The following is a 96,239-nucleotide window of genomic DNA, read 5'->3' as shown; positions in this document are numbered from 1 at the left end:
TATTACTGATCCACTACAGGTGCGCTAGACCCGGGTATCTCGAGTTAAAAAGCCACTTTGTCATCAACCTCAGCCCCGAAAGGGGCTTTTTTGTTACTCGCTATTCCATCCTACAGGCAAATAAATATCCTCCGGCATAGCCGGAGGTTTTTCATATGCGCCTGTAAGGCTCTCTTACCTGCCGCGCCCTAACAGGCGCATGACTACCTCACATTTGCATTACTTCTGTTACTTACTGCCCGTAAACGGGCTACATCAATGTAAGGGCGACTGTAGTTACCATCACATCTTTCTATACACATATCTTCCTTAGCGCATATGACAGTTTCCTTTGTACTTACCCCCCAAGACACTGAATAAGTAACGTGTTGGTACTTCTCTCATTCATCGGGTATGCGCTAAGCCTTTCTCATCAACTATTAGCGGCTTATCTATCTCCAGAGGTGCTTTGTTGCTACCTGACCACAAGCGTTACTGGCCATTAAAAGAGCCGACTCAAAGCTGGAAGCTTTACGGAACCCCCAGCCTAGCTGGGGGTTTTCTGAATACAAAGAAAAGCCGGATAGCTTATCTATCCGGCTTGAGCTCAACCGCAGAAGCGACTATTTAATCAATAATCAATAGCATCGCGGATAATCGGGCAGGTCATACAGTGGCCGCCGCCGCGCCCACGACCCAATTCACTACCCACAATCTCAATCACCTCGACCCCTTCTTTACGCAGCTGGGTGTTGGTCTTGGTGTTACGATCGTAAGCCAGCACAACACCTGGAGACAGAGCAACCATGTTGTTACCGCTGTCCCATTGCTGACGTTCGGTATCGTAGTCGTTGCCTTCAGTCTCTACGACGCGCAGTTTCTTCAGATTCAACGCCCCGGCAATCGCCTCAACAAAGGTACCTTTATCACGGCTCAGTTTCATGCCGGTTGGGCCGTCATCTGGGCGCAAGGAGAAGGTCTTGATCTGATTGACGATCGCAGGGTAGAGCGTAACAACATCACGATCGCAGAAGGTAAATACCGTATCCAGGTGCATGGCGGCACGTAGTTTCGGCATTGCAGCAATCATCACGCGTTCAACGCCTGAGTGCTTGTTGGCGAACAAGGCCGCCGCCAACTGGGTGATTGCCTGATGCGAAGTACGTTCGCTCATACCGATCAGCACAGTTTTATTGCCAATTGGCATCACATCACCCCCTTCAAGGGTTGCGGTGCCATGGTGCACGGTTGGGTCCCCCCACCAGACATTAACATTGCCCGCAAAGTCCGGATGGAATTTATAGATGGCCGTTGTCAGGATGGTTTCTTCGTGACGAGCAGGCCAATACAGTGGGTTCAGCGTAACGCCACCGTAGATCCAGCAGGTGGTATCACGGGTATACAACGTATTTGGCAGCGGTGGCAGCAGATATTCAGTAATACCCACCGCTTCGCGGATCAGTTTCAGCTCTTCATGATCGGCATAGCCTTCTTTTGCCAGTTCAGTGGTGGAAAGACCACCAATCAACACTTCGGCCAAAGCACGTGGGGCAAGACTATCCAGGAAGCTGCGAGTTTCATTCAGAATCCCCAGCGATACTTCGTTGGGGACAATCTGCTGATCGAGTATCCACTTCTTGGCTTCAGGCAGGGTCAACGTTTCTGCCAGTAGATTGTGCATTTCGACCACATCAACGCCGTGCTCACGCATTTTGGTCATGAAATCAAAATGGTCACGCTTGGCGCGTTCAACCCACAACACATCATCAAACAGCAATTCATCACAATTGCTTGGCGTCAGCCGGTTGTGCGCCTTACCAGGCGCACACACCATCACTTTATGCAATTTCCCTACTTCTGAATGTACACCAAACTTAGTCTGTGTCTTTTTTTTAGTCGACATAATGACTTGCCTCGATCAGATAGTAATTACGCCTGTTGCAATGCTATAGATTGCAACAACTGCGGCGACCATAACGATAACGAAGAGCCCCATTTCAGCCGGTGTGAACAGTTTCGCGTGCTGCTCACGCTTGGCCATAATGTACAACAGTGTGCCTGGGCCATAGATAACAGCCGACAGCAACAGATACTTCATTCCTCCTGCATACAGCATTAACAGTGAATAAAAAGTTGCGATGAATGCAATAATCAGGTCTTTCTTGTGGTCGGTTTTATCGTTCTCGTAAGTTTCGCCAGTCCAAGCCAGTTTCAACCCGTATGCACCCACCAACAGGTAAGGGATCAGAGTCAGTGAACTGGTCAGCTCAAGCGCCAGCTGGAACGCGTATTGACTGAACAAGGTCAGGATCAAGAACACTTGAATAGTGACGTTGGTTAACCAGACTGCGGAAGAGGGGACCGCATTACTGTTTTCTGTGCCAAACACTTTTGGCATGCTTTGGCTTTTCGCTGCAGAGAACAGCACTTCTGCTGCCAGCAGTGACCAGGAGAGGTAAGCACCGAGCACAGAAACAATCAGACCGACGCTGATGAAGATGGCACCCCAGCGGCCAACAATGGCTTCCAGCACGCCTGCCATGGAAGGTTGACGCAATGCGGCCAAATCAGGACGCAACATCACACCGTAAGACAGCATGGTGATCAGCACCAGCAGGCACAGTACGCCGATGAACCCCATTACCGTTGCGATACCGACATGGCTGCGATCTTTGGCATAGCGGGAGTAAACACTGGCACCCTCGATCCCCAAGAACACAAACACCGTGACCAGCATGGTGCTGCGTACCTGGCTGAACAGGGATTCCGGCTCCACGGTTGGGGCAATTGCCGCCGCCGCATGGCCAACATAACCATAGTCATTAAGGTGTGACAAATCGCCTACGCTGGCAGCCACTTGCGGAGCTCCCCAGAAGTTGAGCGCGAATACATCACCTTTAAAGGCAAAGACCAAGACGATAACAAAGAGAATGATTGGCAGAATTTTAGCAACGGTGGCAATGGTATTGATGGCCGCCGCGCTTTTTACCCCGCGCAGTAACAGAATATGAAATCCCCACAGAATGACCGAAGCCACTATTACTGCAGGAATGGTATTACCATCACCAAATATTGGGAAGAACGCTCCTAATGTTGATTTGATCAGCACAAAGTAGGAAACGTTACCGATACAGGTACCGGCCCAGAATCCCAGTGCCGCAGCAAATCCAAGATAATCACCGAACCCTTCTTTGGCGTAAATGAATACGCCCGAATCGAGATCGGGTTTACGTTGAGCCAGGGTTTGGAAAACAAAGGCCAGCATTAACATACCACCGCCCGCAATACACCAGGCGATGATGGCACCAAACCCACCCGTTGCGCGCCCAAAGGTTGCCGGTAAAGAAAATATCCCGGCGCCTATCATGGAACCCACCACTAAAGCGGTGAGAGACCATAGGGACAGTTTATTCGTTGATGAACTTGTCATAGTTTTCCTTACTGACACCAAGTCATAAGTTATGTGTTATTAAAGGCTAACGTACTTACTCACGATTTAAATCATAGCCATAACCGCCGATTTTTCCTGTTCTGAAAGAATCCTTTACAATCATTCACTACATAGCCGCTATCAATCGATTAAATCCCACCCCGCCAATGGATTTAAACACCAAAAACAAAACAACTTGCAGAGTATAATTCTTTGAATTGATAAAAATAAAGATATTGCTTTATTTTTACACAAAAGAAGAACAGTACATAAGATGGCGTTATTAAGCTCTATTCTTTTCGTTAAATTTTGGCATAAACCCGACTTTGTCATGAGGTTGTCACAAACTGATGATAATCAACCCGATAACCAGGAATGGTTAATCATTGACCACTTTCATTCTGGCGGCAATTAATTGGAAAGAGAAATAACCCCCTATAAAGAATAGGCAGTGATAATTATGCGTTGTGCAGTTAACATTATTGTACTAAAATTATTTTTATAAAAAACAGCAGGGTACGCCAGTACGTGCTCGGTAATTGGTGGTAGCGCAATGATTAAAAATGTCAGTCAGCATGCATTAAAAAGTCTGAGTTGTTTTGCAGCGGTCACTTTTTTCTCAACAAGCCAAATATGTGCCTATGAGTGTTTTCTCAACGCTGATGCCATGAGTATTTTATACTTCTTATCAATAGTAGCTAAGCCTTTATTTTTTATAATAATAGGCTATATGGATGAAGTGGAAGAACTGACAAAAAAAGACATCGTGGTTAAGATAAAGTCAATTTTTTTAATCATGATATTTTGGAATATCATCTTATCACTGATTACCACCAATTACATACAGCAGGGCTATTTATTGCAGAATGGTATCCTGTTGAACATGGGTATTATCTATTTAATTTATCCTATTATTCTTAAAGGCATTAAGCATTTAAGAATCACTGCGCTTTTCTTCGCCAGCCTGGTAGCTATTATTGCTTTGCTGGATATCTTTAGCCCACTGGATGCCAAAGATGATCCCCTGTTTATTTCCAGTTATTCATTCATCTGGATCTGGGGTGGGTACTATATTTTTGGCCATATGCTCGGGTCTGAAAAGGGCCGCCTCTTTACCAAGAGTGTGCGCGTATTTGGTTTGGCAAAGATGTTGATTATTCCGCTAGGGATCTCGATGTATTTCTATGAACGTTACTTGTCAACCCACGTTCAGCTCAGCGTTGCCGGTTGGTTTGTGGTGGAGCACCTTCATCTGCTCGCCATGAGCTCGGTGCTGTTCATTCTGTTCGATAATATCAACATCAGAAGCAGGCTGATAACCAACATCGTTGAGTTTATCAGCCCGGCAATGGTTGGGGTTTATATTGTCCACTACAGCGTGTTTTACTTTATCACCTCTTTGTATCGCTTTGATGACGTCACATTAAAATTTACGCTGCTGGTCTTGGTATTTATTGCCTCAGTGATGATTTGCCGTCTGTTACTTCTGAACCGGTTCACTGCCAGAATTATTTCCTTTTGAATCATCTGTCGAAGTGGCAATGGGTATCCGGCGAATGTTAATGCCGGTAATACCCAGTGCCAGCGTCATTAACGGCGCGGCAATATTGAACACGGCAAACGGCATATATCCCATGGTTGAAACCCCTAAAACAGCAGCCATATAAGCACCGCATGAGTTCCATGGCACCAGCGGGGAGGTGACAATACCGGCGTCTGAAACGATTCGCGAGAGATTCTCTGGCGCCAGACCGCGTTTAGCGAACTCGCCACGGAACAAGCGAGTTGGTAACAGTAATGCAATGTACTGATCGCCTGCGGCGATATTGAGCCCAATAGCGGTGGCCACAACCGAGGTGAACAAACGGACGATACCCTTGGCCCGCAGCAGCAGTGGCGTGACCAATTTATTGAGCAAGCCAAAATCATCCACCATGATCCCGAAGGTCACCGCCCCGATGATCAACCAGATGGTCAGCAACATGCTGTCCATGCCGCCACGAGAAAGCAGGGCATCGATCTGCTCTATCCCCGAGTTTTCTTGAAAACCATTTGCCATTGCCAGCCAAGTGGCTTTTACTGCCAGCAATGGCGTGGCCAAATCGGGTTCCGCCACAAACCGCACGATAGCCTGCGGTTGTACAAAAGCAGCCATGATACCGGCCAATAACGCCGAACACATGATCGCCAGTGAGGCAGGTACTTTACACACCGAAAGCCCCAGCAAGAAAACCAGTGGCAACAGGTTCCAAGGGGTAATGTGGAACAGCTCACCAAACCGGGCAAGTTCGTTATTAGTGACCGTAACGTCGAAACCACTTTTATTCATACCCAAAACGATGAAAGCGATCAGGGCAATCACACCAGCGGGAACGGTGGTCCACAGTTGTGAACGGATATGCTTATATAACGGCACCCCGTTCAACTGGGCTGCCAGCACGGTACTCTCTGACAGTGGCGAGATTTTATCCCCCACATAAGCTCCTGAGATCACCGCACCTGCAGTGACTTCCGGCGAGAGCCCCAGCATGTTGGCCAAGCCCACTAAACCAACGCCCAGCGTACCCGCCGTCGTCCAGGAGCTGCCGATACTCATCGACACCGCAACGCAGACCAGAAAAGCGATAGGGAAGAACCAGTTCGGCGTGATCATCTGAATGCCGTAATAAACCATCGTGGGAATAGTGCCAGACATATTCCAGGTGCCTATCAGTGCACCTACGGAAAACAGGATAAAGATCGCTCCGACCACGGTTGAAATGCCTTTACGCCCAGACTCTGCCACGTCCTCCCAAGTATGGCCGTTCTTTAAAATGATCACTGCGGTGATCATCGTGCTTACAATGATCGCCACTTGCAGTGGACCATTGACAGCATCAAGACCAAACAGAGCAACGGAAGAACCCACCAAAATGATCAACGTAAAGACCGGAATCAATGCATCAAGATAACTTGGTGCCTTCACCGTGCGGGGGGTTTTTGGATTGTCCATATGTACTCCGTAGATAAATAAGACAATGGGGTCGCCGAGGTTTTTAAGTTCGTTGTACTGCTATGCCCATGGAACCATTGCGGTAAGTATAGCTTGCAGCGATATATCGCAATGATTTTTGCACAATTATGCAGTTTGGGGTGCCTGGCCCAAGCTCCCCGGCTCAGGCCGGAGAGCCCTGACTGAAACCTTCTATTTCTCTAAGACTTCAACAAATTTCGCTAACCATTGCGGATGAGCAGGCCAGGCTGGGGCAGTAACCAAATGGCCATCAACGTGCGCCTGATCGATGCCAATATTGGCATATTCGCCACCGCTCAACCGCACTTCAGGGGCGCAGGCTGGGTAGGCACTGCAGGTTCGCCCTTGCAGTACACCTGCTGCCGCCAATAACTGTGGGCCATGACAAACAGCGGCAATCGGCTTGCGTGCGGCATCAAACTCCTGCACCAACTCAATCACCCGCTGATTAAGACGCAGATATTCTGGCGCTCGGCCACCGGGAATCAGCAGGGCGTCATAATCCTCAGAGCGGGTTGCTGCAAAGTCTGCATTCAGTACAAACCGGTGGCCCGGTTTTTCGCTATAGGTTTGTGCTCCGTCAAAATCATGAATGGCCGTCATTATGTAATCGCCTTTCCCTTTGTCCGGGCAGACCGCATCTACAACGTATCCCAGCATTTGCAACGCCTGGAACGGCACCATGGTTTCATAATCTTCAGCATAATCACCAACCAGCATCAGTATCTTTTTCTTGGACATTGTAAGCATCTCAGGTGGAGGGGAACTCTGTTAGTTATAGTTCATCGGTAACAAAGGTGAGACACTGAAGACCAGTAACATCGAACGAAATGATAATAAAGGAAGAATCCTGATGCACAGAGAACGCCACAGCATAGAAAAAATCGGCTGGTTACGAGCTGCCGTTTTAGGAGCAAACGACGGCATTGTTTCTACCGCTAGTCTGTTATTGGGGGTGGCCTCTGCTAACGCTACCCACAGCAGCATTCTGCTGACGGGCATTGCCGGCTTGGTGGCTGGCGCGATGTCTATGGCAACGGGTGAATACGTTTCTGTTTCCTCCCAAGCCGATACCGAAAAAGCCGCATTGGCAGAAGAGCAGGCGGAGCTGCACGCCGATTACCACGGTGAACACCGTGAATTGACGTCTATTTATGTGCATCGTGGGCTGGATCTGGCGTTGGCCAAGCAAGTGGCAGAGAAGTTGATGCAGCATGACGCTCTGGGGGCGCATGCTCGCGACGAACTAGGCATTTCAGAAATCACCACCGCGCGCCCATTGCAGGCGGCTTTGGCCTCGGCGACCAGCTTCGCCGCAGGGGCAGTGCTGCCACTCTGTGTCGCGCTGATTGCTGCTACGCAATGGGCCATTCCGGCTATCGCCTTCTCGGCCTTGTTGTCGCTGGCAATCTTGGGGGGTATTGCCGCTAAAGCCGGGGGAGCACCTATTGGACCTGGCGTGGTTCGTATCACATTCTGGAGCGCGCTTGCGATGGGGGTGTCATCTGGCGTTGGGGCGTTATTTGGCTTGGTCGCTGGTTAACGAAAGGCGTTTCACTTTGCCATTAGCCGCTGATTTAACTAGCAACCGAGTATCCATGTGCTTTACTTAAGGTAATAAAGGGAGTTGAAGGTTCTGAGCTTTTTGACCCCTTATTACGAAGTAAAATCCCAAAAGGAAGGGTGTATTATCATGACTCAGATATTCACTTTAACATTGTCCCCCTCGTTAGACAGCGCCACGACGACTGCAAAAATTTATCCTGAAGGAAAGCTGCGCTGTACTACGCCAATATTTGAACCAGGTGGTGGGGGCATTAATGTTGCCCGCGCCGTGGTATATCTTGGTGGCCAAGCTAGTGCGATTTTCCCTATCGGCGGCCCAACCGGCGAGCATTTGAAAGAGTTGCTTGATAGGGAAGGGATTCATACGGAAACCTTGAAAACCCAAGACTGGACGCGGCAAAATCTGCATGTCCATGTTGATAATAGTGGTGAACAGTTCCGTTTTGTTATGCCGGGAGCACGGCTGAATGACGCAGAGTTTGAGCAGCTTGTAGAGCGAGTACACGGCATTCCCTCCGATTCTATTCTGGTGATCAGCGGCAGCTTGCCGCCAGATACATCCGTTGAAAAATTGACTTATCTGGTGCAACAGGCGCAGACGATGGGGTTGCAGTGCATCATTGATAGTTCTGGCGACGCATTAAAAGCCTGCCTGGATCTCGGCGGGTTAGCCTTGGTCAAACCTAATCAGAATGAGCTTTCTGCGTTACTCGGTCGGCCATTGGGACACCCTGATGATGTGCGCTGTGCCGCACAGGAATTGGTGCAATGCGGTGCTGCAGAACGCGTCGTGGTTTCACTTGGGCCACAGGGAGCCATGGCCGTCGATCGTGATTGCTGCGTGCAGATCGTTCCGCCACCAGTGAAGAAAATGAGTACCGTTGGAGCCGGTGACAGTATGGTGGGGGCGATGACGTTGAAACTGGCACAAGGGGCCGATCTGGTCGATACCGTGCGTTTTGGCGTGGCCGCTGGTAGCGCTGCCACACTTAACCTAGGGACTCGTCTTTGTTCACCAGAGGATACTCAGCGGTTGTATAACTATATCTGCAAGAGTTAGCGTTAGTTTGATTTCTTGAGAAGCGCTTTGAGCTTCTCAAGAATGCGGATACAAGGTTATCCCATGCAATTCTCCGTGATTCTATTTTTGATGTATACTGTCATCAATTTATGAATCAAGGAGGCTGTATTATGCGAACTACTGTCACGATTGATGATGCGCTGTATGCGCAGGCACTGGAAATGGCTGACCCAGATATGGATAAGGCAGATATTTTCCGTGAAGCGGTGAAAACATTTGTCCGAGTGCAGGCAGCAAAAAGGCTGGCTTCGCTCGGCGGTACATCACCTGATATGCCGATAGTTTCCCGTCGCCGGGAGGAACCATCGGCATAATGACTGTTTTAGTTGATACATCCATCTGGATTGACCATTTCAAAAACAGCAATAACGGATTGATTCAGCTGCTGAGGCTGGATCTGGCTCTGATTCACCCAATGATACTGGCAGAAATAGCTTGCGGAACTCCACCGGCCCCAAGACTGCGAACGCTTGGCGATTTGGGGTTGTTGCAACAGAGCCATCAGGCCGACCTTACCGAAGTAATGGCGTTTATTGAAAACGAAAAACTGTACGGGCTAGGATGTGGATTGATTGATCTTACGTTGCTGGCCTCGACCTTGATAACACCAGGAGCGAAACTCTGGACGCTGGATAAGCGGCTTGACACGTTGGCGAAGCGTTTTAATGTGAATTATCAGCCGATTTATTGACAGAATTTTAACCTCACTAGAAACAGCCAGAAAACCAATCTGTTTTCTGGCTGCAAGGCGACAGATGCTCCGATGAGAGATGAACAGCACAGGAAACCTCAGATTTCAATTTGTTTATTCATCTTTTATTTTACCTATACAAGCTCTGCAAGTAACCTCAACGCCAGAGAGCGCAATTCGTCGGGGTTTTTTGAGGTCAGCAGTGCATCGATATTCATGTGGCTATTTTATCAGTACGGCACTACATTGTCATTGATAATCAATGTGTTAATTTATTATTAAGGTGACTTCCACTGAGTCAGTTCAAATCCCTCAACCCGCTGCCAGTCAATGCCTTTCATCAACCAGTCGGCCTGTTCGGGTGACAGCATCCAGGCAACATCCCCTTGTCGGGGCCAGATAAAGTGGCCCTGATGAAGACGGCGAAGACACAACCAGACACCGTGCTTGTCCCAACGCAGAACCTTGATACGTGAGCGTGCCTTGTAAAAGCGGCTTCCCCTTGCCAGGGCTGGTGCAAGTGGTCGGTAATATACTGCGTCAGCGTATCAATACCCCGGCGCATATCAACGGGCTCCTGTGCCAGCCAGATGTGCTGCGGCGTTAACATAGGGACAAGGCCTGCGTCACCGCCCGCAACTGAGTGGGGAGGCAACGGACCGAACAGCCATTGGGGAGGTTGAGGGTTACCGTGTCGGCGTCGTTATTCTCAGGTATTACTCGGCGCGCAGGAATAAAGGCGGCAGGAGGGGGCACGGTAGCGTCATCGCGATGATGCTTGAGCCAGTAATAGAAGGTGGCTGGGTTCAGGTCATGCTGCTGGCAATAGTGCTTTTTAGACAATCCACTCTGTTGCCAGGCGTCGAGATGTTGTTGCCGTTCACTGTGAGAATACTGTTTTGCCATATTTTACCTCAGGTTCGTTGTATTGAATGAAGCTAGCAATATGAGATCACCGTACGCTTACTGCGAATCAGTTCTTATTCTGCATTATACCCTCAAATTTTGCTTTCTTATGTGAGTCCATAGGATTAAATTTTAAACTGAGATAGCCATCTTTTTCATCTCTATCAATTATGAAATCCAGATCTAAATTGAACTCAGTATCGCTTTGTGTTTTATCTATTTTCTTTTCAATTTTAAGTAATTTATGTTCTGCAGGCTTCATAATAAATTTATATACACCTTCTTGAATTGGAATGTTTATTTTATTAGCCTTCACCATTTTATAACCAATGTTATGCTTGTCATAAATTAACTTCAATTCATTGAAGTACTTCCCTAAATTCTCTGGTTTTTTTTCATCTTTTATATTGGGGTGCCTCTTGTTTAAGGCTTTTAAATCACTTAAATAATCAGATAAGTTTTTCACTATAAACTCCGCTCTAACATCAACATCTTTATCAGTCAAGTTATATAGTTCAAAATTGTAAACCACATTTCCTTTAGCTTCACTAATATCCAAAAGCCTGACTGGCAACTTACTGTTTTTTAACGTGAATCTATCCACCCCTTCTTTTTGTTGAAATATTTCTAACGAAAACCCTTGATCATACAAATCATTATACTTGATTTGATTGTATTTTTTCTCGAAGAAAAAAATTGCATTCTTGTCAACCTTTTCAATATACAGTATCATCCCACTTACAAATAAAATGATTGTCATTGCCAATACTATTATTCCCATGCTGGGTGGAACAAAATCCGCACCCAAAAAAGTTTTCCCATTTGAATCTTCTGACTTTATTTCTGGCTTTATCTTTCTGTTAATCTCTGTTATGCCTTCGACCAACGCGACAATAGATATTTTTTGTTTTGGCAAAACCCTATCTATGATTAATTTTCCATTTTCAGTTTTTATTGAACTATAGTCGCTTGATATCAATGATATCTTTATGCCACTAGGCATTGATATTTCAACGTTCTTTTCTTTATCTTTTCCTTTATTATAAATACTTCCGTTTGTTGTACATGAATTATCTGAAAGACTTGTATTCTTCAAATAATTCCAGCAAGCTAAATATAGCTGTCTCTTACGAAAAACTGATAGTGCCTTGTTTATAAACAAAACGATAAAAAAAGACACTATTACTTTTATTGAGTTATTGAGTATTTCAGACATTCTTCTTCTCATAGAATCTTAATACCACTGTTTCAGATTTTATCCGCAAAACGGTTAGGGGTTCTGTGACACCCGAACTTTAGTATGATAACCCGTACTACTTAACCAGAACAAGCTCGACTCAACATACCTGCATGATGATTTTCACCATTCTGTGGGATAAGCAAAGAGGGACAAATTTATGGTAGCTCATGATGCCTAAACCCCGACAGATTAAGGAATGCATTTTAGGCCTAGCCGGTACTGCTCGGTGGTCTCTGAACACATGCCTGCATAATGACTTCGCCGTTCTGCGGGATAAAGCAAAGAGGGACAAATTTATGGTGGCTCATTATGTATAAACCCCGACAAATTAAGGAATTCGTTTTTAGGCCTAGCCGGTGCTCTAAAAGTTATATAGAAAAGCCGCCTGCGATGAGAACCATTTTCTCAGTTGTGTTAATCGGCACAACTGTACCGTGTCGGGGATAGAGCATTCTCCATCACTTTTGGTTCTGAATGTCGCTCCAGGATAAAGAACGGAATGCGTGTAATTCCGATGATAACGTTTATTACGAATGTATTTCTTGTATTGCTCCATAAGGGTATCTCCTGAGTGATGAAAATAAAGATGGGAAAGAGAAAAAGGAATCGGGGATGGGTCCTACTTTTTCGTTCGCATTCTTTCAAGCCAGCACTGCGGGCGGAGGTACAGGATTAATTAAAATTAAAAATTCAAAAAATAAAATAAAAAAAAGCGTTCAAGCCATAAATTGTGTCAGGTAGCGTTACAGTCTGCTAGACGCCTTGTCAGGGAGCCACAGAGTCTCCATGAGGTAGCCTAAGAGTAGTTAAGTTGGCATGCCTCACAAGCGCTACAGGCGCCATAAATGGGGTAGGAAAGGGGGCTTGACAGTGATTTCTGGGTGCTAGGTGGGCATATGCATCACTGTCTATTTATACAGTTATTCTAATTTAGTGTGCATAGTGACCAATAGCTCTCTGTATGCGGTTGTGTGGTGTTTTCGGCATTAGCTGACTATCTGCATTGGTATTATGGTGATTGTGGCCTGTGGGGTGTTATGCGAATTGCATTCCGGTGGGATGCTGTACTAGATTAACCCGATAGGGAGAGAGGATAAAAAAATATTATATATTATTTACAGGCTTGGATATTCATGATAAGCTGCGCCAATCCTTTCCGGGGTTGCTGTTATATATATCCTCTGTTGTTTTATCTTAATCGGTTCTCTGTACTTCCTTTGTTGTTTGTACTATCTCAGTTATCTGCACTATCAGGAACTTCATTTCTTTTAAATCTTTTAAGCCCTCCGCAGGAGAGCCATACGGCTTGAGTTGACCAATAACAAATAGAAAACAAATTAAATAATAATGAGTCTCCACAGAAGTGAAGACCCTGAGCCAACAGAAGTAAAAAGAGTTAGCGCTCTACTTTGTCAAAGTCTATTCTGATAACATCTTTCACTGTATCTGCATTATCAATTTGCTTCAGCTTTCTTGAAGACTGCAACTCTTTGAGAATCTCTTTCAGAAAGTCCGCCTGAACAAACTGAATAACCTTGGCTTCATAAACAGTAATACTTCTGATTACCCATATCCCACAAGCTACAGTTATAATGATTTTCACAGCATCATAACTTATAAAGATGTAACTCCTGATTATGGAGAATAAGAGCGGGTCACTTGTTCCTATACAATAAAACCAGAGCATGACTGTTAGTGCGAGATTGATAATCAGCGATAATTTTGAAAGATGCTTTGTTAAATAGGAACTATTCATTGTATATTCACCGATTGATTATTTGGAGTTGTTGTGCTTTGGATATTTTGAGCCAATTTTATATGCCTGAGAATAAACATCTTTAGCAATATCATTAAGTCCGCTCATCAGTTCATGATCAACCGGCTTGCGACCATTACCGCTCGCCATTCCAATAAGACACACCATTTCAAATTCACTTTTTATTTTCTTCCATTCGGATAATGTGATTTGCACCTGAGGAGGGAGTTGTGAGGTGGCGTATTCTGCTGCTTTAGAGGTGATTACATCACACATCTCATACGGTTTGAATGAATCTGGTAAGGGTGCTTTGTTCTGCTCCGGTGGTTTTGGATAGTCAAATCCGGTATAGCCATTCAGCATTGCTGAGTTCAGAAGGTGAGCGAAGCTGCTTGAAAACTCGCTTTGTTCTTTACTCTGGCTTTGCAGGTTAGAATCGGTCCATTTTCTTGACTCGGTGAGCGACAGATTCGCCACAGCATCGAATCCCATATCACCCATGGTTTTGCCTCTGTTACAAAATTCCGTCATGGCCTCCATGAATTTTTTCGGTTCAGCCTTGTACTGAGCGAACGCAGTGATAGAGTCGATGCCGTATTGACTAACCGGATGATTACAATCTTTATTAATGCCCATTGAGTCAGCATTTGCTGAACATGTGAATGGTAGCAAAGTTACACTTATCGCAGCAGCCACGGCCAGTATCAATTGTTTCATTTAAATCAGGTCCCGAAGAAAACAACCGGACGACCGTAATCCCAGTAAAAGGCCGCAAGACATTTCAACTGTTATGCGTACCGTCATCATGGTGCGCATAATGTATATTATGTTAAATTTAATCCGTCGTCCATTCCGGTCAGTTTTCTATTCCGGTCAGCCAGCGGATAAACAACACCGCTGGTGATAAGGTGCTTTCAGTGGCCCTCACCGATTTGAGAACCGACCAGGCTAAGCAAGACTGACCGCACAAATGAAATTATATAATATGGCTTGCAAACCGACTCTACGAAGAGCCTGCTTTTTGTGGGTATCAGATTACAAGTGTTCTTCTCACACGCCTGGCGCTTGTCGGAGGACAGGAAAAAACAGATATTATTGATGCTGTAAAAAACGCAAAGCAAATCATGAACGATAGAAATACGCCTAAGGATGCTGGCCGAGATGCGTTAATCGAAAGCATCCTTGCACCATGAGTCATGGCGTTGCTGACCGTTTCACTGGCCCCCCGTCTCGGCTGGCGGTGGTCTTGCCATGTTGCATGAGTTTTCACACAGCCTATGCCAAGAGCAGGCTTTTGCATAATGCTACGAAAGCTGAAAAACGCCAGCACTCCAGTATCCTTTTCCGGCTCGGGTGCGTTCTTTCCAGCCCAATGATGTTAACTCCTTCGCTATAAGTCGATTCATAATCCCGTGTCCCATCAGGAGGATTGGTCCGTCGTGTTCTTTGGCATAATTGATCAATATGTCAGCAGCTCGTCGGGCACGCCTTTTCGCCATAGATAAAGATTCAGCCTCTTTTGACATGCCACAAAGCCATATCAGGCGAAGCAAAATAATCCAACTAAAAGGAGACAACCTGAGGACAGGTATAAAATATATTGGCAGTTCAGCTTCCCTAAAAATGTCATCCACAATTTGAGGCTCTAAATTAAGCGCAGCTCCTGAGGATATTGCTCTGGGAAGGTGGCTACTGGCAGCCAGCCGCGCCTTACGCGCCATTACCCGGCAGGCTTCGGGTGGTTGATTATCGCTGATATCTGAAAGGTCGTAATGCTCAATCCATGTTGGCATTTCATGGGCAGTTACTTTTTGGGCATCGGTGAAGGCAGGCTTACCGTGACGCATTAGAATAATTTCCATATTTACTTATCCGTTTTGTTTATTCCTGAGAAGAAAATGGTAATTACCTGAACTCCGCTTGTGTTACCACACTAAGTTCACAAGCAGCTTCATTCTACGTTCTACGGATTCTTTTCTGTCGTCTCCAAACCATAATGAACGGCTAACCACACGGTTGGGCCATGTGGATCCGTCCATTCAACACGGTGCCGACATTGTGCAGGGATGTTGATAAAGTCACCCACGTGCATCACTCGCATTTCTGCTTCATTCTCGAATCGAACACCTGCTGAACCCTGTAGCACCACAACCCATTCACTCTGCGGCTGGCAGTACCAAAATCCTTCAGGGCTCGATTGCCCGGTAGAAACAATCCGCTCGATTAGCACCCCAGGTTGAGAAATCAACTCCTCGAAAGTTTCAGCCTCTGCCTTTAGCGCAGCGTCAGGAAAATGTTTCAGCATATTCGTTATCATCTGCGCTTTTCTCCATTTAATGATCAGGAAGAGTGTTCTTCTTCGTCAGCCAACTCTTTAGCTCGCTGCTTCATAAACACCACCTCTTTCGGATTCGAAAGATTTACCTGTTGTTCACGTAACAATTTGAGAATATTGAACAGTAATTCGCTTTTGGTAGCGCCGACCATACGCGGGCTGGTGACATAACCGGTCACGCTAAGGATGATGCCATCCGGGCCCAACTGACTAAAGCGCACATACGGTGCTGGCGTCTCAAGAATGGACTCATAGCTTCGGTACGCGTCCAAGAGAATATTACGCACCAGCTCTGGATCAATATTAATCGGGAAAGTCAGCGCGATCGTCACCACACCCTGCGCATTCCCCATGGTCGCATTGCGCACGTTTTGCGAAATCAGCTGCGAGTTAGGCACGATCATGGTTGAACGATCGCTAAGCTGGATCTCGGTAGCGCGCACGTTTATACGACGCACGTCCCCTTCTACACCGCCAATACCGATCATATCCCCGACTTTTACCGGGCGTTCGGTGAGCAGAATCAGGCCAGAAATAAAGTTTTTCACTATCTCCTGCAAGCCAAAACCGATACCAACCGATAACGCACTGACAATCCAGGCAAGGTTGTTCCACTGGATGCCCAGAGCAGCCAGTGTGATCAAAATGATTAATACATAACCGACATTACTGAACAGTGTTACCAATGAAGCGCGAATACCAATATCGCTGATGGTTTTGGGCAGCAATTCGTGGCTCAACCAACGTTTGGTAACCCGCAGAATATAGATACCAATCACCAGGAAAAGCGCAGCATTGAACAGATTGCTCGGTACGATGTTCAAACGCTTCAAACCATCGCCGCTCAGAATAGCGATAATTTTCTCAATCAATGAATTGGGTGTCGTAGTACCGAATGAGCCATTCAGTAAGGCGACAATCATCAGGAGCAATAACGAACATTTGCAAATAGCGGTGAAAATAATCGTCAGTTGTTCGAGATGGCGATCTTTGAAGTTAAGTGATTTCTTCAAGGTGCGCCCGCTGGTCGTCTGCGGTGAGAAAACTGCGGCACAGAGATCGGTGGTGAACAGCACCAGGAAATAAAACGCCATCAAAACCAGCGCAATCCAGATCAGTTGATAGACCAAAAAGCGGGCAAACGCCACGTAGCCGATTAACAGTGATAGCAGGATCACCACAGAAGACAGCAAGATCAGGATATTAGCTATCCCATCAAGCGTTGAGCGTTTCTCAACATGCTCACCGTTGCGCACTAATTTATGGCGAATATGGCGTGTGCGTAAAGGGATTGCCAACAGCACCAACGCCATTAAGGTAGAGACCAGCCCGTTGCCTAATACTGTAGTTTTCAGGCTGGCGCCCGTCACGTTGTTAATCTGTTCTATCGAACCAAAAGCCAGGGCCAAAGCAGCGAGCAATGGCGGGAAATAGCGCATACCGGCAGCAATGGCATTATCCATGTGCGCCAAACGCCAGGATGGGCGGCCAAGAGAAAGATAAGCCCGCCCTAACCCTGCGATCAAGGCACAGAAAATACCCAATTGTTTGAAACCATTGGCAAAGTCCTGAACTACCGGGCTGAATTCTTGAAGGCGAGAAAAGGTAAGCTCAATCAGATTTAGCGCAAGCGTGGCCGCAAGTAACGTAATCATCGCGGTTGCCAACGCCATAAAACTACGGCGCAGCCTGCCATCCGGTAAATAACGCACGCTCAACCAGGCTAAGAAACGCTCAATGGCATAGCGCCCCAACGACCAGACGGCAATCGCCAATCCCAACAATCCCAGCGTGCCGTAACGCCACTCTTCCTGCCAACTGGTATCCCAAATCTGCAGCATCTGCTGATTGAAATCGCTGAACCGGTTCAAGTCCTCTTCGGGCGGTTGCTCCTCCGCGCCCCAGAAATCAGCACTCAAAATACTGCCGGTGTTCAACGCCAGTTGGGTTTTGAAAGCAACGCGACGCAAATCGTTGATCTGTTGCCCCAGAGAGATCGCATTGCCTCTGATCGCTTGAGAGCGTTTTACCGCATCATCCAGCAGCCCTTTACTGCTGTTGAGCGTATCGCGCTGTTTGGCAACAGCAGCCGTCTCCGCCATTGAACCAGAAGTGGGAACTGGCCCAAGCACGTCCAACTGTGCCTGCAGCTTTTCCTGCTCGGGCTGCAGATCGGTCACCAATTTTTCTAAACTTGCCGCCAGCGTCTGCGTGGCAATAAACAGTTTACTCAACTGATTATCAGTGCGGGCTTTTGAGACCTGCTGCTTGATAGTATCCAGTTGTTTTTGATAATTTTTTAGTGCTGTAGCGGTATCTGGTTGGCTGCTATCCACCGTCGTTGCAGGAACGGCAGCATAGCTCTGCGTGGCAAGTTGCAAGCCAGACAACAAGAAGATAAACAGGAAAATCTGTAAGGATTTCATCATAACTGTGAATACTCAGCATGAGTTGGCGATGGACGCGACTGGGGTGCAATGAACCGGTCTCGCCTGAATAACGATATGGGCTCCGATTATAGTAATAACCTATACTGCACAAAAGCATATGCTCTAAATAATTCGCCATGAGTACGAATTATTTAGAGCATATAAGGAGGAAGAAACCAGTAAAGTACCGCCTTTCTCAATGAACAGGCGGTGTTAATCCATTACAACGGCTCGACATGCCCGACAACCCGAGATACGGCAGGAAACTGCATTCTCAATTGCCGTTCAATAAAGTCGACAGCATCGTGCGCGGCCATAATCGATAGTGCAGGCAATACTCGGCAATGGAAATTCACAATCACTCCCTGTGACGTTTTACGGGCGCGGATATTGTGTACATCCTTGACCAGCCCGCCGTTCTCGGCGGATAGCACCAGTGCCTGCTGAATTTGCGTCAGTTCGCTACGCTCCACATCATGACTCGTCAGGCAATGTACAATTTGCGGCTCCAGATGCGTTTCTATCTCGGTATTCTCCCCCAATGTCTGGCGCAGAATATCCTCGACCTCACAAGCGATGGCATGCGCCTGCTCTACGCTGGCACTGGCTGGAACGGCCAAATCCATACTGATCGACATATGATCGGTTAACTGTTGCAGGGCAAGGTTTTGCACCACGGCACCATGGTTGGCGGCCAGAATGCGAATACGCGTTGCCATATCTTCATCACTTCGGGCCTGAGGTATGGCAATCACCCTCACCTCGGCGTTGCTGTACTCCCGCTCAATTCGCGCAGCGATCTCCGCTTTCAGCGCGTTAATCCGTTCCAACGGCAGCGTCCGACACACACCAACGCTCACTTCAGTAAATAGCATGGCCCCTGCGCTGCGCAGGCGGATATTTTCCGTGGAGAGGATCGCCGGGAAATCGTTGAGTAAAGCGATAATATCTTCCCGGCTACCGGCTGGTGCAGTGTCGATCAGTGAATCAAATGAACGTTTACCCAACTTCAACGCCGCAACCAGAATGAATCCAGCTACAACCAGTGCTGCCAAAGCATCGGCACGGTCAAAACCGAACAGCACAAACACCATCCCTAACAGCACCACAGCGGATGACAGCATATCGGAGAAAAAATGTAACGCATCGGCTTCCAGTGCAGCGCTGTCGGTGGCTTTTGCCACGCGGTTCAACGCTTTGACACGGAAAAAATCGACTACGATAGAGATCAACAGCACAGCAATAACCAAGGGGGCCGCGACGATCTGATGCGCCTCACCTAACAAGCTACTCACCGCTTCATAAATGATCCAACCCGCTGCAGCCAGTAACAGTAATACTTCAAACAGCGCCGCCAGATTTTCAACTTTTCCATGGCCAAAGTGATGATCGTCATCAGCCGGTTTGTCGCTGACACGCACCGCCCACCAGGTAATAGAAGTTGCGATAAAATCGGTGAAGGAATGAATACCTTCAGATATAAGCCCAATACTGCCGGTGAAAATACCGGCAATAAATTTGCCCAAAGCCAATAGACCGCTGGCGATCATGGAGTTTCTGGCAACGGTTTGCTTTTCATTTTGCATAGCACGACTCATGTTCACAGAGTGTTGGTTATATATAATTAATTTTTTGTTTTTGCCGAAAATTTCCAGACAAAAGCGCCGAGCAGAATACCCGCTGAAAACGTTAATATCAAACTGGAAATAAAGGCAGACTCTCCGGTTGAATAGAAATAAATCTCATTAATACCTACAGCAATCATAAAAATCGCGTAGAACAACCCAATAATAAGAATAACCATCATTATCACACGCGGTTAATACCGTCAGTTTTTGACTATTACAAATATCCTCCCCATAATCTGTAATGTAATTACGGGGAGGATGCTTCTAGGCGGTGCTTTTTCGTTCATCAGTTATCCCATTTTGTGCTCATGTAGGCTGCCGCTAGCCCCAGTACGCTGACCAATCCCAAAAAACCCATAAACATCATCATGTTTCCCATAATTTCATCCTCTTTTACCTACATAAAATTGCACGTGTGTTGGCTTTTTGACCTCCTCTTTTGGTTATAGGCTCCCGACGATCCGGGAGCCTAGAGCCGCTTTAAATCCCCAGAACAGCCTGAGCAATCTTGAAATAAATAATCAAACCCGTGCCATCAATAAAAGTGGCAATAAACGGTGCGGATACCACTGCCGGATCGATCCCCGCTTTCTTCAACAGCATTGGAATGATGGAAGCAACAATAGCGCTCCAGACGGTGATCGCTACCAGTGAAAGGCTGACGACCAACGTTACATCCATCCCAACGCCCATAATCCAGGCGCGGATCCAGGCTGCTATCCCGATAGTGAGAGCAATCAGCAACGAAGTGCTGACCTCTTTGCTGAGCACTGTTCCCAGATTGCGCAGGCTGACCTCGCCCAACGCCATAGCTCGCACCAGGGTCGAGGTGATCTGTGTACCGCTGTTCCCACCGGTACCAATCAACAACGGAATAAAGAAAGCCAGTGCGATGGCCGCTTCCAATTGTTCTTCAAATGCCTTTAACACGTTGCCGGTATAGGCTTCTGCCACAAACAGAAGCAATAACCAGGCTGAACGCTTACGCCACAACGCCCATGGGCTGGTTTCCAGATAAGGTTTATCCAGCGGTAAACTCGCTCCCTGACGCTGCGCGTCCTCGGTATTTTCATCTTCGATCAGACGAGCAATCTCTTTCTCCCCCAAGATACCAACCAGTGTCTTATTGACGACGACCGGCACAACATCCAGCCCACCTTTGCCCAGCAAATGAGCGACATCACTCCGGTCATCATCCGGTGAAACGTGGAAGTAGGTATGGTTCATCATCGAAGCCAATGCACGGTCGCCCTCTTGGCATTGCAGCAGTTTCTTCACTGACAGCATGCCGCGCAGTTGGTAATCATCAGCAGTGATAAACAATTGTGTTGGTATTTCATCGGTTTGTAATTGCGACAGGAAGTAGTCTCTTGCCTCATTCACCGTCATCGTGCCGGAAACGGTAATAAAATCCGAGGTCATATAACCCGCAACCGATGATTCTTTATGAACTATCGCCGGGGTAGCCACCATCGCTGGAGAGTATGGAAGTGATTTAATCATGTTAGTCCCTATTTCTGTTTAAACTTCAACAGTGAATCGCATAGGGGCGTTAACCAAAGAGGGAGTGCAGACAGCCTATCTCCGCGTCCAGGTTTTAGCACTATACAACGTATCTGAAAAAAAAATTTCAGAAGTTACCTTGGGCTAAACCTTAATCCGATAAAGCCTGTCTTAACCTTGGGCATCTCTCGATGTCGTCAGATCAGTAACCTGTGTTTGTATAGGAGCCTCGCCAAACGAGATACTGCATATAAACTACACGGCGATTATAACCCCATGAGCTTGATTGTGCTGAACAATAACTCTCCCGTTGAGGTTATATTTAGGAAATATCTAAAAAGTATTAGCCTTTTTTTTAATTCAACAAATCCCCTAAGAATATCTCATGAGAAAAATCCAAGATAAAGCTTTGTAATAAAAGATAATTCCCACACTTAATTCTTTATGTTACGCTGGTATCTATACCCATGTTAAGACTGTGCTTTACCATTATAAAAACGATAAATTTCACATCTATTTGAAAATGGAAACAACACCAAATGGAAAAAAGTATATTTGTTAGCATTAAGGAAATCGTATATAAAAAATACGGCGGAGACGTAAGATTTTTCGCGCAAAAGCACAAAACCAGCGTTTATAAAGTCCACGATTGGATACGCCGTGATGCACATGTTATTAACGGAAAAGTTTGTATTCCGACCAAACATTCCGAATAATGCGGCAAACTCTGGTGCAGGCAAAACTTACTTGTGCCAGAGGACATCATCTCCCCATATATCGCTACTGCACCTACCCCCATTCGACGAACAAAACTCAACCACAGTGTTGCCGGTAAAAGACGTTTTTTGAGCAGAAAGCAAAAAAAAAATCCTAATACGAATCGTTTTCACTATCATTCTTGATGTTCTTGGATACAATTAGCATTCCGCGCTAACCGGCGCTGCTCACTTTCTTCTTCGAACACCATAAAGGATAACCGTATGAAGTTGCGTTTCACCTCTCTTGGTCCCCTAGCCCTGCTTGCTTCGTCCATGATGTTGGCCTTCTCCGCCAGTGCAACCTCTAGCGCCGGAGAGATCGTGGTTTACAATGCCCAACACGAGAACCTGGTAAAATCATGGGTCGATGGCTTTACCAAGGACACCGGTATTAAAGTCACCTTGCGTAACGGGAAGGACAGCGAACTGGGTAACCAACTGGTACAAGAAGGCAATGCTTCCCCGGCAGATGTTTTCCTCACAGAGAACTCCCCGGCAATGGTTTTGGTAGACAATGCCAAACTGTTTGCCCCGCTTAATGCCAGCACCTTGGCGCAGGTCGAACCACAATACCGCCCTGAACATGGCCGCTGGACAGGCATTGCTGCTCGCTCGACGGTGTTCGTTTATAATCCGGCCAAGATCGATCAGGCACAATTACCACAATCTCTGCTGGACTTGGCTAAGCCGGAATGGAAAGGCCGCTGGGCTGCCTCCCCGTCAGGTGCCGACTTCCAGGCGATCGTCAGCGCCCTGTTGGAGCTGAAGGGTGAAGAAGCCACCCGCGAATGGCTGAAAGCCATGAAAACCAACTCCACGGCCTATAAAGGTAACAGCACCGTAATGAAGGCCGTGAATGCTGGCCAGATCGATGGCGGTGTGATTTATCATTACTACCCATTCGTAGATGGCGCTAAAACGGGCGAAAACAGCAACAACATCAAGCTGCACTATTTCAAGCATCAGGATCCTGGCGCTTTTGTCAGCACATCTGGCGCGGGTGTTTTAGCCTCAAGCAAGCATCAGCAACAAGCACAAGAGTTCGTGAAATGGATCACCGGCAAACAAGGCCAAGAGATCCTGCGCACCAACAATGCTTTTGAATATGCCGTTGGCGTTGGTGCCGTTTCGAACCCTAAGCTGGTGCCGTTGAAAGATCTCGAAGCACCAAAAGTAGAGCCTTCTAAACTGAACAGTAAGAAAGTCGTTGAACTGATGACCGAGGCAGGCCTGCTGTAAGGCAGAATTTATATGTACAGAGTGTTTTAACCGTTATGTCGAATATTTCTATCCATGCCGCGCGAGCATTGCCAGGTGGTTCGGTGGCACGACGTTATCAGCAGCGACCGGGGTTGTGGATGGTGGTTGCTGCGGTCATTTTTTCGTTGTTGGCCCTGCTCCCGCTGGGTTTTGTCATCGGTGTTGCTATCGATACCGGCTGGCAAACGGTTAAAACACTGGTTTTCCGGCCCAGAGTCGGGGAACTGCTACTCAACACGCTATTACTGGTCATTTTCACTTTGCCGATTTGTGCGCTGCTGGGCGTCACGCTAGCCTGGCTCACAGAGCGTACTCGGCTACCGGGGCGGCGTATCTGGTCTATTCTGGCCATTGCGCCGTTGGCCGTTCCTGCTTTTGTGCAAAGCTACGCCTGGATCAGCCTGGTGCCGGGCATGAATGGCTTAGCCGCTGGCGTTTTTATCTCGGTTATCGCCTATTTCCCGTTTATCTATTTACCGGTTTCAGCGGTTTTACGCCGCCTTGATCCGGGGATTGAGGATGTTGCCACTTCTCTGGGGACCAAGCCGCTGGCCGTTTTCTTCCGGGTTGTTCTGCCACAGCTAAAACTGGCTATCTGGGGCGGTTCATTGCTGATTGCACTGCATCTGTTGGCAGAGTATGGGCTGTACGCCATGATCCGTTTCGATACCTTTACTACCGCCATTTTCGATCAGTTCCAATCCACGTTTAACGGTGCAGCGGCCAATATGCTGGCAGGCGTCCTGGTTTTGTGCTGCCTTGGGTTGTTAGTGGTTGAGGCCGCGAGCCGTGGCAGAGCGCGCTATGCCCGTGTCGGTTCTGGCAGTGCACGCAGCCAGAATCCCCATCAGCTCAGCCCGGTTCTCAGCCTCTTGTGCCAACTGCTGCCGATAACGCTGACCGCTCTGGCCTTAGGGGTGCCTTTTATCACGCTGGTACGCTGGTTATATCTGGGCGGTTTTGCCGTATGGGATAACAGCGATCTGTGGCCAGCCGTCCGGCAAACCCTGTCGTTGGCCGCCAGTGGCGCTCTCATCATCACGCTGTGTTCAATCCCGATGGCCTGGCTTTCGGTTCGTTACCCCGCGCGGCTCTACCGGGTGCTGGAAGGCTGTAATTACGTCACCAGTTCGCTACCCGGTATCGTAGTGGCGCTGGCGCTGGTTACGATCACCATCCATGCGTTCCGGCCAATCTATCAAACCGAAATCACACTGCTGCTGGCCTATTTGCTGATGTTTATGCCCCGAGCGCTGATCAATCTGCGAGCTGGCATTGCCCAAGCCCCGGTTGAACTGGAAAACGTGGCGCGCAGCCTTGGGCGCACGCCGCTACAGGCATTGTGCAGCACCACGCTGCGCCTTGCGGCACCGGGTGCGGCGGCAGGTGCCGCACTGGTGTTCTTGGCAATCACCAATGAACTCACCGCTACCTTGCTGCTTGCACCTAACGGGACTCGCACGCTCGCCACCGGATTTTGGGCTCTGACCAGTGAAATTGATTATGTGGCCGCAGCCCCTTACGCCTTGATCATGGTTTTACTGTCATTACCGTTAACCTGGCTTCTTTATTCTCAATCTAAACGCACGGCAGGATTATGAGTACGCTTGAACTGCAGGACATTGCTAAATCCTATAACGGGGTAAAAGTGCTTGAGGGCATTAACCTTCGGGTGGCTGAAGGTAGTCGTACCGCGATTGTCGGCCCTTCAGGTTCGGGGAAAACCACGCTGCTGCGCATTATTGCCGGTTTTGAAACCCCGGAGCATGGCTATGTGCGGCTGCAAGGCAAAACGCTGGCTGATGATGGAATCTGGATCCCGGCACATCAGCGCGGTATCGGGTTTGTGCCGCAAGATGGTGCTCTGTTTCCCCATTTCAACGTGGCTGGCAATATCGGTTTTGGTCTGAGCGGCAGCAAGCAGGAAAAGCAGCATCATATTGATCGATTGATGGACATGGTTGCGTTGGATCGACGTTTGGCGAACTTATGGCCGCATGAGCTCTCCGGCGGGCAACAACAGCGGGTGGCGCTGGCCAGAGCCCTGTCACAACAGCCTAAACTGATGCTGCTGGATGAACCCTTTTCGGCGCTGGACACCGGCCTGCGTGCCGCCACCCGCAAAGCGGTGGCGGATCTGTTGGCAGAAGCCAAGGTTGCTTCGATCCTGGTCACTCACGATCAGGCAGAAGCCCTCTCCTTTGCCGATCAGGTTGCGGTGATGCGTAATGGGCAATTGGCTCAGGTCGGGCAGCCACAAGAACTTTATCTGCGCCCGGTGGATGAATCCACGGCCACCTTCCTGGGGGAAACGCTGGTGCTCTCGGCTTACCTGGAGCGAGGTTGGGCCGACTGCATCTTGGGCCGTATTGCCGTAGATGACCAACTGCGTAGCGGGCAGGCACGCATTATGCTGCGCCCAGAGCAGATCCAGATTAGCCTTGCCCCCCAACCCGCTCAGCGCCAAGCGGTGGTGACCCATATCGACTTTGCGGGTTTCGTTTCCACTCTCAGCCTGTTGATGGCCGATAGCCATGAAAGCGTGGAGATTAAAACCATCAGCCGTGAAGGTATTCAGGTTGGCTCGAACGTCAGCCTGAATATTCTCGGCCAAGCGCATATCTTTGCCAACTGACGCCAGCGTCTTTTTATTCTTTTACTGACAGCGCCACCACCATCGGTTCCGGCTTGATGCGCATGGCGCTGATTACCCCGACTATCAGGCAAGCAATGCCGCACAATGTCAGCAAGGGCGGCCAGCTGTGGCGCAACATAAAGGTGTAGGCCAACCCGGCCAGAATCTCGAATACGATCAATGGCCCAACCAAGACCGTTGGCAAACGTTGGCTCGCTTCATTCCAGCACAAAGCACCAATCCATGAACACAAGACGCCAATGGTAATCATCAGCGGGATAAATACCTGCGGCCTTGGGCCGAACGGCAACGCGAACTGTGGCTGCGTTAACGCTAGCTGCCCGCACACCAACAGGTAGCCCAGTAGAGCCAACGGCAGCGTCACCACCCCTTGCGCAGTGGCCCAGGTCATTGGCCGTTTGTGCGGGTTCTCACGCAGCCAGCGTGCGTTGCGCAGCGGGAACCAGGTCCAGCAAGCCACGGCCAAAACCGCCAAGATCAATCCGCTGAGGTAACGCCAAACATCCACGGGCTCACTGTTACCCATCAGTTCCGCAATATTGACCAGTATCAGGCCACAGGCAATCAGCAGCAGCGCCGGGGTTAACTTGCGCCAGGAAAGTTGACCATCGTGGTGGCCGTAAAGCAGATTGGCACTGACAGAAATCACCACGGGCAGCGTACCGATAATCATGGTGGAAACCGGAGCCCCGGTGCGCTGAATCGCACTGGCCAAGCACAGGTAATACAATAAATTACCGATAGCGGTCAGTTTCAGCGCCTCCAGCCAGTCTTTAGGCAATAACTGGCGTAAACGGCGACGATCGAACCACGCCAGCGGCAACGCGATCAAGCCAAACGCCAGGTAGCGCCCGGTCGACTGCAACGCCGCCGGATAATCCGGCACCAACACCGGGCCGACAAAAATCAGCCCCCACATCAGCCCGGCGGCTAACGCAAATAACACGCCAAAAAGCATAATCTCTCCATGAACCCTGGCTGCAAAGCTAAAGCAATGATAGCTATCATAATGCCTTATGTTCGTCATACCGTATCAGGTTCTCAATCTTATAAAAATATTCAATAATTTGATTGAGCATTATCCCCCCTGTTCTATATTTAGCCGTATGATTAAATTATCCTCGTTACAACTGGATTTCTGGAGTGAGCGGTTAAACGCACTAAAACTCGTTTTGCGGTGAGCCAGCTTGCCTCCTCCAACGGAGTGAACCATGAACGATTACGGTATAATCCTTGAACCTGGAACATTACGCATTCAGCGGTTACTGCCTGGCCCACTTGATCGCGTCTGGGCCTACCTGACCGAGTCAAACAAGCGTGCCACCTGGTTAGCCACGGGCGAAATGTCGCTACAAAAAGGTGCCAGAGTTGAGTTGATGTTCTGCAATTCTGAACTTGCTGGCGAACATGAAAAACCTCCGGCCAAATATAAGCAATATGGCGGCACAGTTGCCAACGTGGGCCATATTACCTGCCTTTTCCCTCCGCGCCTGTTGAGTTTTACCTGGGCAGAAAAAGGCGAAGGCCGCCCTTCCGAAGTCACCTTTGAGTTAGCCGAGCAAGGCGATAACGTACTGCTGACGGTGATCCACCGCCGCTTGCCAGACCGCGATACCATGCTCACCGTTGCTGGTGGTTGGCATACTCACTTGGATATTTTGCGTGACCGTCTGCAGGAACGCCCACCACAGCCGTTCTGGGCCACCTTTACCCGGATGGAAGACGAGTACCGGGCCAAGTTGTAACCCATTGCCCCGATGTGAAAAACGATATAATGCGTTGTCCCTTTGCTGGTATCCTCTTGAACAAACTTGAAAATGGAGCCGCTATGCGTCAACGCATTATTGTTTGCCCGTTAATAGAGAACGACAACGCCTATCTCTTGTGCAAAATGGCTGCACATAAAGGTGTCTTCCCCGGCCAGTGGGCACTTTCTGGTGGCGGCACAGAGCCGGGAGAAACCATCGAGGAAGCCTTGCGCCGCGAAGTCTGTGAAGAACTGGGTGCCGCCTTGGTGTTGGATCGTATAGAACCCTGGACCTTTCGCGACGATGTGCGGGTAAAGACCTACGAAGACGGCAGCAAAGAGCAGATATACATGATTTATCTGATTTTTGACTGTCACGCAGCCAATCGCGAAGTCACTATCAACGACGAATTTGCCGATTACGCCTGGGTGAAGAAAGAAGATCTCGCCAGTTACGATCTGAACGAAGCCACCAGATACACACTGCAACAGCGGGGCTTGCTGGATTAACCCGGGTATCTCGGGTTAAAAAGCCACTTTGTCATCAACCTCAGCCCACCCTGTTGGGTGGGCTCCTCAAACAATTTACCGCTCTTTCAACCCACGATTAATCAGCATCGGCTCGATGCTCGGTTCTTTGCCACGCCACTCAACGTACAGTTTTTCCAGATCCTGGCTGTTACCCCGTGATAACACCTTATCGCGGAAGCGTTGACCATTCTCTGCCGTCAACCCACCGTGTTCGGTGAACCACTGGAAACCATCATCCGCCAGCATTTGGGTCCAGAGATAGGCGTAATAACCAGCGGCATAGCCACTACCCCAGATATGCTGGAAATAGCTGGAACGATAGCGTGGCGGCACGGTGCTGAGAGCGATGTGATCTTTTTGCAGCGCCGCAGTTTCAAAAGCATCGACCTCCTGCAGAGGTTGACCGGCAACCAGCATGTGCCAATGCATATCCAGCAAGGCCGCAGACAGCAACTCTGTCATGTCATAGCCTTTGTTGAATTTATCGGCCTTCTCAATTTTGCTGACCAACGCCGGAGGCATGGCTTCGCCGGTTTGATAATGTTTGGCAAAGTGGGCAAACACCTGAGGATCTTTAGCCCAATGCTCGTTGAACTGTGACGGGAATTCGACAAAATCGCGCGCAGTATTGGTGCCTGACAGGCTCGGGTATTGTTGATCGGCAAACATGCCGTGCAGAGCGTGGCCGAACTCATGAAACAGAGTGATCACCTCGTCATAGGACAACAGCGCGGGCTGGCCAGGAGCGGGTTTGCTGAAGTTGGCAACGTTATAAATGACCGGTTTGGCACCATTGAGTTTTGACTGTTCAACGAAGTTGCCCATCCAGGCCCCACCGCCCTTATTGTCGCGTTTAAACAGATCGGTATAGAACAGCGCCAACGGTTGGCCATCTTTATCGATCACTTCATACACTCGCACATCCGCCTGATACACCGGAATATCCCGGCGCTCTTTGAAACTGATGCCATACAGCAGATTGGCGGCATAAAACACACCATTATTCAGCACGTTGTTCAGTTCGAAGTAAGGCTTTATCTGCGATTCATCCAGATCATACTGAGCTTTTCGCACCTGCTCTGCATAGAACTGCCAGTCCCAGGCCTCAGCGTTAAAGCCTCCTTTTTGCTGCTCGATCACCGCCTGGATGTCTTGGGCTTCGCGCTCCGCACGAGCCGTCGCGGCTGGCACAATGTTGCGCATAAAACTCAGCGCCGCATTTGGGTTTTTTGCCATCTGATTTTGCAACTTCCAGGTCGCGTAATTCGGAAACCCCAGCAAACGAGCCTGTTCTGCCCGCACCTGTGCCAACCGGGCAAGAGTCTGACGCGTGTCGTTGGCATCGTCCCGTTCTGCCCGCTGCCATGAGGCCGCAAATAGCGCTTTACGGGCATCCCGCGCCTGCAGGCTCTGCAAGGCAGGTTGTTGCGTCGTGTTTTGCAACACTAACAGCCACTGCTTGCCCAGCTTCCGCTCGCTGGCAGCCTGTGCCGCAGCGGCAATTTCCCCTTCACTCAGCCCTGCCAACCAGGCTTGATCGGTTACGGCCAATGCACCGTTTTTGCCCGCGGCCAACAGTTTATTGGTGAATTGAGTGCTTAGCGTCGCCGCTTCCTGATTCAGCGCCTTCAACTGTTCTTTCTTCACTTCAGGAAGGTTAGCCCCTGCCAGCAGGAAATTTTGATGAGTCACATCCAGTAAACGGCGAGACTCCGCATCCAATTTGAGTGCGTCACGCTGTTCATAAATGGTATGAATTCGTGCAAACAGCTTGCTATTCAGCATAATGGCATCGTTCAACGCGGCCAGCTTTGGTGCGGTTTCTTCATCCAGTTTTTGCAAAGTATCGCTGGTGTTGGCCGCTGTCATGGCGCTAAACACATTAACCGTGCGCGTCAGCAAAGCGCCAGCCTTTTCCAACGCCGCCAATGTGTTAGCAAAAGTTGGTGCTGCCGGATTGTTGGCAATCGTCTCGATCTCCGCCAGTTTTTGCTGGATACCTGCCGCAATCGCTGGCGCGTAGTCACTCTCTTTGATCACGTTAAAGGGAGGGGTCTGAAAAAACAGAGGACTGGCAGAAGAGAACGGGTTTTCTTCCTTTAGCTCGGCTTGTGGTTTGATCATATTCGTCTCTTTCAGCGGGCCGTTTGACACGGCGGCATTATTTGATGATAACGTGCTCTCTTCTGCTTGAGCCTGCGCACTCAGCGCCATACCGACCGAAAGTACCAGAGTGGTTAAACGCATCAAAATAAAACTCCTCCATGTCTAGAATATCTGGGTTCCAGCCTAGCTTAGGCGTAGTTAACAGTTTCAGCAAAAACAAGTGATTACTCAACACCCGCAAACGATGGAATTAACGGCACACCCAAACCGCTGAGTGGTGCCATTATCGGTTAAATTTGCCGGGAAGATAGAGCCGCGTTAGAGTGAACTCAGGGTAAAACAGTTGAGGAACAATAAGATGATCATTTTTGTTACGGGTGCGACATCCGGGTTTGGCGTAGCCATTGCCCGCAAATTTGTGCGTGAAGGCCACCAGGTGATTGCCGCTGGCCGTCGCATGGAGCGCCTGGAAGAACTGCAGGCTGAATTGGGTGAGGCACTGCATATCGTGCGCCTTGATGTGCGTAACCGCGCGGCGATCACGCAGGCGATCGCGGAATTACCGGCTGAGCTGAGCCAGATAGACGTGCTGGTGAATAACGCCGGGCTGGCTCTGGGCCTTGAACCTGCGCACAAAGCCAATGCCGATGATTGGGAAACCATGATCGACACCAACACCAAAGGGCTGGTGAACATGACGCGCGCGCTGCTGCCTGCAATGGTGGAACGCAATGTCGGGCACGTGATCAATATCGGTTCCACCGCCGCTAACTGGCCTTACGCAGGTGGCAACGTGTATGGCGCAACCAAGGCGTTTGTGCGGCAGTTCAGCCTGGGGCTCCGGGCCGATCTGCACGGCACCCATATCCGCGTCACCGATATCGAACCAGGTATGGTGGGTGGTACCGAATTCTCTAACGTGCGATTCAAAGGGGACGATGGCAAAGCAGGCAAAACCTATGCCGGAGCCGATGCCCTGACGCCAGAAGATATTGCAGAATCGGTATTCTGGGTGGCAACACTGCCCGCACGCGTCAACATCAACACCCTGGAGATCATGCCGGTCTGCCAGTCTTTTGCCGGTTTGAACATCCACCGCGAGTCGTGATCCTACGGTGGCAGGCAAATGCCCTGCCACCTTTCAGCTAGGCCGTACGCCAGCCTGCGACGATAATCAGCATCCCCACCAGTGCCACGCCTGCGCCTAGCCAATCCATTGCCGACAGTTTCACCCCATCCACAACCCGCAACCACAGCAGGGCCGTGGCAACATAAACACCCCCATAAGCCGCGTAGACGCGCCCACTGGCAGCCGGGTGCAAGGTCAGCAACCAGACAAACAACATCAAACTAATCGCAGCGGGCAGCAGCAACCAGCCGCTAGCCCCTTTTTTCAGCCACAAATACGGTAGGAAACAGCCAATGATTTCTGCCAACGCGGTCATAAAGAACAATAAAGTGGTTTTTAACATCCGTGGCCTATTCTCTCTAAAGATTAAACGAGTACGGCGCTAAGCTGGTGCAACGCAAGAACACGATGATATATTTAGCCAAATGCTACAGCCAGTGTCGCCGAACGACGCAACACTAACTTATAAGGATAAGACGATGAAATCACTTTCTGTTCAACGACTGCTATGCGGGATGCTGCCAGTCGCCATGTTGGTGCTGGCTGGCAGCTGGCAGGCTTCTGCCCAAGCAGCGACATGCACTCAAGGTAGCACCTGTGTCACCGTCAACGGTGACACAGGTATGAACCAACAACAGGCTAACCAAAGCAAAGAACAGTGGAATGATACCCGTTCCCTGCGCCACAAGGTGAATACCCGCGTCGAAAAAGAGTTTGATAAGGTCGATCGCGCCGTTGATGACGAGGATAACTGTAACAACAGCTACAACGTCAATGCCTATTGGGAACCCACCACCCGTAAGTGCCTGGATCGTCAAACCGGCCGGCCAATCAACCGATAGCGTTAAACCGTTCTGCTGAATGCTGTTAACCTGCAGAGGAAGTTCATTCTCATATAAGGATTGAATGATGAAAAAAGCACTTGTACTTGCACTACTCTTGGCAAGCGCACCATTGGCCGCCTTGGCCTCCTCATGCGAAACCGTGAAAGCGGAGATCGCACAGAAGATCGTGAACAACGGCGTGCCTGAATCCGGCTTCAAGCTGGAGATTGTGCCTAACGATCAGGCAAGCCAGGCCGGTGGGCAAGTCGTTGGTCATTGTGGTTTTGACACGCAAAAAATTGTCTACACTCGCCTGCACAACAGCGATGAAGTCGGTGACGCAGCACAGGCTGGCACCAGCCAGGACACCAAAATCGCGCAATAACCTACCGCAGGGCGCAGCGCAGTTCTGCGCCCTCTTTACTCACCTCACTGTGCCTGTTCAGCCTTTTCCCCCTCACCTTGTGGCCGATGGCGCGCCGGGATCAGCATTGCCGCAGCAAAGGCAAACAGAGACAAGAGTGCCGACACCAAAAACACCCAATGCAGCGAGGCCGCCACTTGTTGTTGCAGGTGGGTCAATTCCCCCCACGACAGAGTAAACTTCAACACCGGATCCATCAGCTTTTGTACCGGATCGACAATATCGGGCAAACGTAATTGCAGGTTGATATTGAGCGTGGCACCTAAAATAGCCGTGCCGATTGCCGAACCTATCATTCGAGTAAATACGGTACAGGCGGTGGCAATACCCCGAATGCTGAAATGCGCCGCATTTTGCACGGAAACCAGAAACGTAGTGTTGCATAGCCCCATACCGGCACCGACCATAAAGGCCGCCAAACGCCCCCACAGCAGGCCCCCGGCAAGCTGCAGCAACAGCAGTATCAACCCACCGCTCACCAGCAGCAATGCGCCCAACAGTGCCGTAGTGCGATAAGAAGTCCGCAACATCAAACGGCCACTCAAGGTACTGGCCAACGGCCAACCGATCGACATCAGCGCCAGCGTAGTGCCTGCCTCCAACGGTGTACCGCCTTTCACGCCCTGAATAAAGGTAGGTAAAAAGGCACTGATCCCCATCATGGCCGCCCCAATAGCTATCCCGCCGATATTACCCGCCACAATCACGCGGTTCTGCCAGAGCGCTAACGGGAATAAGGGTTCTGGAGCTCGGCGCTCCTGGCGAATCAGCCCCAGCAACGCAAACAGCGCAATGCTTAACAGCGGCAATAACCACCACCCCAACACCTCCGCCTGTAATAACGAAAGTAATAAAGCAGTGACAAAAATTGTCAGCCACGCCGTGCCGATCAGATCCAACGCATGCTGGCGGACCTGTTGTTGTGCTGGCAGATAACGCCCGAGAAAAAACATTGCCAACAGACCAATCGGCAGATTGACCCAGAATACCAGCGCCCAAGGCAGATGCTGCACTATAAACGCCCCGAGCAGCGGGCCGATAATGGCTGAAACGCCCCAGACGCTAGAGATATACCCCATCACTTTCGGCCGTTCGGTGGCAGAATAAATGTCCCCGATGATAGTGGTGGCGATTGGCATGATCGCCCCGGCCCCTAGCCCTTGCAAGAGACGGAAACCAATCAGCCAGTACATATCGGTTGAAAAACCACACAGTATCGAACCAAGCAGAAACAGCGTGGCACCAAAAAAGAAGATGCGTTTGCGGCCATACAGATCTGCCAACCGACCATAGATCGGAATAGTAATCGCTTGCGCCATTAAATAGACGGCAAACACCCAGCCCAGCAGCGAGAAACCGCCAAGATCGCCAATAATCGTCGGCATGGCTGTAGCAACGATAGTGGCTTCAATCGCGGACATGAACATTGCCAGCATACAGGCGAGCAGGATCAGGGGCCGGTGAGCTACCGGTGCTGGTGAAGTGTTATTTGTCATCAAGTTATCAGCTATCCCGGCTTTAATTTCCCACCGAGTATACCGCCGTGCCTCAGCAAAACCAGCCGATTATTCCGCTGTGTAATAACAGCATGAGATGATTTTTAGTGACATTGTCACACGTAACTGCGACACGAAATAATAATTATTATTAATTAATTAGGCAGCTTTCGGTATCAAAAAATCTTGTGTACATGTATAAAAAATGTATCTTACTTTGCCTGTTACTCATTGAACAATAACGCCAACCAACCTAAAAATATTGAATTATAAGTAACTTCCTAGTTTACCCTGCAGGCCGCACCCTACCTGGTTCATCGTTAAAACCTATTGCAGCAATAGTTAATATAAATTAAAGTATTTGATTTCAGTCAAGTCGCCGAACCTGCAAATGTGTCAACCTCGGCTGCCCATTTTTTCATCAGCACAATCGGATAACGGGCAATTTGGAAGTTAAATTCATTGGAGCGTGAACATGATTAAAAAAATCATTCTGGGATGTGCCGCCGTAGCCGTTGTCGGCTATCTGGGGTTCGTCGGCTATATCTACCATTACGATCAACAACGTGCACCTGCGATTGCCGACAATAAAATTGATACCCTGTTAACCCGCTACGGATGTGATTATTGCCATACAACCTCAGCAAAACTGCCCTTCTACGCCGGGCTACCGATTGCCAAGCAGTTGATGGACTATGATGTTCGCACTGGCAACCGGCAGTTTAACCTTGATGCCATACGCACGGCTCTGCAGCAGAAAACCGCAGTGCCAGAAGCCGATCTGGCCAAACTGGAATATGTACTGCAAGATCAGAGCATGCCGCCAATGCTTTATAAGACTATGCACTGGTCTGGCAAAATCAGTGACGATGACCGGCAAGAGTTATTGAGCTGGATTCACCAGCAACGTGAGCAACATTATTCTTACCCTGACACCCCGGCTGAACTGCGCGGTGCAACACTGCGGCCATTGCCAGAATCGCTGCCAACCAACCCAGAGAAAGTGGCGCTGGGCTTCCGGTTGTTCCACGATCCACGGCTATCCAAAGATAACAGCATCTCTTGTGCCCACTGCCATCAATTGGGCGCGGGTGGTGTCGATGGCCGTGTGACTTCACTTGGGGTGAATAACCAGCCAGGCCCGATCAATGCGCCTACAGTGTTCAATGCCACATTTAACATTGCGCAATTCTGGGATGGCCGGGCAAAAGATCTGCAGGCGCAGGCCGGTGGCCCACCGATGAACCCGATCGAAATGGCTTCAGGCTCTTGGGATGACATCATCGGCAAACTGGAAAAAGATGCGCGGTTGAAAGCCGACTTCCAGCGCGTCTATGCCAACGGTTTCACTGGCGATAACATTACCGATGCGATTGCTGAGTTTGAGAAAACGCTGATCACGCCAAACAGCCCGTTTGATCGCTATCTGAAAGGCGATGAAGGTGCCCTGACGGCACAACAGAAGCACGGTTATCAGTTGTTCCAGCAGAACAAATGCGGCACCTGCCACACCGGGGTTAATCTTGGCGGCCAGTCTTACGAAATCATGGGGGTAAAAGCAGATTACTTCGCTGCACGCGGTAAGCCAACCGAAGTTGACCTTGGGCGTTACAATGTCACGAAAAACGAAGCTGATCGTTATCGTTTCAAAACGCCAACGCTGCGTAATATCGCCCAAACCGCCCCTTACTTCCATGACGGCAGCGTCAACTCGCTTAACCAGGCAGTGAAAGATATGTTGAAATATCAGGTAGGCGTTACTCTGCCAGAAAGCGATGTCAACGACTTGGTGGCGTTGCTGGAAAGCATGACCGGCACCTATCAACCGGCCACGCCGCCTGCCAGCTAACTTAGCGACACAAATAAAAGGCCGGGGAACCTTTCTGTTTCCCGGCCTTTTTTATGCAACCAAGCGAACAGTTATAATGCGTGACATTCCATCAGGCTGGAAATGTCCAGATACTGCGCCAGTTCGCGCTGTTCAGCCCGTGGCAAATAAGGGATCTCACCCAAGAGCGGTGCGGGAATACGTTGCTGCAACGCCTCGATGGTTTCGGCATAGTGTGCTAAACCGGGGTTGATACGGTTAGCGACCCATCCCAACAACGGTAAGCCATCGTTAAGAATCGACTGGGCAGTCAGCAAAGCATGGCTGACACAGCCCAACTTGATGCCAACGACCAGGATCACCGGGAGCTGTTCCTGCACCACCCATTCAGCATAAGGGCGCAGATCGTTCATCAAGACGCGCCAGCCACCGCTGCCCTCAACCACCACGGTATCGGCCTTGGCGGCAAGATGTCGTAACCCACGGCTCATCACGCCGTAGTCAATATCCTGTGTGGCGTGGGCGTGAAAGACCTCATCCAGGCAGGTTATCGGGTTAATCTCCTCATAAGACAGAGGCAAAGTAGACGAAGCTTGCAGCACCAAAGCGTCTTTATTTCGAATGCCTTCGCTGGTTTCCTGGCAACGCGCTGCAATGGGTTTATACCCCGCCACTGAGCGGCCCTGTGCGGCAAATGCCTGCAATAATCCACGGGAAACCACGGTATTACCTACGTCGGTATCCGTGCCTGTAACAAATAAACGCTTTAACATGAATAGATTGCCCTGGAATGCTCCGTTAACATAAGGAGCGCCGCCGTTCGCGGCGCTAGTAGCCTGCCGAGAAAAGTCTAGGGGATGCGAATCCGACAGGGCTTGAGGTAGCTCAATATTTTGTCGGTAAAGATTAAGAAACTCTGATAGGAAGCGTCGCTCTTAGCCCTGCAACAGTTTTACCAGCAGCGAGCCGTTATAAAGTGCATCTTTCACCAGGGCCGCACCAGGCATGGTGCCTTTATTGAAAAACTGTGTGGACTCCACCTGTACATGCTCGCTGTACGCAGGCAGAGATTGCTGGCGAATGCAGGAGGCAATCGCCGGATGAAGGATCTCGGCAGCTCGATTCAACGGCGAACCTACCAGAATTTTTTCCGGATTAAACAGGTTGACCATGATCGCCACAATGCGCCCGACGCTGTGCCCGACGCCAAGAATGATGTCTTTGGCTAATTGATCCCCAGCCAACGCGGCATCACACAGGGATTCCACCGTCAGAGGTGTGCCATGCAACAATGAAGTCATTGAACCGCCCAAACGCTGTTGAGCGATCTCCAGCATATTTTCAATACTGGCAACCGTTTCCAGGCAACCGTGATTACCGCAGTAGCAGCGTTTACCATAAGGATCGACCTGCGTATGGCCGATTTCCACGACGCTGCGGCTGCCAGAATGCAGCACACGGCCATTGGTGATAACCCCAGCACCGACGTTATGATCAATCACCACCTGAATAACATTCATGCTGCCGCGCGAAGCGCCATACAGCGCTTCGGCCATAGTCCAGGCGCAAATATCATGCTGCAGATATACGGGTAACCCAGTAAGCGAGGTCAATGCCGGGCCGAGCGCCATCTCCTCCACATCATAAAACGGCATCCGGTGAACAATGCCAGACGCGGTATCAATCATGCCGGGCAAAGTGATGGCAATTGCGGTTAGGCGTTCGAGCTTGCTTTGATGGCGGATAAAAAAACGGTCTATCTCACCCACAATGCGCTGCAGCAACGGTTCTGGATGTTCAGCATCGAGCGGCAGCAGTTCTTCTACCACCATTTTGCTGCTGAGATCGCGTAGCGCCAGCGTAATGGTCCCCCGGCTGATGCGGGCAGAAAGGTAATGCCAGGCTTCGGTATCCAACACCAGACCCACTGCCGGGCGGCCACGGCTACCCACCTCTTGGTATTCGGTTTCTTTGACCAGATGCGCTTCAAGCAGCTCACGCACGATCTTAGTGATACTGGCGGGGGCCAACTGGGCGCGCTTTGACAATTCGATGCGCGAAATAGGCCCAAGCTGATCAATCAGCCGATAAACTGCACCTGCATTGGTTTGCTTGATCTGATCGATATGCCCAGGCTGCCCATCCGCAATCACAAACCTGCTCCTACTATTTTTCGCGCTTCTAAATAAAGACTAAAGGCTATGGTGGGGCTTTTGGAATACAGCGTCAACTATTTGATTAGTTATGTGATTAACAGCACAAATTCACCGATATTTAGCCTGGAAGCGCATCTTATTTGTGCAGATCCAGCATTAACGCCATCAAAGTTTGGGCAGCCACGGTCACTGGGCGGTTACGGTGGTGCACCAACCAAACTTCGGTAATGGCATCCGGTTCCGCCAGGGGCAGATACGTGACGCCATCAATTCTGACCCTGCTAAATGACATCGGTAGAATGGATATCCCCAACCCGGCAGCCACCAGGCCGATAATTGTCATGGCTTCACCCACTTCCTGAGTAATATAAGGAATCACTCCGGCATTGGCTAACAGCGCCAAAATCTCATCGTACAGCGCCGTACCCACCTCGCGGGAAAAGAAAACGAACGGCTCCTGCGCCAAGTCGCTAAAGCGCAACCTACCCGATTCCATCAGGGTTAACGGGTGTTCATTCGGGACCACCGCCAAGAGCGGTTCACGCAGCAATAACTGATGCTGGAGCGCATCCGGTAAGCGGGTGTTACGCATCACGCCCAAATCCAACTCGCCATTCAGCAACGGTTCCAGCTGCTGTTTGGTATTGATCTCCCGCATTTTGATATGCACATTTGGCGACAATTGGCGGAATGCTCTCAGGCTGCGCGACACTGCGCTGATAAAAGGAGCTGAAGAAGTAAAGCCGATCATCAACTCACCGATCTCACCACGTTCAAGCCGTGCCGCCTTTTCTGCCGCGCGGTTGAGCTGATCAAGGATCTGGTAAGCTTCTTTGAGAAACATTTCCCCGGCCTGAGTCAAGCCAACGTTGCGGTTATTACGTGCCAGCAAACGGGCACCGACCCGTTCTTCCAACGCCTGGATCTGCTGGCTCAGCGGCGGCTGGGATATGCGCAGCCGCTCCGCTGCGCGGCCAAAGTGTAATTCATCTGCAACGGCGACAAAATAACGCAGGTGTCTGAGTTCGATATTCATATCTTAAAAGTCTTAATGACAATGATTAATATATTAGACAAAAAACTGCCCTCTCCCTATCATTTTGTGTGACTCAAGATATAGCCGTATTCGGTAAGGAAATGCTGTGACAACCCCCGTGCGTTCTGCTGCCACAACACCACTGGCGCAGAACTCCCCTGATGGCGCTAACACGCTGGCTAAAACCAGGCGTTCGGCGCTGAATAAACTCCCCTTTATTGAACGTGGCTCCTCGCAATTTACGCGCGTCACCTTGGCGCTGTTTTCCGCAGGTTTGGCCACCTTTGCCCTGTTGTACTGCGTACAACCGATCTTACCGGTACTTTCGCAGGATTTTGGTATCTCCCCCGCCGAAAGCAGCCTTTCGCTCTCTGTCTCTACCGGATTATTGGCTATCGGCCTGATGTTCACCGGCCCACTGTCAGATGCCGTAGGCCGCAAACCCGTGATGGTCGTGGCTTTACTGCTGGCAGCACTCTGTACGCTGATTTGTTCTTTTATGACCAGTTGGCACAGTATTCTGTTAATGCGCGCCTTGATCGGCCTTTCATTGAGCGGCGTTGCTGCGGTTGGCATGACTTACCTGAGTGAGGAGATTCACCCCAGCTTTGTCGCGTTTTCCATGGGTCTGTATATCAGTGGGAACTCTATTGGTGGAATGAGTGGGCGTTTGGTCACCGGGGTACTGACCGATTTCTTCTCGTGGCGCATTGCGCTGGCGGTCATCGGGCTGTTCGCTCTCGCGGCAGCCTTTATGTTCTGGCGTATTTTGCCCGCCTCCAAGCATTTTCGTGCCAGTTCGCTACGCCCACATACTCTGCTGATCAACTTTAGGCTGCATTGGCATGATAAAGGGTTACCGCTGCTGTTTGCCGAAGGTTTTCTGCTGATGGGGAGCTTTATCACCCTGTTTAACTACATTGGTTATCGTTTGCTGGGTGATCCCTATCATCTCAGCCAGGCAGCCGTTGGGCTGCTGTCGGTGGTTTATCTTACGGGTTCGTACAGTTCACCGAAGGCAGGTTCTATGACTACGCGCTTCGGGCGCGGGCCCGTGCTGCTGGCTTCGATCCTGATTATGATGATCGGTATTCTGATTACTGTGCTGGCACCGCTCACGGCGATCTTTATCGGTATGATGCTGTTTACCGCCGGATTCTTTGCTGCCCACTCGGTTGCCAGCAGTTGGATAGGCCGCCGGGCACGCCGCGCCAAGGGCCAGGCTTCGTCACTGTATCTGTTCTGCTATTATGTCGGATCCAGCCTTGCAGGAACCCTAGGGGGAGTATTCTGGCACCGTTTTGGCTGGAACGGCGTGGTAATATTCATCAGCGTTATGTTGCTGTTGGCCCTTTGGGTAGCACATCACCTGAAAAAACTACCGGAAGCCACCCGTGTTTAAGGGTAGTTTTCATAACCCCCCTGCCAAGCTGAATAACCCAGGTTGCATAACATTTAGGGGCTGAAGTTGCCCCTGTTTTGGTCTTAACTTATAATGTATGTTGTAACTAAAAATGGAGCGGAGTGATGGATAAATATAGCCTCATAGGCAGAATGAACGCCTGCTTTACCGAGTTGGAACAGGCTTTGGCAGCACTCCACCAGCAGATCCTGCCGCTGCAGCTCCTTGCCGCCCGGGTTTTCATCCTGCCGGAAATCGAGAAAGGCAAAGAGCATGCCGCTGTGGAACAAATCAGCGTTGAACAACGCGTTGGCCATGCAGCCCGCGATTTGGCTTTGGAGCATTACCAGCGTTTATTTATCCACCACAACCTGCCACACATCAGCAGTAAGGCCGCTGTACGCCTGCCCGGAGTGCTCTGCCTCGCCGTCGATCAGGCAGAATACTCGGCTCTGCAGCAACAGATTACGCTGATAAACAGACTGAAAGCGGAACTGGAACAGATCATCACCGTTGAATCTGGTTTATCCCCAGAACAACGCTTCGACTTTGTGCATACCCGTTTGCACGGTTTGCTCACCCTCAGCGCTTACCGCTCACTGACGTTGTTAACCAACCCTGATTCTGTGCGCTTCGGTTGGGCCAACAAGCACATCATCAAAAATGTGAAACGGGACGATATTCTCAAGCAGTTAGAAAAAAGCCTGAATGCCGGGCGAGCGGTACCGCCTTTTGACCGCGAACAATGGGCCGCATTGGTCAGCCGCGAAATCGACGATGTCAGCCGCTTACCGCAGCATGCGGTGCTGAAGATCAAGCGCCCGGTGAAGGTGCAGCCGATCGCCCGGGTTTGGTATCAGCAACAGCAAAAACAGGTGCAGCACCCTTGCCCGCTGCCGCTGATAGCGCTATGTCAATGGGAAGCCGGAGCTCAAGTGCCAAGAATTGGCGAATTGCTCAATTACGACGCAGCAACGGTAAAACACAAGTACAAACCAGAGGCTCAACCGTTGCGGTTATTAGTAAAACGCCTGCATTTGTATACCAACGTGCCGGATTAGCCGTAAAACTTATAAACACGCAGGCGGTGACCATCCAGATCTTCGGCAACAAAGGTATAGCCGAAATCCATCTCCGTCGGTTTTTGCGCTATCGCCACCCCTTCAGCCTGCCACTGCTGATAGAGCGCATCCACCTGTTCTTTTTGCTCGCACAGAAAACAGACTTCGCCCCCGCCACCGGTTGCTTTAGCAGCGGGCTCCACGGTGTGTTTAGACCACATCGCCAACTTGAAACCGTTGCTGAAAGCAAACATCGCAAAGGTGGGTGATTTTTCCACAGGTTCTACCCCCAGTAAGTGTTGGTAGAAATCAGCGCTTTTTTCCGGGTTATCCACATAAATGATGGTCATGCTTGGCGTTATCATGCTTATCTCCTGATAATGGCAGGAACCTGAGTGTTCCCGATAAACATAGATTAGCCCGCCCGGTTGTCAGTTTCTGGCAGTAGCCCTACTAGGTTGTGCACATCCCTTCGGTTTCACACCAGGCTTTCATCAATGCCCGACGGCCACGCGGATAACGTTGTGCCAATTGTGTCAACGTGCGGATGCGATCGAGGCGGAAATGGCGGAACGATGCACGTAATTCGCACCAGGCGATCAGCACCTGCACTTGCTCAAAGTAGCCCATGGCAAACGGCCACAGAATACGTTCGCTGATACTGCCTGCCTGATCCTGATATTCCACACTAATTTTGCGCTCAAGGCGGATCACTTCACGTATCAACACGCGGGTTTCATCAGCGACATGAATTGCTTCTACCGGGCCGATCAGCAGAGTGCTGGCATCAAGTTCTTCTCGCAGTTCATTAGGCAAGACGGCGGCAATTTTTGCCAGCGCATTGGTCGCGGCTTGTGCCAGTTGGCTGTCACCCCGTCGCCCTACCCAACGCATACCCAGCACTAAAGCCTCTGTCTCTTGCTGTGAAAACATCAGCGGCGGTAGCGTAAATCCTGGCCGCAACACATAACCGACGCCCGCTTCACCAGCAATATCGGCACCCTGTTGCTGTAACGTGGCGATGTCACGATACAGCGTGCGCATACTGATCCCCAATTCTGCGGCCAGTGCATGCCCCGCCAGCGGGTAACGATGGCGGCGCAGGATCTGCATCAAATCAAGCAGGCGTTGAGTTCGGGACATGTTTGCTTCCATGGGTCAGCTCTGAAATGTGTGCCCAAGGGTAACAAAAATAAGCCAGACAACAAGGTATTGTCTGGCTGAGACGGGATTAAAAAATAAACATGCTTTCTTCAATCTTACTGATTGCCACCCCACGCAGGGTAATCTGGCTGTCCAGATAAGAGATCACCGTATCGTTATTAACCGCCTTGAAGCGCAGATCGTCAAAACTCACCGCAGAGTCGGTGAACATTATTTTGTCTTCTTTAACATTGAAGTCACCAATAATGTCTTTACCCGCGCTACCGCTGAAGATGAAGAGATCGTTACCGCCATAACCATACAAAACGTCATCGCCCAAGCCACCGATAATGGTATCTACCCCCAGCGTACCATAGACGGTGTCATTACCTGCCCCGGCATCAATATAGTTTACTTTATCTTTGTCATTATTACGGTCGAGGTCATAGGCATAAATAACGTCATTACCCCCACCGGATTCAATGATGTTATTCCCACCATAGGCATAAATGGTGTCATTCCCGTTGCCGGTCACGATATGGTCATCGGCTCTACTGGTGTGGATTATATTGTTACCATCACCGGTTTTGATCATGGTCCGATCACCACTCCCTAACAGACGATTGGCCGCCGTATCAATATAGTTATTACCGTTGCCGGTTTGCACAATATCAAGGGCACCACCGTAGGTATAGATGCGCTTGTCACCGTCACCGGCGATCACCAGATCGCTGCTGTATGATGTGTAAATGGAATCCCGACCATTGCCCGTGACCACCTGCTTGGTGGCTCCCAGATCGTCGTTGCGATTACTGGAATAGGCATGAATATTATCGTTACCATCGCCAGTCTTGATGTAGTCATTACCACCGTAGCTATAAATGGTGTTGTCACCTTCTCCGGCCTCAATCAGATCGTTGCTGGCTCCGCTATAGATAATATCGTTACCGCTGCCGGTAATAACTTTAACCGTATTACCGCTGCCTTCAGTACGGTTTCTGGCGGTATCAATATAGTTATTGCCGTTACCAGTAATAATGCTGTCATTACCACCATAGGTGCGGATAACTTTATTACCATTACCAACCATGATTTGGTCATTGCTGTAAGAGGTATCAATGATATCGCGACCATCACCGCTGATGATTGTTTTAGTAATATTAATATCGTCGTTACGGTTAATGGCATAAGCCGCAATAGTATTATTACCATTGCCAACCTTGATACTGTCTGTACCGCCGTAGGAATAAATACGCTTATCCCCATCGCCACCCACAATGGTATCGTCACTGTCCGAGGCTTCTATATAATCGTTGCCCGCCCCACTGTTAATCAGTTTAGTAAAGCCCTTGTCCTGCTGGCGGTTATTGGATGTGGCATAAATAATGTCATTACCTGCGCCAGCAATGATTTCATCATTACCGCCATAACTGCGCACGACATTATTACCTTCACCCAGATCGATGAAATCGTCGCCTTTAGCACCATAAACCGTATCATTACCTTCACCGGCATAAATGATATGCCGAGCATCGGCATCGTCCGTATTGCCGTTTTTGGCAGCATAAACAATATCATTGCCTGCGCCAGCAAAAATAATCTCGCTACCTTTATTACCATAGATAACGTCATTACCCTCATAGCCATAGATAATGTCGTTGCCGTCGCCACCGTTCAGTACGTTATTGTATTGGTTACCATAAATAGTGGTATGTTCCCCCGCAGGCCCTTGACCATAAATGACCAACTGCAGTTGGGCATGAGCGGTTAATGCGGTTTCATCACTGATCTGATAGTCGACGACGATCCTTACTGATTCGCCAAAAGCCAAATCAGCATAAGCACCTTGATGGTCAAAAATGTATTGCCCATTGGCGGAGATCTTAAGGCGCCCGCCTTGCTCCAGGCTAATCCATTCACCCACGGCATCCGCACGGTTATCAACAGCAGAAACCTGGATCACCTGCGGGTTATAGTCACGATCATTGAGCAGAACGTTGCCAACATCTTCAGTGATGCCTGGGATCACAGTCACGCGATCGTCATTGGCTTCTGGTGCCACTGGCCGCAACCACAGTGGAATATACCCGGTAATATCTTCCTGTGCGACCGGGCTACCCATCAGATCCTTCAGGAAATTGACCGCAAACTGATACCCCATATAGGAGTATCCTTCCGCATCGAAATGTACCAGTCCGTTAGATGACTTCTGGAAATGCTGCATACTGAAAAACTCAATATAGTCAGAAGCATTAGCGGCCTGCTGCAACTCAGCCTCGATCTGTGGCCCCCCTTGGTATGGAGAGGTGCCACTTGCCACCAATTTGAGATCCTCCATGGCAAATTCGTTTTGCATACGAGCAAGTAAGGTCAGCAGTTTTTGATCGTAGTCACTGTGGCGACCATAATCATTTTCCCCTTGCGTCCAGCCGACACCACCAATAAACGGCGCATATCCTTCATTGGCAATCGCCTGTGAAGCCTTCAGCGTATTGGTGAAAATACGTGTGAGCATGTCGCCGTTAAGCCAACGGTCAATGGAAGTACCACCCGCAGTCACTTTGGTCAGATAGACATCTGAGCCTAAGGCCTGTGTCAGGTTGGCACCAAGAGACAATTCAGAACCCGCCCAGGTTTTGGCTGAAGCAGCACCAAACTCCAATGGATGGGTGTTTTTATTCGGTGTCAGGCTTTCAAACTGGTTACCGGTCCAGATTTTTACCTGTTCCTGCACACCGCGCAGTTCAGGATCAAAGTCAGCCACATCTTCCCAACCAGCCATGTTCGACTGGCCGGACAACACGAAGTTATAGCGTGTTTCTGCAATAATCCCCGCATTGTTTACTCCACCACTGGCCTTCACCCCAATCACGGCAGGGCCTTCGGTATGCATATTGGTGCCAACTACGGCGTTATATTTAGATATACCGTTAAGCAGCGCCCCGCCTGAACCCGTGGCAGTAAAATTCTCTGTGGTCACACCGTCTGTGTGATAGACCACTGCGCTGGCACCTTCACCTAGAAGATACTGGTTTTTGAACAATGCCACGCCAGAGGTTTGAATTGCCCCAGCCGAATTCAATAAAACAATAATGCTGTTTTCGCCACCCGCATAAACAGCAGTGGCCAGATCCATCGGATTACTCTCGGTTCCCAGCGCATTTTTAGTGCCATTCGCACTCACATAGATCACATTTAACGACATAATTCCCTCTACATCACGGTTGATATTATCTTGCCTCAGGCCCGTTCCTCAGGCCTGAAAAGCGCTGGAAAATACCGGAGACGGACGAATATAGAGGGTGGTGAGTGTTTTTTCACCACCCAAGAGGGAAATAAGTAATTTCTCAAGTTAATTCGAGCAAAAAACTAGGAATGAGTAAATGTTCAGCAAGTAATTGCCTATGGAGAGGGGTATTGAATTGAGATAAAACCAACAACAGGCGCAATATGCTGCGCCTGAAATATTGGGGCAGACTATTTCTTCATACTCCCAACCATATCTGCTGGGCGTACCCATTCATCAAACTGCTGCTCAGTGAGATATCCCAGCTTTAACGCGGCAGCTTTCAACGTCAGCCCTTGTTGATGGGCATACTTGGCGATCTCCGCCGCCTTGTCGTAACCGATGTGGGGATTCAGCGCAGTCACCAGCATCAGCGATTCATTCAGTAATTGGCTGATCCGATCGCGGTTTGGCTCAATCCCTACCGCACAGTGCTGATTAAAGCTGCTCATACCATCTGCCAGCAAGCGGACTGATTGCAGGTAGTTGTGGATCACCAACGGGCGGAATACGTTCAGTTCAAAGTTACCGGAAGCACCGCCGATATTCACAGCCACATCATTACCCAACACTTGGGCACACAGCATGGTCATGGCTTCACACTGCGTTGGGTTAACCTTACCCGGCATGATGGAACTGCCCGGCTCGTTTTCTGGAATAGAGATCTCACCAATCCCACAGCGTGGGCCAGAAGCCAGCCAACGAACGTCATTGGCGATCTTCATCAGCGATGCTGCCAGCCCTTTCAACGCCCCGTGCCCATGGACTAACGCGTCGCAGCTCGCCAGGGCTTCAAACTTGTTAGGCGCAGTAACAAAGGGTTGCCCAGTTAACGCTGCCAACGCTTTAGCCACCCGCACCGCATACTCTGGATGGGTGTTCAGCCCGGTGCCTACCGCCGTGCCCCCCAATGCCAATTCGCACAGATGCGGAATGCTGGCTTCGATATGTTTGAGGTTGTGTTCCAGCATCGCCACCCAGCCAGAGATTTCCTGCCCTAAGGTTAGCGGTGTGGCATCCTGCAGATGGGTTCGGCCAATTTTGACGATATCGTGAAAAGCCGTTGCCTTACTGCTTAACGTTTGGTGCAGCAGCCGTAGTTCAGGGAGTAGATGCTGACGTAATGCGATCACCGCCGCTACGTGCATAGCGGTTGGGAAAACGTCGTTCGAGCTCTGGCTTTTATTCACATCGTCGTTCGGGTGTACCCGGCGTCCTTCCCCTCGCTCGCCCCCCAGCAACTCACTGGCCCGATTAGCCAATACTTCGTTGATATTCATATTACTTTGGGTACCGGAACCCGTTTGCCAAACCGACAGCGGGAACTCGCTGGGGTGTTGATCGGTCAGCACTTCATCCGCTGCCTGGACGATGGCGTGGCCCCGTTCAACCGGCAGCAACCCCAGTTCCATATTAACGCTGGCAGCAGCTCGTTTGGTCATGGCCAATGCGTGGATCAGCGCCAGCGGCATTTTCTCTGTAGAGATACGGAAATGTTCCAACGAGCGCTGAGTCTGTGCTCCCCAGAGCTGATTGGCGGGTACTGCGATGGGCCCCATAGAGTCTTTTTCAATGCGAACGTGTGCCATAGCTGTCTCCTTAGCTCATTCCCTAAAGATTAAGGGGTACCATCAGTATAGCGAGATAATAATTATTCGCATTAAGCACTTAGCCACCGGGCTTTTTAGCGTTCTCTGCTTGCATGCACCTTGTCCACATTGTTTACTTAGGCAATTTCCTTTAGAAAGCAGGTTGTAATCATGCAAAAAATGACCAACTCGATACAGAATTATGCTTGGGGTAGCGCTGATGCGTTAACCCAGCTTTACGGTATCGCCAACCCAAGCGGTAAACCGATGGCTGAACTGTGGATGGGAGCCCATCCGAAAAGCAGTTCACAGGTAACCGATGCCAATGGAAATTTGCGCTCGTTGCGTGATGTCATTGATGAAAACCAGCCAGAACAACTGGGTGCCAAAGTGGCACAGCGCTTTGGTGAGTTGCCGTTTCTGTTTAAGGTGCTGTGTGCCGATCAACCGCTTTCCATTCAGGTGCACCCGAGTAAAAGCGCCGCAGAGGCGGGGTTTGCCAAAGAGAATGCCGCAGGCATCCCGCTTGATGCCGCCGAACGTAACTATAAAGACCCCAACCACAAGCCAGAGTTGGTATTTGCTCTAACGCCATTCCTGGCAATGAATGGTTTCCGCGAGCTTGATGACATCGTTTCCCTGTTACAACCGATCTCCGTGGCACATCACGATATCGCCACCTTCCTGCAACAGCCGGATACCGCTCACCTGGCGAAGCTGTTTGCCAGCCTGCTGGGCATGAGCGGTCAGCAAAAAACGCGGGCTTTGGGGGTGCTGAAAGCCGCCTTGAATAACCAACAGGGTGAGCCTTGGGATACCTTGCGTTTTATCGCCGGTTTTTATCCCGATGATAACGGGCTGTTCTCGCCACTGTTGCTGAATGTGGTCAAACTGGCTCCGGGCGAAGCGATGTTCCTGTACGCCGAAACCCCGCATGCCTACCTGAATGGCGTGGCGCTGGAGGTGATGGCGAATTCAGACAACGTGTTGCGGGCCGGGCTGACGCCCAAGTTTATCGATATTCCAGAATTGCTGGCCAACCTGCAATTCCACCCACAACCGGCGTCTGGCTTACTGACTCAACCAGAAAAGCGCGGTAATGAGCTGTTTTTCCCGATCCCGGTTGCGGATTTTGCTTTTTCTTTGCACGATCTTTCCACCACCGCACAACCACTGGCGCAAGACAGCGCAGCCATTGTGTTCTGCGTTGCCGGTGAGGCTACGTTAGAAAAACAAGGGCAACAAGTCGTGTTGCAACCGGGTGAATCCTGCTTTATTGCCGCTGCCGAGCCGCTGATTTCAGTGAGTGGTAGCGGTCGTATAGCCCGTGTTTATAATATCTTGGCTTAATCACCTGTAAAACTAAGCAAATTAGTTGCTAAGATGATTCAGTTACCGACACAATTAAACGCCTCCCGGCGTTTCAGACTGCTGACAAAGCCCGTTATTAGGGGGAGCGCCCCTCGGTGCGCTAGACCCGGATATCTCGGGTTAAAAGACCACTTTGTCATCGAGCGCAAACGCCTCTCGGCGTTTTTTTGCAGGCACAATTTGCCCATCCATCTATTGAAATAGGTGGCCAAAGAAAGGATGAACAGAACTATGAAAAAATCGTTAGTCGCTGTCAGCGTTATTGTGGTTCTTGGCGCGGCATGGACCGGAGCCTCTTGGTACACCGGCAAGCTGATCGAGCAGCGGATGGGCGAGATGGTGGATAACGCCAACAGCCAGTTGAAAGTTTACCTGCCTGATGCCGGTATCAAACTGAGTTATGAAAACTACCAGCGCGGCATTTTCAGCAGCCATTTGCGCTACGTGCTGCGCTCCGATGGCACGATTAAAACCGATGGCGGGTTATTGAAAGCGGGTGAAGAAGTGGCCTTGCTTGAAACTGTCGATCATGGCCCATTCCCTCTCGCTCAGTTGAAAAGATTCAACCTGATCCCAAGCCTGGCGTCGGTTCATACCGAACTGGAAAACACACCGCCAGTCAAAGCGCTGTTTAAGATCACTAAAGGTCAATCCCTGTTCACCGCTGATTCGCGCATTACCTACAGTGGCGACACCTCTTCGGCAATCGACGTGATCCCGGTTGAGTTGCAAAAAGACCAAACCTCACTGAAATTCAGCGGCGCTACCCTCAATGCTGACGTTGGCCGTGACCTGAAAACGATTGTTCTGAACGGCAACAGTGACAGCACCATTATCAGCGGCCCAGGCCAGTCGGGCCTGACCGAGCAAGTCACGCTGCAGGGCCTGACGCTGAACAGCAATACCCATAAAGGCCAGTTCGATCTCAGCTTGGGCGATCAGAAACTGGGGCTGAAGCAGTTGAAAGTTGCCGTTGACGGTAAAGAAGTGTTGACCATGGACGGGGTAAACCTGGCCAGCCAATTCGGTGAGAAAGACACCAAGCTGAATGGTCAGTTCGATTACACACTCGACGCTGTCAAAATTCAGGGGAATGATTTTGGTTCCGGTAAACTGCTGCTGAAAATTGATAACCTGGATGGCAAATGGCTGAAAGAGTTCGCCACTCGCTACAATCAGGAAGCCATGGCTCTGTTACAGCAGTCCGCAACGCTGGATCCGCAAGCTTATCAGCAACAGACTTCCGAAATGCTGATCAAAAATCTGCCACTGTTACTGAAAGGCAATCCGTCCATCAGCATCGCTCCGCTGAGTTGGAAAAACAGCAAAGGTGAAAGTACCTTTACGCTGAATCTGGATCTGACCGATCCGACTCAGGCCGATTCTACCGCTGTTTCCCCCGATCAGTTGCTCGCACAATCGGTGAAAAAACTGGAAGCAGCGTTGGTTATCCCGGTAGCAATGGCAACTGAAACCACAGCGCAAGCGGCTAAACTGCAAGGCTATAGCGCAGAAGAAGCGCAGAAAATGGCCCAGCAGCAGATACAAAGCCTGGCCGCCATGGGGCAGATGTTTAAGCTCACCACGCTGAAAGATGATGTCATCGGCAGCAGCTTCCACTACGCCGATAATCAGGTCGAACTGAACGGTAACAAAATGTCGTTGCAGGAGTTTGTTGGCTTGTTCGGCATGATGGGCGGCAGCCCGGCTGCACCGGCACAGGATGCCGAGCCAGCTCAGCCTTCTCTGGATAAATAAAGGTGTATTGCAGGGGCCAACATTGTTGGCCCTTTCATTTCAACTCATCACTTTCGTCAGGCCGAACCGCGTTTGATCAGTGTTGGTGGCAAAATCACATTTTGCGGCGGCAGATCGTCATCGGTAATGCGCTGCAACAGTCGAGATGCCGCGCTGCGGCCAACATCACGGGCGGAACTGGAGATAAAAGTGAGCGGCGGTTCGGTCAGTTCAGCTTCCGGCACATCACCAAAACCGATCAACGCCACCTGTTGAGCATAAAAACTGTCCATCCCTTCTGAGCCGATACTGCGGCCACTGCGTACCATCCCGAAGTAAGCTCCTAATGCCACCGACGCTTTGTGGCACACCAGCGCACTGATATTTGGGTACTGCCGCAACAGGTTTTCCGCCGCTTCCGCCGCAGCCCGCTGATGGCAATCGCACTCCACAATCCACTCGGAACGGAACGGCAAGCCATATTGCACCAGCGTGGCACAGAATCCCCCCAAACGTTCAGCACGCGTTAGGGAATCGCTTTGCCCACCGAGATAGGCGATCTGGCTATGGCCGCGTTTGATCAGGAATTCGGTGGCCATCTTCGCCGCCTGCATATTATCCGGTCGCACCACATCAACGCCTTCTAAACCGTTCGAGCGCGCAGCGCAAACCAGCGGCACCCCCTGCTCTTCAGCTTTCTCTTTCAGGCCGCTGGCTGAACGCACACCGCCTGCCAGCACCATGCCATCAACCCCCTGTGCCAGCAGGGTATCAAAACAGCGCATCAACCCTTTGCCTTCGCGCCCGCTTTGCGTCAGGAACAGCACTTTACCGTTGGCTTCCAGCACTTCGCTCAGCCCGGCGGTCATTTCGGCATAGAACGGCTCGCAAATATCACGCAGAATCAAACCGATCACCCCCGACTCGCCACCGCGCAGCGTCGCCGCCTGGCGGTTACGCACATAGCCAAGCACTTCGATCGCCTGATTCACTCGGGTCATGGTCGCGGGTGAAATACGCCCTTTGCCGCTCAGCACCAACGACACTGTCGTTACTGATACGCCCGCCAATTGTGCGACGTCGGTGATGGTGATCTTTTTGATAGTCATAACCTCTGCAAACAACCTTTCCACCAGCCAAGGGTATACCCAGCATTTGGGGGATATACCGGATAACTTTACTCGGTAAAACGTTTTACTGCTCTTGTCATTGTCACCGCAAAGCCTGGTGCATAATTGTGACTAGCGGCGCATTTTTGCTAGGTAAAACGTTTTATCTTGTTTTTACCTCATTGGGTACACACAACATTGCACGTTTTTTCGCCAGGAGTGGTCGGTTATGCCAGCGTCTAAAAAACAAAAAATTACGCTTTGGGAGTTTTTCCAGAGCCTGGGTAAGACATTCATGCTGCCCGTCGCGCTACTTTCCTTCTGCGGCATCATGCTGGGGATCGGCAGCTCACTCAGTAGCCGTGACGTTATTACCCTGCTACCTTTCATCGGCCATCCGATTTTCCAACTGATCTTCACTTGGATGAGCAAGATCGGCTCCTTTGCTTTCAGCTTCCTGCCGGTGATGTTCGCTATTGCCATTCCGTTGGGCATGGCGCGCGAGAACAAAGGCGTGGCCGCGTTTTCCGGTTTTGTTGGCTTTGCCGTGCTGAATCTGGCGACCAACTTCTACCTGACAACCACGGGTATTCTGCCTTCCAGCGATCCGCTGGTGCTGAAAGCCAACAACATTCAAAACATCCTGGGGATCCAGTCTATCGACACCGGGATCCTCGGCGCGGTGATCGTCGGTATCATCGTGTATCTGCTGCATGAGCGCTATAACACCATCCGCCTGCCGGATGCACTGGCGTTCTTCGGCGGCACGCGCTTTGTGCCGATTGTCACCACCGTGGTGCTGGGCCTGTGCGGTTTGGTGATCCCGCTGATCTGGCCGTGGTTTGCTGCCGGTATCAACGGTTTGGGGCGGATGATTAACGGTGCTGGTATCTTTGGCCCGATGATTTTCGGCTCCGGCGAACGCCTGCTGTTGCCATTTGGTTTGCACCATATTCTGGTCGCGCTGATCCGCTTTACCGAAGCGGGCGGTACGCTGGATGTTTGTGGCCGTGAAGTCAGCGGTGCGCTGACCATCTTCCAGGCGCAGCTTTCTTGCCCAACCACTCAAGGCTTTGCTGAAAGCGCGACTCGCTTCCTGTCGCAGGGCAAAATGCCCGCCTTCCTCGGTGGCCTGCCGGGTGCTGCATTGGCGATGTACCACTGTGCCAAACCAGAGAACCGCCACAAAATTAAGGGCCTGCTGATTTCTGGCGTAGTGGCCTGTGTGGTAGGCGGTACGACCGAACCGATCGAGTTCCTGTTCCTGTTTGTCGCCCCGTTCCTGTATCTGATCCACGCCGTTCTCACCGGTTTGGGCTTCACCGTAATGGCTCTGCTGGGCGTCACTATCGGTAACACCGACGGTAACATTATTGACTTTGTGGTGTTCGGCATCCTGCACGGTACCGCTACCAAATGGTATTGGGTACCGGTTGTAGCCTCTATCTGGTTTGTCACCTACTACGCCATTTTCCGCTTCTCCATCCAGCGCTTTAACATCAATACGCCGGGCCGTGAAGCCGAAACCACCGCGACCCAGAGCGCACCGGTTGGTGCCGTCGGCAAATCCGGCTATAACGTTCCGGCAATCCTGGCTGCGTTGGGCGGTAAAGAGAATATCGTGTCACTGGATAACTGCATTACCCGCCTGCGCATGTCGGTCAACGACATGAGCAAAGTGGATGATGCTGTGCTGAAAGCCAACCGCGCCATCGGTGTGGTTCATCTTAATGAGCATAATCTGCAGGTGGTGATTGGCCCACAGGTACAATCGGTGAAAGATGAATTAGACTCACTGATAGCCACAGCTTAATTCCCCTCCGGGCGCAGCCTGCTGCGCCCCAATCCGGAGCTACACATGTTTGATTTTTCCACCCCGGTCGATCGTCACGGTACCTGGTGTACCCAGTGGGATTACATTGCTGACCGGTTTGGTTCGGCTGACCTGCTGCCTTTCACCATTTCCGATATGGATTTTGCCACTGCGCCCTGCATTCTCGACGCTCTGCAACAGCGCATACAGCACGGCGTGCTGGGCTACAGCCGTTGGCAGCACGAAGATTTTCTCGGTGCAGTGCGGCACTGGTATCAGCAACGTTTTAATGCCCCCATCGATACTTCGATGGCGGTTTATGGCCCCTCGGTGATTTATATGGTGTCACAGTTGATTCGCCTCTGGTCGGCACCGGGTGAATTCGTCGTCACCCACACGCCCGCTTATGATGCGTTTTACAAAGTGATCCTCGGCAACCAGCGCCAGTTGCTGCCATGTCCGCTACACAAAGTGGATAACGACTGGCAGTGCGATATGGCTCACCTGGAAGCCTTGCTGGCTCGCCCACAGACCAAGATTCTGTTGCTGTGCAGCCCGCAGAACCCAACGGGTAAAGTCTGGAGCCAGCAGGAACTGGAACAGATGGCCGAGCTGTGCGAACGCCACAACGTGAAGGTGATCAGCGACGAAATCCATATGGACATGACCTGGGGCGAACAGCGCCATATCCCATGGAGCCAGGTGGCAACTTCGCCTTGGGCGCTGCTGACCTCCGGTTCCAAGAGTTTCAATATCCCCGCGCTGACCGGCGCCTACGGCCTGATCAGCGATGATAGCTCACGCGAGAGTTACACTCAGGCGTTGAAAAACCGCGACGGGCTTTCCTCCCCGGCAGTGCTGGCGGTCGCGGCGCACATTGCCGCCTATCGCCATGGCGAACCTTGGTTAGATGCGTTGCGCAGTTATCTGCAAGATAATCTGGCCTATGTTGCCGAACGGCTCAATCAGGCCTTCCCGCAACTGAACTGGCAACCGCCACAGGCCACTTATCTGGCCTGGATCGATTTGCGTCCGTTGAGCATTGACGATCGCCAGTTGCAACAGGTGCTGATCGAGCGCGAGAAAGTGGCGATTATGCCGGGCTTTACCTATGGCGAAGAAGGTCGGGGTTTCCTGCGCTTAAACGTCGGTTGCCCACGCAGCAAGGTAGTGGCCGGGATGGATAAGCTGATTGCCGCTCTGACGTTTGTGTTGAAAAGCCAAGATCAGTCATCAGTCGCACAATCCTGAACGTGTTCCCTCCTGTGAGAACCGGTATTTGCACTTCACCGAACTGACCCGCAACCCTGGCAGCGAACCGGGTCAGTTCTTCCTGCATGTCTTGCTCGTTTTCCCTTTAGCAACTGCCATCCCGCTATAACTGAATATTCAACAAATGATACATAAGTGTTATTTGATTAACATTTATGTATCATTTTTGTAAAAATCCATTGCTATCCGACACGATTCCTTCCTATAAGAGCTCTGATGTTTTGGTATTTAATTGAGCAAGATAACCCTAAGGAAAGTGTTATGAAAAAACTGAAAACTGGATTTTTCTTCCTTGTGTGGTGTTCAGGCACCGTACTGCAAGTCAATGCGGCACAAACGCCAATCGCATGTCCAGTAGCACAATTGAGCGTCTGTCCTGCCCCGCTCGATAACCAATTACCCGATGTGAAAGATATGCTGACATGGAACCAGCAACAACGTGTTATCGGATTTCGTAACGATTACCGCTCTTACTTTTATGCAGGTGATGTCTTCAAAGCAGCTAAAGCAGCCCCGCTTTCACGCGAGGCGAGAGATTTATCCGCAGTGAACTATCAATATCAAGGGCAGAATTACACTCTTTCCGACTACCTGAAACGCAATAACGCTACTGGGATGATGGTTATTAAGGATGGGAAAATAGTCTGGGATTATTATAGCGAGGGTAATACCAACACCACCTTGTGGACATCACGCTCTGTGGGTAAAGCGGTCGTGTCCACCTTGGTCGGTATTGCTCTCAAAGAGGGAAAGATCGCCTCGTTGGATGATGCGATTATTAAATATAATCCAGATGTACGCGGCACGGCCTGGGAACAGGTGACCATACGCCAGCTTATGCAGCATACTTCTGGCGTGACCTGGAATGAAGACTACACCAATCCCAAATCTGACTTTGCTCTGTTCACTGAGTGTGAAGCCAATAAACAGACTTATGATTGTGTCAACCGGCTGGTCAACGATCCGCAGCGTAAAGCTTATGCCAAACCAGGGCAGGTATGGTCTTACTCTTCCGGGGGCGCATGGTTACTCGGTGATACGCTGGAAAAGGCAATCAGCAAATCTCTGGCGCAATACTTAGAGGAAAAAGTCTGGCAGCCCTATGGCATGGTTCATGATGGTGTGTGGCAGAGCTATCAGACAGGTAAGCATAGTGTCGGAGCACATGGTTTTAATGCCACGCTGGAAGACTGGGGAAAATTTGGCGTATTTATCATGAACGAAGGGGTATTACCCAATGGAACCAAAGTGTTACCCGACAACTGGGTAGCGGATGCCCGTACCTGGGTCAAGGCAAAAAATTCGATTAGCGCTGAGCACCCTGAGGGGATTTATGGTTACCAATGGTGGAACAACAGCGTGCCAGCCGATAGCAAAGACGTGGGGCCAAAACAGGGCTTAACCAGCGCGGATACCCTGTGGGCACTCGGTATTTTTGGTCAGATGATGGTGGTTAACCCCCAGCAAAAATTAGTGATCGTTCAATGGTCCGTCTGGCCGAAAGCCAAGCCTGAACCTAACGCTGAGCCCCTGGAAGCCTCACTGATGTTTAATGCCATCGCAAATAATCTTGCGAAATAATCACCAGATTTGCCAAATACCGTTCCTGAATGGGAAGCATCTTGATTCAGAACGGTATTTATCATGGCTTTTACCTGCGCATTACTTGATGAAGTGCGTATTTTTTGTGATATAAATCACTTTTTAATGCAACGAAATGGAAGTTTTCATTGTTTTGTTTTTATACTGATACGCACTTTATCAATAACACTATGACGAGTGCCTACCATGATCGATCCCCACCTACCGCTTACCGACCTTCACCGCCACCTTGATGGCAATATCCGTGCCCAAACCATTCTCGAACTAGGCCGTCAGTTTAATCTCCCTCTGCCAGCCAATGAATTGGCAGCATTGCGCCCACATGTACAAATCACTCAGGCGGAGCCTGACCTGATGAGTTTTCTGCAAAAACTGGATTGGGGCGTCGCCGTGCTGGGCGATCTGGATGCCTGCCGCCGTGTGGCTTATGAAAACGTAGAAGATGCGGCCAATGCCGGGCTACATTATGCAGAATTGCGTTTCTCGCCCTATTACATGGCGCGGAAACACCGCCTGCCGGTAGCTGGTGTGGTCGAAGCGGTGATCGATGGCGTCCGCTCTGGCTGCCGCGAACATAATATCGATGTGCGCCTGATCGGCATAATGAGCCGCACTTTTGGTGCAGGGGTCTGCCTGCAAGAGTTGGAAGGTCTGTTAGCCCATCGTGACGCTGTCACGGCATTGGATCTGGCAGGTGATGAGCTGAGCTTTCCGGGCAACCTGTTTCTTGGCCACTTCAAGCGTGCCCGCGACGCTGGTTTGCGCATTACCGTCCATGCGGGTGAAACCGCCGGGCCGGAAAGCATCTGGCAGGCGATCCGCGAGCTAGGTGCCGAGCGTATCGGCCACGGTGTCAAAGCGGTGCAGGATCCGACCCTGATGGATTTCCTGGCTGAGCACAATATTGGTATTGAGTCTTGCCTGACCTCAAATATTCAGACCAGCACGGTGACTGCACTAGCCCAGCATCCTCTGGCAACGTTTCTACGCCACGGAATATTAGCCTCTATCAATACCGACGATCCGGCAGTTCAGGGCGTTGAGATTGAGCATGAATACCTTGTGGCAGCACCACAGGCCGGGTTGACACCACAAGAAATCCGCACCGCACAGGAAAACGGCCTGAAGATGGCGTTCCTCAGCGAACCAGAGAAACAGGCGTTGCGTAACAAGGTTCAGGGGTAACGCGCTCTATAGCAATGAGGTGGCAAAACCACCTCTTTCTCGCTAATCGATCAACGACAACGTGCCATGATGCCGCCAGCATTGCTCCATATAGGCTATCAATGCTCCAATGCGCAGGTTGCCTCGCCGCTCGGGCAAGTAGATTGCGTACAATGGCTTTGGCGATAAATGGTAAGCGGGAAGCAAAGCGATCACCTCACCTTCAGCAAGTTCGGTTTTAAACAGCCAGGATTGAGCGTAACTGATCCCCAAATGGGCAAGCACCGCCGCCCGTAACCCATCAGAACTATTACAGCTCAATTGCCCATTGACCGGTACGGTAAATACTTCATCATGCAATTTCAGCTGCCAGTAACGCTGTAGCACGGTGGTATTCTGATAAGTGATGCAATGGTGGGTTGCCAGTTGTTCAGGCGTTTGCGGGATACCATAGCGTGCCAGGTATTCTTTTGAGGCAAACAAATTACTGGGGATCTCACCCAGTTTGCGTGCCACCACACCTTCAGGCAACGAATGTCCGCAGCGGAAAGCGACATCAATCCCCGACTGCAACAGATTGGCGATATCATCGCTGAGTAATATCTCGATTTTTAATCCAGAATGCATCTCTAGAAAAGGGGCCAGATGAGGAATAACTTCCATACGGCCAAAAGCCGATGGCACACCAACGCGTAGCACGCCAGATAACTGCCCTTCAGCGTTAGCAATGCGTAATTCCACCTCATCCAACGTTTGTAGAATGGCCCGGCATTCCTGGTAATACAGCAAACCTTGTGCCGTGGGGGCTACATGGCGCGTACTGCGTGCCAGCAATGACGTCCCAAGCCGTTTTTCCAACCCACGGATTTGCTTGCTGATGGTTGGCTGTGAAGTTCCCATTTCACGCGCTACGGCGGTAAAACTCCCACTTTCAATCACTCTTACCAATATCCGCATCGCTGAAAGTTGATCCATTTGACCTCATTGATTCTTTTTAAGAATAAATAATATGCTTTTTTGCCAGCTTATCATGGCATTAATCCTGGCTAATACTCATTGCCTAAATTATTTATAGGAATAAAGGCATGAATCAATTCGATGGCAAGGTAGCTGTAATCACTGGTGGGAACAGCGGTATTGGCTTGGCAACTGCACGTTTGTTACGTCAACAAGGGGCGCAGGTAGCGATCGCCGGGCGCAATAAAAACACGCTAGAACAGGCGGCGAACGAGCTAGGCGTTATGGCGATACAGACAGATGTCAGCCAACCACTGGAGCTGAAAGCTTTCTTTGACACGGTGGCCGAACGTTTCGGTCAGTTTGACTTACTTTTCGCCAATGCGGGCGTATTTCAAAGTAAATTGCTGCCAGAAGTCGATGAGGATCTGTTTGACTGGCACTTCAATATCAACGTTAAAGGCACCTACTTTTCCGTTCAGCATTGTCTGCCCCATTTGCGTGAAGGTGCATCAATAGTGCTCACCAGCTCAATCATGCAGGAAGCGGGCTGGCCAGGATGCAGTGTCTACTCGGCAACTAAAGCAGCGGTGCGCTCACTCGCCCGTAGCTTTGCCGCAGAGTTGGCGCCCCGCAAGATCAGAGTCAACGTGGTCGCCCCTGGTGTCACACAAACGCCTATCCTTGACTGGCCAGAGATGCCAGAACAGGAGCGTAATGCGGTACAGGATACGATACGTTCGCGTATCCCCATGGGGCGCTTTGCAGCGCCAGAGGAAATCGCCCAGGCGGTTCTTTATCTGGCAAGTTCGGCAACTTATATGACGGGTGGAGAAATCCTGCTAGATGGCGGCATGATCACCTTATAACCCCAACCTTGAGCGTAATGCAGGTCAGTTAAGCGCAAAACTGCGTAGCAAGTTGGAGCCCACTCTCCCAAGGGAGAGGGAACTGGTTAACCTTGATTGACACGCCTTCATCCTTGGCCGTTACTTTAACGGCCAAGGCAGCACCACCCGGTGGCTTTCCTCAATCAACGCGATGATCTCGGCGCGCGGGCCCGTAAGCCAGGCGTTGCTGTGGTAAAAACGCTGCAACGTTTGTTCCATTTCATCAACGTTATCAAACTGGCGCATCAGGTAGTAGGCATCTGACGCATGCAGAGAAAGACCATATTCCAACACCACCAAGCCTGCTTGTTGATGCAGTGGTACGCTACGTTGCTGCATGATGGCGTGAAAATCTTCGCCCGAACCCGCTTTCAGCCGGTATTGTAAAATTTCAACGACTTGAGTCATGGTTTATTCCGTTACCCCATGGGGCTGGCGCGCAAAACCTCTGCAACGCCAGCCATAATGGTGTCAAACAACCGGCAGCGCTTTTTGCTGCTTGGCCGATTCTATGCCCAGCTCGATCATTTCCATCACGCTGATTGCTTCGCTGGCCGGTACCGGATTGCTGCCTTCACCGTTGATCGCATCACGGATCGCAGCGTAATAGGCGGGATAATTGCCCGGAATAGTCAACAGTGGTTTCTCAGCCAGCACGCCATTACGTGACAACGTCACTACACCATCGCGCATGTCGTAGCCCCAATCCTCTTGTGGTAAGCGCTCCCCGGCTTTCAGGCGGTCTTCCTGTGGATCCAGACCAAACTTCACGAAGCTGCCTTGTGTACCATGTACGATATAGCGCGCACTTTCTGCTGCTGCCAATACCGTACCATGGAGTACCACGCGGCGTTTGCCGTAATTCAGCACCGCATGGAAGTAGTCCACCGACTGTGCTCCAGGGCGTAACTCGCCGAGATCGACAAACAGCGTTTCTGGTTTACCAAACAGCTGCAATACCTGATCGAGCAAATGCGGCCCCAAGTCATACCAGATACCGCTACCGACACCACCTTGTTCACGCCAACGCTGACGTATTTCCGGGCGGAAGCGATCGAAGTGGGATTCGAAATACACCACCTCGCCAAGCTCACCTTCTTTCAATAATGCTTTTAGCGTCAGAAAATCGCTGTCCCAACGGCGGTTATGGAATACCGAAAGCAGCAAGCCGCTCTGTTCGGCCTGCTGTTGCAGTTGCTGTGCTTGTGACAACGTCACGGTAAACGGCTTATCAACCACGACATGCTTGCCTGCGGCCATCGCCTGTTGCGCTAAGGGGAAGTGGGTATCGTTCGGGGTCGGGATCACAATCAGGTCAATCGACGGATCGTTGAACAAGGCTTGTGGATCGTTCACCACCGCCATCAACGGCCAGTCGGCATGCACTTTAGCGGCATCGCTACTGGAAACAGCAGCTAGCTCCATCCCCGACGTCCCGACTATCAGCGGTGCATGGAATGTTTTACTGGCGTAGCCGTAACCGACCAGCCCAACACGGATTTTTTCTGCCATGGTATTCCTCTCTTACGCAAACATCGATAAAGCCGATTTGACACCATGGCGCTGGCGCTCACAAGCGGTAAATTCACCTTCAGCGGGATGCAGCCGCTAAAGTGCGATCGCGAGCGTCGTTCGCCGGATAATTGATTTCCAGGCTACGACGGCGGAAATCGCTTGGGCTAACGCCCACACGCTTGCGGAATACCCGTGAGAAATAGAGTTGATCGTCATACCCCACCACACGGCCAATCGTGGCGATCGACTCTTGCGTGGTCTGCAGCAACAGTTTGGCGCGGATCACCCGCTGATCTTCACGCCAGCGCAGAATATTGATCCCCACCTGCTCACGGAACAAATGCGCCAAACGCGAAGGTGACAGGCAAACGTGCCGTGCCACTTCATCAATGCGCAACTCACCGGACAAGTTGCCGGTAATAAACTGGCAGGCTTCGATCACTCTTGGATCCATAATTTTCTGTGGGCTGAGGGGATCTTCCTCCATCGCCCGCAACAACAGGCGTTCGAGCAGATTCATGCCCATCTCTTCGGCAAAGCGACGGCCAGAGCGCTGGGTTTGCTCAATATTGGCAAACAGCCGATCAAACTCCAGCAACAGATTATTGTTGGGCAGAGTCAGGCGGCCCACCTCGTGAGTTTTGCTGTGCCACTCCAACCAGTCGGCCCAGTAGGCACGCGGGCGGAAGTAAACCCAGCGGTGATACCAGCAGTCGCTTTCCGGCGAACGGCCATAGTAGTGCGCCGCCTTGGGGGGGAACAGCAACAGATCGCCCGGATTGCAGTAAAAAGTGTCTTCACCGTCAAAGACTTTGCCCTGGCCTTTAATCGTCAGATTGAGGATATAGCCTTTCATCCCGCCAGGGCGATCGATAAAGAAATCCAGCGGCCCATCAGCCATGATGGGCGTCAGCCCGGCAACCAGATAGGCATTGAAGGTATAACCCGGCAATAACGGGTTCGGTTGAGGTTCATGAACTACACGCTGGTACATCTGGCCTCCAAAAGTGTCATGCTTCACACCGTGCGTTTGGCTTTCTGTTTATAGCGATCAAAAATCACTGCCGCCAACAGGATCACACCGCGCACCACGTATTGCGAAAACGGCGAGATATTCAGCAGGTTCATGGCATTTTCCACCGTCCCCAGGATCAGCACCCCGGCGATCACATAAGAGATCTTGCCAATCCCGCCCTTGAGCGAGACGCCACCCAGCACACAGGCCGAAATCACGATCAACTCATAGCCAATCGAGGTCATCGGCTGGCCGCTGGTCATACGCGAAGCCAGAATGATGCCCGCAGCGGCGGATACCAGCCCAGAAAGCACAAAAATGATGATTTTGGTGCGCACCACCGGCACCCCAGCCAGGCGAGCCGCTTCTTCGTTGCCGCCAATCGCCAGCGTATTACGGCCAAAAGTGGTTTTATTCAGTAAAAAACCAAACAGGATCAGGCAAACCACGGTGATCCAGATCGGTGCTGGCAGCCCCAGCCAGTTGGTGTTACCGAGTATAAAGAAGCGTTCATCCTCGATCCCCACCGCTTTACCGTCGGAAATGATGTAGGCCAATCCACGGAAGATCTGCATGGTAGCCAGCGTAGTGATCAGGGCATTGATTTTCAGCCGGGCGATCACAAAACCGTTGATCAGCCCAGAGAGCACGCCGAGCAACAGCCCTGCGCTAACACCGATCCACAGGCTTTCGGTCATGTTGATCACCACTGCGGCGGTGACACCCGCGCAGGCGATCACCGAGGCTACCGACAGATCGAAGTCGCCAGAAGCCAGGCAGAACAGCATGCCACAGGCCACCATGCCAGACATGGAGATCGCCAGGCCCAAGCCTTTCATATTAATAAAGCTGCCAAAGTTCGGCACAAACAGCGCACAGGCAATGAACAGCACCGCAAACACCACCAGCATGCCGTAGCTGTCCCAGATCCGCGCCAGCCCTTGGCCACTGCGGGTTTTTACAGATTCGGTCGTCATGGTAGACATCTCTTTCTCCTTCACAATCAGGCCACCGCCGCAGCGATATTTGGGGTACTCAGCATCGCCAGGCTGAGGGCTTGTTCCTCAGTGGCATCTTCATGGCTTAACTCACCGGAAATCGCCCCTTCACGCATCACAATGATGCGATCCGCCAGCCCCAGCACTTCCGGCAAATCGCTGGAAGCAAACAGCACCGCAATACCCTGCTGTGCCAACTGATAAATGACGTGGTAGATCTCATGCTTTGCCCCAACATCAATACCGCGCGTCGGTTCATCCAGCAGGATCACCTTCATCTCTTCCGACAGCCAGCGGCCAAGGATCGCCTTCTGCTGGTTACCACCGGAAAGGTTCATAATCAGTTGTTCAGCACTGGGGGTTTTGATGTTCAACGCACGAATGTGGTGATCGGCATTGCTGGTTTCCCAGGCGTTATTAATCAGGCAACCGGCTTTGATGCTTTTGCGGCGAGCGCTGATGTTGATATTGTCACGCACCGAATGCACCGGAATGATGCCGTCGATCTTGCGATCTTCCGGGCACAGCATGATCCCGGCGCGAATAGCATCGATCGGGGAGCGGATCGCCAGCGGTTGACCATCCAGCGTCAAACTGCCTGCACTGACCGAGGTCGCGCCAAAAATCCCTTTCATCAGTTCGCTGCGCCCGGCCCCCACTAAGCCAAACAGGCCGACAATCTCCCCGGCTCGCACGCTAAGATCGATCGGGGTTTTCACGCCCGTGGCTTTGAAACCGGCCAACCGCAAGCGTATCGCACCTAATTCACGCGCTTGATAGCCGTAAACATCGCCAAGATCGCGCCCTACCATCGCCTGCACCAGTTGAGCATTATTCACCTGCTGCATATCGTTGAACGTGCGCACGTAGCGGCCATCTTTAAACACGGTAATTGCATCGCTAAGGGCAAAAATCTCTTCCATGCGGTGCGATACATACAGGATCACCCGCCCCTCGGCACGCAGTTCGCGGATCACCCGGAACAGTTGTTCGATCTCACGAGCAGACAGCGAACTGGTCGGTTCGTCAAAGGCGATCACTTTGGCATTGCGCGCCAGTGCCTTGGCGATCTCCACCATTTGCCACTGACCGATCGACAGGTACTTGAGCGGCGTATCCGGATCGATGTCCAGGCCAAGGTGCTCCAGTTGCAAACCAGCCTCGTAACGCAGCAATCTACGATCCACCAGCCCGAGCTTGGTGGGCAGTTGACCAAGATAGATGTTCTCGGCCACCGTCATTTCCGGCACCAGATGCAATTCCTGATAGATAATCGCCACACCAGCGTTCAACGCTTCGGTGGTATTGCTGAACTGCACCGGCTGACCATTGAGAATGATTTCACCCTGGCTCGGAACATAATTGCCACTGAGGATCTTCAGCAGCGTGGACTTGCCCGCACCGTTCTCCCCCATCAGCGCGTGGATCTGCCCGGCCTGACAGCTAAAGCTGATATCATCCAATGCTTTTACGCCGGGGAAGCTTTTACCGATGCCTTTAAAAGCCAGATAGGGCGTTACGGCGGTCATAATGCTTTCCTCATGGTGTTGACACAAAGCCGCCCGCGTAACGCAGGCGGCACAACAAATTACATCAGGCCTTTTTTCTGCAGTTCGGTTTTAAAGTTGTCGCGGGTGATCAGCACCACGTCGGTCACTTCGGTGAACTTTTGTGGTTCTGCGCCTTTTTCTACCCAGTCATGCAGCATTTGGATGCTCTTATAGCCATGAATATCGGGGCTTGGCAGCAGGGAGCCATAGAAACCGGTCGACTGCGCTTTAGAGAGTTCACTGACCGCATCAACGCCGTTGATGCCAATACCGATGACGTTTGGTGCTTTAAAGCCCTGGCCTTCGGTCGCGCGCACACCGCCCAGCACGGTGTTGTCGTTCATGCCGACGATCAGCCAGTTTTTCACTTCTGGATGCTGCACCAGCATAGAGTTAGCCGCGTCGAATGCCCCTGGGATATCATTAGATTTGGTCGGGACTTTATAGATCTGCTTTTCTGGGAAGCCCGCTGCTTTCAGCGCGGCCATCGACCCGCCAGTGCGGCGGCGGGCGGTGTCCAGCTCATCCGCCGTGATCGCCATCACGCCAGTATCCGTCACTTTCCAACCGCGCTTGTTCATCTCATTCCACAGCTCCTGGCCCTGACGCTCGCCGATTTTGGTCGCTGCCATCATCACCAACGGTACGCTGTCCATCGGAACGCCTTTGGCATTAACGAACTGATCGTCAACCGCGATCACTTTCAGATCGTAACTGCGCGCCTTGGCCACAATCGCCGAACCGAGCTTCGGATCGGGCGTACAGATAACAAACCCCTTCGCACCGCTGGCCGCCAGACTGTCGATGGCGTTCAGGGTTTTCTCCCCATCCGGCACGGCGATTTTGATCACCTCAAACCCGAGATCTTTCCCGGCTTTGTCGGCGAAATTCCATTCGGTCTGGAACCAGGGTTCCTCTGGTTGTTTAACTAAAAAGCCCAGCTTCATGGTCTCGGCGATAGCCGAATGTGACATAACCGCCGTCAGACCGATGACCGCCAGTGCCTTAGTGAATTTATGCATGATGCTCTCCGCTGTGTTGTTTTCTGCAGCAGTGAAACGGGCTTGCTGTGAAAACGTTATCATTAGGGTATCAATCACGGCATAGCGCTTATTGCGCGCCATCTTCCGATCTCAACAGTAAGACGGGAACAGTTTTAACGGGTATTTGTTACCCAAATGTAGAGCGCTATCACATCCAGGAATAACAGCAGATATATCCATATATTCAGCAAATTTGGCCCGTAGATAACTTTTGACTGCCATCACAAAATGACTGCAGGGAGCAGAAAAGTGCATACTTCCAGCTAACCGCTCCTCACCTGCCTCGCCCCCGCGCTCCTATCGTTAATCACTGTCTAACAACGAAGGAGTCAGCATCATGACGGCAGGCGCGATCACCCTGGGACTGGACTTTGGCAGCGATTCGGTAAGGGTACTGGCTGTCGAGTGCCATAATGGCAATGAACTGGATACCGAGGTGGTTTACTACCCTCGCTGGCAACGCGGTGAATTTTGCCACGCGGCAGAAAACCAGTTTCGCCACCATCCGCTTGACTATATCGAAGCCATGGAACAGGCAATTGTCGCTGTGGTACAGCGCATGAGCCCAACACAGCGGCAAGCGGTGATCGGCATTGGCGTCGACTCCACCGGCTCCACCCCTGCACCGATCGATGAAAACGGCGATGTGCTGGCGCTGCGCCCGGAATTTGCCAGCAACCCCAACGCCATGTTTGTGTTGTGGAAAGATCACACCGCGATTGAAGAAGCCGATGCCATTAACCAACTGTGCCGCAGCGGTGATTTCCCCGATTATTCGCGCTATATCGGCGGTGTTTATTCCTCCGAATGGTTCTGGGCCAAGATCCTGCATGTTTCACGCCAGGATGCCGCCGTTCGTCAAGCTGCCGCTTCCTGGGTAGAACTGTGTGACTGGGTGCCCGCGCTGCTTTCCGGTACCACCGCACCGCACCAGTTGAAACGTGGCCGTTGCAGCGTCGGGCATAAAACCCTGTGGCACCCGGATTGGGGTGGCTTGCCACCAAAAGCGTTCTTTGCAGCGCTGGATCCGTTGCTGGTGAACGATTTGCCCTATCCGCTGTTTACCGGCTCTTACACTGCCGATCTGCCCGTCGGTACGCTAACCAAAGCCTGGGCGCAACGGCTGGGGCTGCCTGAGAGCGTGGTGCTTTCCGGCGGGGCTTTTGACTGCCATATGGGGGCGGTTGGGGCCGGAGCCCAGCCTTATACGCTGGTGAAAGTGATTGGCACTTCGACTTGCGACATCCTGATCGCCGAACGTCAACGCGTGGGCGAACGCGCCATCGGTGGCATCTGCGGCCAGGTGGACGGCAGCGTAGTACCAGAGACTATCGGCATGGAGGCAGGGCAATCCGCTTTTGGCGATATGTATGCCTGGTTCAGCCGCCTGCTCAGTTGGCCATTGCGCGAGGCTGCCAAAAATCAGCCGCAGTTGCAGGCGCAGCTACAACAGATTGAAAACGGCATGCTGCAGGCTCTGACCGCCGCCTGGGCGGAAAACCCGTCGCTTGACCACTTGCCGGTAGTGCTGGACTGGTTTAATGGCCGCCGCACGCCCTATGCCAACCAGCGCCTCAAAGGCGTGATCGCCGATCTGAACCTCGGCACCGATGCCCCCACCCTGTTTGGTGGCTTTATCGCCGCTACCGCTTTTGGTGCTCGCGCCATTATGGAGTGCTTTGAGCAGCAGGATATTCCTGTCGATAACGTGCTGGCATTAGGCGGCATTGCCCGCAAGTCACCCGCGATCATGCAGGTTTGTGCCGACGTGATGAACCGCCCGCTGCAGATTGTCGCTTCCGATCAATGCTGCGCTCTGGGGGCTGCGATCTTCGCCGCCGTTGCCGCCGAACATTTCAGCGACGTCCCGCAGGCACAACAGCAGATGGCTTGCAGTATCGAACGCACTCTGCAGCCTAACCCACAGCGGGTGGCACGTTATCAGCAATTGTATGAGCGTTATCAGCAGTGGTGCCAGGCCGCTGAGCCGCGCTATACCCTTCATACTTCAAGTTGCTTGGGTGTTGGCTTCCCTCACTCACCCCAGTCACTTACTTGAGTAAGCTCCTGGGGCTTCGTTCGGTTGCCACCTACAAGCAACTCGAATTATTTTGGGTATATACCACACAGCTTTAATTTATTTCCTTTATTATCAGGAGTCTTTGATGAACGTCTTCAAACAGCGTGAAGTCTGGTTCGTGATCGGCAGCCAGCATCTGTATGGCCCGAAAACCTTGCAGCAGGTAAAAGAAAACGCCGAACAGGTAGTTAATCGCCTCAATAGTGAAGCTGGTCTGCCGGTAAAACTGGTGCTGAAACCCCTGGTCACTACACCGGATGAAATCACCGCCGTCTGCCGCGACGCCAACTATCATCAGGGCTGTATCGGTATCCTTACCTGGCTGCACACCTTCTCTCCGGCAAAAATGTGGATTGCCGGGCTGTCGATTCTCAACAAACCGCTGTTGCAGTTCCATACCCAGTTCAACGCTGAAATTCCCTGGAACAGCATGGATATGGACTTTATGAATCTGAACCAGACCGCCCACGGTGGCCGCGAATTCGGATTTATTGGCGCACGCATGCGCCAGCAACACAGCGTGATCGCAGGGCATTGGCAGGATCCTGCCGCACATCAGCGTATTGCCCAATGGATGCGTGTGGCCGCCGCCAAGCAGGAGAGCCAGCAACTGAAAGTGGCACGCTTTGGCGACAATATGCGCGAAGTGGCAGTAACCGACGGCGACAAAGTGGGGGCGCAAATCCAGTTCGGTTACTCGGTCAACGCCTATGGCATCGGTGATTTGGTCAGCGTGATCAACGAAGTGAGTAAAGGTGACGTCAATACGCTAATCGAAGAGTACGAAGCCAGTTATGAACTCAGCGATGTCGTGAAAAGTCACGGCGCGAAACGTGAGAATCTGCTGGACGCCGCCCGCATCGAGCTGGGGATGAAACGCTTTCTGGAGCAGGGTAAATTCCACGCCTTCACCACCAACTTTGAAGACCTGCACGGTATGAAGCAGTTGCCGGGGCTAGCCGTACAACGCCTGATGCAGCAAGGCTACGGCTTTGGCGGCGAAGGCGATTGGAAAACCGCCGCTCTGTTGCGCATTCTGAAGGTCATGGGTTCAGGCTTAAACGGTGGCACTTCGTTTATGGAAGATTACACCTACAACTTCCAGCCGGGTAACGATCTGGTGGTAGGGTCGCATATGCTGGAAGTGTGCCCATCGATCGCCAAAGAGCAAAAACCACTGCTGGATGTTCAGCGCCTAGGCATCGGCGGCAAAGCCGATCCGGCCCGCCTGATTTTCTCTACTCCGGCAGGCCCGGCGGTGAACGCCAGCCTGATCGACATGGGCGATCGCTTCCGCCTGCTGGTGAATCAGGTCGATACCATTGAACAACCTCACCCGTTACCAAAACTGCCGGTAGCCCGCGCCATCTGGCGAGCACAGCCAACGCTGGCAACGGCGGCAGAGGCCTGGATCCTCGGCGGCGGTGCGCACCATACAGTGTTCTCACAAGCCATCAATGCCGATTATCTGCGCCTGTATGCCGAAATGCATAACATCGAATTCCTGCTGATTGACAATGCCACCAACCTACCGGCCTTCAAGAATGAAATCCGCTGGAATGAAGTCTATTTCCAACTGAATCGCCGTTAACCTGCCATAAAACTGCAACCGGTTTCTGAAACCGGTTGCAAAAACATTTCCAATCCACATAAACTATCCTCAAGTTACCTTCCTACAAAGAGAGAATAGTTATGTCTGCTTTCCCGAAAGATTTCCTCTGGGGTGCGGCCAGCGCAGCGTATCAGGTTGAAGGTGCGCATGATGTTGACGGTAAAGGCCCTTCCATCTGGGATACCTTCTCCCACCTGCCAGGCACCACCTACCAGGGCACCAATGGCGATGTCGCCGTCGATCACTACCATCGTTTCCGTGAAGACGTGGCGCTGATGGCGGAGATGGGCTTGCAAAGTTACCGGTTTTCCATTTCCTGGCCACGCCTGCTGCCACAGGGCCGTGGCACCATCAACGAAGCCGGGGTCAAGTTCTACAGCGATCTGATCGATGCACTGCTGGAACATAACATCGAACCGATGATTACCCTGTACCACTGGGATCTGCCGCAAGCATTGCAGGACGAAGGCGGTTGGGAAGCACGCAGCACCGCAGAGGCCTTCGAGGAGTATGCCCGCCTGTGCTACCAGCGTTATGGCGATCGCGTCAAGCTCTGGTCAACCTTCAATGAAACCGTCTGCTTTATCGGTTTTGGCTACATCACTGGCGGTCACCCACCGGGTATAAAAGAACCTGCGCGCGCGTTGCAGGCCTGCCACCACGTGTTTGTCGCCCATGCCAAAGCGGTGGCAGCATTCCGCACCAGCGGGATCGAGGGCAAAATCGGCTTTGTTAACGTGTTGCAGACCCATACCCCACTCAGCCAGTCTCCAGACGATCTGGCCGCCTATCAGCTGGCGGAAGGCATTTTCACCCACTGGTTGTACGATCCGGTGCTGAAAGGCGAATACCCGGCAGAATTGCTGGCGCAAGCCCAGGCTGTATGGGGTGTGCCGCAGTTTGCTCCAGGTGATGAACAGCTCTTGAGCAACAATATCTGTGACTTTATCGGCCTGAACTACTACAAACGTGAAACCATCGCCGCCAACCAGCAAGAATCACACCTGACCATGAATACCTCGGGCGAAAAAGGCAAAGGCCACCAGCAAGGTAGCGAATTCGGTTTCAAAGGGCTGTTCAAGTTCGTGCGGAACCCGAACGGGGTTTATACCGATTGGGACTGGGAGATTTATCCGCAGGGCCTGACCGAAGGCATCATGAACATCAAAGCACGTTATGGCGATATTCCAATGTATATCACCGAAAACGGCTTAGGTGCCAAAGATCCGATTATTGATGGTGAAGTGGTGGATGACGATCGTATCGATTATCTGCGCCAACATATCAATGCCGTTGAAGACGCCATCAAGCAAGGTGCCGACGTGCGTGGCTACTATCCGTGGTCGTTTATCGACTTGCTGAGCTGGCTCAATGGCTTCCAGAAGCAATACGGCTTTGTTTATGTGGATCACAACAAAGATCTGGCGCGCCAACGCAAGAAAAGCTTCTTCTGGTATCAGAAGCTGATCGGCAGTAATGGAGCGGAGCGGTAATTTTGCAGGCGGGCTCTGCTGAGCCCGCCGATTGTTTTTGAGCTAGAGATAAAAGTGGCAACACTTGCTTCTGACCAGCCATTCCCTTCTGGCACCCTTTTCATTTATCGCCTAATATGGGTATAAATAGGTACGATTCGTACCGTTTTGTACTGATAAAGGGGGTAGCAAATGCACAGTTTCACGGCCAGTGAAGCCAAGATCCAGTTTGGGGAAGTCATCAGCAAAGCGATGCGCGAACCTGTCAGCATTACCAAAAATGGCCGCCCGAAGGTAGTGGTGATGTCTTATGAAGACTTCAACGCTTTTGAAGAACTCAAGCGGCAAAATCTGAAAGCTGTTTTGGCAAAGTCCATTGCCCAAGCGGAAAGAGGCCAACTGCACGATCTCGACGATGTCTTCAGTGACCTGACGCCAGATGAACTGAAGCAGGCAGAGGGATAAGAATGACCGTCAGATTTACTACTGACGCCAAGGTTCAGTTTCGTAAAATCCGCGCCTATTCACAACAGCGGTGGGGAAAAGAAATTGCTGACCTATACGCACAATCTATCCGCACTATTCTGACTGAAATGCTTGACCACCATCCTTCTCCGGGGCTAGCCCGAGAGGAGTTAGGGCCAGGAATCAAGAGTTTCCCCTGTGAAAGCCATATGCTTTACTATCGCGAAACTTCATATGGCATCGAGGTGCTCGCGGTACTCCACCAAACACAGGAACCGCTGCGCCACCTGCAACCGAATATACCGCCTGCTGGTGACGAATCGCCCCTAACCCGTTAAGCTATGCGGCTTATCACGCCAAATCATGTCACTCAGGATACCGTTATGACTCAAGCTGAATATTCCCGCATCGGCGGTTGGCTGCTGGCCCCCATGGCCTATCTGATCGTCACCTTGCTTAGCGCCAGCCTGATGTTGATGCTGTACGGTATGGCGATCTTTATGCCGGAATCGCGCGAATACCTGATCACTAATGCCCAAGCGTTCACCATGCAATGGTATTTCTCCGTGCTCACCGCGTTGGTGATGTGGGGCTTCACCCTGTATCTGCTGTGGCTGTTCTGCCAACGTTCGCAGCGTTTCCCTAAACTGTTTCTGCTCTGGTTGCTGATCACCGTGCTGCTGGCGATCAAAACCTTTGCTTTCTCCCCGGTGTCGGACGAGATGGCGGTGCGTAGCCTGATGTGGCCGCTGCTGATGGCGGCATTGCTGGTGCCCTATATCAAACGCTCCCAGCGGGTAAAGGGCACTTTTGTCGAGCGATAGCCATCCCGCAGGGCAAATTTTCATCAAAAGACACAAAAAAGCGCTATACCCCTGCGATTCATCGGTTGTCGTTATGCCGCCAATTCCCGATAATAGGCGGCTTTTATTTTTTTAGGCATCGCAATGACCGAATACCTGCTTCTGTTTGTCGGCACCGTGCTGGTGAATAACTTTGTCCTGGTGAAGTTTCTGGGCCTGTGCCCATTTATGGGCGTTTCCAAAAAACTGGAAAGCGCCATCGGCATGGGAATGGCCACCACATTCGTGATGACCATGGCCTCTGTCTGCGCCTGGCTCATCAACAGCTTTATCCTGATCCCGCTGGATCTGGTGTATCTGCGCACGCTGTCCTTCATCCTGGTGATCGCCGTTGTGGTGCAATTTACCGAAATGGTGGTGCGCAAAACCAGCCCGGCGCTGTATCGCCTGCTGGGGATCTTTCTGCCGCTGATCACCACCAACTGTGCCGTGCTGGGTGTGGCGTTGCTTAACGTCAACTTGGGTTATAACTTCCTGCAATCTGCGGTCTATGGCTTTAGCGCTGCCGCAGGTTTTTCGCTGGTGATGGTGCTGTTCGCCGCCATCCGTGAACGCTTGGCGGTCGCCGACGTGCCAGCCCCGTTTCGTGGTTCTTCAATTGCGCTGATCACCGCCGGGCTGATGTCGCTGGCCTTTATGGGCTTCACTGGATTGGTGAAATTCTGATGACCGCGTTGTGGATAGCCGTTGCTGCATTGAGTACATTGGGGCTGCTGTTTGGCGTGGTGTTGGGTTTTGCCGCACGCCGCTTTGAAGTAGAAGAAGATCCGATTGCCGAGCAGGTGGATGAGATCCTGCCGCAAAGCCAGTGTGGCCAATGCGGCTACCCCGGCTGCCGCCCGTATGCCGAAGCCGTCGCCAATGGCGAAATGATCAACAAATGCGCCCCCGGTGGCGAGCAGGTCATGCTGAAACTGGCAGAATTGCTCAATGTCGAACCGCAACCGCTGGACGGCGGCGAAGCGGTTGCCGAACCGGTGCGTAAAGTCGCGTTTATCGATGAAGCCAACTGCATCGGTTGCACCAAATGCATTCAAGCCTGCCCGGTCGACGCCATTGTTGGCGCCACCCGCGCGATGCACACGGTGATAGCCGATCTCTGTACCGGCTGCGACCTGTGCGTCGCCCCCTGCCCAACCGATTGTATTGAAATGAAACCGGTCGCCACCACTACCGCCAACTGGAAGTGGGATATGCAGGCTATTCCGGTGCAAGTGATTCACGTGGAGCAACATGTTTAATCTGTTCACCGCCTTCAAAAAAGACCGGATTTGGGATTTCAACGGTGGTATTCATCCACCCGAAATGAAAACCCAATCCAGCGGTGTGCCGCTGCGCGTGGTTCCCCTGCCGGACGTATTTATCATCCCGCTGCAACAGCATTTGGGGCCAGAGGGCGAGTTGTGCGTTAAGGCTGGCGATCGGGTATTGAAAGGCCAACCGCTGACCTTTGGCCGTGGCCGCACGCTGCCGGTCCATGCGCCTACTTCAGGAATCATTCGCGCCATTGAACCCCGTGTGACAGCCCATCCCTCCGGATTGGCAGAGCCATGCGTGATCATTGAGCCGGACGGAGAAGATCGCTGGTGTGAGCTGGCGCCCGTGGCGGATTACCGCCAATTAAATGCAGAAGATTTGATCCAACGTATCCACCAGGCCGGAATTGCCGGTTTGGGCGGCGCAGGGTTCCCCACCGCCAGTAAGTTACAGGGCGGCAACCACCAGGTAGAAACGCTGATCCTGAATGCCGCTGAATGTGAACCTTACATTACAGCCGACGATCGTTTGATGCAGGAACATGCCGCTCAGATTATTGAAGGTACTCAGATCCTGCGTCATCTACTGCAACCCAAGCTGACGCTGATCGGCATTGAGGATAACAAACCGCAGGCAATCGCCGCGTTAAAAACCGCATTGCGCGATCATACTGATATCGCACTGCGCGTTATTCCTACCAAATACCCCTCCGGTGGAGCCAAGCAGCTAACCAAGATCCTGACCGGCCAAGAAGTGCCGCATGGCAAGCATTCATCCTCTATCGGGGTGTTGATGCAAAACGTCGGCACTGCGTTCGCCATCAAGCGCGCGATTGTGGATGGTGAGCCGCTGATTGAACGTGTGGTCACTTTAACGGGCGATGCGATGAGCCAACCGGGCAACGTCTGGGCGCGCCTTGGCACGCCGGTTCAGCATCTGTTGGCGTTTGGCGGTTTCCAACCACAGGCACAAACGCAGCAGATGGTGATCATGGGTGGCCCACTGATGGGCTTTACTTTGCCCTCTCTGGACGTGCCGGTGGTCAAAATCAGCAACTGCCTGTTGGCCCCAACGATCAACGAAATGGCAGCACAGGAACAGGAGCAATCCTGCATCCGTTGCGGGTTGTGCGTTGATGCCTGCCCTGCCGGGCTGCTGCCGCAGCAGCTTTACTGGTTCAGTAAAGGTAACGAACACGAGAAAGCGCGTAACCATAACCTGTTCGATTGCATTGAATGCGGTGCATGCGCTTATGTCTGCCCGAGTAATATTCCGCTGGTGCAGTACTACCGCCAAGAAAAAGCGGAGATCAAAGCGCTGGATCAGGAAGCAACCCGCACCGCAGAAGCCAAGGCGCGTTATGAAGCTAAACTGGCACGATTAGAGCGTGAAAAATTGGCGCGGGAAGAACGCCATAAAAAAGCCGCAGTGACGTTGACTGACAGCGATCAGGACGCCGTCAGCGCCGCTCTGGCGCGAGTGCGCAGCAAAAACAGTGCAGCCGCGGGCATGATAATTACCGGGATAGAACCAGACAACAGTGCTGCTATTGCCGCTCGCGAAGCGCGTAAGGCACAGGCCAGAGAGCGTAAGGCTCAGTTAGTCCCAACGGAATCCCAAGTAACTCAAGCAGTAACCGAAGAAACCGATCCGCGCAAGGCGGCGGTTGCCGCCACGCTCGCTCGTGTGAAAGCCAAGAAAGCCGCACAGCAGGCAGCCCCAACGGTTACCGCTGAACCGGCTGAGTCTGCAACGGAACAAGATCCACGCAAAGCCGCCGTTGCCGCCGCGCTCGCTCGCGTGAAAGCCAAGAAAGCCGCACAGCAGGCCACCCCGGCGGTTACCGCTGAACCGGTTGAACCCGCAGCGGAACAAGATCCGCGCAAAGCCGCCGTTGCCGCTGCCATTGCACGCGTGAAAGCCAAGAAAGCCGCACAGCAGGCAACCCCAACGGTTACCGATGAATCGGCTGAACACTTAGCGGAACAAGATCCACGCAAAGCCGCCGTTGCCGCTGCCATTGCACGCGTAAAGGCGAAGAAGGCGGCGCAACAACTCGCCACTGCGGATAAAGAGTAATGAAGTAAGCCTTGCAGAACGCAAGGCTTAGTTTAATCGATAGAAATCAAATAGGTGTAGTTAATATCAATCTGGCGCAGTTTAGCATCCGGTTGCCACTCTTTGGCTTCCAGCATTTCCATCTCAACGCTGCCTTTTACCTCGTTAAGTAAACCAGGCCGCACGTTGGCTATCAGATAAGAGACAAACTGGCCGCACTCTTTCGCCGTTCCCTGATGGCTGATAGAGATATATTCACGCCCTGGAACATGAATATTATCAATCTGATGACCGGAGAGAATATCTTTCTTATGCTCGGGTTCTACGGCAATGATGTGTGTGGATAAACACTCGTCATCACCCGATTCCCGCGCGGCGTGGATGCTGAACACTTTGTGGCACTCAACGTTCAATCCCCGGAAAAAGTCTTTAAATATCTCGGATTTCATGGCTACGCAGGAAGAAAGCTCCATCTCCTCCGCAGCATCAAACTCCAGTTCTCGGGTGACCCCCACCAGATGCATATCCGGCAGCGTCAGCCGCTTCACTTCGGGGTAAAAATCCGCCTCATAGCGCGCATCGAAATTGAAGCGCGGCATCAGGTTTTTCACATCCCATTTGTCCATGGTACGGTAACGGTTTGGCGTGATGCCAAAACGCTGTTTGAACATGCGGGTAAAGGTTTGCTGCGAGTCAAAACCCAGCTCATCTGAAATATCAATAATCGAACGATGAGTAATGCGCAGGGCTACTGCAGCCCGGGTAAGAATACGTGAGCGAATGTAGGTGGCAAGCTGAATGCCAGTGATACGTTTGAACTTGCGCTGCAAATGCCACTTGGAATAACCGGAAATTCGCGCGACTTCATCAAGGTTGGGCCGCGTCTCCAGATGGATCTCTACCCATTCAATCAGTTCTTCAATAAAATAAATGTCTTCATTGGTCATTATTATTTGTTCGCCAACTAAATAATACTTGGGATAGTAACCTATCTGGATTATATAAAAGTTGTTATTTTGTGCGGGTAAGCGCCACAAATATATCCCCAAAATAATCCGCGTTGCTTGAAGGCGACAACGCACAACCAACCCCCAGGCAACGTGAAGTATGAAGCGTATCGCACTGAACGCTTTATACTCGAAGCCCGCCAACCTCAGATTAACCTAGCGCATGTTTATAACAAAAAGGTAGAATGCAGCGCTCTAATTTCCCTCAGTGCCGCAGAACAAGGCACTGTGAACGTGCTGATAACATGGCAAAGAAATGGTAGTGACTCTATGAAGTTCAGGCCGGTACAACAAACAGCCACCAAAGGCTTACACATCGCCAGTTCCCCGTTTACCCATAACCAGCAAAACACCCGCCGGATCATGCTTTGGGTGATGCTGGCCTGTATCCCTGGTATGGCCGCACAGGTGTGGTTTTTTGGCTATGGCAATCTGGTGCAGACGGCACTGGCCATGGTCACTGCGCTACTGGCAGAATCCGCAGTCCTCGCTTTGCGTAAACAACCGGTACGCGCGCGCCTGGCGGATAACTCAGCCCTGCTCACCGCGCTGCTGCTGGGGATCAGTTTACCGCCGCTGGCACCTTGGTGGATGATCGTGATCGGCACCTTTTTTGCGATCGTGATCGCCAAGCAGCTTTACGGTGGCTTGGGGCAAAACCCGTTTAACCCGGCAATGGTCGGTTATGTGGTGCTGCTGATCTCCTTCCCGGTGCAAATGACCAGTTGGTTGCCACCCGATGAGCTACGGACGACCGCACTGTCGTTCCAGGATACCCTGCTGACTATTTTCACTGGACACACCGTTCAAGGGGCCACCATCCATCAACTCCAGATAGGCATTGACGGTATCAGCCAGGCCACCCCGCTCGATGGGTTTAAAACCGGCCTGCGCAGCGGGCATTCGGTGGAGCAAGTCTTGCAACAGCCACTGTTTGGCGGCGTTCTGGGCGGTATCGGCTGGCAGTGGATCAACCTGGGCTTTTTAGCTGGCGGGCTGTTTATGCTGGGCCGCAGGCTGATTCACTGGCAGATCCCTGTCAGTATGCTGGCTGCGGTCGGGTTCTGTTCGGGCTTGGCATGGCTGCTGGATCCCGCTCATCAGGCATCGCCGTTGCTGCATCTGTTCTCCGGCGCCACCATGCTTGGCGCATTCTTTATCGCCACCGATCCGGTCAGCGCCGCTACCACGCCCAAAGGCCGGTTGATCTATGGCGCGCTGGTGGGTTTGCTGGTCTGGCTGATTCGCGTTTATGGCGGTTATCCCGACGGTGTAGCTTTTGCCGTACTGCTGGCCAATATCACCGTACCGCTCATCGATCACTACACGCAGCCGCGTGTCTATGGCCACCGCTGAGGAACTATCATGCTGAATTCCATGAGAAAGCATGGCATCACCCTGGCGGTGTTTGCTGCAGTGACCACCGGTTTAACCGCGATGGTCTACACCTTGACCAAAAATACCATTGCCCATCAGGCAGCGCTCCAGCAGAAAGCCTTGCTGGATCAGGTAGTTCCACCGGAGTATTACGACAACGATATGCAAAGCGAATGCCTGTTGGTCAGCGATCCGGCTTTAGGCAACGGTGCGCCACATCATTTATATCTGGCACGTAAAAATGGCCAACCGGTGGCAGCGGCGCTGGAAACCACTGCGCCAGACGGCTATTCCGGTGCCATAAAATTACTGGTGGGCGCTGATTTCAGCGGCACCGTATTCGGTACTCGGGTCGTGGAACATCACGAAACACCGGGGCTTGGCGATAAAATTGAATTACGCATTTCAGACTGGATCGCCTCTTTCAGCGGTAAAAAAGTGGAAGGCCCCGCTGATAGCCGCTGGGCAGTGAAGAAAGACGGCGGTATGTTCGATCAGTTCACCGGGGCCACTATCACCCCGCGTGCCGTGGTCAACGCCGTGCGCCGTACAGCGTTGTATATGGAAACGCTGCCATCTAAACTGGATACTTTACCTGTCTGTGGAGCCAGCGAATGAGTGAAGTCAAAGAGTTAATCGTTCAGGGGCTGTGGAAGAACAACTCCGCGCTGGTGCAGTTATTGGGCCTGTGCCCGCTGCTGGCGGTGACGTCAACCGCCACCAATGCGCTGGGGCTGGGGTTGGCCACCACGCTGGTGCTGACCATCACCAACGGCTCCATTTCAGCCTTGCGTCGTTGGGTGCCCAGCGAAGTGCGTATTCCGATTTATGTGATGATCATTGCGGCTGCGGTGAGCATCGTGCAGATGCTGATCAACGCCTACGCGTTCGGTCTCTATCAGTCTTTGGGGATCTTTATCCCGCTCATCGTCACCAACTGCATCGTGGTAGGCCGCGCAGAAGCTATCGCGGCAAGAAAACCGGTTGGTTTAGCCTTAGTCGATGGTCTTGCCATTGGTCTGGGAGCCACCGGAGCCATGTTTGTGCTCGGTTCGCTGCGCGAACTGATTGGCAATGGCACCCTGTTTGACGGGGCCGATATGCTGTTGGGCAGTTGGGCCAAGGTGCTGCGGATTGAGGTGGTGCATTTCGATACGCCGTTCCTGTTGGCGATGCTGCCACCGGGTGCCTTTATTGGCCTGGGGCTGATGTTGGCCACCAAATATCTGATTGATGAACAAATGAAGGTACGCAAAGCCAAGCTTTTGCCAACGGAAGAGCAAATTGGGCAAGGACACACAGAGAAAGCGTCATGAATAAAGAGAAACGCCTGGAAATTCTTACCCGTTTGCGGGACAACAACCCACATCCGACCACGGAACTGGTTTACAGCACGCCTTTCGAATTGCTGATTGCGGTGCTACTTTCCGCACAGGCCACCGACGTCAGCGTTAACAAGGCTACCGCCAAGCTCTACCCAATCGCCAACACTCCGGCAGCCATGCTGGCTTTGGGGGTTGATGGCGTGAAAGAGTACATCAAGACCATCGGCCTGTTTAACAGCAAGGCCGAGAACGTGATAAAAACCTGCCACCTGTTGCTGGAAAAGCACGCAGGCGAAGTGCCGGAAGATCGTGCAGCCCTGGAGGCTTTACCCGGTGTGGGCCGCAAAACCGCCAATGTGGTGCTCAACACCGCTTTTGGCTGGCCAACCATCGCCGTTGATACACATATTTTCCGCGTTTGTAATCGCACGGGTTTCGCCCCGGGGAAAAACGTTGAACAAGTGGAAGAAAAGTTGCTGAAAGTGGTCCCTGCCGCGTTCAAAGTTGACTGCCATCATTGGCTGATCCTGCATGGCCGTTATACCTGCATCGCGCGCAAACCGCGCTGCGGCTCATGCATGATTGAAGACCTGTGCGAATTCGGTGACAAAACAGATCTGTAGAACCCACCCAGTGTGACACTCTCTTCTCAGATCGTCCCTTGATGCTGCCCAGCGATCACAGATTCGCAGGTAGCATCGCTCTATTAGCAACGTATAGCCCCATGATGTTCTGTACACTGCCCGCAAAAAATGCCTTGCCACGATATTTTTAAGAAAAAAATTAGTTAAAATCCACCGATGGCCCGCACTCTGGGGTTCACATTGTAGTCACATATTTTTTTCAATATTTTCAAAAATTCATAATTTTACAAAAAACCATTTATGCACAACGATCCGTTGATATATAACCATTGAATATTGATATGAACTGAATAAATTAAATTTAGCAGAACATATCACCTTTAAAACAAACCCCACCATTCTTTCAAGACAAAAAATCGACAAATAAAGTAAATACAACCGTTAATACTGCATAAAACTTGTAACATAGTTTCATTGTGCAACGAATGTTATCTGTAACGGAATATGTCAAAAAGCTTGCCTCGTTGACAAAGATAGTGAACATTACCCGCCGTCATTTATTCCTATAACAAGCAAAGGATGCTCCCCGCATCACTTTTTGCTATTCCCCGTATTGATAATGCGGGCAGTGAAAAAACCAGAGGTTCCTGTGTCAACTGCAAACAACAAACAATCGGAAAGCGTCAGTCTCAACGCTTTCAAACAGCCTAAGGCTTTCTACCTCATTTTCTCGATCGAGCTGTGGGAACGTTTTGGTTATTACGGCCTGCAAGGCATTATGGCCGTTTATCTGGTCAAAATGCTTGGCCTGAGCGAAGCAGACTCCATTACCCTGTTCTCTTCTTTCAGCGCTCTGGTGTATGGCTTTGTGGCCATCGGCGGCTGGTTGGGCGATAAGGTGCTCGGTTCTAAACGAGTGATCGTTCTGGGTGCGATGGTTCTGGCCGCCGGTTATGCCATGGTGGCCTACTCCGGCCACGATGTCTTCTGGGTCTATCTGGGTATGGCGACTATCGCGGTAGGTAGCGGCCTGTTCAAAGCAAACCCTTCCTCCCTGCTTTCTACCTGCTATGAGAAAGACGATCCGCGTTTGGACGGTGCATTTACCATGTACTATATGTCCGTCAACATCGGTTCATTCTTCTCTATGCTCGCCACACCTTGGCTGGCAGCAAAGTATGGCTGGAGCGTCGCGTTCTCACTGAGCGTAGTCGGTATGCTGATCACGCTGGTCAACTTTATGATGTGTCACGGTTGGGTTAAGCAGCACGGCTCAAAACCTGACTTTCAGCCAATGCAGATCCATAAACTGCTGATGGTATTGGTCGGTGTCGTGGCGCTGATTGCCCTCTCCAGTTGGTTACTGCACAACCAGACTATTGCACGCTGGGCGTTGGCCATCATTTCTGTAGGGATTGTGCTGGTGTTTGCCAAAGAAACCTTTGCGCTGCACGGTGCCGCACGCCGCAAGATGATCGTGGCATTCCTGCTGATGCTGGAAGCCGTGGTATTCTTCGTGCTGTATAGCCAGATGCCAACCTCACTGAACTTTTTCGCTATCCACAATGTTGAGCACAATATTCTGGGCGTAGCCTTTGAACCAGAACAATATCAAGCCCTCAACCCGTTCTGGATCATGTTGGCCAGCCCGATCCTGGCGGCGCTGTATAACAAGATGGGCGATCGCCTGCCCATGCCACACAAATTTGCCTTCGGCATGTTCCTCTGCTCTGGGGCGTTCCTGGTGTTGCCATGGGGGGCCAGCTTTGCTAACGAACAGGGCATCGTTTCGGTTAACTGGCTGATCTTGAGCTATGGCTTGCAGAGTATCGGTGAACTGATGATTTCTGGTCTTGGCCTGGCGATGATAGCGCAATTGGTGCCGCAACGCCTGATGGGCTTTATCATGGGTTCCTGGTTCCTGACCACCGCTGCAGCAGCGCTGATTGCCGGTAAAGTTGCCGGGCTGACTGCGGTGCCAAGCGATATCAACGATGCGCATGCTTCGCTGGCTATCTATAGCCACGTGTTTATGCAGATCGGTATTGCGACCGGCGTGATTGCCGTGCTGATGATGCTGACAGCACCGAAGCTATACCGTATGACGTTGGATAGTACAGAAGACACCGCAACAAAAGCGCAGACCGCTACCGTTCACTGATGCTGGCTGCCATTGCGTAAAATAACGCTGGGGCTGATTACCCCGGCGTTTTTTATCGGAGCTTATCAGTCACTATTTTCTTGTTGCCACAGCATATAACTCCCTGAATCCGCATATAATGGCGTGTCGAATAATCAACCAGGACGATACCCCATGCCATTCTCCCCACTACGCCGCAAATTGCTTTTGGCTGCGGCGGTCATTCCTGCCATTAGCGCATTGACTCCTTTATTGGCGTCTGCTGCCAATACAACATTACAACAAGCTCAGCAACAGCTCGCTGCGCTGGAAAAAGCTTCCGGCGGTCGCCTTGGCGTGGTTGCTCTCAATACCGCTGACGGCCAAATGCTGCAACTTAATGCAGAACAACGCTTTCCGTTTTGCAGCACCTTTAAAGTGATTGCGGCCAGTGCCATTTTGCACCATAGCCTGAGCCACGGCGGCTTTATGCAGCAACGCATCCGTTACCAGCAAAGCGATCTGGTAACTTATTCACCGATCACGGAGCAACACCTCGATAGCGGTATGACTATCGCTGAACTCTGCGCAGCAGCGCTTCAGTACAGTGATAACACTGCCGTCAATCTACTGATGAAACAGCTCGGCGGGCCTGCGGCGATTACCGCCTATGCGCGCAGCATTGGCGACACAACATTCCGCCTGGATCGCTGGGAAACCGAACTCAACAGCGCCATTCCTGGTGATGAGCGTGATACCACCACGCCAGCGGCCATGGCAGCCAGTTTGCAGAAGCTGACGTTGGGCAACGCGTTGCCGAAAGCCCAGCGCGAACAACTGGTGGCCTGGATGAAAGCGAATACCACCGGGGATAAGCGCATCCGTGCGGGCGTGCCTGCCGGAGCAAGAGTGGCTGATAAAACCGGGGGTGGCGACTATGGCACCACCAACGATATTGGTATCGTTTGGCAAGCGAACCGTGCTCCGCTGGTGATCGTCGTATACTTCACTCAACCGCAGCAGGACGCTAAAGCCAAGAATGAGGTTATTGCTTCTGCGGCACAGATTGTCAGCCAGGCGTTTGCCTAACGCCTAGCCTATTCAAGGACGCTCTATTACGGGCAGGATAAACCCTGGATCGCCTTGTGGCAGCGCGATACCCAACGCTCGCGCTGCCAATTCAGCCACGCGGAAGTCGATATCTGCGGTTTCGCCCTCCTCCAGAAACCAGGCAGCGGAAAGCCCGGCCCAGGCCAGGATCCACTGTAACAAGCGGTTGCGTTCCAACCCGGCAAGGGCACAAACCTGCCGCACGCGGCGGTGAAAGAGATCGGGATCGGTAGCAGTACCGTAATTGGGGTTACAAAAGATATTGGCATAATCAAACCCACGCTCGCCATACAGGCGTTTAGGATCGATCGCCAACCAACCGCGCTCGGCAAAATCCAGCACGTTGTCATGGTGAATGTCGCCGTGCAGCACCCCTTGCTCGCGCGGGCTGGTCAGTAACTCTGCCGCCGCTGTTGCACTTAACCGCAACATCCCACCATGGGCCTGTGCCGCAGGCCATAAGGAATTAAACCATTGGTGCAGCGGGATCAAGGCAGGAAAAGGTTCAATGCGGGGAGCATGCAGCTTAGCGATCGCTTGGCATAAAATTTCGGTTGCCTGCGCATCTTCACCGTTACGCGCCATCTGTGCCAGTGACGCATTACCCATCGCCCTCTCCAACAAGATAGCGTCATCATGCCAGGCCAGCACCCGCGCAGCACCATCGCCCTGCCACCAGCACATCAGCAGGTTGCCGAACTTCTCTTCCTGTTCCCGGGCAATCTTCAGCATAGCGGGCAAACCATGGTAGCTCACTGGCATCAGCAAACTGCTGTGCGTTTCGAACGCTTTCCCGTCTGGCACCAGTTGCCAGCGTTGCAGATAAGGAATAAATGCCTGGTTCATTCCCTTGGTACATCCTTAATTACGTGAACTGCTTGCTGAGATGATAGTATCGCCTGGCAATATACTGCAAAATTTTTGTGAGGTTTATCATGTCGGTAATAAAACGCACCAATTATCCACAGTTACCCACGCCGGGCGGGCCTTACGTGCACGCAGTCCAACATGCAGGCACTTTATATATCTCGGGCTTAACCGCCTTCGCCACCGATGCCCAAGGACGTGAGGCCCCACATCAGGCTCGCGCCATACTTGAACAGTTGGCCACGATTGCTGCCAGCGAAGGTACCGACCTCCAATCTCTGGTAAAGATCAGCGTATTTCTGACGGACATCGCCGATCTGGCCGCGATCCGCGAAGTGCTGTTCGACTATTTGGGTGATGCGTTGCCAGCATGTTCACTGATGGCCGTCAGCGCCCTGTTCTCCCCCCAACTGAACGTTGAGATCGAAGCAATCCTTGCCTTAGCTTAGCCATGCGCAAAGATTAAAACGCAACAACTTCATTCACCTGATGGTGAAAAACATAAGGATCGGAAATCAGGCCGAAAGCTTCGTCGTCTGGGTAAGTTACCGCCACGTGGTAATCCTCACCGGCAAAGCTTTTGATGGCCCGCCATGATTCCCAATAGGTGGCTAGAAAAAAGTGGGCATACTCACCCTGAACCTCATGCCTGACGAAGGCACCGCAATTACCTGCAACAGATTCGGCATGCTGTACACCGGTAACGGCCAAATGGTCGGCAAACCCTTGCTGATATTCTAAAGGCACGCAGCCGTGCCAGGTTCTAACGATCACCCTCCACCTCCTGAATAAAAAGTCACAAATAACGAATAAATAGCTTATTCCTTTCTTAGTCAAATTAAATATCCAATTAATTGGGATTGGTACGAATAAAGCAAAACCAATACATCTACGGATAACGCCAAGCGAAGTATTCTGGTAACGTATTCACGGAGGATTGCTCCCTATGGAAATCAGCCCTACTAATAAGGAAAGTTCTGTGCTTGCTCCCATTTTACCGTTGGAATTGCTACAGCCTTTTTACCCCTATCAGGAATTGGCTAAAGAGCTGTTACCACTGACGCTTGACGGCGATGATGGTTCTCACGATGTAGCCCACCTGCAACGCGTATGGAAAAACGTGCGCCAGATTAGCCGTAAAGAAGGGGGGGATCTGCGTATCCTTTGCGCTGCCGTACTGTTACATGATTGCGTGATAGTAGAAAAAAACTCCCCGCAACGCCCCCTGGCCTCACGCCTGGCCGCAGAAAAGGCTGGCGCAATCCTGAGCGCGCTTGGTTGGGATGCGACTGAAATCGAAAAGACGGCACATGCGATCGAAGCACACAGTTTTTCTGCTGCCATTCCGCCGCAAACGCTGGAGGCCAAGATCCTGCAGGATGCCGACAGGCTTGATGCCATAGGCATGATTGGTATCGCCCGCTGCTTTTATATTGGTGGCCGTATGCGCAGTGCACTTTACGATGTCACCGACCCGCTGGCGCAGCGGAGACAATATGACGATCAGCGTTTTGTTCTGGATCATTTTGAAACCAAGCTGTTTAAATTGCAGGAAAGTTTCCAGACCTCGGCTGGCCGGACCATGGCCGAACAGCGCACCGAGCGCATGCGTCGATTCTTCAACGAATTTCAAGAAGAAGTTTGATAGCTGCGCTGCAATATTGATAACGTAAATCCTGTACACTGAAAGCCAACTTCACACAACGGGTAGCGATAATGAAGAAACTGACGCTGAAAGACATGACGGAAAGCGAACAACGTGAAGTAAAAACCGAGCTGGATAGAGCACGAAAAAGCCATGGACGCCCATTGACCAACGCTGAGCAGAACAAAGTGAAAGGCGAAGCGATTGATCGCATCATGGCCGCGCGTGAAAAGATTGCCAAAGCAACCCGGGCAGAACGTAAAGCCAATCGCGTGCAACCCACGAGCACAACCTTTAGCTGGACAGCCTCCATCAGTACCCGTCCTCCTCGTTGAACGAAACCGCATCAGTCATGTATTACGTTAAGATTCATCGGTCCTTCCATAAGGGAGGGCCGTATCGCTTCCGGTTTAACTGTTCAGCATGGCTGATCTGACCAAACGTTGACTTATTAGCCAAACTCATTAGCCCCTGAAGATTATTAATATCAATTTTATCAATATGTTATAAATTGACAGCCTAATAACAAATCCTCATTATCAGCTCACTCCTCATCGTTCAACAAATAACATCACAGCTCCCAGAGTTGAACGTTGACGAGTCAATGGCGATTAAATCGAAGGAACAGTCGGGGTGTACTTCCCGTCAGAGAATCTGACAGGACGCTGTACAGCGCGTTTCCCCTCCCTTATCTCTTTTTCATCTGACTTCTTGTCGGTCACGCAGAAGGAATTATTCTATGGCTTCGTTTTCGGGCATTTGGGTGGCGCTGGTAACCCCGTTCAAAGATAACAGCATCGATTTACCGGCACTGAAAAAATTGGCACAGCACCTGATAGCCTCTGGCGTCAGCGGGTTGGTCGTGTGTGGTACTACTGGTGAAGCAGCGGCCCTGAGCAAAGAAGAGCAACTGACCGTGCTGGATGCCGTATTGGACGTAGTACCATCCTACCAAGTGGTGATGGGGCTTTCAGGTAATAATCTGCTCGACACGTTGCAAATGCAGCAGGCCATTCAGCAACGTGATATTGCAGGTGTGCTGATCCCGGCACCTTACTATATCCGGCCATCACAAGCGGGGTTGATAGAGTATTTTACTCATCTTGCCGATGCCTCACGCGTTCCAGTGATCCTCTACAACGTGCCATATCGCACCGGTGTGGCATGTGAACTGGAAACTTTGCGTCAACTTGCTGGTCACCCACAAATCAAAGCCATTAAGGACTGTGGCGGTAACCCAGATGCTACGATGGCCTTGATTCACGATGGTGAGATTGACGTACTGACCGGTGAGGACAATCTGATTCTGAGCACACTATGCTTGGGGGGCAGCGGGGCGATTTGCGCTTCGGCACATATTTGCCCAGAGCGTTTTGTTAGGTTGGTCAAACAAGTGGCGCAAGGCGATCTGGCAGCAGCACGCCGCAATTTTTACGCCTTGTTACCGATGATCCAGCAAATGTTTAGTTTCCCAAGCCCCGCTCCCGTAAAGGCAGCACTGGCCTTACAAGGCTGGATTTGCAACGAATTACGCTCGCCGATGCAGACCGCGCCTCTACGACTGCAACAGCAGATCGCCAGCATTCTGCAACAACTGCACCCCGAGGAAGCACGCGTTAACTAAATTTTATTGCTAAAAACACTGTAATTTTACTGCCAGAGAACTAGGATGAGAGGTTAAATATGCCTGTCATTCGTCACTATCAAGGAGTTTCCGATGAAATTGTTCTACAAAGCTGGCGCCTGTTCCTTATCACCGCACATCATTTTGCGCGAAGCAGGGCTGGATTTTACTGCGGAAAAAGTCGATTTAGCACAAAAGAAAACGGAAAGCGGTGCTGACTATCTGGCGATCAATCCCAAAGGGCAAGTGCCAGCACTGGTGCTTGATGACGGCAGCCTGCTGACCGAAGGCGTCGCCATTGTGCAATATCTGGCAGACCGCGTACCGGACCGCAATCTAATCCCTGCAGCAGGAACGCTTTCACGCTACCACGCGATCGAATGGCTGAACTATGTGGCAACCGAGTTGCATAAGGGATTCAGCCCACTGTTTAACCCGCAAACACCGGACGAATACAAAACCATGGTGCGGGCAAAACTGGAGAGCCAGTTCAGCTATCTGGATTCAGTGCTGGAGAAACAGCACTATCTGCTCGGTAACCGTTTCAGCGTAGCAGACGCCTATCTGTTCACCGTGCTGGGTTGGGCATTCTATATGCAGTTCGACCTGAAGAAATATCCGCATCTTTCTGCCTATTATGAACGCGTCGCGGCTCGCCCTGCGGTAGAAGCCACGTTGCGTGCAGAAGGCCTGAAGTAATCTTATCAGTCCCCCGGTTATGCCGGGGGATTTCTACTACAGTTTCACTGCCTTAAAGCTGCAATCCGGCGATACAATACGATCCTGCGCCGCCACGACCTGTAATTCGTACTCGCCCATAGCCTGAGTTGTGAGCATCACTTCATAGACTGCCGCAGTGACGTGTTCCAACGCTTTATCCAAGGCAACCCCTTGCAGCAGATTCACCAACAACAAACCACTGGTCAGATCGCCCACGCCCACCGGTTGACGCGTACCAAAATCCACCAACGGACGGCTGATATGCCAGGCTTCATCGGCAGTGACCAGCAGCATTTCAAAACTGTCGGTGTGATAACCGGCGCGGCTAAGGTGTTTCACCAACACCACTTTCGGCCCTTGCGCTATCAGTTCACGGGCAGCATTAACCGCCTGCTCTACACTACTGATTGCCTGCCCACTCAGCAGTTCCAGCTCCAGCAGATTCGGTGCCACAATATCGCTGAACGAAAGCGCCTGCTGACACAAAAACTCGGCAACGCCCGGTGCCACAATGCAGCCCTTTTCCGGATGCCCCATGACCGGATCGCAAAAATACCAGGCGTCAGGGTTCACCTGCTTTACCTGCCGCACAATCTCCAGAATATGGCTACCCTGCTCCGGCGAACCAATATAGCCGCTCAGCACCGCATCACAGTCTTTCAGCTTATCGATCGCGGCAATCCCCTGCGCAATTTCGGTCAGATGGCTGGCTGGCATCACACATCCCGTCCACTGGCCGTATTGCGTGTGATTAGAAAATTGCACGGTATTCAACGGCCAGACGTTGACCCCCATCCGCCGCATGGGAAACTCTGCTGCGCTGTTACCCGCATGGCCAAAAACGACATGCGATTGTATAGAAAGAATATTTTTCATCTAAACGACCTGACCCTAGACACCACCACAGGGAGACCTGCCCCTGACCCTGTCAAAATAAAGGGGCCTTAAAGGCCCCTTGGTACTCATAACGTCTTACTTCCAGTCAACCAGGCAGTAGTGTTTTTTGCCGCGACGCAACAGCGTATAACGGCCAAACAGACGATCGCTGTCGGCGAACTGATATTCTGGATTGGATTGCTTCTCACCGTTGATGGTCACCGCATTAGAACCGATCATGGTGCGAGCCTGCCCACGAGAAGGCACCAGTTCGGCATTCACCAACGCCTGTTGCAGATCGGCATCACTCTCCAACTTGATGGTTGGCATGCCGTCTTGAGCTAACTGGGCAAAATCCGCCTCGGTCATGTCGTGCAACGCACCAGAGAACAGGCTTTGGGTAATACGTTTCGCCGCAGCCAGCCCTTCAGGGCCGTGTACCATACCGGTCACTTCTTCCGCCAGCACGTACTGGGCGCGCGGTGCCTTGCCACTGTGCTTGTCTTCCTCTTCCAGCGCGTTGATCTCTTCCAGGCTCAGGAAGGTGAAGAACTTCAGGAAGCGATAAACGTCAGCATCCGCAGTATTAATCCAGAACTGATAGAATTTATACGGGCTGGTTTTTTCCGGTGCCAACCAGACTGCGCCACCTTCGGTCTTACCGAATTTGGTGCCGTCAGATTTGGTGATCAAAGGCACCGTCAGGCCAAATACCTGTTTCTGGTGCATACGACGGGTGAGATCGATACCCGAAGTGATGTTACCCCACTGGTCAGAACCGCCAATCTGCAGCTCAACCTGATGACGGTTGTACAGTTCGGCAAAGTCAAAACCCTGCAGCAGGTTATAAGAAAACTCGGTGAAGGAGATACCTGAATCATCGCGGTTCAGGCGCTGTTTCACCGCTTCCTTGTTGATCATCTGGTTAACCGAAAAATGTTTACCGATATCACGCAGGAAGCTCAGCACATTCATGCCACCGAACCAGTCGTAGTTGTTTGCCGCGATCGCGCTGTTGCTGCCACAATCAAAATCGAGGAATGGGGACACCTGTTTACGGATTTTCTCAACCCATTCGTTGACCGTTTCCGTGGTGTTCAGCTTACGCTCAGCGGCTTTAAAGCTGGGATCGCCAATCATGCCGGTCGCACCGCCGACCAACGCTACCGGTTTGTGCCCGGCCAGTTGGAAACGCTTCAGGCACAGCAGAGGCACCAGATGGCCCAAATGCAAGCTGTCAGCGGTTGGATCGAAGCCGCAATACAGTGCAATTGGCCCTTGCGCCAGCCGCTCTGCTAACGCTTCCTCGTCCGTTACCTGTGCTATCAGGCCCCGCTCTTGCAGTTGTTGTATCAGGTTGATGCTAGCCATCAATTTCTCCATGTATAAACGAATGCACCTTTACCGGTACACGGCCTTCGCCCGTTGGCGAAAATAGTAAAATTCGGGGTAGCGCATAGAATAAAGCGCCAGCGGCATCAGTGCCAGCGCTTAAGGGGGATTTTCCGTCTGTCAGGGTGCCAGTCGGTCAATTTTCCAGTCATTTCCAGCCCGCTGATACAGAAAACGGTCATGGAGGCGGTGTTCACCACCCTGCCAGAATTCGACAGAATCAAATTTGACCCGAAAACCGCCCCAGAAACTGGGCAGCGGCACCTCGCCTTGCTGGAATTTTTGCTTCAGTTCAAGGAATTTGCTTTCCAAAACGCCACGGGCAGAAATACGCGATGACTGTTGTGATACCCAGGCCCCAATCTGGCTGTCTTTCGGGCGGCTGCTGAAGTATTTCATCACCTCCAGCGTTGACAAGCGCTCGGCCTGACCGAGAAAAATCACCTGACGATCGAGCATGTGCCACGGGAACAGCAGGCTGATACGTGGATTTTGCGCTAGCTGCTGCGCCTTGCGGCTCCCCAGATTGGTATAGAACACCAACCCTTTATCATCGACATGTTTAAGCAGCACGATGCGCTGAAAAGGTTGCCCATGTTCATCCACCGTTGCCACGCACATGGCGGTAGGATCGGCCAAGCGTGCCTCACAGGCCTGCTGCAACCAGCGTTCGAACAGTTCGAGAGGATTTGCAGTCAGATCGTGGCGACGCAGGCCGCCACGGGTGTATTCGCGGCGCAGGTCCGCAACATCAAACTCATTATTATCAGTCATCTGGGATATCAACCCGCCGGTAAATTCGTTGTGACATTCTGCGCCTGCGGCACCAGGATCTCAATCAATCTGACACCAATGTGCAGTCATTCATGATCACTTTGCCATTACGCTCAAGCACGGCATTAGACCCTTTCGTCAAAAACCTGTACTTGTCGTCGCTGTATTGAGCCCCGGATGCCGCCTGCACCTGTTTCAGTTTCAACCGTTCACCATCCATCAGAAAGCTCGCCGTATTCTCTTCAGCATTCAGCGCTACGGTCAACGGCGTAGTGCCACATTGATAATGCAGCGTCTGGTTCTTCTTCTGCAGTGCATGGTAGCTATTACAACCCGCCAACAGCAGAACGACAGCGGCAATCAGTGTTTTTTTCATGGTGTTGTTCCTCAGGAGATTTAACTTCTGTTTATCCTAACAGAGCTAAAGGTGCCCGAATGGCAAAACCGGATAAATCCCACCCAGCAGCGTTTCACAGCTGGCCCCGGTTACCGAAGGCAGATTACCGGGTTGCCCGGAAAGCGTCCGGTAAGCCAGCCAGGCAAAGGCCAGCGCCTCCATCGCGTCGCCACTGACGCCGAAGTGGTCGGTAGCCGCAACCTCGATCCCTGGCAACAAAGCAGACATCCTCATCATCAGTAATGGATTGCGCGCGCCGCCGCCGCACACCAATAACCGTTCACAGCCCCCCGCCAGCAACACCTGTTCGCAGATAGTGACCGCTGTCAACTCCACCAGCGTAGCCATCACATCCACCGGGTTCAGCCCCGGCCACCGGGTTAACTGCTGCTCCAGCCAACCGATGTTGAAGTATTCCCGCCCGGTGCTCTTGGGTGCCGGTAACGCAAAATAAGGGTCGGCCAACATCTGCTGTAATAGTGGCAAGCAGACCTGCCCTTCCATGGCCCACAGGCCCCCTTTGTCATAAGGTTGTGCGCGATGACGCCATACCCAGGCATCCAGTAGCATATTACCCGGCCCGGTATCAAAGCCGCGTACCGGAGCCCCCGGTAACAGCAACGAAAGATTGGCGATGCCACCAATATTCAGCACCATGCGCCGTTCCATCGGGTGCGCCAGCAACGCCTGATGAAACGCTGGGACCAAGGGCGCGCCCTGGCCGCCATAGGCCATATCCCGCCGCCGGAAATCCCCCACGGTGGTGATATTGGTCAGCGCAGCAACGCGGTTGTTGTCGCCCAATTGCATGGAAAAACGCGTCTCGCCTTCTGGCTCATGCCATACCGTCTGCCCATGGCAACCAATCGCCATCACTTCATGTGCCGCCACCCCGGTTTGTTTCAGCAGGCCCATCACCGCTTCACCAAACAGGGTGCCTAGCTGTGCATCCAGCCGACCAACCGCCGAGAGCGTGGTTTGCTGCCCCTGGCACATGCCCAAAATATCTTTCTTCAGTTGAATCGGCATCGGATGGCTGTAGATGGCCTGCTGGGCCACCATACGTTCGTCAATCACAGCAAGAACCACATCAACGCCATCCAGACTGGTCCCCGACATAACACCGATATAGCGGCCTGACTTCATAGTAATATCCTTTTATCCTTGCGGCTAAGAATCTGACACCTATTAAATAAAACAGAATTTCACTATTAACGCCATGAATTATGATGCATTTTCTGCACGCAGTGAATGATAGGCAAGCGTTATCCAGGCAACAGGTAACGCCTTGTCACAACAAAAAATTACGCTTATTTTCCCCCTCCCCTGTTATAAAGCTAAACCACCGTTTATTATTGGTTGAACAGAGAAAAGTTAAGCTGTATGCAGTTGCGAGTCATGGTGATAACGCACGCGTTCAGCCACACTTGTTGAAACATTTTCATCAAGCCTGATTTGGGCTGTTTTCCCAGATCGGGATTACTAATCCGCAGGAGTTTTATATGATCAAGCGTCTTCTCGTGGTTGCTCTCGCCGGAATTACGCTGGCGGGATGTGCAGACCCTACAACGTCCGGTGATGTTTATTCAGCCTCTCAGGCCAAGCAAGTACAGACCGTAACCTTTGGTACTTTAGTCTCTGTACGTCCGGTACAAATTCAGGGCAGTGAAACTGCGAACACGATCGGCGCTATCGGCGGTGCGGTGCTGGGTGGCCTCTTGGGGAATACCGTTGGCGGGGGTACTGGCCGCACGCTGGCAACAGCAGCAGGCGCGGTAGCCGGTGGTGTCGTGGGTAACAGCGTAGGGAGCGTTGCTGCTCGTACTAACGGCGTCGAGCTGGAAATCAGAACCGACAACAAAGAAAATATCGTAGTAGTGCAGAGAGCAGGTGCGACCAAGTTCAGCCCTGGTCAACGCGTGCGTATGGCGCAGAACGGCAGTACCGTGACCGTTTCCCCGCTGTAAGCTCTTCATTCCCGAATGCAAAACGGAGGCCCTCAGCCTCCGTTTTTATATCTGTGCCACTTAAATGTCGCTCAAAGAAGCCGCTGGGGTTATTATTTTTCTTGCAGCTCAATGATGTTTCGTTCGAGTTTATTAATCAAGGTTACCAAAAGCTTTACTTCATCTGTCGAGATACCGTCGAGTATTTCACCCCTGGTCACGGTAATCACGCTATCCACTTCCCGGATAATCGGCTCTGCGGCTTCCGTGAGTTTAATGCGTTTTGCACGCCGGTCACTTGCACAAGTCTGGCGGCTGATCAGCCCTTTTTCTTCGAGTTGATCTAACGTTCGCACCAAAGAAGGTTGTTCAATACCGATCGCTTTGGCCAGTTGGATCTGCGATTGCTCCGGTGGTAACCGATTAATGTTATATAAGGTAAACCAATGTGTTTGGGTTAGCTCCAATGGTTTGAGCCGATGGTCGATCAGCGCACGCCAAACACGAACCAATCGTGCTAAATCTGAACCTAATGTTGATTCCACTTCCTCCTCCTTATCATTAGCATGCTAATATTAAACCCTTTGATTGTAGACTATTCTGGGTAAATCACATTAAGAATACAAATGTATATAATCCATATTACAGAAATAACCACCCTCTTTATCCGTTATTGGTTATTCTCTAGGCAAATGATTACCATATTCACTCATAGGGATTGTTAATGTGAATGTCTCCTGGTTCCCAACTGCGTCACCACTACCCGATTTAGTTTTCGGTGCCTCGCTTTACTTTCCCCCTCTATTTAAGGCGTTTCTGCTCGGGTTGGTATTTTGGCTACTGGTTCACCACCTGTTGCGTGACTGGCTCTACTCTGGCGAGATCTGGCATCCCATGTTGATGGATCTCTCCATTTTCGTTATTGCCGTCAGTGGTTCACTTTGGATATTAGCGAGTTGGTAGCTTATGAAGCATAAGACATTGAAATATTTCTCAACGGTATTTATCTGCATGCTTGCCCTGTGCGCCGGCTGGTGGCTATGGAATTATTACATGCAGTCCCCTTGGACCCGTGATGGAAAAGTGCGCGCAGAGCTCGTCAATATCACCCCAGAAGTCTCTGGCAGGCTAGAAAAAATCAATGTGCATGACAATCAGTTCATCGCTGCGGGGAGTTTGATCTTCAGCCTCGATCCGGCACCTTATCAGATCGCTTTAGCCAGCGCCGAAGCTGCACTGGCCAAGGCCCAATCCGACCTGGCCAGAGCCGATCACGAAGCGGCTCGCCGCCGTAGCCTGCCGCACAACGTTATTTCTTCGGAAGACCTGGATGAGTCCAATCTCGCCGCCGAGGCCATGAAAGCCGCCTATAAAGCCGCACTGGCCAATCTGGAGCAGGCCAAATGGAATTTAAGCAAGACCAGAATTTATGCCCCAACCGACGGTTACATCACCAACTTGCAGGCACGTGTCGGTAACTACGCGACTGCGGGCACCCCGCTGGTGGCGTTGGTCGATGTCCATTCATTCTATGTTCTTGGTTATTTTGAAGAAACCAAACTACGTCATATTAAAGAAGGCCGCAGAGCGGATATTGTTTTATATAACGGCAACGTCCCACTGCAAGGTAGGGTCGAAAGCATTGGCCGAGCGATTTACGATCAGAATGTGGAAAGTAACAACAACTTGTTAGTCGACGTCAAACCTAACGTCCCTTGGGTGCGTTTAGCCCAACGGGTGCCGGTACGGATAAAGTTGCTCAACGTTCCGGACGACATCACGTTGGTGGCAGGCACCACCTGTACCATTTCGATCCACACTCGGGATTAAGCGGTGAATCTGCCTTTTCTTGAATGGAACCGCACCCCATGGGGCAAAGCGACCGCTGGGCAATGGCGTTATGCCTTGCGCAATTCGCTGGCCATGTGCCTGGCACTGTGGATCGCTTTCGTTTTGCAGCTCGACGAACCTTATTGGGCGTTGACTTCTGCTGCCGTGGTCAGTTTCCCTACGGTCGGCGGTGTTATCAGCAAGAGCATCGGGCGAATTTTTGGCAGCCTGATAGGGGCAATGGCTTCTTTGCTCATTGCCGGTCATTGTCTGAACGATCCTTGGCTGTTTTCGCTGTCGATTGCCTCTTGGCTGGGATTCTGCACCTACATTTCCAACCACTATCAGAACAACGTTTCTTACGCTTTTGCCTTAGCCGGGTATACCGCAGCGATCATTGCCTTCAGTACGGTCAACGTTACCGATACGCGGGAGATTTTTGATATCGCCCAAGCACGCGTCTGTGAGGTCATCACCGGTATTCTGTGCGGTGGCCTGATGATGATGCTCCTGCCTAGCACATCTGATGGCGAAGCCCTACTGACTTCGCTGCGGCGTATGCACTCACGGTTGCTGGAGCACGCCGCCATGCTGTGGCAACCGGAGATCAACCTCCAGATGCGCACTTCGCACGAAGGGGTGATTGGCCAAATCCTGACGATGAACGTCTTGCGTATTCAGGCCTTCTGGAGCCATTACCGCTTACGTCGGCAGAACAACATACTCAACTACATGCTGCATCAGCAATTACGCGTTACCAGCGTGATTTCCAGTCTGCGGCGCATGTTATTGAACTGGCCAGATCAACCGCAAA

Annotated in this window: 89 protein-coding genes, 1 pseudogene and 1 riboswitch (1 of these 91 cut by a window edge); of the genes and pseudogenes, 47 read left to right on the top strand and 43 right to left on the bottom strand. The window is 51.4% G+C overall.

Annotated features, from left to right (window positions below; genetic code table 11):
* Positions 1-610: 610 nt before the first annotated feature.
* Positions 611-1,882 (bottom strand): arginine deiminase, encoded by a 1,272-nt coding sequence (gene arcA, locus IV04_RS09150; protein ID WP_037399466.1) that lies wholly within the window; start codon positions 1,880-1,882, stop codon positions 611-613.
* 15 nt (positions 1,883-1,897) lie between these two features.
* Positions 1,898-3,409 (bottom strand): amino acid permease, encoded by a 1,512-nt coding sequence (locus IV04_RS09145; protein ID WP_037399470.1) that lies wholly within the window; start codon positions 3,407-3,409, stop codon positions 1,898-1,900.
* A 553-nt stretch (positions 3,410-3,962) separates the two neighbouring features.
* Between IV04_RS09145 and IV04_RS09140 the strand changes: the two genes are divergently transcribed.
* Entirely contained in the window at positions 3,963-4,931 is a 969-nt protein-coding gene (locus IV04_RS09140) for an acyltransferase family protein (protein WP_152562849.1), read from the top strand.
* On the opposite strand, the gene nhaC is transcribed toward IV04_RS09140, so the two are convergent.
* A complete protein-coding gene (gene nhaC, locus IV04_RS09135; RefSeq protein WP_037399473.1) occupies positions 4,890-6,401 on the bottom strand; it encodes a Na+/H+ antiporter NhaC in 1,512 nt (503 codons plus the stop codon). The two genes, IV04_RS09140 and nhaC, sit on opposite strands and share 42 nt — an antisense overlap.
* A 192-nt stretch (positions 6,402-6,593) precedes the next feature.
* Positions 6,594-7,163 (bottom strand): DJ-1/PfpI family protein, encoded by a 570-nt coding sequence (locus IV04_RS09130; protein WP_037399482.1) that lies wholly within the window; start codon positions 7,161-7,163, stop codon positions 6,594-6,596.
* Between the two features lie 112 nt (positions 7,164-7,275).
* Between IV04_RS09130 and IV04_RS09125 the strand changes: the two genes are divergently transcribed.
* The 4 genes from IV04_RS09125 (at position 7,276) to IV04_RS09110 (ending at position 9,760) form a co-directional block, all read left to right on the top strand.
* Positions 7,276-7,965, top strand: a complete 690-nt coding sequence (locus IV04_RS09125) for a VIT family protein (protein WP_037399485.1) — start codon at positions 7,276-7,278, stop codon at positions 7,963-7,965.
* Positions 7,966-8,115: 150 nt separating this feature from the next.
* Positions 8,116-9,048, top strand: coding sequence for a 6-phosphofructokinase II (gene pfkB / locus IV04_RS09120; protein ID WP_037399487.1), 933 nt, complete (start codon positions 8,116-8,118; stop codon positions 9,046-9,048).
* A 131-nt stretch (positions 9,049-9,179) separates the two neighbouring features.
* A complete protein-coding gene (locus tag IV04_RS09115; protein WP_037399490.1) occupies positions 9,180-9,383 on the top strand; it encodes a type II toxin-antitoxin system VapB family antitoxin in 204 nt (67 codons plus the stop codon).
* Positions 9,383-9,760, top strand: coding sequence for a type II toxin-antitoxin system VapC family toxin (locus IV04_RS09110; RefSeq protein ID WP_037399492.1), 378 nt, complete (start codon positions 9,383-9,385; stop codon positions 9,758-9,760). Before IV04_RS09115 ends, IV04_RS09110 begins: the two co-directional genes overlap by 1 nt.
* Positions 9,761-10,038: 278 nt before the next feature.
* Here IV04_RS09110 and tnpB read toward each other — a convergent pair.
* From tnpB to IV04_RS09055, 11 genes and pseudogenes are all read right to left on the bottom strand, one after another.
* A pseudogene (gene tnpB / locus IV04_RS24645) lies at positions 10,039-10,370 on the bottom strand (IS66 family insertion sequence element accessory protein TnpB).
* The gene (locus IV04_RS09100; RefSeq protein ID WP_231566273.1) at positions 10,364-10,666 is read right to left on the bottom strand and encodes a transposase; all 303 of its coding nucleotides are present in this window, start codon (positions 10,664-10,666) and stop codon (positions 10,364-10,366) included. The pseudogene tnpB and the gene IV04_RS09100 overlap by 7 nt, the downstream one beginning before the upstream one ends.
* Positions 10,667-10,733: 67 nt before the next feature.
* The gene (locus IV04_RS09095; RefSeq protein ID WP_037440744.1) at positions 10,734-11,882 is read right to left on the bottom strand and encodes a hypothetical protein; all 1,149 of its coding nucleotides are present in this window, start codon (positions 11,880-11,882) and stop codon (positions 10,734-10,736) included.
* A 1,420-nt stretch (positions 11,883-13,302) separates the two neighbouring features.
* Positions 13,303-13,509, bottom strand: coding sequence for a hypothetical protein (locus tag IV04_RS26050; protein WP_152562848.1), 207 nt, complete (start codon positions 13,507-13,509; stop codon positions 13,303-13,305).
* Between the two features lie 171 nt (positions 13,510-13,680).
* Complete coding sequence (locus IV04_RS09085) at positions 13,681-14,379, bottom strand: hypothetical protein (RefSeq protein ID WP_152562847.1); 699 nt, start codon at positions 14,377-14,379, stop codon at positions 13,681-13,683.
* 587 nt (positions 14,380-14,966) lie between these two features.
* A complete protein-coding gene (locus tag IV04_RS09080) occupies positions 14,967-15,524 on the bottom strand; it encodes a hypothetical protein (protein ID WP_037399511.1) in 558 nt (185 codons plus the stop codon).
* A gap of 101 nt (positions 15,525-15,625) precedes the next feature.
* Entirely contained in the window at positions 15,626-15,979 is a 354-nt protein-coding gene (locus IV04_RS09075) for a cupin domain-containing protein (RefSeq protein WP_037399513.1), read from the bottom strand.
* A 23-nt stretch (positions 15,980-16,002) separates the two neighbouring features.
* Positions 16,003-18,426: a DUF3772 domain-containing protein gene (locus IV04_RS09070; protein ID WP_037399515.1), complete on the bottom strand. Its 2,424-nt coding sequence runs from the start codon at positions 18,424-18,426 to the stop codon at positions 16,003-16,005.
* Between the two features lie 221 nt (positions 18,427-18,647).
* Positions 18,648-20,012, bottom strand: a complete 1,365-nt coding sequence (locus IV04_RS09065; RefSeq protein ID WP_037399517.1) for a cation diffusion facilitator family transporter — start codon at positions 20,010-20,012, stop codon at positions 18,648-18,650.
* 328 nt (positions 20,013-20,340) lie between these two features.
* Positions 20,341-20,421 carry a protein MgtS gene (gene mgtS / locus IV04_RS26045; protein ID WP_255351731.1) on the bottom strand — a complete coding sequence of 27 codons (81 nt, stop codon included), beginning with the start codon at positions 20,419-20,421 and terminating at the stop codon, positions 20,341-20,343.
* A 113-nt stretch (positions 20,422-20,534) separates the two neighbouring features.
* On the bottom strand, positions 20,535-21,557 hold the full coding sequence (locus IV04_RS09055; protein ID WP_037399521.1) for a magnesium transporter: 1,023 nt from the start codon (positions 21,555-21,557) through the stop codon (positions 20,535-20,537).
* 72 nt (positions 21,558-21,629) lie between these two features.
* Positions 21,630-21,805: riboswitch (M-box (ykoK) riboswitch) on the bottom strand.
* A 732-nt stretch (positions 21,806-22,537) separates the two neighbouring features.
* On the opposite strand from IV04_RS09055, the gene IV04_RS09050 reads away from it, so the two are divergent.
* From IV04_RS09050 to IV04_RS09040, 3 genes are read left to right on the top strand one after another with little or no spacing between them, the layout of a single operon-like run.
* Positions 22,538-23,554: an iron ABC transporter substrate-binding protein gene (locus IV04_RS09050; protein ID WP_037399527.1), complete on the top strand. Its 1,017-nt coding sequence runs from the start codon at positions 22,538-22,540 to the stop codon at positions 23,552-23,554.
* 35 nt (positions 23,555-23,589) lie between these two features.
* The gene (locus IV04_RS09045; RefSeq protein WP_037399529.1) at positions 23,590-25,176 is read left to right on the top strand and encodes an iron ABC transporter permease; all 1,587 of its coding nucleotides are present in this window, start codon (positions 23,590-23,592) and stop codon (positions 25,174-25,176) included.
* The gene (locus IV04_RS09040) at positions 25,173-26,210 is read left to right on the top strand and encodes an ABC transporter ATP-binding protein (protein ID WP_037399532.1); all 1,038 of its coding nucleotides are present in this window, start codon (positions 25,173-25,175) and stop codon (positions 26,208-26,210) included. The genes IV04_RS09045 and IV04_RS09040 overlap by 4 nt, the downstream gene beginning before the upstream one ends.
* A 13-nt stretch (positions 26,211-26,223) precedes the next feature.
* Here the strand turns inward: IV04_RS09040 and IV04_RS09035 are convergent, their stop codons facing one another.
* On the bottom strand, positions 26,224-27,189 hold the full coding sequence (locus IV04_RS09035; protein WP_037399535.1) for a DMT family transporter: 966 nt from the start codon (positions 27,187-27,189) through the stop codon (positions 26,224-26,226).
* 253 nt (positions 27,190-27,442) lie between these two features.
* Between IV04_RS09035 and IV04_RS09030 the strand changes: the two genes are divergently transcribed.
* Together IV04_RS09030 and nudI are read left to right on the top strand one after the other, a co-directional pair.
* On the top strand, positions 27,443-27,976 hold the full coding sequence (locus tag IV04_RS09030; RefSeq protein ID WP_037399538.1) for an SRPBCC family protein: 534 nt from the start codon (positions 27,443-27,445) through the stop codon (positions 27,974-27,976).
* Between the two features lie 83 nt (positions 27,977-28,059).
* A complete protein-coding gene (gene nudI, locus IV04_RS09025; RefSeq protein WP_037399540.1) occupies positions 28,060-28,488 on the top strand; it encodes a nucleoside triphosphatase NudI in 429 nt (142 codons plus the stop codon).
* Between the two features lie 75 nt (positions 28,489-28,563).
* Here the strand turns inward: nudI and dcp are convergent, their stop codons facing one another.
* Complete coding sequence (gene dcp / locus IV04_RS09020; protein WP_037399546.1) at positions 28,564-30,756, bottom strand: peptidyl-dipeptidase Dcp; 2,193 nt, start codon at positions 30,754-30,756, stop codon at positions 28,564-28,566.
* A 217-nt stretch (positions 30,757-30,973) separates the two neighbouring features.
* Between dcp and ydfG the strand changes: the two genes are divergently transcribed.
* Positions 30,974-31,723 carry a bifunctional NADP-dependent 3-hydroxy acid dehydrogenase/3-hydroxypropionate dehydrogenase YdfG gene (gene ydfG / locus IV04_RS09015; protein WP_037399548.1) on the top strand — a complete coding sequence of 250 codons (750 nt, stop codon included), beginning with the start codon at positions 30,974-30,976 and terminating at the stop codon, positions 31,721-31,723.
* 37 nt (positions 31,724-31,760) lie between these two features.
* Here ydfG and IV04_RS09010 read toward each other — a convergent pair whose 3' ends face one another.
* A complete protein-coding gene (locus IV04_RS09010) occupies positions 31,761-32,087 on the bottom strand; it encodes a YnfA family protein (protein WP_037399550.1) in 327 nt (108 codons plus the stop codon).
* A 136-nt stretch (positions 32,088-32,223) separates the two neighbouring features.
* On the opposite strand from IV04_RS09010, the gene IV04_RS09005 reads away from it, so the two are divergent.
* Both IV04_RS09005 and IV04_RS09000 read left to right on the top strand, forming a co-directional pair.
* Positions 32,224-32,586: a DUF1283 family protein gene (locus IV04_RS09005; protein WP_037399552.1), complete on the top strand. Its 363-nt coding sequence runs from the start codon at positions 32,224-32,226 to the stop codon at positions 32,584-32,586.
* A 67-nt stretch (positions 32,587-32,653) separates the two neighbouring features.
* Positions 32,654-32,953, top strand: coding sequence for a DUF1161 domain-containing protein (locus tag IV04_RS09000; protein WP_037399556.1), 300 nt, complete (start codon positions 32,654-32,656; stop codon positions 32,951-32,953).
* A gap of 44 nt (positions 32,954-32,997) precedes the next feature.
* Here the strand turns inward: IV04_RS09000 and IV04_RS08995 are convergent, their stop codons facing one another.
* Positions 32,998-34,488, bottom strand: a complete 1,491-nt coding sequence (locus IV04_RS08995; RefSeq protein ID WP_037399558.1) for an MDR family MFS transporter — start codon at positions 34,486-34,488, stop codon at positions 32,998-33,000.
* 478 nt (positions 34,489-34,966) lie between these two features.
* Here IV04_RS08995 and IV04_RS08990 point away from each other — a divergent pair, with 478 nt between their 5' ends.
* Positions 34,967-36,337: a cytochrome c peroxidase gene (locus IV04_RS08990; protein WP_369794893.1), complete on the top strand. Its 1,371-nt coding sequence runs from the start codon at positions 34,967-34,969 to the stop codon at positions 36,335-36,337.
* A 71-nt stretch (positions 36,338-36,408) separates the two neighbouring features.
* Here IV04_RS08990 and bioD read toward each other — a convergent pair whose 3' ends face one another.
* The 3 genes from bioD to IV04_RS08975 form a co-directional block, all read right to left on the bottom strand.
* Positions 36,409-37,089, bottom strand: a complete 681-nt coding sequence (gene bioD / locus IV04_RS08985; protein ID WP_037399563.1) for a dethiobiotin synthase — start codon at positions 37,087-37,089, stop codon at positions 36,409-36,411.
* 162 nt (positions 37,090-37,251) lie between these two features.
* Positions 37,252-38,469: an ROK family transcriptional regulator gene (locus IV04_RS08980; RefSeq protein ID WP_037399565.1), complete on the bottom strand. Its 1,218-nt coding sequence runs from the start codon at positions 38,467-38,469 to the stop codon at positions 37,252-37,254.
* A 139-nt stretch (positions 38,470-38,608) separates the two neighbouring features.
* Positions 38,609-39,508, bottom strand: a complete 900-nt coding sequence (locus IV04_RS08975) for a LysR family transcriptional regulator (protein ID WP_037399567.1) — start codon at positions 39,506-39,508, stop codon at positions 38,609-38,611.
* 106 nt (positions 39,509-39,614) lie between these two features.
* Here IV04_RS08975 and IV04_RS08970 point away from each other — a divergent pair, with 106 nt between their 5' ends.
* Positions 39,615-40,910 (top strand): MFS transporter, encoded by a 1,296-nt coding sequence (locus IV04_RS08970; RefSeq protein WP_037399569.1) that lies wholly within the window; start codon positions 39,615-39,617, stop codon positions 40,908-40,910.
* Between the two features lie 125 nt (positions 40,911-41,035).
* The gene (gene tus, locus IV04_RS08965; RefSeq protein ID WP_037399570.1) at positions 41,036-41,971 is read left to right on the top strand and encodes a DNA replication terminus site-binding protein; all 936 of its coding nucleotides are present in this window, start codon (positions 41,036-41,038) and stop codon (positions 41,969-41,971) included.
* Here tus and IV04_RS08960 read toward each other — a convergent pair.
* From IV04_RS08960 to fumC, 4 genes are all read right to left on the bottom strand, one after another.
* A complete protein-coding gene (locus IV04_RS08960; RefSeq protein ID WP_037399571.1) occupies positions 41,968-42,336 on the bottom strand; it encodes a VOC family protein in 369 nt (122 codons plus the stop codon). The two genes, tus and IV04_RS08960, sit on opposite strands and share 4 nt — an antisense overlap.
* Positions 42,337-42,424: 88 nt before the next feature.
* Positions 42,425-43,114, bottom strand: a complete 690-nt coding sequence (locus IV04_RS08955; RefSeq protein WP_037399572.1) for a YafY family protein — start codon at positions 43,112-43,114, stop codon at positions 42,425-42,427.
* Between the two features lie 88 nt (positions 43,115-43,202).
* Positions 43,203-46,319, bottom strand: coding sequence for a sialate O-acetylesterase (locus IV04_RS08950; protein WP_037399573.1), 3,117 nt, complete (start codon positions 46,317-46,319; stop codon positions 43,203-43,205).
* A 272-nt stretch (positions 46,320-46,591) separates the two neighbouring features.
* Positions 46,592-47,989 carry a class II fumarate hydratase gene (fumC, locus tag IV04_RS08945; protein WP_037399575.1) on the bottom strand — a complete coding sequence of 466 codons (1,398 nt, stop codon included), beginning with the start codon at positions 47,987-47,989 and terminating at the stop codon, positions 46,592-46,594.
* Between the two features lie 171 nt (positions 47,990-48,160).
* Here fumC and manA point away from each other — a divergent pair, with 171 nt between their 5' ends.
* Together manA and IV04_RS08935 are read left to right on the top strand one after the other, a co-directional pair.
* Positions 48,161-49,339, top strand: coding sequence for a mannose-6-phosphate isomerase (gene manA / locus IV04_RS08940; protein WP_037399578.1), 1,179 nt, complete (start codon positions 48,161-48,163; stop codon positions 49,337-49,339).
* 252 nt (positions 49,340-49,591) lie between these two features.
* Positions 49,592-51,118, top strand: coding sequence for a YdgA family protein (locus tag IV04_RS08935; protein WP_037399581.1), 1,527 nt, complete (start codon positions 49,592-49,594; stop codon positions 51,116-51,118).
* A 56-nt stretch (positions 51,119-51,174) separates the two neighbouring features.
* On the opposite strand, the gene IV04_RS08930 is transcribed toward IV04_RS08935, so the two are convergent.
* A complete protein-coding gene (locus tag IV04_RS08930; protein ID WP_037399584.1) occupies positions 51,175-52,206 on the bottom strand; it encodes a Mal regulon transcriptional regulator MalI in 1,032 nt (343 codons plus the stop codon).
* 229 nt (positions 52,207-52,435) lie between these two features.
* On the opposite strand from IV04_RS08930, the gene malX reads away from it, so the two are divergent.
* The 4 genes from malX (at position 52,436) to add (ending at position 58,078) form a co-directional block, all read left to right on the top strand.
* Positions 52,436-54,019, top strand: coding sequence for a maltose/glucose-specific PTS transporter subunit IIBC (malX, locus tag IV04_RS08925; protein WP_037399587.1), 1,584 nt, complete (start codon positions 52,436-52,438; stop codon positions 54,017-54,019).
* 45 nt (positions 54,020-54,064) lie between these two features.
* Positions 54,065-55,270, top strand: a complete 1,206-nt coding sequence (locus tag IV04_RS08920) for a MalY/PatB family protein (RefSeq protein WP_037399590.1) — start codon at positions 54,065-54,067, stop codon at positions 55,268-55,270.
* A 282-nt stretch (positions 55,271-55,552) separates the two neighbouring features.
* The gene (locus IV04_RS08915; protein WP_051916734.1) at positions 55,553-56,872 is read left to right on the top strand and encodes a serine hydrolase; all 1,320 of its coding nucleotides are present in this window, start codon (positions 55,553-55,555) and stop codon (positions 56,870-56,872) included.
* A 207-nt stretch (positions 56,873-57,079) separates the two neighbouring features.
* Complete coding sequence (add, locus tag IV04_RS08910) at positions 57,080-58,078, top strand: adenosine deaminase (protein WP_037399594.1); 999 nt, start codon at positions 57,080-57,082, stop codon at positions 58,076-58,078.
* 42 nt (positions 58,079-58,120) lie between these two features.
* Here the strand turns inward: add and IV04_RS08905 are convergent, their stop codons facing one another.
* Complete coding sequence (locus tag IV04_RS08905; protein ID WP_051916733.1) at positions 58,121-59,032, bottom strand: LysR family transcriptional regulator; 912 nt, start codon at positions 59,030-59,032, stop codon at positions 58,121-58,123.
* A gap of 110 nt (positions 59,033-59,142) precedes the next feature.
* Here IV04_RS08905 and IV04_RS08900 point away from each other — a divergent pair, with 110 nt between their 5' ends.
* Complete coding sequence (locus tag IV04_RS08900) at positions 59,143-59,883, top strand: glucose 1-dehydrogenase (protein ID WP_037399596.1); 741 nt, start codon at positions 59,143-59,145, stop codon at positions 59,881-59,883.
* A gap of 120 nt (positions 59,884-60,003) precedes the next feature.
* Here IV04_RS08900 and IV04_RS08895 read toward each other — a convergent pair whose 3' ends face one another.
* The 6 genes from IV04_RS08895 to IV04_RS08870 form a co-directional block, all read right to left on the bottom strand.
* The gene (locus IV04_RS08895; RefSeq protein WP_037399599.1) at positions 60,004-60,312 is read right to left on the bottom strand and encodes a hypothetical protein; all 309 of its coding nucleotides are present in this window, start codon (positions 60,310-60,312) and stop codon (positions 60,004-60,006) included.
* Positions 60,313-60,375: 63 nt separating this feature from the next.
* A complete protein-coding gene (locus IV04_RS08890) occupies positions 60,376-61,416 on the bottom strand; it encodes an oxidoreductase (protein ID WP_037399602.1) in 1,041 nt (346 codons plus the stop codon).
* A 79-nt stretch (positions 61,417-61,495) separates the two neighbouring features.
* Positions 61,496-62,413 (bottom strand): arabinose operon transcriptional regulator AraC, encoded by a 918-nt coding sequence (gene araC, locus IV04_RS08885; protein ID WP_037399604.1) that lies wholly within the window; start codon positions 62,411-62,413, stop codon positions 61,496-61,498.
* Between the two features lie 23 nt (positions 62,414-62,436).
* The gene (gene araH, locus IV04_RS08880) at positions 62,437-63,420 is read right to left on the bottom strand and encodes an L-arabinose ABC transporter permease AraH (protein WP_037399613.1); all 984 of its coding nucleotides are present in this window, start codon (positions 63,418-63,420) and stop codon (positions 62,437-62,439) included.
* 17 nt (positions 63,421-63,437) lie between these two features.
* The gene (gene araG / locus IV04_RS08875) at positions 63,438-64,961 is read right to left on the bottom strand and encodes an L-arabinose ABC transporter ATP-binding protein AraG (protein WP_037399616.1); all 1,524 of its coding nucleotides are present in this window, start codon (positions 64,959-64,961) and stop codon (positions 63,438-63,440) included.
* Between the two features lie 59 nt (positions 64,962-65,020).
* On the bottom strand, positions 65,021-66,004 hold the full coding sequence (locus IV04_RS08870; protein ID WP_037400091.1) for an arabinose ABC transporter substrate-binding protein: 984 nt from the start codon (positions 66,002-66,004) through the stop codon (positions 65,021-65,023).
* 358 nt (positions 66,005-66,362) lie between these two features.
* Here IV04_RS08870 and IV04_RS08865 point away from each other — a divergent pair, with 358 nt between their 5' ends.
* The 9 genes from IV04_RS08865 to rsxC all read left to right on the top strand — a co-directional run bounded on the left by IV04_RS08865 (position 66,363) and on the right by rsxC (position 75,853).
* Positions 66,363-68,084 carry a ribulokinase gene (locus IV04_RS08865; RefSeq protein ID WP_081893189.1) on the top strand — a complete coding sequence of 574 codons (1,722 nt, stop codon included), beginning with the start codon at positions 66,363-66,365 and terminating at the stop codon, positions 68,082-68,084.
* Between the two features lie 106 nt (positions 68,085-68,190).
* Positions 68,191-69,696, top strand: coding sequence for an L-arabinose isomerase (araA, locus tag IV04_RS08860; RefSeq protein ID WP_037399619.1), 1,506 nt, complete (start codon positions 68,191-68,193; stop codon positions 69,694-69,696).
* 101 nt (positions 69,697-69,797) lie between these two features.
* A complete protein-coding gene (locus IV04_RS08855) occupies positions 69,798-71,210 on the top strand; it encodes a glycoside hydrolase family 1 protein (RefSeq protein ID WP_037399622.1) in 1,413 nt (470 codons plus the stop codon).
* A 171-nt stretch (positions 71,211-71,381) separates the two neighbouring features.
* Complete coding sequence (locus IV04_RS08850) at positions 71,382-71,654, top strand: type II toxin-antitoxin system Phd/YefM family antitoxin (RefSeq protein ID WP_037399625.1); 273 nt, start codon at positions 71,382-71,384, stop codon at positions 71,652-71,654.
* Positions 71,655-71,656: 2 nt separating this feature from the next.
* The gene (locus IV04_RS08845) at positions 71,657-71,992 is read left to right on the top strand and encodes a type II toxin-antitoxin system RelE/ParE family toxin (RefSeq protein ID WP_051916732.1); all 336 of its coding nucleotides are present in this window, start codon (positions 71,657-71,659) and stop codon (positions 71,990-71,992) included.
* Between the two features lie 45 nt (positions 71,993-72,037).
* The gene (locus tag IV04_RS08840) at positions 72,038-72,478 is read left to right on the top strand and encodes a DUF2569 domain-containing protein (RefSeq protein ID WP_037399628.1); all 441 of its coding nucleotides are present in this window, start codon (positions 72,038-72,040) and stop codon (positions 72,476-72,478) included.
* A gap of 123 nt (positions 72,479-72,601) precedes the next feature.
* Complete coding sequence (gene rsxA / locus IV04_RS08835) at positions 72,602-73,183, top strand: electron transport complex subunit RsxA (protein WP_037399631.1); 582 nt, start codon at positions 72,602-72,604, stop codon at positions 73,181-73,183.
* The gene (rsxB, locus tag IV04_RS08830) at positions 73,183-73,758 is read left to right on the top strand and encodes an electron transport complex subunit RsxB (RefSeq protein WP_037399634.1); all 576 of its coding nucleotides are present in this window, start codon (positions 73,183-73,185) and stop codon (positions 73,756-73,758) included. Before rsxA ends, rsxB begins: the two co-directional genes overlap by 1 nt.
* On the top strand, positions 73,751-75,853 hold the full coding sequence (gene rsxC, locus IV04_RS08825; protein ID WP_037399636.1) for an electron transport complex subunit RsxC: 2,103 nt from the start codon (positions 73,751-73,753) through the stop codon (positions 75,851-75,853). The genes rsxB and rsxC overlap by 8 nt, the downstream gene beginning before the upstream one ends.
* Positions 75,854-75,885: 32 nt before the next feature.
* Here rsxC and IV04_RS08820 read toward each other — a convergent pair whose 3' ends face one another.
* Positions 75,886-76,779, bottom strand: coding sequence for a helix-turn-helix domain-containing protein (locus tag IV04_RS08820; RefSeq protein WP_037399639.1), 894 nt, complete (start codon positions 76,777-76,779; stop codon positions 75,886-75,888).
* Positions 76,780-77,109: 330 nt separating this feature from the next.
* On the opposite strand from IV04_RS08820, the gene rsxD reads away from it, so the two are divergent.
* From rsxD to bla, 6 genes are all read left to right on the top strand, one after another.
* Positions 77,110-78,195, top strand: coding sequence for an electron transport complex subunit RsxD (gene rsxD / locus IV04_RS08815; protein WP_037399641.1), 1,086 nt, complete (start codon positions 77,110-77,112; stop codon positions 78,193-78,195).
* Between the two features lie 9 nt (positions 78,196-78,204).
* Positions 78,205-78,834, top strand: coding sequence for an electron transport complex subunit RsxG (gene rsxG, locus IV04_RS08810; protein WP_037399644.1), 630 nt, complete (start codon positions 78,205-78,207; stop codon positions 78,832-78,834).
* Positions 78,831-79,532 carry an electron transport complex subunit E gene (locus IV04_RS08805; protein WP_037399646.1) on the top strand — a complete coding sequence of 234 codons (702 nt, stop codon included), beginning with the start codon at positions 78,831-78,833 and terminating at the stop codon, positions 79,530-79,532. The genes rsxG and IV04_RS08805 overlap by 4 nt, the downstream gene beginning before the upstream one ends.
* Positions 79,529-80,164 (top strand): endonuclease III, encoded by a 636-nt coding sequence (gene nth, locus IV04_RS08800; RefSeq protein WP_037399649.1) that lies wholly within the window; start codon positions 79,529-79,531, stop codon positions 80,162-80,164. Before IV04_RS08805 ends, nth begins: the two co-directional genes overlap by 4 nt.
* A gap of 610 nt (positions 80,165-80,774) precedes the next feature.
* On the top strand, positions 80,775-82,286 hold the full coding sequence (dtpA, locus tag IV04_RS08795) for a dipeptide/tripeptide permease DtpA (protein WP_037400100.1): 1,512 nt from the start codon (positions 80,775-80,777) through the stop codon (positions 82,284-82,286).
* Positions 82,287-82,439: 153 nt separating this feature from the next.
* Positions 82,440-83,333: a class A beta-lactamase gene (bla, locus tag IV04_RS08790; protein WP_037399652.1), complete on the top strand. Its 894-nt coding sequence runs from the start codon at positions 82,440-82,442 to the stop codon at positions 83,331-83,333.
* 12 nt (positions 83,334-83,345) lie between these two features.
* Here the strand turns inward: bla and IV04_RS08785 are convergent, their stop codons facing one another.
* A complete protein-coding gene (locus IV04_RS08785) occupies positions 83,346-84,200 on the bottom strand; it encodes an aminoglycoside phosphotransferase family protein (protein ID WP_037399654.1) in 855 nt (284 codons plus the stop codon).
* 89 nt (positions 84,201-84,289) lie between these two features.
* On the opposite strand from IV04_RS08785, the gene IV04_RS08780 reads away from it, so the two are divergent.
* The gene (locus IV04_RS08780) at positions 84,290-84,670 is read left to right on the top strand and encodes a RidA family protein (RefSeq protein WP_037399658.1); all 381 of its coding nucleotides are present in this window, start codon (positions 84,290-84,292) and stop codon (positions 84,668-84,670) included.
* A gap of 13 nt (positions 84,671-84,683) precedes the next feature.
* Here the strand turns inward: IV04_RS08780 and IV04_RS08775 are convergent, their stop codons facing one another.
* Positions 84,684-84,995: a hypothetical protein gene (locus tag IV04_RS08775; protein WP_037399662.1), complete on the bottom strand. Its 312-nt coding sequence runs from the start codon at positions 84,993-84,995 to the stop codon at positions 84,684-84,686.
* Between the two features lie 172 nt (positions 84,996-85,167).
* On the opposite strand from IV04_RS08775, the gene IV04_RS08770 reads away from it, so the two are divergent.
* The 4 genes from IV04_RS08770 to gstA all read left to right on the top strand — a co-directional run bounded on the left by IV04_RS08770 (position 85,168) and on the right by gstA (position 88,189).
* Complete coding sequence (locus IV04_RS08770) at positions 85,168-85,866, top strand: HD domain-containing protein (protein ID WP_081893188.1); 699 nt, start codon at positions 85,168-85,170, stop codon at positions 85,864-85,866.
* A gap of 71 nt (positions 85,867-85,937) precedes the next feature.
* Positions 85,938-86,201 (top strand): DUF3811 domain-containing protein, encoded by a 264-nt coding sequence (locus IV04_RS08765; RefSeq protein ID WP_037399663.1) that lies wholly within the window; start codon positions 85,938-85,940, stop codon positions 86,199-86,201.
* Positions 86,202-86,605: 404 nt separating this feature from the next.
* Positions 86,606-87,490 carry a 4-hydroxy-tetrahydrodipicolinate synthase gene (gene dapA, locus IV04_RS08760; protein WP_037399665.1) on the top strand — a complete coding sequence of 295 codons (885 nt, stop codon included), beginning with the start codon at positions 86,606-86,608 and terminating at the stop codon, positions 87,488-87,490.
* Positions 87,491-87,583: 93 nt separating this feature from the next.
* Complete coding sequence (gstA, locus tag IV04_RS08755; RefSeq protein WP_037399667.1) at positions 87,584-88,189, top strand: glutathione transferase GstA; 606 nt, start codon at positions 87,584-87,586, stop codon at positions 88,187-88,189.
* Between the two features lie 36 nt (positions 88,190-88,225).
* Here the strand turns inward: gstA and pdxY are convergent, their stop codons facing one another.
* The 5 genes from pdxY to anmK form a co-directional block, all read right to left on the bottom strand.
* Positions 88,226-89,086: a pyridoxal kinase PdxY gene (gene pdxY, locus IV04_RS08750; protein ID WP_037399668.1), complete on the bottom strand. Its 861-nt coding sequence runs from the start codon at positions 89,084-89,086 to the stop codon at positions 88,226-88,228.
* Positions 89,087-89,182: 96 nt separating this feature from the next.
* Complete coding sequence (tyrS, locus tag IV04_RS08745) at positions 89,183-90,457, bottom strand: tyrosine--tRNA ligase (RefSeq protein ID WP_037399671.1); 1,275 nt, start codon at positions 90,455-90,457, stop codon at positions 89,183-89,185.
* 141 nt (positions 90,458-90,598) lie between these two features.
* A complete protein-coding gene (gene pdxH / locus IV04_RS08740) occupies positions 90,599-91,252 on the bottom strand; it encodes a pyridoxamine 5'-phosphate oxidase (RefSeq protein WP_037399673.1) in 654 nt (217 codons plus the stop codon).
* A 64-nt stretch (positions 91,253-91,316) separates the two neighbouring features.
* Positions 91,317-91,628 (bottom strand): MliC family protein, encoded by a 312-nt coding sequence (locus IV04_RS08735; RefSeq protein WP_037399676.1) that lies wholly within the window; start codon positions 91,626-91,628, stop codon positions 91,317-91,319.
* 45 nt (positions 91,629-91,673) lie between these two features.
* The gene (anmK, locus tag IV04_RS08730) at positions 91,674-92,795 is read right to left on the bottom strand and encodes an anhydro-N-acetylmuramic acid kinase (RefSeq protein WP_037399678.1); all 1,122 of its coding nucleotides are present in this window, start codon (positions 92,793-92,795) and stop codon (positions 91,674-91,676) included.
* Between the two features lie 356 nt (positions 92,796-93,151).
* Here anmK and IV04_RS08725 point away from each other — a divergent pair, with 356 nt between their 5' ends.
* On the top strand, positions 93,152-93,616 hold the full coding sequence (locus IV04_RS08725; RefSeq protein ID WP_037399679.1) for a glycine zipper 2TM domain-containing protein: 465 nt from the start codon (positions 93,152-93,154) through the stop codon (positions 93,614-93,616).
* 92 nt (positions 93,617-93,708) lie between these two features.
* Here IV04_RS08725 and slyA read toward each other — a convergent pair whose 3' ends face one another.
* Positions 93,709-94,140, bottom strand: coding sequence for a transcriptional regulator SlyA (gene slyA / locus IV04_RS08720; RefSeq protein WP_037399681.1), 432 nt, complete (start codon positions 94,138-94,140; stop codon positions 93,709-93,711).
* A 181-nt stretch (positions 94,141-94,321) separates the two neighbouring features.
* On the opposite strand from slyA, the gene IV04_RS25145 reads away from it, so the two are divergent.
* The 3 genes in view from IV04_RS25145 to IV04_RS08710 are tightly spaced (at most 3 nt apart) and all read left to right on the top strand, a layout consistent with a single transcriptional unit that may run on beyond the window.
* Positions 94,322-94,558: a DUF1656 domain-containing protein gene (locus IV04_RS25145; protein ID WP_072010857.1), complete on the top strand. Its 237-nt coding sequence runs from the start codon at positions 94,322-94,324 to the stop codon at positions 94,556-94,558.
* 3 nt (positions 94,559-94,561) lie between these two features.
* A complete protein-coding gene (locus IV04_RS08715) occupies positions 94,562-95,425 on the top strand; it encodes an HlyD family secretion protein (RefSeq protein ID WP_037399684.1) in 864 nt (287 codons plus the stop codon).
* Between the two features lie 3 nt (positions 95,426-95,428).
* Positions 95,429-96,239, top strand: partial view of an FUSC family protein gene (locus tag IV04_RS08710; RefSeq protein WP_037399687.1) — the 5' portion only. Its footprint extends 1,223 nt past the window's final position; only the first 811 of its 2,034 coding nucleotides appear in the window; it begins with the start codon at positions 95,429-95,431; the stop codon falls past the right edge of the window.

Source organism: Serratia sp. Ag1 (assembly GCF_000743355.1).
Taxonomy (GTDB): domain Bacteria; phylum Pseudomonadota; class Gammaproteobacteria; order Enterobacterales; family Enterobacteriaceae; genus Chania.
Note: the sequence above shows the minus strand (reverse complement) of the source record. Positions and strands in the feature narration are given on the sequence as shown.

Bases quoted from the DNA above. Each gene is read 5' to 3' on its own strand.
- IV04_RS08950 (WP_037399573.1), bottom strand. From the start codon at position 46,319: ATGTCGTTAAATGTGATCTATGTGAGTGCGAATGGCACTAAAAATGCG.
- IV04_RS09000 (WP_037399556.1), top strand. From the start codon at position 32,654: ATGAAAAAAGCACTTGTACTTGCACTACTCTTGGCAAGCGCACCATTG.
- IV04_RS08900 (WP_037399596.1), top strand. From the start codon at position 59,143: ATGAATCAATTCGATGGCAAGGTAGCTGTAATCACTGGTGGGAACAGC.
- IV04_RS08735 (WP_037399676.1), bottom strand. From the start codon at position 91,628: ATGAAAAAAACACTGATTGCCGCTGTCGTTCTGCTGTTGGCGGGTTGT.
- IV04_RS08780 (WP_037399658.1), top strand. From the start codon at position 84,290: ATGTCGGTAATAAAACGCACCAATTATCCACAGTTACCCACGCCGGGC.
- IV04_RS09030 (WP_037399538.1), top strand. From the start codon at position 27,443: ATGAACGATTACGGTATAATCCTTGAACCTGGAACATTACGCATTCAG.
- dcp (WP_037399546.1), bottom strand. From the start codon at position 30,756: ATGCGTTTAACCACTCTGGTACTTTCGGTCGGTATGGCGCTGAGTGCG.
- bioD (WP_037399563.1), bottom strand. From the start codon at position 37,089: ATGTTAAAGCGTTTATTTGTTACAGGCACGGATACCGACGTAGGTAAT.
- IV04_RS08935 (WP_037399581.1), top strand. From the start codon at position 49,592: ATGAAAAAATCGTTAGTCGCTGTCAGCGTTATTGTGGTTCTTGGCGCG.
- IV04_RS09035 (WP_037399535.1), bottom strand. From the start codon at position 27,189: ATGCTTTTTGGCGTGTTATTTGCGTTAGCCGCCGGGCTGATGTGGGGG.
- IV04_RS09125 (WP_037399485.1), top strand. From the start codon at position 7,276: ATGCACAGAGAACGCCACAGCATAGAAAAAATCGGCTGGTTACGAGCT.
- IV04_RS09080 (WP_037399511.1), bottom strand. From the start codon at position 15,524: ATGGAAATTATTCTAATGCGTCACGGTAAGCCTGCCTTCACCGATGCC.
- IV04_RS09100 (WP_231566273.1), bottom strand. From the start codon at position 10,666: ATGGCAAAACAGTATTCTCACAGTGAACGGCAACAACATCTCGACGCC.
- IV04_RS08975 (WP_037399567.1), bottom strand. From the start codon at position 39,508: ATGAATATCGAACTCAGACACCTGCGTTATTTTGTCGCCGTTGCAGAT.
- add (WP_037399594.1), top strand. From the start codon at position 57,080: ATGATCGATCCCCACCTACCGCTTACCGACCTTCACCGCCACCTTGAT.
- pdxY (WP_037399668.1), bottom strand. From the start codon at position 89,086: ATGAAAAATATTCTTTCTATACAATCGCATGTCGTTTTTGGCCATGCG.
- IV04_RS08850 (WP_037399625.1), top strand. From the start codon at position 71,382: ATGCACAGTTTCACGGCCAGTGAAGCCAAGATCCAGTTTGGGGAAGTC.
- rsxG (WP_037399644.1), top strand. From the start codon at position 78,205: ATGCTGAATTCCATGAGAAAGCATGGCATCACCCTGGCGGTGTTTGCT.
- dapA (WP_037399665.1), top strand. From the start codon at position 86,606: ATGGCTTCGTTTTCGGGCATTTGGGTGGCGCTGGTAACCCCGTTCAAA.
- IV04_RS08865 (WP_081893189.1), top strand. From the start codon at position 66,363: ATGACGGCAGGCGCGATCACCCTGGGACTGGACTTTGGCAGCGATTCG.
- anmK (WP_037399678.1), bottom strand. From the start codon at position 92,795: ATGAAGTCAGGCCGCTATATCGGTGTTATGTCGGGGACCAGTCTGGAT.
- nth (WP_037399649.1), top strand. From the start codon at position 79,529: ATGAATAAAGAGAAACGCCTGGAAATTCTTACCCGTTTGCGGGACAAC.
- rsxB (WP_037399634.1), top strand. From the start codon at position 73,183: ATGACCGCGTTGTGGATAGCCGTTGCTGCATTGAGTACATTGGGGCTG.
- IV04_RS08995 (WP_037399558.1), bottom strand. From the start codon at position 34,488: ATGACAAATAACACTTCACCAGCACCGGTAGCTCACCGGCCCCTGATC.
- mgtS (WP_255351731.1), bottom strand. From the start codon at position 20,421: ATGATGTTTATGGGTTTTTTGGGATTGGTCAGCGTACTGGGGCTAGCG.
- pfkB (WP_037399487.1), top strand. From the start codon at position 8,116: ATGACTCAGATATTCACTTTAACATTGTCCCCCTCGTTAGACAGCGCC.
- IV04_RS09070 (WP_037399515.1), bottom strand. From the start codon at position 18,426: ATGATGAAATCCTTACAGATTTTCCTGTTTATCTTCTTGTTGTCTGGC.
- IV04_RS09115 (WP_037399490.1), top strand. From the start codon at position 9,180: ATGCGAACTACTGTCACGATTGATGATGCGCTGTATGCGCAGGCACTG.
- IV04_RS09005 (WP_037399552.1), top strand. From the start codon at position 32,224: ATGAAATCACTTTCTGTTCAACGACTGCTATGCGGGATGCTGCCAGTC.
- IV04_RS09095 (WP_037440744.1), bottom strand. From the start codon at position 11,882: ATGTCTGAAATACTCAATAACTCAATAAAAGTAATAGTGTCTTTTTTT.
- nudI (WP_037399540.1), top strand. From the start codon at position 28,060: ATGCGTCAACGCATTATTGTTTGCCCGTTAATAGAGAACGACAACGCC.
- IV04_RS09045 (WP_037399529.1), top strand. From the start codon at position 23,590: ATGTCGAATATTTCTATCCATGCCGCGCGAGCATTGCCAGGTGGTTCG.
- IV04_RS08905 (WP_051916733.1), bottom strand. From the start codon at position 59,032: ATGGATCAACTTTCAGCGATGCGGATATTGGTAAGAGTGATTGAAAGT.
- IV04_RS08855 (WP_037399622.1), top strand. From the start codon at position 69,798: ATGTCTGCTTTCCCGAAAGATTTCCTCTGGGGTGCGGCCAGCGCAGCG.
- IV04_RS08960 (WP_037399571.1), bottom strand. From the start codon at position 42,336: ATGATAACGCCAAGCATGACCATCATTTATGTGGATAACCCGGAAAAA.
- IV04_RS08870 (WP_037400091.1), bottom strand. From the start codon at position 66,004: ATGCATAAATTCACTAAGGCACTGGCGGTCATCGGTCTGACGGCGGTT.
- arcA (WP_037399466.1), bottom strand. From the start codon at position 1,882: ATGTCGACTAAAAAAAAGACACAGACTAAGTTTGGTGTACATTCAGAA.
- IV04_RS09055 (WP_037399521.1), bottom strand. From the start codon at position 21,557: ATGATTAAATCACTTCCATACTCTCCAGCGATGGTGGCTACCCCGGCG.
- IV04_RS09075 (WP_037399513.1), bottom strand. From the start codon at position 15,979: ATGATAACGAATATGCTGAAACATTTTCCTGACGCTGCGCTAAAGGCA.
- IV04_RS08725 (WP_037399679.1), top strand. From the start codon at position 93,152: ATGATCAAGCGTCTTCTCGTGGTTGCTCTCGCCGGAATTACGCTGGCG.
- ydfG (WP_037399548.1), top strand. From the start codon at position 30,974: ATGATCATTTTTGTTACGGGTGCGACATCCGGGTTTGGCGTAGCCATT.
- IV04_RS09085 (WP_152562847.1), bottom strand. From the start codon at position 14,379: ATGAAACAATTGATACTGGCCGTGGCTGCTGCGATAAGTGTAACTTTG.
- IV04_RS09065 (WP_037399517.1), bottom strand. From the start codon at position 20,012: ATGCAAAATGAAAAGCAAACCGTTGCCAGAAACTCCATGATCGCCAGC.
- IV04_RS09145 (WP_037399470.1), bottom strand. From the start codon at position 3,409: ATGACAAGTTCATCAACGAATAAACTGTCCCTATGGTCTCTCACCGCT.
- IV04_RS09110 (WP_037399492.1), top strand. From the start codon at position 9,383: ATGACTGTTTTAGTTGATACATCCATCTGGATTGACCATTTCAAAAAC.
- IV04_RS08890 (WP_037399602.1), bottom strand. From the start codon at position 61,416: ATGGCAGAAAAAATCCGTGTTGGGCTGGTCGGTTACGGCTACGCCAGT.
- IV04_RS08895 (WP_037399599.1), bottom strand. From the start codon at position 60,312: ATGACTCAAGTCGTTGAAATTTTACAATACCGGCTGAAAGCGGGTTCG.
- IV04_RS09010 (WP_037399550.1), bottom strand. From the start codon at position 32,087: ATGTTAAAAACCACTTTATTGTTCTTTATGACCGCGTTGGCAGAAATC.
- IV04_RS08845 (WP_051916732.1), top strand. From the start codon at position 71,657: ATGACCGTCAGATTTACTACTGACGCCAAGGTTCAGTTTCGTAAAATC.
- araH (WP_037399613.1), bottom strand. From the start codon at position 63,420: ATGTCTACCATGACGACCGAATCTGTAAAAACCCGCAGTGGCCAAGGG.
- fumC (WP_037399575.1), bottom strand. From the start codon at position 47,989: ATGGCACACGTTCGCATTGAAAAAGACTCTATGGGGCCCATCGCAGTA.
- IV04_RS09050 (WP_037399527.1), top strand. From the start codon at position 22,538: ATGAAGTTGCGTTTCACCTCTCTTGGTCCCCTAGCCCTGCTTGCTTCG.
- IV04_RS09140 (WP_152562849.1), top strand. From the start codon at position 3,963: ATGATTAAAAATGTCAGTCAGCATGCATTAAAAAGTCTGAGTTGTTTT.
- nhaC (WP_037399473.1), bottom strand. From the start codon at position 6,401: ATGGACAATCCAAAAACCCCCCGCACGGTGAAGGCACCAAGTTATCTT.
- IV04_RS08930 (WP_037399584.1), bottom strand. From the start codon at position 52,206: ATGACTATCAAAAAGATCACCATCACCGACGTCGCACAATTGGCGGGC.
- rsxA (WP_037399631.1), top strand. From the start codon at position 72,602: ATGACCGAATACCTGCTTCTGTTTGTCGGCACCGTGCTGGTGAATAAC.
- IV04_RS08920 (WP_037399590.1), top strand. From the start codon at position 54,065: ATGTTTGATTTTTCCACCCCGGTCGATCGTCACGGTACCTGGTGTACC.
- pdxH (WP_037399673.1), bottom strand. From the start codon at position 91,252: ATGACTGATAATAATGAGTTTGATGTTGCGGACCTGCGCCGCGAATAC.
- IV04_RS08820 (WP_037399639.1), bottom strand. From the start codon at position 76,779: ATGACCAATGAAGACATTTATTTTATTGAAGAACTGATTGAATGGGTA.
- gstA (WP_037399667.1), top strand. From the start codon at position 87,584: ATGAAATTGTTCTACAAAGCTGGCGCCTGTTCCTTATCACCGCACATC.
- IV04_RS08805 (WP_037399646.1), top strand. From the start codon at position 78,831: ATGAGTGAAGTCAAAGAGTTAATCGTTCAGGGGCTGTGGAAGAACAAC.
- IV04_RS08955 (WP_037399572.1), bottom strand. From the start codon at position 43,114: ATGTCCCGAACTCAACGCCTGCTTGATTTGATGCAGATCCTGCGCCGC.
- araC (WP_037399604.1), bottom strand. From the start codon at position 62,413: ATGTACCAGCGTGTAGTTCATGAACCTCAACCGAACCCGTTATTGCCG.
- IV04_RS08785 (WP_037399654.1), bottom strand. From the start codon at position 84,200: ATGAACCAGGCATTTATTCCTTATCTGCAACGCTGGCAACTGGTGCCA.
- tyrS (WP_037399671.1), bottom strand. From the start codon at position 90,457: ATGGCTAGCATCAACCTGATACAACAACTGCAAGAGCGGGGCCTGATA.
- IV04_RS09040 (WP_037399532.1), top strand. From the start codon at position 25,173: ATGAGTACGCTTGAACTGCAGGACATTGCTAAATCCTATAACGGGGTA.
- IV04_RS09130 (WP_037399482.1), bottom strand. From the start codon at position 7,163: ATGTCCAAGAAAAAGATACTGATGCTGGTTGGTGATTATGCTGAAGAT.
- IV04_RS08915 (WP_051916734.1), top strand. From the start codon at position 55,553: ATGAAAAAACTGAAAACTGGATTTTTCTTCCTTGTGTGGTGTTCAGGC.
- IV04_RS08765 (WP_037399663.1), top strand. From the start codon at position 85,938: ATGAAGAAACTGACGCTGAAAGACATGACGGAAAGCGAACAACGTGAA.
- IV04_RS08840 (WP_037399628.1), top strand. From the start codon at position 72,038: ATGACTCAAGCTGAATATTCCCGCATCGGCGGTTGGCTGCTGGCCCCC.
- rsxD (WP_037399641.1), top strand. From the start codon at position 77,110: ATGAAGTTCAGGCCGGTACAACAAACAGCCACCAAAGGCTTACACATC.
- rsxC (WP_037399636.1), top strand. From the start codon at position 73,751: ATGTTTAATCTGTTCACCGCCTTCAAAAAAGACCGGATTTGGGATTTC.
- IV04_RS08715 (WP_037399684.1), top strand. From the start codon at position 94,562: ATGAAGCATAAGACATTGAAATATTTCTCAACGGTATTTATCTGCATG.
- bla (WP_037399652.1), top strand. From the start codon at position 82,440: ATGCCATTCTCCCCACTACGCCGCAAATTGCTTTTGGCTGCGGCGGTC.
- araG (WP_037399616.1), bottom strand. From the start codon at position 64,961: ATGACCGCCGTAACGCCCTATCTGGCTTTTAAAGGCATCGGTAAAAGC.
- manA (WP_037399578.1), top strand. From the start codon at position 48,161: ATGCAAAAAATGACCAACTCGATACAGAATTATGCTTGGGGTAGCGCT.
- araA (WP_037399619.1), top strand. From the start codon at position 68,191: ATGAACGTCTTCAAACAGCGTGAAGTCTGGTTCGTGATCGGCAGCCAG.
- IV04_RS08770 (WP_081893188.1), top strand. From the start codon at position 85,168: ATGGAAATCAGCCCTACTAATAAGGAAAGTTCTGTGCTTGCTCCCATT.
- malX (WP_037399587.1), top strand. From the start codon at position 52,436: ATGCCAGCGTCTAAAAAACAAAAAATTACGCTTTGGGAGTTTTTCCAG.
- tus (WP_037399570.1), top strand. From the start codon at position 41,036: ATGGATAAATATAGCCTCATAGGCAGAATGAACGCCTGCTTTACCGAG.